Origin of the sequence: Bacteroides mediterraneensis (assembly GCF_900128455.1) — a bacterium.
In the GTDB taxonomy this organism is placed as follows: Bacteria; Bacteroidota; Bacteroidia; order Bacteroidales; family Bacteroidaceae; genus Phocaeicola; species Phocaeicola mediterraneensis.
The window spans coordinates 2,866,614-2,981,956 of record NZ_LT635783.1; the positions used below are offsets into that span (position 1 = coordinate 2,866,614).

Genomic DNA, 115,343 nt, shown 5'->3' on the forward strand with positions numbered 1-115,343 from the left:
CATCGAGAATCTTTCCCTGGGATTCATATTTCTTCAGCTGTTCGGGCCATGCCTTCCTCACGCGCCGAACCTTGGCCTTCACTTTCCGGTCCGCATCCGTTCCCTCCAAGGCTTCATGTATCTGCTCCAGCGCCCTTTCCACCTTCTCGGGGGTGATGTCCTGGTAAGTGACGGGAGCGGAGTCGCGCAACTCCTGCTTGGTGACGGACTCGGCGTACCGCCATATTTCCTCAAGCTGTTCCGCGATTCTGGAGATGCGGGTGTGGATGGACTTGCCCCAGACGAACGTATAACGGTTGGCGTTTGCTTCCATCTTCGTCCCGTCGGTGCAGGCCACGTCCAGACTTACAAAGCCCTCCGCCACGAGGAACTTCACGATGGTGGCGAAGACGGTCTTGAGCACATCCTTCAGCCGACTGCTGCGGAAACGGTTGATGGTGTTGTGGTCAGGAGTCACATTGCCGGTCAGCCACATGAAGCGGATGTCATTGCGGCAAAACTCTTCGATGCGGCGGCTGGAATAGATGTTGCGCAGATAGGCATATACCAGAATCTGCAGCATCATGCGGGGATGGTAGGCCGGACAGCCTTTGACGGAGTACTTGCGGTAAAGTTCTTCCAGGCTGATCTGTTCAATGATACGGTGAACAACCCGGACCGGGTCGTTCTGGGGAATAAAATCGCCTAAACACGGAGGTAAAAGCAGATTATCGTTGGAGGTATANATGGAGGATATGGCCAATCATTACGGTACGGTCATCATACCGGCACGTCCCGTACACCCTAAAGATAAAAGCAACGTGGAAGGGACCGTGAGGCTTGTCTATATGCGTGTGTTTGCCGAACTCCGCAATGAAACCTTCCATTCACTGGAAGAGCTTAACCGGGCAGCCTCACTCAAAATGAAAGCGCACAACCAGAAACGCATGCAAAAGCATCCTTACACGCGTGAGGAACGGTTCCTTGCCGTAGACAAGCCAAATCTTATGCCACTGCCTGACAGAGATTTTGAGATTGTGTCATATACCGATTTGAAGGTGTCAACCAACTGCTGTATCTATCTTGGACGTGACCAGCACTATTATACAGTACCGTATCAGTATATATCCAAAACCGCACATGTCGCATATACACGCACACTGGTAAAAGTATATGTGGACGGTGAGCTTGTAGCCACTCACCTACGTGATTACAACAGGGGAAAGTATACTATCGTAAAGGAGCATCTTGCAAGCAATTCCCGGGAATACAGAGGGATGAGTGCAAAATCATACATAGAGCGTGCCGAGCGTGCATCCGGCATACTGGGAGATGTAATCCGCCGCATATTTTATTCTTCCACAATGCCTCCGGAGACTCATTACAAGACCTGCGACGGGCTTCTAAACCTGCAAAGGAGCAGTGATCCGGTCGTTTTCCAAAAAGCCTGCGAGGCAGCCCTGAATGTAGACAGATGCAACTATCGCTTTATCCGTTTACTGGTAGAGAGCAAGTGTGCCGGTGTGGGGCAACCTTCATCTTCCTTTGCTCCTCCGCAGCACTGTAATATCCGTGGAAAAGCACAGTTCAAATGACAGACTTCTAACACTCAAAACAAATAACGATGGATGAAATTATCAATGCTCTAAGAAACCTTAAGATGCCTGGAATGGCCCATTACTGGGCTACCATGCAGGAGACGCGACAGGCAGAGTCGCTCTCCTTGAAAGACGGTCTGCAACTGCTTATACAGGCTGAACTGGATAACCGGAATCAAAGCCGGAATGCCCGTCTGATAAAAAAAGCACACTTCCGTTATCAGGCTTCCATAAGTGAAGTTATCTATGACTGCAAGCGTGGCGTGGACAAGCAGAAAGTACTTAATCTTGCCACTTGTGACTATGTGAAAAACGGGGTATCCATACTTATTACGGGTGCTGCCGGTACCGGTAAAAGCTGGTTGGGTACAGCGTTTGGTCATCAGGCCTGCATGAACGGATATAAGGTTGCTTATTATAACCTGTACAGGCTCTTCGAGGAAATAAGCCTTGCCCGTATATCCAGTACCCTGCATCGTTTCTTCGCCAAGCTGGCACAGACTGACCTGCTTATACTGGACGACTTCGGCATGAAAGTTCTTGACGGACAACAGTTACTTGACTTTATGGAGATTATAGAAGACCGCCATGGACAAAAAGCTACGATCATCATATCACAACTGCCGGTTGCCAACTGGTACGATGTGATGAAAGGCAACACGACTGCAGCTGATGCAATATTAGACAGGTTGGTACACACAAGTGTGCGCTTCGAGCTACAAGGCAGCAGTTTACGTCAAAAAAGACATCAAAACTGCAACGTTACAGACGAAAATCAATAAATTTGCATCGCCATAGGTAAAGAGTATGAAAAGTGAACGGATATCACCGTTTTGGGTGAACGGATATCAACCGTTTTCAGCAGGTATAGTTTTTAAACATTATCTTTGGGATATATTGCTTGATTCCCTAAGATACAAAAAATTAGGGAGACGGGCAAGTCCTGACTGAGCGAAGTTGGGGCTTGCCCGATTTTTTTTGCAGACACAAAAAAGGCCATCTCAAATTATATTTCAATTTGAGACAGCCTCTTTTTCTATTTATCCGGTGGACAACCGAAAGACATTCAAATGCCCACTTCTGACAAAGTTCCGTTACTAAATCGTTACTAAAAAATAGCCTATAAAAATAGTAACGATTTTCGATATAAACCATTAATTTATAACTAAAAAGTGAGTTATGAAACCAACATTCAAGGTCACCTTTATGTGCAAAAAAACACCTTAATTTCTATTGCATCTGATGTATAATTACCTGACGAATCCGGTTTAAACGTTTTTCAACTTCTTCATCATATTGAATTCCTCCATCCTTAAATAAATCTTTATACTTACATTTACGCAATTTATATTTAAATTGTCCTTTCTTGCCATTTAAATCTATTCCAAAATCAATGGGTATCGGTGAATCTAACAAATCCATGTGATAATTGTATGTAAGATCTATACTATGCTCCCCTCCAACAATCGCTTTATATCGATCCCATTGTAAAACAAAGGGTAATACTTCAATTTTTTTCTTATGCAATATCAAATTTGCCGATAACTTATCTATCTCATGTTTCTCCTTATTCTTAAATCGAAAACGACGTGCTATTTCTTTAAACGTTCCATTATCTATCAAAATCAGATTACGTCCATCCACAGAACAAATTGCATCAGTATTTCCCAATAAAGGAAGCATCCTATTATCCACCGGACCAACTGCTGTCAATCGACAATTAACTAATCCATCCATAGTTTCTATTAAAGGGAATATGGTTTTTACAGTAGGAATCACCTCATGTACTTGTGCGACTAAAAAATCCTTTAACTTTAAATCAAAACAAGTAGTAACTTTATCCTTATTCAAACTATTATACAAAAAATCTAATTCGGCTTTTCCTAAGTTTGAACGTGTAGTTAAATGAGCCTTTAAAGCTTGGTTTCTCACAAAAGCACTTCCCTGCACATGTTGTAAATCCACATTCCTATAATTCATGTGATCAAGGTCAAATTGAAGTTCCAATGCAATATTTTCAGGAATATAAACAGGATGTTGTTTTAGTTGAATAGGCTTTTGTACATGCAACTGACTCTCTAAGTTGTTCAAGTCTCCGAATGCCATCATCTTACTATTCTTTAACTTTTCGGAAGAGACCCCATAAGACAAAGTCCTCTCTAACTCATCATAATCGATATTAGCCGAAAGGATACGAAGAGAGCCTTCCACCTGTGGTGTACCAACCTTCTTATTTTTTGCATCTCCCACAGACAAAGAACCAGATAGGAAGCAATCAGATTTACCGGCTTGCACATGAAGCCGATTCAATGTCAGCTGATGATTCTGAAAACCTAAATAGGCATGATTTATACAAGTCAACATCGGAAACTGAGGGATATACATTTGAGATCGTTCAAACTCCAAAACTCCCTTCAGATTATGCTTCTCGCCTGTCCTTCGTTTTTCTTCAACAGGACGAATTTCAGAAATTAGTTGTATCTTATCAAAAATAAAAGCCTGTTGCCTATATGGATTTAAGAACCTCAACTTATCAGCTTTAAACATAAGTCCACCTTCACCATTTAATAGATTATTTCCAATTGGTTTAATTCCCACATGTAATTCTAAATTCTGAATAGAGGTCCAGGCTGATGAATTATTCCATCTGGCATCCAACAATTTACAGTTCCAATGAGTAGTGATTGGAGAGACCTCATCCTTTCGCGATGAAATTGCCGTATTGGAACGTAAGTGCAAATCAGATAAATTAACGAATAACTTTTTTTTATAAGATAGACACAATGTATCAATCTGGGCAACCCCGGAAAAAACTTCTGTCTGCTTTATAAAATCACTAGCATTTTTAGCGTAACCAAAATCTAAAGAAACATCAGGAATGAAAAAATGTATCTCTTTCTCTAAATGATCAAATACGACATCCTGTATTTTTAATTTTCCTGCTCCCTTTATTAAATGATAATTTCTTTTCCTTAATTCATTAACGGCACATCCTAATCTTGCATCTACCATCATCATCCCTGCCAATGTAATCTTCTTATCCATCAGTACCTTCTTTCCAATGTAATCAAAATTCAGATTCCCTTTTATACAAGCCTCAATATACGGATCATGAACAAAATTCGTTACAGTTCCTTCCAGATTTAGTTCACTCTGCATACCTTTTACAAAAAAACGATTTAATCTCAGGAAACATGAATCAGCACTGGCAGATGAATACTTCATCTCCCAATTTAATTGAATATTCTCTAAATCCTCCCTTAGCTCTGTCCAATGAATCTTACCTTGTTCCAAACTACCCAGAATGTGTAAATCCGGCAAGGAATCCCTCTTCATAGCACCGTGTATTGTACCTTTCAAAATGGTTGTTCCATCTATTTGATAATCTTCTTTTATAGGGAAATAATCAGATGGTATAAAAGCTATCAGATCCTTTAAACGAGATGCCCCTAAATCAAATTGTAAATCAATAAAAGGCACTTGTTTTCTTTTCAAGTTCATAATTTTTCCTTCCAAATTGAACGGAAAGTCATTTATCTTAAAATGAGCATCTGACAAATCAACACCTGCATGTTCTTTATCTAATTCAACATGACAAAACAAATCAAATGAAATAGAATCTAATGGTAAACCTGTACCTTGCACCAACGGAGAAGAGGCCGACAATGAAATATCAGAAAAATCTTGCCCCAACTTTCCTTCAATCAATATATCAGCACTTTTACAACTATAAATTTGTTTTCGGTGAGGTATTTTTAGTTTAATATTACCCTGCAAAATCTGCAATCTATCTATTTCCGACAAAAGTTTAGAAGCAAATTTATGACCTTCCTTTTTTGTTAACTTAGGTATCTGCTCTTCAGCATTACAAACCAATTCGAGATTTTCTACTAAAATATTATCAATACTAATAACATGTTCCTTCCACAATTTAAGTAACTGAATAGACCCCGATATTTTTTTAAACTTTCCGGCAAATGGTGCTTCCGCATTTATAGACTTATCTTGTATTTGAAAACTTCCATTCTTTACTACAATCTCTATAAATGGCCAATTATCCCAATAACTCAAATCCACTTTTTCACAATAAAATTCCACATTAGCACGCCTATTAATTTCGCGGGCAACTAATTCAGACAACCGTTCCGGTGTTAAAAGCCTATATTTCAGATAACAAAATATCCCTCCCGAAAGTATAACAAGTAAAACCAAGAGAGATAAAAAAACTTTTATTATTATACGGACAAATTTCATACCAATGATTCTTATTTTAACATAAAACGGCAGAGATGTATGTATCACCTCTACCGTTCCTATCCTTGATTTATTAATCTCTAAACATCAAAAGCAAAAGCCTACGCCAAACACATGACGAGATCTGCTTATCTTATCTTCATATTCTTTAGAGACTGAAAAACGTAACTGGCAAGTATAACGCAATACCAATGGACCTATTTTACCTAAAAGACCGACTTCTGCTGATATAGCACTATAAAGTTTAAAAGAAGGATCCTTTTTTTCTGAGTTTCGATTGCCACCATTATCACTCAAAGAAGAATCTTCATCCGATTCAATATAAGGATTTCCATTTTCACCTACAAATTCACCGACTCCGGTATATCCTGGACCAAAAAAGATCCATACAGGATATTTAGGCAAAGGATTTACAGTCCATCCAAAAGATAAATTCATTTCGGCCTCCAACTGTTTGCTATAATCTTTCTGCAACGCCTTGAAAAGATCTGGATGAAAACTCAAACTAAAATATCCTCCAACCTTACGCTGCCGATACTTTCCTATGGTTATACCAATAGGTGCACTTTTACTATATTCATAAGCATATACCTGCACGCGTTGATTTCTACTTTGCTGCATTACGCGAATATTTTTAACTTTCTCACTTGCCTGTACAGCATTTCCACAATTCTGGTCTACAATTTTCTGATACAATTCCAGAGCTTTATCATATTCACCGTCCTCATAATACACTTCAGCCGCATCATAATATTTATTACAATCTGTATCAAAATAATGAATACATTCATAACGCTTGTTGGAAGCATTCGTATCAGATGGATTCAATTCCAATATCCTGCCATAATACATGCTAGCCTTTTCATAATCTAATAATTGATAAGCTTCTTCTGCCCTGTCCTGACAAACAATAATTGTATCAATCGATGCAATCAGTTCATCCAAATTAGAATCAGCAGGACAATCAGAACATTCTTTGGCTATACTATACTGCTCTTTAGCTTCCCCATACATACATTTTTGAAAAAAATCTGTTCCCCGTTTTCTGTACTCGTAATAACATCCATAAACGAACGCCACGTCCGGGTCTATCAGCTTATATTGTTTCAGTTCTTTGGGGTTTAATTCTGCCATAATCAGCACAGGAGCATATCCTGAAGTACGAATTATTAATTTACGTCCACGATATCTTTTTCCTGTTTGAAAACGTAAATAATAATACATTTCTTCACCTTTCTGTTCCGTATTATATACATCAACTACTTTATCATGACTAGACTCAAAAGTCAAAGAAATATTTGCCGGACAAGAAATAACCATACCAGCTTCAGTATCCTTTCCAGAAAAAACATTCAATCCGGAACTAACATCTTTCACCTCCAGATTACGCTGTGCAAACGATGTAAAAACTGTACCAATCACACAAATCAATAAAAAAATCAATCGCTTTTTCATAGTATTTCAAATTTAATCATTAACTAACGAACGGACAATATCAAAATCCCCTAAATTAAATACTTCATCCCTAGCCAAAACTTTTCCATCAAGTTTTTCTGGCTGCCAAGTACGTACTTGGATTAACGGATGTAATTCATCTTGGAAATCAATCATCAAAAAGACAAAACCAACGTCACGATATCGATCTGAGTTCCATTCCTGTTTCAGTGTAACCCCATAAATATCAGTCAGTTTCGGATGTTGTATAACCTCTACTTCATCAAATATGACATTTAAATACTTATTGGATGCAAATACCTTTTTCAAATTAGAAATATATTCCTTTTTAGTACGCTTCTGATAGACAATCTTCTCAGAGCTAAGCGATTGTAATGCATAATCGGACTTTGGCTTTTCTTTAATTACTTTGCCTGTAATAATCAAAGCATTGTCACTAAATACTGATTCAATGTATTTTAAGTCTTTCCGATTATAAGAAGTTCTATAATTTTCCACAAAATCAACGATAACCTGACGACGATATAAATCTGATACAGATTCATGTTCTGACATAATTTCTTGATATTTATGCTCGTTTATGGCTATCGATACTCCATCAATTATCCCACGATCTGTTAAGCTGATTACCACTTCCTGATCCTTTACAGAATCATTGGCAGCCATCATAGTTACAGGTATATTACGCACTTGATATCCTGAACTCGTTTGAATACAAATCTCTTCAATCTGTGAAATCGGACAGGCCATCGGACTAGTCTCCCACATTTCTCTAATTGCCTTACGAGCATCCTTCGTGATATTATCCCCCTCAATATCAGGTTTATCACCTGTCATTACGGCTTTATTACATTCTTGCAAAAGCCATGACACATTATTTTCAATGACCTGTTTTACCAAACCATCATCTATTCCATCGGTTAAAACCAATTTCGTTTGCTCCAGTTGCGCAAAGCCAATTACTGGAAACATCGTTAAAAACAATATCAATCTTATCACCTTCATTGTAACAAACTTTTTATAAAATGTTGTGGTATATTTGAATAAAAATCAGCCTTCAGAACAGGATTTTTCACAAACAATTGGTTCTCATTTGTTTCCACCCTTAATAAATGAATATAATTTAATCTTTTATGATTAAAAACTACTATTGCTTCTAGATTCCCTTGTTTATTCATTCCTGAATGACAGGCCGTTATAAAATTTTTCTCAAAATATGCTAGGAAATTAAGTAGTGGTATAGAAATTACCGGAGTAAAATGCCCATACTTCCGATGAGTTATCTGCAAAATTTTTCCTTCTCCATTCGCATAAGTCAAAAACAGATTATTTAATGAATACTCTGGATATTGCTTCTGAAACACCGGAATATATTCTTCTCCTTTTTTCATATAATATGTATCAGCTGTCAATGAAGGTATTAAAAAAGCATCTCCTTTTTCTACATAAAGACCATTCTCCTTTGCTACCAAATTTTTTTCATTTACAGGATTGTCCTTTATATGAACCTCATTTAATACTGCAACTTGTAATTGATGAAACAGCTCATTATCAGATTCTATTTTATCCATACCATCAATCAACTCACGATACAATGGAAAAGTTATCGATAATGCATGAGGAGAAAACAACCAAACAGCCTCTGCCTCCTTCCCTTTTTGACGCATAGAAAAATTAACTGGCATACGCATCTTTTCTAAAACCCTCTGAAAAGATTTTGCGTTTTTTACCACCACTTTCTGTCCGTCTACATACATGACCACATGATATTCTTGCAATTTACGATCAATAGATACAGCATCTTTCTGAAGTAAAAGCTCTAAAAAAAATCTTTCCAGAAAATTACAAAGCCCCACATCTAAAATCTGCTTTGTAGCCTCACTAAACAACGAAACCCCCAAATGACAGACCTGGCCTTTATCATTGTACTGCATGACAATCGACTTTCCTTCAATTATCATAGGTATCTCCATTATAGTATCTACAGAAGACAAACTACCTTCAGGCAATTGATCTGCAATTTGCTTCAACTTACGGCTAACAAACTGTATATCATCTTTTTCATTTCCACTCATAGGAGTACAGAACACAAAACTTATCCATATAATCCATAAAAATTTACACATAAGTAACCATTCAAAAAAATTAATTCTACATATAATTAATCTACAAATAAACTCATACCAACGAGAGTATAATGAAAGATAATAAAGAAATAATCCTCTGTCTCCCCTATCGTTCTCAGTTCCTTTATCTTCCGATTACTATGGACAAAAGTATTGTCAAGCACAATCACCGTTTTCTTCTTTACCTCAAAAGGTAAAGGTATCCTCTGCATTTTCTTATTCCCCCATCCCTTGCACCAATGATTCAAGAAAACGTTTGAAAGTAATATCACCAGCTTTTTTGCCAGAAACCTTTCTCTTGTTTGAGGTGATCAACCTCGATTAATTCAGCACTTTCATACGTTTCATGATTTACATTTAACAATGACATGATACAATATTTTGTGCCGAATATAAAATATCCTAGATCATTTACTTAACTATTCAACTTTAGAATAAATAATAGAATGAATCTGAGATTTCATTGTTGTATATCCAAAAACAATTTCTTCTGATTCAAAGTATTTACGCAACCAGTCCTTCGCCAAAATAAAATCAGGTTTTACACCTTCCCCCTTTAGATACATCTGATACAATTCATACATAGCTCGGATGTTTCCTTTTGCTGCTGCTTTATTTAGATAATCCAAAGCTTTCGTATAATCTCTCTCCACAAGAATGCCGTCCCTATAAAATATACCGACATCAGTCATTGCATCAGCATATTGCATAGCAACTGCCTGTTGATAATATTCCCATGCTTTTTGAGGATTATGTTCTACCCCTAACCCTTCATTATATAACCATCCTAATCGATAGGCTGCATAGGGGCAACGACGAAGAAAAGCTTTCTGATAGCATGCCAAAGCCTGACTATAATCTGGTTGACTCCCCGCAAATGTTTCCCAATACGAATCCCCACACAAAACCATTGCATCAGTATAACCTGCAGCGTAGGCCTTATTATATAAATCTCTTGCCTTTTCCAGATTTTTATCAATGCCCAATCCCTGCTGATAAATCTTAGCCATATTCAACATTGCAAAAAGATTATTCTTCATAGAAGCTTCCATAAAATACGCAACTCCCATCCGCAAATTACGAGGCATACCTAGACCCGAAAAAGACAAACATCCCAAATCATTTAAAGCAGACACACTTTCAGAAGATTCACGTGTTTTTCTATTAACTAACTCACGTAAAGCAGGATTTGACATCTTTTCTGCTTCTGTTATTTCATGATATTTAAAACCTGAATAATCCTTAGGAGCCTTAAAAAACATACAAGGTTCACTTGTCGTAAACAATTCCTTTTCAACCACAGATTTCTCTATAAGTTTCGAATCCATACTACCAGCTAATTTAAATCCATCAAATTTCATTCGAAACTCATAGGAATAAAAACGTACAGGTTGTACGGTCAATGTATCAGCCAAAGTTGCAGAATCAGCAACTAAAACCTCCTCTGCTTTTTCATCAGCAGATAACAGATTACTCCAATCTACATTAAATATATCATCTACAATCTGTGTAAAATCAGAAAAGTTCTTCCGTTCTTCATTTTGTTTCTGAACCTGAAAATCAAAGCAAATCTCATCTCCTTCAGCAAAACCTTGAACTTTCATACCAATCAAAGAAGCATAGTCCTTATTTTCACTCGCATAAGAGTCTGCATTTAACGTAATCCATAATTGATTCTTTTCAGATTCTATATCAAAAATCCACATCTCTCTTCCATTATTTCCCAACTTATCAGAAACCCAGCGTCCCGTAATTTCACGTTGTACAGAAATTGGAATGTCCTCTTTTATCGTAGAAGATAAAACCATTGAATCAGCTTTCTCCATGCTACCTGATAAAACGACAGGAATCATATCAGGCTTTGTTTTATCTACTTTAGGAACTTCCACATTTCCACTCAAAACAGGCACAGTCACAACTGGAGTAGTTAATGCCATATCAGGCTGTTTCCCTGTCATACCCTTAATTTGATAAGTAAGATTAGAAATGGTTGCTTTCAGCTCCTCAGCATTAGTTGCTTCCGGACGTAAACGTAAATAATTCGCATAGCACATACATGCCTTTTCCAAAGCTTCTTTATCCGTTGTCATGGAAGCATAAATATCTCCTAATTGCAGATAAGGGTCAGGTAACCCAGGAGAAACTTTTAAAATCTGTTTATAGATTTGAATAGCTTCTGTTCGATTACTCTCATTCAAGGCCTTATGGGCCTGAAAGAACAATTTTAGTAATTGTTCTTTAGTTGGGGCCTGTCCATAAATACATCCCCCACATAAACATATTGCTAACAAAAGAATAAAAACGATTCATTATTTGTATTAAATTTTAGGTTATTTCCGTCATACTCACAAATATATCAATAAAAATTAAATCAACAAAAAAAAGAAGAACAAATTGTCCTTCCTTTTTTACAAACTTGTCTAGTCCTAAAAACTCTCCAAACAAGTCAGCCTTTCTCCATTCATTTCATTATTCTATAAACAACAGATTTGTTATAAGCCCCTCAATCTGTGTTTTAATAGATTTGCATCATCTCTGTAGTGAGTAATACGGAACTCCCTCGAGTTCCGTATTTCCCACCTCTCAGAATAATACAACCATTGAACTACTTATTATCCAACGCTTCATGTATATCTTCCTTGTAATTATACCCATAAAGCTTATATATGTCTATCTGATGCTTCAAACGTCTCAAGAAATCCTGAATATCTTTATTCTCAGGCATACTCCATTGAATTTCCGCCAAAGCCGCAATACGCGGCATCATTTGCCATTCCATTTTCATCCGTTCCTTGGTCCATTCCGTCCAGATACATCCCTGCGCCCCTATCAGATTCTTTTTCTGTTCAGAAGTAGCTTCTTGCGGAACCGGTTCAAACAAATATACCCTTTCAATACTGCTCAACCCTTTTAACTGATTGTATTTAGGATTACTGAAATACAGATTTGAAATCGGACAAGCTATCGTCCTATATCCACCTTCAATGGATTTCAGGCGAGCTTCCGGACTGGTCCATGCCATTACGATGGTAGATTTGGCAGGATTGCCGGCCAGAATCTCATCCCAAGCCATCATTTCTCGGCCACGTTTATGGATTTCTTTTTCCACTTCTCCCATAAACCAAGCCTGAAGCTGATTTTCTTTCGTATGTTTTTCCGAATCCTTCAATCCGAGTTCTTTGATTTTTTGCTGACATTTCTCACACGTCTTCCAATGATATTTAGGACATTCATCTCCACCTATATGAATATAAGGAGAAGGAAAAATATCCATTATCTCATTTATCACATCTTTGGCAAACTGCAACGTTTTCTCATTTCCTCCACACAGCACATCCCTAAATACCCCGAAAGTAGTAGCCACCTCATAAGGTCCTCCTGTACATCCCAGTTCAGGATAAGAAGCCAGCGCGGCCAGCATGTGACCCGGCATATCGATTTCCGGAATCACTGTAATATATCGTTCAGCTGCATATCGCACAATCTCTCTCGCCTCATCCTGCGTATAATACCCACTGACAGGGATACTATCCATTTCTTTCGTTTCCCAATCCTTGATGGTACATTTTCGTTTAGAGCCTATTTCTGTAAGTTTCGGATATTTTTTTATCTCAATACGCCAACCCTGGTCTTCAGTAAGATGCCAGTGAAAATAATTGATATTATGCAAGGCCAGCATATCAATAATCTTTTTCAAATAATCCACTCCGAAGAAATGCCGGCCTACATCTACCATAAAGCCTCTATAACCAAAACGTGGGTAATCTTTTATGACTCCGCAGGGAATGGCCGCAAGCGCTTTCCCCTCTGTGACAGGCAATACCTTATGCAATGTCTGTATGCCATAGAATACTCCGGCCTCAGTTTTACCCTTCAGCGTTATCTGCTCCTTCGAAACATTCAGCTCATACTCTTCATCATGGGATAAGGTATTATCCAAGCTTAACACAATTGCATGTTCCTTTGCCTCAACAGATAATTCCACATCGACGCCCGTAAGTTTCTTTATATAAGCAGACAGAAACTCCGCATTCCTTTTCATCTTCTCATTATTCTCCGGATAACATATATTTGTCGAACCATCGATAACAAAAGAAGAACCGTCTTCCGACTTAACGACTTCATTGGGTACTGGAATTATATCCAGACTTCCGGGCATCACCTTATTCTGAGCACATACCATAAGAAATGAGGGCATCAGCAAAGCAAACAGCATCCATTTTTTTAATTGACTTACATTCATAAATTCATTCTCATATAAAATTAGAAATAAAATAAACAAGGATATATCATCATGACAAACTGTTTTTTTAATAAACAGAATATACACCCAGAACCTCCAAACATCCTGGTCATACTCCAACAGACTTGCCGATTCAAAGATAATCGTTTTTAGATAATTATGCCAACAATCAGTCAAATACGCACATTTTATTCTCTTTTTTTCCTCATTTTGCCAATAAAAGCCACAATGTCTCATACACTATTTGCACGATTCAGAAACAAGTCGTATCTTTGAATCAAAGTTTTAAGCAAGCAAACACCTTGTATTTATCCTAAAACATCCATTCTTATGAAAATGAATCATTATGCAAAATGCGTGACTGCCGGAATCTTATGTACTTTCATGTACGGCACTTTATCGGCACAAGAAACAGACTTCGACCTCTCCTCCCAACGCTCTGAAAAGCAGGACGTACTGGCTATCCCTGGTAAAAAAATTGACCACAAAGGTTTGATCATCAACCCCACCCCTCACCAGATGAAACTGGATGCGAATAACACCTGCCCCATTACACAAGGTATCCACCTGAAAGACAAGCAGCAGAAATTTGCAGCCAGTCTTGACTTTCTCACACAGAACAAAAAAGGAATCAAGCTCACCATTGACTTCGGAGCGAAAGCTGCTGGGAAAGCAAACGTAAAGGAAATCTCAGGAGCCTATTCTCTGGTAATTGGCAAAAAGGAAATCACCATCATCGGCTACGACGCACGTGGTGCATTCTATGGCATCCAGACATTGAAGCAACTGGCAGAAAGCCCGGTTTCAGCCAACGGGACACTGCCTTGCATGGAAATCAACGATTATCCGGACTTGCCTAACCGGGGTGTGGTAGAAGGTTTCTACGGCACACCTTGGTCACACGAAGTCCGCCTGTCGCTGATTGACTTCTATGGAAAGTTCAAGATGAACACTTATTTATACGGTCCTAAAGACGACCCCTATCACAGCTGCCCGAACTGGCGTCTGCCCTATCCGGAAAAAGAAGCACAACACATCAAGGAACTGGTGGATGCCAGCAACCGGAATTACGTGGACTTCGTGTGGGCCATTCATCCGGGACAGGACATCAAATGGAATGAAGAAGACTATCATAATCTGCTTCAGAAATTCAACTGGATGTACGACTTGGGGGTACGGCATTTCGCCATTTTCTTCGACGACATCTCGGGCGAGGGTACCAACCCGCTGAAACAAACGGAACTGTTGAACCGCCTGACCGAGGAATTTGTGAAAATAAAAGGAGATGTGTCTCCACTGACGGTCTGCCCGACCGACTATTCCAAACTTTGGGCCAACCCGACCGAAAAAGGAAGCTTGGCCATCTACGGGAAAACACTGAATCCTGAAATAAAGGTATTCTGGACAGGCGATGTAGTGTGTAGTGACCTGACCCCTGAAACCCTCGACTTCATCAATTCCCGCATCAAACGTCCGGCTTACTATTGGTGGAACTACCCGGTAACTGACTACATCCGTAATTTCCTGCTCCAGGGACCGGTCTACGGACTGGATACCAGCTTGACGGCCCAGGAGACTTGCGGCGTAATCAGCAATCCGATGGAACACGGTGAAGCCTCCAAACTGGCCCTGTATGGAGTGGCCGACTATGCTTGGAACATCGCCGACTACAATGCCATTGACAACTGGGAACGGGGACTGGCTGAACTGGTACCCGATGCTACAGAAGCTTACCGCACTTTTGCCATTCATTCCAGTGATACTGAAAACGGATACCGGCGGGATGAATCCTGGGAAACCCGGACTTTCCGTATTGCCGACTGGAACGATGCGGCAGCCAACGCCCTGGAAGAAGAATTCAAGAAAGTAGAAAGCGTTCCTGCACGCATGGAAAACGGTTGCAAAAACAAGGCATTGCTCAACGAGCTCCGTCCTTGGCTGACAGAGTTCGGTAAACTGGGCACACGTGGTAAACAGGCCATCGAACTGGCCCGTATTTACCGCTCCGGTCAGGACGATGCGCTTTTCTGGACGAGATATGTACAAAACATCATGACACCGGAAGACCGGAAAAACTACGAAGCACACAAGTCGGGCACCCTGAAACTTCAGCCGTTCTATGAGCATGCGATGGACGACATGGCGCATGGATATCTGAAGAAACTGTCGGGAAAAGTACCGACCGATTATAGAGGCATCGGCTCTTTCAGCAGTGCGCATACCGTACAGACTAAACTGATGTTCGACAATGATTCTACAACTTTCTATACTTCTGGAATTGCCCAGAAAGCGAACGACTGGATTGGGGTAGACCTGCGCGACGTACGCGATGTGACGGAAATCTCCATCCTTCAGGGAAGAAATTCCAAAGACGATGTGGACTATTTCGACCATGCCGTAGTGGAATGTTCTGCCGATGGACAAAACTGGAAAGCCCTTACCGGCGAACTAAACCAACAATACATCATCCACTGGCAGGGTGCTCCGGAAAAGGCACGCTATGTCCGCCTGAAACGACTGGATTCCAAACGCACCAACTATGCCTCTGTCCGCTCGTTCGACGTAAACCCGCTCCGCCCGGACAACCTCGGCTTTACGCTTGAGGCAGATACACTGAGCAAAGCAATCTATGCTTTCGACAACAATCTGTCCACTTCTTACCAAAGCACAAAAGCGATTACTTTCGGAGTAGACAAAGATGTCAAGGCCTATACCTTACTGATGAACCAGTTGTCCACCCCGATAAAATGCGTGCAAGTGGACAAGAAAGGCAAGGCACTGTCTGAAACCATGATTGAAACTCCTTATGCAAGAATCGAACTGGCAGACAAGAATGTCAGTCAAATTCGTTTGGAAGGGGAAGTGGAAATCTTTGAAATTGTGCCGATAAGATAACACAATCTCAACAATTATATAATTTCCTATAACTACATTATGGCTTATGAAGTAAATTTATCTTATTTCATAAGCCATAATTTCTATCTCCCCCATGTAGCATGAAAACACAAAGTCTTGAATATTTATCCAAAACTTTCTCCTTTATAAAAACAGACATTCTTAAATCAATATTATAAAAAAACAGTATATTTGCCATACGATGTCAGTCCATTGAAACTGACCACAAAAGGGGATAAAACAAATTTAACTATCAAACAAAAGAATCTATGAAAAAAGTATTTTTATCTTTCATGCTCACAGCCTGTTCAGGGGTTTTCTTTTCACTCAACGCACAAGAGTATAAAATACCCGAAAAAGTAGTGATTGTTACCAAACAAAATGTAAATGTTCGTCAAGCCCCACAAACTTCATCAACAGTTGTAGAAAAAGCTTCCAATGGAGCAATGTATGAATTTGTGGCTCAACAAGGTTCTTGGTACGAAGTCAAAGATGTAAGAACCGGAAACACCGCCTTTATTTCGACTACAGTGGGACGTGTTTCTGCCGGAAATCAAATTGCCAGAACAGATAAAGGATTGGTAGAGCCCAACGACAATCTACATTTTGTTTATCAAAAACGAGAAAATATGACCGATGGTGAAAGAATTACCTCCTATGGCTTTTACCAAAAGCAGGAAAAAAATGTTGTGTATGCTACGGTTTCGCAAACCACCAATACTATGACGGGACGCTCATTTACCAGTGAGTTATATTATAAAGGAAAACAAATGGGGTGGTATTTGTTCTTTGATGAAGTGGTAGACATGGATGGTGTAGTACAAACCAAATTGGACACTCCGACAGTAGTATTCTCCAACGGAACACAAGGAGTTATCATAGATGGACAAACTTATAAGAAGACTAGCTATGAATTCTAGTCTATTTTCAAGCAAGAATATTCAGAAGATATCCTAAAAAAGCTGGTATGCGTGAATGAAATTTTCCAATCATTTATGCATACCAGCTTTAATTATTCATCTTTCCACAAACCACAAAATATTAGAAATCAACAATTTAACAATTCACAAAAACAACAGACAAAACGCTTCGACGTTTTAAGTAAAACGCAAGTGCGTTTAAAGGAAAACGCAAGGACATTTGGGTTGAAACGTCCTTGCGTTTTTTATGCCTTATTTTATCACCCGAAAATAGTCCGGTTTACGCGGTTTTGCCGGAGCTGCTTCTCCCTCCGGATAGCCCAAGGAAAGGGCTCCGATACCCATCAGTCCTTCGGGAAGTCCCCATTCTTCCATCAGCTGCTTGCCTTCTTCCGTGGCAAACATCTCGCGTTCCCGGTGAATCCAGCAACTGCCCAATCCCAGTGCATGCGCTGCCAGCATCATGTTTTCCAGCACGCAACTTCCGTCCTGTACCGGATTGTTGGCCAGTGAAGGTGCAAAGACCAACACGTAGGTAGGCGCATTGTAATAAGGATTTGAGGTAACTCCCATGATTTCGGCATTCATTTGGGCCAACTGGGCCAGCACTTCTTTCTTCTGCACGGCCACAATGTAGGGCGACTGCATGCCGCGCGAAGTCGGTGCATAAGTACCTGCTTCGAGCACAGCCTTCAGCTCTTCATCCGTAATCTGTTCCGGTTTATACTTACGGCAACTGCGCCGCGTTTCAATGACCTTCAAAAAATCTTTTTCCATATTGACACTGTATTTGATGGTTATTTATTTCTATTCTATCTCAACGTTTTTTCTTCGACAACAAGGTCTTCACGGCTGTCTGCATCAAGTGATTACGAACTTCGGCATTCTCCACACATTCCAGCGGAAATCCCAAGACAAACGTTCGGTAATTCTCTCCACGATATACGGTTCCTACGCCATAATTCCCTTGGGTGTATACGAAAGAAGAGTAGGCTCCGGAAGCAGGCATCACACATTCCATGGAGGGAACGGCATAAACTGTTTCATTAGCTCCTCCTTCAATCTGGAACTGTACCCCGGCTCCCTGCACGGAGGCTGAGGTCTGATTACTGAAACGGCCGCCATATACGCACTTCAGCACATTCTTCCCAAAATCTCCCTTTTGCAAGTTTGCTCCCCACGCAGAACCGCTCACCAGCAAACGTCCGCCCTGACGACAGTAACGGGTAAGAGCTTCCTGCATAGCCGAAGAGAAGGATTTGGCATCGGCTCCGCAAATCAAATCCACCAGGTCATATTGACTCAGGTCCGTACTTCCGCTCTCCAAGGTTTCATCACTGCAAGACACGAACGAATAGCGTCCGGCCCGCTGAATGGCCTTGCCATGCACAAACACATAATCGTATGTATTTCCAGCTATCAGCTTTCCTTCCAACGCATTGTCGCTGACCCCAAGCCCATCGCCTGTCTCCAGTCCGGCTTTATCCCGATTGAATCCTTGCTGGTAACCGCAATAAGCAGGAGTCTGCCCGTAAGGAATGCCCGGGTCCGACTTCAGGTCAAACCCCTGTAGCAAGGCCGAATTGACTTCCTCCGGACCTGAGGTGGCATCAAACCCGTTCACAATCAGCAACGTGCCTTTGCTACGTTTAGCCTTATAGGCTGACAGAATTTCCGAAGGGAAACTCTCTCCTCCCTTGTTGACGGCAGTCACCTTGAAACTGTACACCAGTCCCGGCTCCACTTTCACCGTGTATTCCGGTTTGCGTACATATACTCCATTATCAAATCCGCCGTAACCGATACGGGTATAGACGATGTATCCCTGCGGTTTGGCCGTAGGTTCCATCACATCCTCCACCGGATTCCAGTTAAGGGTAAAGGTATTTTTCTTTTTCCCTTCCCGAATGGCGAAATGGTTCACCGGAAGTGGTTGCACCACATAATCCGTACCGTGCATGGTAGAAAGGTATTTCAAGATGGATTTATAAACCGAGCGTCCTACGGTAAACTTGAAATCGGGATTATGCCCCCATTTCATATCGGCGAAATTCTGGTGGGAGAGCAATTCCAGAATCATAGAAGGTACTGCCGGCAGACGGGTCTCGCTGTAGTTCCGGTTCCACATGCTCCGCCGGGCCCACTGCACTCCAAAACGGGAAGAGATGTCACGCTGCAGTCCTGTCAGCACCATATCTGTCAGGTCGCGCGATGCATAGCGGGAAACGCCACAGTTCAGTTTCCCGTCGTTGAAGTCAGTCGTATAAATTCCCAAGGAACCCACCAGTTCATCATCCATTTTGAACCCCGCATCGCTGTGCAGTCCCAACGTCATCTCAAACGGCACCTTCAGCCCCTCTTCCGAAGGATTGTACACCGACCCGCCACTCAAGTAATTCACCATCAGCGAACGGACATTGATGTCATCGTTATAATCATTTTCTCCCTGGCTCTTGCTGTACACCGGATAAGGCATGCCGGCCCATTGTGCCCAATAACGCGCCCCTTCCAGGTAACGGGGCACTCCGCTCACCTGTCCGCCGCGGACAATATTTCCCATGCCACCGCCAAAACGGACCGCGTCGGCACAGACCACGCCCTTTTGGGAGCTCTCGTTGCTCAGCACCACCATACCGTAATCGTTCCGTCCCTTGTCGAATTCAAAAGTGCCCAGATACACCCAAGTACCTCCTCCCATCTGCTGGTTCACCTTGAACTCGGTCACTCCTCCGTTGTGGAAGACCAAGTATTTGGCATCCGACACACTTTCCGGCAGTGTCTGATAACTGACGTACACCGCATATTTTCCTTTTTCCGGAATATTGGGAATCCATTCGGCAAAAGCCTTCTCCGGCTGACCCTGGGTAGCAATATACCTCGCCGTACCATCTTTGAAAGGATTGTAGTTATCCGGATACTGCTGATACTTTTGGGCAAATCCCGGCCGACCAGTATCCTTCCACGTATATTTCTTGTATTCCACTTCCAGATAATGACTGCCCGGCGTACAAGTGTTATTGTCCACAATCACCTCGTGGCGCTGCCAGTCGCGTTCACGGGGAGTGAAGACCACGGCTCCGGCATTTTCCAACATCGGAATCAGATACGGCACCACGAACGACTGGGTAAACAAATCTTCCGTGGTACAGAACAAGCGGGGTCGCTGCCAGCACCATTCATTCCGGTCGTTCCGGTACACTTTTCCATGACTCTGCCACACGGCCACATGCCGCCCCTCCAGTCCCCGGCTGATATCAAACGGACGCGATACATTGGTCACCCACGGGTTTCCCTTCGCTTCCAGTTTGCCGTACAAACGGGTCTTGTCCTGTTTCTTCCGGAACGCATTGGGCACCAGTTCCTCAATCGGTTTTCCGTCCGCATACACCTGCAAGGTATAATAATTCACCGGCCCCGGAAGCGACTGTTTCAGCAGGCGATAAATGGCCGACACATTTTCTTCCGTAAACGGTTGGTAACCAAAAGTGGGATTGGCATACACGCGCAATACTTTTTTATCATGTTCCAGCTCAAAACGTTCCAGCTTACACTTGCCGATATGCGCATACGAAGTTTCATAATTGGCAAAAAAATCCTTCAGACGCTGCTCTGTGGTCTGCTCCAGACTTTGTCCAAACACAGTCCCTGCCACGCAAAGACAGCCCAGCAGAAAAATAGCAATTTTTTTCATATTCATTCTATAGCACCGGCACAAAGGTAACAAAATCTCACAGATTCTTTTCATCCTTACCCCACGAAAAAAGCCGTCCGGCGTCTTCCAACACCGAACGGCTTTCCCATTCTCTTTACAGACAATAATTAGTTGTTTTCCGGACGAAGTTTACGTACAGTCACAGCAGTCTGCCACATTTCGCTTTCACGCAATGCTTTCAATTCCGCATTCAGTTTTTCACGATAATCCGGCTGAGAGTTGCTGTCGATAGAAATCTGAGCTTCATGACCGCATTTTACACTCTGATACAATTTCTGCATTACCGGTTTGATGGCATCGTGGAACGGGCCCATCCAGTCGAGGGCACCACGCTGTGCGGTAGTAGAGCAGTTTGCATACATCCAGTCCATACCGTTCTTAGCGAACAACGGCATCAGTGACTGAGTCAGCTCTTCTACGGTTTCGTTGAATGCTTCCGACGGAGTATGTCCGTTTTCACGCAGCACTTCATACTGTGCCAGCAACAATCCCTGGATAGCTCCCATCAAAGAACCACGTTCACCGGTCAGGTCGGAAGTAGCTTCACGCTGGAATGTAGTTTCGAACAGGTAACCTGAACCGATACCGATACCCAATGCAATGGTACGGTCGTATGCCTTACCAGTAGCATCCTGGTAGATAGCATAAGAAGAGTTCAAGCCACGTCCTTCCAGGAACATGGTACGCAAAGAAGTACCAGAACCTTTCGGAGCCACCATGATGACATCAATGTCTTTAGGAGGAACTACGCCAGTACGGTCATTCCAAGTGATGGCAAAACCATGAGAGAAATACAATGCTTTCCCTGCTGTCAGACAAGGTTTGATAGTAGGCCATACAGAGATGACTGCTGCATCCGACAACAAACACATGATAATCGTCGCTCTCTTGCAGGCTTCTTCAATGCTGAACAAGGTTTCTCCCGGTACCCATCCGTCGGCTACAGCTTTTTCAAAAGTCTTACCCTGACGCTGTCCGACAATGACGTTAAAACCGTTATCGCGCAAGTTCAATGACTGTCCCGGTCCCTGTACACCGTAACCGATTACAGCAATGGTTTCATCTTTCAATACTTCACGTGCTTTTTCCAATGGAAATTCTTCGCGGGTGATTACATTTTCAATCACACCGCCAAAATTCATCTGTGCCATAATTTTTTACAATCTTTTTACGCAACCTTCCGGCTGCAAGTTGATATACTAATTTAATCTCTAAAAATCACTTTACTTCGAACGACTACTTCCGCACCGTTCTTCTTTACTTCCACATCATATTCATTTTCTCCGGTCTGCTCCTGGAAGAAGCTCAAGGTGTCACCGTAATAGCTTTCGGCTACATAGGCCATCTCAAACCGGCGGACCTGTTTCTTTCGGAACATTTCCATAGGGAACAAATCCAGAATATGTTCAATGTATTTGATGCTGTTCACATGTCCGTTCAAATCAATATCGCTGTACTTCACCCGATACTCTCCCATCAGTTGCGGATGCGTCACCTTGATGCGTCCCGGCTTATCAATCGGACAGTCCTTCTGACACACATAGTCCACAATCGAACCGCCATGCAACGTCAGCAAATCGGCCGGTTTGCGGGTTTCCATGCTAATCATCGCCCAAATGGAACGGGCATATCCGATAGGCTTCCCATCCTTGTCTAGAATGGCAAAGTTACGGTCTGTAAAAAGACGGTACACATTCTCCACCCATGTCTGGATTGTAAAGTCTTCGTACGCACGCGGCATGTCTTCCAGCTCAATCGCCAGACGGGACAGCACCCACGTGTAATGATTCTCATTCAACGTGGCAATGCCGAATCCTCTGTCGGCCGCATGAAACCCAGCGCAATTCAGCAGATGATTGCCCAACACGCCCATTGTCAGCCGTTCCATGAAATCCACATGAAACGGTTCGGCTACAAACCGGTAAGTACCAACTTTACTTTCTTCTGTCATAGATTCAATTCTTTTGGTTCCGATATCTTTCTTCGCGATGCGCCAAATATTCGTTCACCCGCTCAAAACAGCTGGTAGAAACAGCAATACGCCCAGAGCGTACAAACTGCAGCACGCAGTTCAACTGCTTCAGTTCCTGATAGAGCGAAGTGATGTCCGCACTCATTCCCACCATCTCCACGATAGAGAAAGTTGGATTGACTTCCACAATATGTGCACTGTAACGGCGAATCACCTTGGATGCTTCCGGATTCGACTGGAACTCAGGAGTGGACACTTTATACATCGCCACTTCACGCTGGAAGATTTCCTTGTCCGTAAAATAATGTGCCTGAATCACATCCATTTTCTTTTCTATCTGTGTCACCACTTTGCCAATCACATCCGGAGTAGTCCAGCAAGTGATGGTATATTTATGTACTCCCTTGATGGAAGAAGCCGACACATTCAGACTCTCGATGTTGATCTGGCGACGGGTAAACACCGCGGTAATCTGGTTCAATATACCGGCAATATTTTCTGAATGAACAATGATTGTATATAATGTTTTATTATCCATATTCTTCCTCCTTCTCCTCTCAACATTCCATTAACATATAGTTGACCGAACTTCCCGGAGGCGTCATCGGCAACACATTTCCTTCTTCTATCACGCATACCTCCAACAGGAAAGCACCGTCGGTCGACAGCATTTCCTGAATGCCGTCGTTCAGTTCCTCGCGTCCCATCACACGGCGTGAAGCAATTCCATAAGCCGATGCAATCTGCATGTAATCAGGATTCATCATCGGTGTGAAAGAATAGCGACGGTTGAAGAACATGGCCTGCCACTGGCGCACATTACCCAAATAATTATTATTCAGCAGGATAATCTTGACCGGCGATTTCTGTTCCATAATCGTACCCAGTTCCTGCATGGTCATCTGTAAGCCTCCGTCTCCCATAAAAGCACATACGGTACGGTCGGGGCGGCCAAATGTAGCTCCAATGGCTGCCGGCAGACAGAATCCCATGGTTCCCATACCACCGGAAGTGACAATACTACGGGGTTTGGAAAACTTGAAGTAACGGCAAGCCATCATCTGATTCTGACCAACATCGGTCACCAGAATGGCCTCGTTGTGAGTAGCCTCACTGACCGCATTGACCACTTCACCCATATTAATCGGACCATCCTTCGGGAACACTTCCTTTTCGATTACCTGTGTATATTCTTTCTCCTCATACGGTTTGAAACTGGCAATCCATTCTTCGTGTTTCTGTGGCTGAATCAGTTCGGTCAGCAATGAAAGCGTCCGTTTGCAGTTACCTAAAATCGGCACATCCACCGGCACGTTCTTTCCGATTTCCGACGGATCTATATCCAGATGGATTATCTTGGCCTGTTTGGCATACGTATCCAATTTACCGGTCACACGGTCATCAAATCGCATACCCACTGCAATCAATACATCACATTCATTGGTCTTCACATTCGGTCCCAGGTTTCCATGCATTCCCAGCATACCTTTGTTCAAACGGTGATTGCTTGGCAAGGCCGACAAGCCCAACAACGTACATCCACAAGGAATATCCGCCTTTTCCACGAATTCCTTCAATTCCTGCTGGGCATTTCCCAACTCTACGCCCTGTCCTACCAGTACCAACGGACGCTTGGCCCCATTAATCAAAGCCACCGCCTCAGCCACAGCTCTCGAATCTGTTTCCGGATCCGGATCATAACTGCGGATAAAATCCAAATCCACCGGCTCATAATCCGTCATTTCTACCTGTGCATTCTTGGCGAAGTCCAGTACCACCGGTCCCGGCCGACCACTCCGAGCGATATAAAATGCCCGGGCAACCGCCCAAGCCACATCCTCCGCACGGCGTATCTGATAACTCCATTTGGAGATAGGCTGCGTAATGCCTACCAAATCAACTTCCTGGAACGCATCCGTACCCAGCAGGGAAGCCCCTACCTGACCGGCAATCACCACAATCGGCGTACTGTCAATCATGGCATCAGCGATGCCAGTAATCGTATTGGTCGCTCCGGGCCCACTCGTGACCAAACAAACTCCCACTTCTCCCGATACACGGGCAAATCCCTGAGCCGCATGTGCAGCTCCTTGTTCATGACGAACCAAAATGTGGTTCAATCTGTCCCGATGGTCATACAACGCATCGAACACCGGCATGATGGCTCCTCCTGGATAGCCGAAAAGAGTCTTTACCCCTTCATGCTCCAATGAGCGCATCAATGCTTCTGAACCTGATATCTTTTCTTTACTCATAAGCTTCTCCTTATTCTACAATTCTCACTCCACCTTTATCTGCCGAACTCACCATGCTGGCGTATGCCTTCAATGCCTTTGAAACCTTACGGTTGCGGGTCACGGGCGTCATCGGGCGCTGGGCCAGTTCTTCGTCAGACAGTTTCACATTGATGGAACGGTTGGGGATATCTATTTCGATGATGTCTCCATCCACAATCTTACCGATGTTACCTCCAGCCGCAGCTTCCGGAGAAATATGTCCGATACTCAACCCGGAAGTTCCTCCACTGAAACGACCGTCGGTAATCAGCGCACACTCTTTACCCAGATGCTTGGATTTGATGTAAGAGGTAGGATACAGCATTTCCTGCATGCCCGGACCTCCCTTCGGTCCCTCATGGGTAATGACTACCACATCACCGCTGACCACTTTTCCACCCAAAATTCCTTCACAAGCAGCTTCCTGCGAATCAAACACTTTAGCCGGGCCCGAGAACTTCCAGATACTCTCATCCACTCCAGCGGTCTTTACCACGCAACCATCTTGAGCGATATTCCCTTTCAATACAGCCAAGCCGCCATCCTTACTGTACGCATGCTGCAAATCACGGATGCATCCATTTGTACGGTCGGTATCCAGTTCCTTATAGGTCGAATTCTGTGCTCCCAACTGTATGCAGAACTTACCGCCCGGCGCACTCGAATAAATGCGCTGTGCGTCTGCATCTACCTCCGGACGACAGATATTGTATTTGGCAATGGCTTCTGCCAGTGTAGAACCGTCCACCCGGTGTACCGTAGTATCCAACAATCCTCCTTTGGCCAGTTCACCCAAAATATTCAAAATACCTCCGGCACGATTCACATCCTGAATATGATATTTCTGTGTATTGGGAGCTACCTTACAAAGACAAGGCACACGACGTGACAGCATGTCAATATCGTCCATTTTGAAATCCACTTCCGCTTCATGAGCCACCGCCAACAAGTGAAGCACCGTATTGGTAGAACCACCCATGGCAATGTCGAGGGTCATGGCATTCAGGAACGCCTCACGAGTAGCAATGCTGCGCGGCAGTACACTGTCGTCTCCCTCTTCATAATATTTATAAGCGTTTTTCACTATCAGTGCCGCCGCATCCTTGAACAACTGCCTGCGGTTGGCGTGAGTGGCCAAAATCGTACCGTTACCCGGCAACGCCAATCCAATTGCTTCATTCAAGCAGTTCATCGAATTTGCGGTAAACATACCTGAGCAGCTTCCGCAACCCGGACACGCATGACGTTCTATTTCTGCCACATCTTCATCACTCACGGTAGTATCGGCCGACTTGATCATGGCATCAATCAAATCCAGATGCTGTCCGCCCCATTCTCCAGCTTCCATCGGTCCACCTGAGACGAACACTGTAGGGATATTCAATCGCATGGAAGCCATCAACATTCCCGGCGTAATCTTGTCACAGTTGGAAATACACACCATGGCATCTGCCTTATGTGCGTTCACCATATATTCTATGCTGTCGGCGATGATGTCGCGCGAAGGCAAAGAATACAGCATCCCGTCATGCCCCATCGCGATTCCGTCGTCGATGGCAATGGTGTTGAACTCAGCCGCAAAGCATCCCAGTTTTTCAATCTCTGCTTTCACCTGCTGACCAATCTCATGCAAGTGCGTATGACCGGGTACAAACTGCGTAAAAGAGTTCACTATCGCGATGATCGGTTTTCCCATCATCTCCTTTTTCATTCCATTGGCCACCCACAATGCTCTGGCACCTGCCATACGGCGGCCTTCGGTACTCATCGAACTACGTAACTGATGTTTCATTTTCGTCTTTCTTTTCAATTAAAAAGCCTCTCTCAACGCTTGGTGAGAAAGGCTTTCTACAATATCATTTTCATATAACTACATGCACGAACCTTTCTCACCTCTTGGTGCCACGACCAGGACGCGAATAATATGCAGGACTGCCAGGTTTACTGATGTGTGTAATGTAATCATATCTGCTATCTTTTCTTATTTACAGCTGCAAAGGTAAAGGCTTTTTTGTAACATGCAAATAAAATGACACTTTTTTTTCAAATAAATTATCATTCGTAAGAAACAACACGTTTTTCTTATCAGTTTATCATCCAATCCCATTCTTACCTCCCCAATAATTTTACCATTTAAGTCTCAGATAAACACGTAGTTCCTACAATCTATATATAATTGGTAATATATTAATAAGGTATGTTTTATCTTCTATTTTATTTACAAAGCACATCCGATATAACCCATTTTATTTCCTTTAACAGTATTGATTACTATTCTTTTTTAATATATAAACGTTTTATAGAAAAAACTTTTGTGTAATAATGTTTTTTTATATCTTTGCCCACAGTAAAACTCAATTTCAAAACAACTAAAGCTATGAAACATTTTGGAAAAATGATTTTAGGTGCTTGCACCGTATTAACTTTAACCTGTACACCGGCTCAAATGCTTGCACAGAGCCTTTCTCCTTCCACCCAATGGGAATGGAACAAAGGTACCATCGTCATTAAATCCCCTGAACGTCCGGCCGGACAAGAATGTGTGCTCGGACTGACTGTCCCGAAAATGAATGTAGTCCGCGTAGGTTTCGTAGGACTGGGTATGCGTGGTCCGGGAGCCGTAGAACGCTTCACCCACATAGCCGGCACCAAAATCGTAGCTTTGTGTGATTACGAAAAAGACCGGGCTGAAAGATGTCAGGGCTATTTGCAAAAGGCTTGCCTGCCCGAAGCTGCCATCTACTCTGGTGCAGAAGGCTACAAAGCACTCTGCGAACGCGATGACATCGATTTGGTATACATCGCAGCCGACTGGGACCACCACTTCCCTATTGCCAAATATGCCATGGAACATGGTAAGAATGTGGCTATTGAAGTACCGTCTGCCATGAACTTGGAACAGTGCTGGGAACTCATCAACTTGTCAGAAAAGAACCGCAAGCACTGCATGATTCTGGAAAACTGCTGCTACGACTGGTTCGAAATGAATACGCTAAACATGGCACAGCAGGGGGTGTTCGGTGAAGTCATCCGTGCACAAGGAGCTTACATCCACAACTTGGATGATTTCTGGCCTTATTACTGGAAAAATGGAAAAGAAGATAAACTGGGATGGCGTCTGCGTTACAACAAGGAAAACCGGGGCGATGTATATGCCACTCACGGACTTGGCCCTGTGGCTCAAGCACTCGATATTCACCGTGGCGACCGTATGACTACACTGGTAGCTATGGATACCAAATCCGTACACGGTAAGGCATTGGTAGAAAAAGCAACCGGTGAACCTTGCGAAGAATTCCGCAACGGTGACCACACCACTACCCTGATCCGTACTGCCAACGGAAAGGTCATCGAAATCCAGCACGACGTGATGAACCCGCAACCCTATAACCGCTTGTACCAGCTGACCGGAACAAAAGGCTTCGCCAACAAGTATCCGATTGAAGGCTATGCTGTAGATGCAGCCCAGATGAAAGCTTCCGGCGTACAGCCAAAGGTAGACAACCTGAGTTCTCATTCTTTCCTTCCGGAAAAAGAAATGCAGGCATTGGTTGAAAAATACCAGCACCCGATTCTGAAGAAATACGGTGAAATGGCTAAGGAAGTAGGTGGACACGGTGGTATGGACTTCATCATGGACAGCCGTTTGGTATACTGTCTGCAGAATGGACTGCCATTGGATATGGATGTGTACGACTTGGCTGAATGGTGCTCACTGGCAGAACTGGGAGCCATCTCTATGGATAACGGTTGCGCAGCTGTTGCATTCCCTGACTTTACTCGCGGACACTGGAACGATGTGAAAGGATTCCACCATGCATTTGCTACTCCGGAAGAAGAAGCAGCTACTGAATTGACTGCTGAAACTGCTACTCTTTCCCTCAAAGTCCAGGGCATGAAAGAATGGTTGGCTAAATCAAAGAAAGCCGATGTAAAGAAAGAAGAAGTAGAATCACACATCCAGCAGCTTTCCTCACAATTGGAAAAGACTCAGAAAAAAGCGAATGGTGCTGAAAGCAAGGAACTGAAAGAAGCCGTAAAACAAGCTGAAAAGATGTTGAAACAGGCTCAGAAACTGCTGAAATAACTAAGGTATTAGTCTTCCATACATCACAAAGAAAGAGGCTGTCTCAAAATGAATTGAGATGGCCTCTGTCGTTTCATATCAGACTGAAGTCGTTTGGATTTTTCTCAAAAAAAGGAATTTACAAGTTTCTTTCTACAGATTTCATCGCTTTAAACGGTTTTTTCTTGGTCAGAAGCCTCCTAAGAGGCTACTTTTGCAAGATTATGCGCTATGGCCAGCAGGCCAAATTCAATTTCCACCTTCTTCAGTCCACGGAGATGGAACCTCTTGAAGTGCTTGTTGTTCTTGAGGTTTCCAAATACGGCTTCCACATCCTGCGGCCGCTGGCTCCGGTATTTAAGACCTTCCGCAGAAAGGAGTTTCTCACGTTCCCTTTCCTTGATTTTCCTCAGCCTGTGGTTTACCTGCACAATCCTTTCCGACCGGCTTCTGTGACACCGGCATCTTAACGGGCAGCCCTTGCAGTTCCGGGCCCTGTACCTTGAGATGGTCTGTACAAAACCGTTGTCCGTCGTCCGCTTTACATCGGAGAGTCTTTTCATCCTCTGTCCCATCGGACAGTACATCCCGTCGGTTTCTTCATTATAGTAAAAGTTGGCAGACAGGAACGGGTCATTCCTGAAGCTCCTTTTCTGTTCCTTGTGGAAATAGCTGTACTTTATGAAGGTTTCAATGCCATGCCTGAAGGCGTACAGGTAGTTCTCCTCGCTTCCGTATCCGGCGTCACAGACGGACACGTCAGGATATCTGCCGTACAGGGAATGGAAGTCTTCCATGTGCAGGGGATAGGTGGAGGTGTCACCGGCACACTGGTGGAGGGTATAGTTCAGGATGAACTGTCTGTTGGTACTGACCTGCGGGTTGTATCCGGGCTTGAGCTGCCCGTTCCTCATGTGGTCCTCCTTCATCCGCATGAACGTGGCGTCGGGGTCTGTCTTGGAGTAGCTGTTGCGCCCATCGAGAATCTTTCCCTGGGATTCATATTTCTTCAGCTGTTCGGGCCATGCCTTCCTCACGCGCCGAACCTTGGCCTTCACTTTCCGGTCCGCATCCGTTCCCTCCAAGGCTTCATGTATCTGCTCCAGCGCCCTTTCCACCTTCTCGGGGGTGATGTCCTGGTAAGTGACGGGAGCGGAGTCGCGCAACTCCTGCTTGGTGACGGACTCGGCGTACCGCCATATTTCCTCAAGCTGTTCCGCGATTCTGGAGATGCGGGTGTGGATGGACTTGCCCCAGACGAACGTATAACGGTTGGCGTTTGCTTCCATCTTCGTCCCGTCGGTGCAGGCCACGTCCAGACTTACAAAGCCCTCCGCCACGAGGAACTTCACGATGGTGGCGAAGACGGTCTTGAGCACATCCTTCAGCCGACTGCTGCGGAAACGGTTGATGGTGTTGTGGTCAGGAGTCACATTGCCGGTCAGCCACATGAAGCGGATGTCATTGCGGCAAAACTCTTCGATGCGGCGGCTGGAATAGATGTTGCGCAGATAGGCATATACCAGAATCTGCAGCATCATGCGGGGATGGTAGGCCGGACAGCCTTTGACGGAGTACTTGCGGTAAAGTTCTTCCAGGCTGATCTGTTCAATGATACGGTGAACAACCCGGACCGGGTCGTTCTGGGGAATAAAATCGCCTAAACACGGAGGTAAAAGCAGATTATCGTTGGAGGTATAGTTTTTAAACATTATCTTTGGGATATATTGCTTGATTCCCTAAGATACAAAAAATTAGGGAGACGGGCAAGTCCTGACTGAGCGAAGTTGGGGCTTGCCCGATTTTTTTTGCAGACACAAAAAAGGCCATCTCAAATTATATTTCAATTTGAGACAGCCTCTTTTATCTTTTTATGACCATCGGTCATTTCCTTTTTCTCCGTATGGTTTTCCGAATCGTTCCCGACACACTCAATACCGGCAGATAGATAAAGATACCGATCACCGACATCACCAGTCCGCCGATGGTTCCGGCGGCCAGCGGGAACCAGAACGGGGTCTTTTCGCCTATCATGAACGGCACGAAACCGAGGATGGTCGACATCACCGTCAGGAAGATGGGAATGACCTTCACGTTCCAGGCCTTGGTATAGGCCCTCAGCGGTGACAGTCCCGGGAAGTTCCTGCGGATGGCATTATACTCGTTCAGGATGTAGATGCTTGCGTTCACCGTAATGCCGCACAACAGCACGAAGGAAGCGAAACCTCCCTGGTCGAAGTTCAGGCCGAACAGATAGAACGTGAGGAACACCCCGATATACGACACCGGAATCACGAAGATGATGGCCAGCGGCTGGCTCAGCGAGTTGAAGAGGATGGCCGATATGAAGAAGATGATGGAAATGACAATCAGCAGCAGGAAATACTGGCTGTGGTCTTCCTTCCCCCAGCTCCAATAGGCACTGTCACTCTCCACGGTATACCCCATCGGAAGGCGTTTCCGGAGGGTANGCGTGTTGCGCGCGTTCACCTTGTCCAGCTTCAGCGTCAGCAGGTCGGCCTGTGAGATGGCCGCAATCTTCTGGCGCTGCTCCCCGACGGCATACAGCGTATCGGTGGTGGCCACATTGTCCCGCGCCAGCTCATAATCGGCCTGCGCCATGGCAAGGGTAAAGAAATAGCTTACCGCTTCCTCCGACACGCTCTCTGCATTGTAGAGATACTGCTTCTTCACCTTCTCAAACTTCAAAGGCTCTATCTTCCGGTCCCAGCGGAAGGCATTGAAGCCCAGCAGTTCCTGCTGGTAGCCTATACGGAAAGGGATGNGCCAGGTCGGAGAGCTTGTACTGCTTGCCCTTCACCAGGAACGGCACCGACATGAAAGCCCATACATCATAGTCCCGGCTCTGGGCGGACGACAGCCGCAGATACTCCACGCCGTTGTCGTAAAGGATGCTGCCCGCCAGCTGGTCGCGCATGAATACCGGACGCAGCACCGCAAACAAGTCGTAGGCCGTCAGGTTCTCCTCCGCCATCCTGCGCTTGTCGAACTCCAGATAGAACTCCGTATAGTCGTCCTTCCACCACGAGAACTCCGAACTGACGGTCACCTCCTTGATGCGGCGGTGGGAAAGCAGCAGCTTCTTCATCTCCTCCGCCCAGCGCCCCAGCTCGTCGTAGTTGTAGCCGTACATCTTCACGCGGAAGCTGCCGGCACTCTCCCGCACGTCGTTGCTGAAGCCCTGGTCCTGCAGCCCGTACACGCTCCAGCTTCCCCCGCCCAGGGTCAGCGACTTGCTCACCACGTCCGACTTCAGCACATAGGGAAAGCCCGTATGGCTGTACTCCTTCTTGAAGAACACCTGGATGCTCGCCCGGCGCGCATTGTACACCGATGTCTGGAACTGGCGTATCTCCTTGAACCCGCTCAGGTAGGTCTCCATCTTCTTGATCAGCACGTTCATCTGCTCCAGCGTACTGCCGTTGGGAAGGGTGGCGTTGATATACAGCACCACCTCACTCTCGTCACGGTTGAAGTAGCTGCCGTCGTACACCTTCTCGGCAAAAAGACGGAGAGAACCGCCCAGCACCTTGTCCACTACAGGCTTGATGTCTTCCCGGTAGGTTGTATTGTCGAAAATCTTATTATACCACTCCGCCCAGGCTCCCTTCTGCTCCGCATCCTCTATCTTCTCCGGGAGCATGAATACCGGAAGTCCGAAACCAAGTACCAGCAGAAGGAAGGCGACCGCCCGATAGCGGCTCAGCAGCACGACCATCCCCCGGTAAAAGCGGGTGAAATGCACGGCCCCCCGCTTCACCCACAGCCGCGGATGCGCCGGCTTTCCCCTTTGCAGACCGGTTTTCTCTATCATCGGAGGCACGAAGAACAGGGCTACCAGCAGCGAGATGCCCAGGTTGACAATCACCACCGCCGCAAAGTCCTGCAGGTTCAGGCGTATCTTCTCGTCGAGGAAGAAGATGATGACCAGCGCCCCGATGGTGGTCAGCGTGGCCGCCAGCACCGACATGAACGCCTTCAGGTTGCGCCTTCTCAGAATATGGTCGGTCATGACGATGATGTTGTCTATCACCAAGTTCAGCGAGATGGTGATGCCCGCCAGCGAATAAAGCTGGATTTCCAGCCCCAGCGCATAATACAGGATGACGGCCACGGCAATGTTCACCGCCAGCCCGGCCACTATCAGGAAGAGATACCGCAGGTTGCGCGTAATCACCGCCACGAACAGCAGCAGGATCAGCACGGTGATTCCCGTGCGGAAATAAATCGTGTCCAGCTCCTTCGAGATGTATTCCGTGGCATCATAGCCCGTATGGATTTCGTATCCGGCCGGCATCACGGCCTCCGCTTCGGCTATCACTTTCCTGACCTTCTCTGCCAGGGCAAGCTGGTTGGCCGTTTCCGAGGCGGTAACGGACAGATACACCGAGTTCAGCCCGTTGATGCGGTAGTACGATGTGGGTTCCTCCTCCGTGCGCGTCACCCTGACCAGCCGGTCCAGCGGCACCATGCTCCCGTCGGCCGCCTTCACCGCAATCTCCGAGGGGACAAACCCCTCCGGACTGCCTTCGGTGGTACGCACCAGCCGTATCCATTCCGTCCCATGGTCCGTCTCCAGCTCACAAATCCCCAGAAACTCCCGGCCGTACCTCTCCTCAATGGCGGTCAGGATATCCTGTACCCCCACCCCGATGCGCTCCAGCTGCACATTGTCGTACACGATGCGCCACTCCATGGGCGTGGCACCGCTCAGCTCCACCTTATACACCCCGTCCAATGCCGCAACCAGCGGCTTGATGTGTTCCTCGCCGTACTTCTGTATCACAATGGGCGTGGCGGGAGCGTTCAGCGTGTAGGTCATGAAAGGACGCGAGGCATTTTCATCGCTCCGCTGCGTGGAGATGAGCGGATAGCTCACCCCTTCGGGAAGCTGCGTCCACAACTGCCGGATAAGGGTGGACACCTCAAAGCGGGTCACCCCGATATCCGCATGGCGGTCCAGCTCCATGTCGATGCGCCCGCCCCCGTTGTCGGAAGTGGAACTGATGCTACGGATGCCGTTCACCCGGGCCAGCATGCCCTCCAGACGGCTGGTGACCTCCGTCTCCACCACCCGGGCCGAATTGCCCGGCATGGAGAATGACACCGACAGCCCCGGCATGTCGCGCGAAGGCGAGAGCTTCACCGGCAGCAGAGGCGCCAGCGCCAGTCCCACCAGTGACAGGCACACGAACGTCACTATCAGGGTGAACGACGACCAGACCAGCGGCCGGCCTTCTGTTTTCTCTTTCCTGCTCATGGCCCCTTCATCTCAAACGGTTCTCAAAATCAAAACGGTCGGAAAGCGACATGCCCGTCTCAAAGTCGTGCAGCGTGAGCTTGCGGATCTTGTAGTAGTTCAGCCAGTAGTTCTGGAGCGCCTGTATATAGTTCTTCCGCGCCTCCTGCTGGCGGTTCAGGGCCAGCGTCAGGCTGCTGATGTCCGACTTGCCGATAATGAAACGCCTGCGCGTCTGGTCGTAGGCCAGCTCCGCCAGGTCGAGCGCCTCCGAGGCGCTGGCTATCAGGTCCTGCTGCACGTTGAAGTCACTCACCGTCATCATCACGTCCTCCTCCAGGCTGATCTCTTCCTGACGGGCGGCAATCTTGACCACGTTCAGGTTGTTCCTGGCCATGTTGTACTTGCCCTTTCTCACGCCCCAGTCTACCAGCGGAATGGAAACCGTGAACGACACCAGGTCCTGCTGAAGCAGGTTCCGGTACGCCGCACTGAAGTTGTCGGCCACCTGGTTGAAGCCCACGCTGGCATTGAAGCTGGCATTGAAGCGCGACTCCTTCCTCGTGCGGTCCACCTCACGCTCCGCCTCCAGCACGTTCTGGCGCTGTTCCAGGTACGTCGGATTGTTCTCCCGCGCCAGCACCATGGCCCGGTCGGCCGGCACGTCAACATACCGCGGACGCGACGGAAGCTCCAGCTCGATGTACGCGTTGCGGTCCAGGTTCAGGAAGGTGGCCAGGGCCGACATCGCACGCTTGCGCGCGATCTCCGCATTCTTCAGCGTGTTGCGCGCGTTCACCTTGTCCAGCTTCAGCGTCAGCAGGTCGGCCTGTGAGATGGCCGCAATCTTCTGGCGCTGCTCCCCGACGGCATACAGCGTATCGGTGGTGGCCACATTGTCCCGCGCCAGCTCATAATCGGCCTGCGCCATGGCAAGGGTAAAGAAATAGCTTACCGCCTCTTCCGACACGCTCTCTGCATTGTAGAGATACTGCTTCTTCACCTTCTCGAACTTCAAAGGCTCTATCTTCCGGTCCCAGCGGAAGGCATTGAAGCCCAGCAGTTCCTGCTGGTAGCCTATACGGAAAGGGATACTGGAAAACTGCGTCGACTTCGTGTCGCCGAAGTTCCGCATGTAGTCCAGCTGCGTGTCCACATAGAACGTACCGCCCAGCAGGTCGAAGTTCTGCGCCACGCTCAGCCCCGCGCTGGCGCTCAGCATCTGCTGCTCGCGGTACACGTCGACATTCTCCTGCGAGTCGTAACGCTGCGTGATGTAGCGGTAATACTGCGCCGGGGTCATGTTCAGCGTGAGGCTCGGCAGGCGCGCCGCCTTGTAGCTGCGGTACTCCCAGTAGCCCGACAGGTACATGTTCTGATAACGGAAAGCCGACAGCGAGCTGTCGTTGGCCATCGTGATGGTCTCCTTCAAATCCAGCCGCAGCACACGCTGGGCCTTCATTCCCGCCGCGCAGAGCAGCAGCAGGAACAGTATGCTAAATCTTCTTGACTTCATGTTTTCTATAGATAAACCAGTAAATAAGAGGGATTACAAAAAGGCTGATGACGAGGCCCACCATCATGGTGCCGATCATCGCCACCGAAAGCGGACGCTGCATCTCCGAACCCAGGTCGGACGTGAAGAGCAGGGGCACCATGGCGAACACCGTGGTCAGCGTCGTCATGATGATGGCCCTCAGCCTCCGGTGACCTGCCGTATGGATGGCCTCCAGCAGCGGCATGCCTTCCCTGCGCAGCTCGTTGATGGAGTCCAGCTTCAGGATGGAGTCGTTCACCACGATACCGCAGGAAACGATGATGCCGATGGCCGACATCAGGTTCATGGTATGCCCCGTGGCCCACAGCAGCACCAGTCCGAAGGCGATGTCCATCGGAATCTCCGCCAGCACGATCAGCGGCTGCAGGAAGCTCTCAAACTGGGCGCAGAGGATGAAATACATCAGCAGCACCGAGATGAACAGAATCACCGTCAGCTCTCCCATCATCTTTTTGTTCGAGAAGAAGCTTCCGCCGAACGACACCTCCCAGCGGCTGTCACCGTCGACCGCCCTGCGTATGCCGTCCATCACCTGCGGCACATCCTTCACCTCATAGAAATTCACCGGGATGTACTCCCCGTTGCGTCCGGCAGTGATCTCCTTCAGGTCCTCCCCGGGAACAATGCGCACCAGCTCGCGCAACGGGATGTAGTTCCTTTCTCCCGATGCCGCGTCCGTCCGGGTCTCCACCAGCGTCTCCGCCAGGATGCGGTTCACGCTCATCTCCCTTCCGGCGATGCCGATGGGCAGATACTGCTGGTACGAACGCAGGGTAGAGACCTGGTTGTCCTTCAGGGCCGTACGGAGCACCCTCACCACCTCGTCATAGTCCACATTGTACAGGAGCAGGCGGCTGCGGTCCACCTCCAGGTCCAGCTGGCTGCGGAAAGGCGTGCCCTCGGGCGCACAGCCGGTCTCCCGGGCCATGGCATCCTCTATGGCCCGCACTTCCCCCGCCTCCGGAACCGATGCGCGGTCGGTCCTGCGGAGCTGCGCCACCAGGTCGGGTTCCCCCGTGACGAAAAGCNAGTTCTGCTGCAGGTTCGATATGGTATAGTCCAGCAGCTCCGTCTGGTTCCGGCTGATGCTGAACTCAATGTCGGGATATATCCTTGTGAAATAGTCCGTGGTCTCCTTCAGCTCACGGCGCAGGTTGTCCATGTTCTCCTCGCCCTGCTTGATGATGGCCAGCGTCACCGCCCGCTTTCCTCCTGCCAGCGAGCGCCCCGTCTCGTTGCAGGTAACCGTCTGCACGTCGCAGATGTCCCCCAGCTGCCTCACCTGTCCGTTGCGGTTGAACCAGATCTGCCGCACGTCCTCCGGCGTACGGAGGATGGAGGCGATGCGGATGTTGTATTCATAATACCCGTCGCGCACCAGCATGCTCCCCGGCTCCACGTTGTTCGACGAGAGGATGTCCTCCAGGTCGGCAATGCCCATGCCCAGGCTCTCCATCCTGCCCATATCCGGCACGATGCGCAGCATCTTCTGCGGCACCCCCGTCATGTCGGCCATGGCCACCTGCGGCAGCTGTTCGATGCGCCGCTTCACCACGTTCTCCGCCAGCGTGCACATCTCCAGAAAGGCATCCCCGTCCGTTTCCCGGTAAGGCACATCCTTCCTCAGCGTCATGTTCAGGTAGAACACCGGGATGTCCGTCGCGCTCGCCTTGACGGCCTTCGGCCTTGCCGCATCCCTGGGCAGGCTGTTCATGGCCGCGTCAATCTTCTCGTTCACCTCGATGAAGGCCAGGTCGGTATCCGTGCCGAAATCGAACGACAGGCGGATGATGCCCGACCCGTCGCGCGTCTCGCTCCGCATCTCGCTGAGCCCCGACACCTGCATGAGCTGCCTTCTCAGTGGAGCCACCATGGTATTCTCCAGCTCGCGGGCCGACGAGTTCTCCCCGCTCACCTGCACGGTGATCTGCGGAATGTCTATGTCCGGAAGCAGCGATACGGGCAGCGAGAAGTAAGTCACCAGCCCAACGATGAAGCAGGCGGTGAAAGCCATGAGTACCGCTATCGGTCTTTTTATCAGAAATCTTACCATAGTACGGACATGTTTTAAGGTATCACTTTTACGGGAGCCTCATGCGCAAGGTTCACGTTTCCGGTCACGATGACCTGTGCCCCTTCCTCCATGCCCTCGCCTGTCACGGTATATTCGGTCATGTTCTCCAGTCCGGTGGTCACATAGTTCCACACCGCCCTGCCGTCCTTCAGGGTAAACACCACCTGCTTGCCCGTGCGCAGCACCACCGCCGTCTTCGGCACCACAAGCTGGCCGGGAACGGAGCGTTTCACGCTTACACGCACGTTCATGCCGTCGAACAGTCTTGCACCGCCGTTCACCCTGGCCCTTACGCTCACCAGCCCGTTTTCGTCCACCAGCGGGTTGATTTCCGACACCGTACCGCTGCATGCCCCGGCTGTCCCGGCAAACAGGGCCACCTCCACCCGGTCTCCCCGCCTGACAAGCGGCAGCTCGCTCTCCAGCACCTTGAAGGCCACCTCCATGCCCCCGCTTCCTATCACGCGGCAGAAGGGCTTCGTACCGTCCGGACGGTTGAAACCCCGCGTCTCCAGATTGGCCACCACCCCGTCGAACGGTGCGGTGATCACCGCCTGCTCCAGCTCGAACTTTGCCAGCTCGTATGCCGCACGGCTCTGGCCGTAGCCGCTCTTCACCTCGGCAAGCCGTACTATGTCTTTGGGGATTGACTGCATGCGGTCGGGCGCATACCCCTGCCCTATCAGCACGTCCTTCATCTCCAGTTCCGACTGGCGCAGGGCTATCTCCGCCTTCTCCAGGCTGTTCTTCAGGGTGAACAGGTCGAGTTCGGCTATCTTCTGACCCTTCTTCACCGCATCGCCGTTCTTCACATAGATGTGCGCCACAGGCTCCGAAGTGAGGCGGAACGAAAGGTCCGCATACTGTGAGGCCGTCACCTTGCCGTTGCTCACCAGCTCATGGTTGAACGTGGTCCTCTTCAGTGTCATTACCGTGACCTCATTCACCTGTGAGGGCAGAACCGTTTCCACTCCTTCCTTTTCCTTTCCGAAAGTGTCGTCTTTTTTCTCGCTGCAGCCGGCCCACATTCCGGCGGCAAGCAGCAGCACATATACGTAGTGTGTTCTCATAAATACTTCATTCAAATATGACTTATATTTTATTATTACAAATTATCTACTTTCTGACTCCTTCTAAAGAATAAATGTACCTAAATTATATCTATACCCAATTCTCCTTACCGCTAATGCCCCAAATGAGAAATGATGAAATTCTATGTAATCAGATATCCCGTTATTCAGTGTTATAGGCCTGATGGTAAAACCGCAGAATGATTAATATTATCTACTTTTCTATTCCTCTTGAAACTTAAGATTTTTTGAAACAGACACATTCTTCAAATCATATCTGATTATAGAATCAGAATCTGTTACTGCATACAGGAATCTTTGATCTTCATCTACCGTAAACATCCTTATGTTATCACCAAATGGATAATTATATAATAAATTCCCGTTCCAGTCATAAACCCTCAAAGAACAGTTTTCATTAAACCTTGAATCATTCTCCTTTAATACACTTAACCCACCTGCATAAAGACCAAATATATAATCATCCGTACATTTACCCATTTTATAGTATAGACAACGTGAATCAATGTCTTTTACTATACTTGAGTTTATAGATTTACCCTCCGGGATAATCTGTACAACATTTCCTGATTTTAAATCAGCTATGGAAACCATATCGAAAAATCTATAAAATAATGCAACCTTTGAGCGATCTGGTTTTAATGCCCTGTAAGATTCCTTCAAAAAAGAATTTATATAAGGAAAATCTTCATATTTCAACCGTTGGGTTATAATGTCCTTATCCGTATTATAAAACTCCCAAAAGAAATTGTTGTCTTTCTTAACTCCAGAGCGTAAAGGGTCTTTTGTCATCATCAGATTTAAAGAATCCAAAACATAGACACTATGTGAGGCTAAAAACAGTTCTTTCCCCAAACGGGTCTCAAATTTATATTGTTTATCATATACCGTCTGTCCTGATTCAAGAGAACGTTTTATGTCAAGAACACCCAGATAATTAGGGTAGGACTGTATTATAACTTTGGGATTTCCCGACTCTGTATACGATTGTGCTATCAATCCGAAAGTCATAACCTCATTTGGCCCGCTTCCCTTTTTAAGGAAACTTCCCAGATGTTTTAATGACAAAGTGCTATATGTCTGTATAATATTTTCATTATGATGTTGTAAAATCAGCAGGAATGTATCCACAACCTGAATATCTGTAGGATAAAGCAAATCTATAGGTAATTCCTTCTTTTCAAGTGAAATGACTGTACATGAATCTGTAATATATTTCTGAGCGATATTAGAAGATTTTTCTGTAACTCTATCACATGAAACAGTAAAAAAGGATATAAGCAGAACTAATAATATAATAGGCTTCATCTTTCTTTAAATGATAATGTTAAATAAAAATTTCAAAATAACTTGCGCACTTTGGATCTTACCGAATACGCAAGTTATAAATGATCTTCTTTAAATCATTAAAACTGTTTTTAAAGTTATTAAATATTCTAATGAGAATAATTTAATATTCACGTATACATTCTAGACATTCACTAATTATTGACATACCAGCAGGTTTATGAGATTCTATAGCTCCACATTCTCCGATTCCACCCATTGTAGTTTCAGGACATGTAGCATAATAATCAATTCCATAATCGGTAGTAAAAACTAAATAACATTGTTTTTTTATCCACTCAGCACAATTAGATTCACTTTGTGCCAATGCTTCTACATTAGCCAAAGCCAAGTCTGACATTTCAGCATCCTGCTGTGAAGAATAAACACTATAACCAGCTACCAATGTAAATGCTGTTGCAAATAAAAATTTAAAAACTGACTTTTTCATAAAAAATTTTTATTATAGTTGTTTTTATTAATACACTAGAGGAAATAAACCTCAATTCTCTCAATTATGATTTTATAATTAACTTTGCATCGGTAACACCTCCTTTGACTTCGTCGATTTTCAATTCTTCGATTGGATGGGTTTAACATGGAGTGGGATATGAAAACAAACGTTTGGTAGACATAGGTTTCATATCTCCACTTTTTTTATTTCTCACTTTCTGACGGTTCCCCAGAAATCCAGAGTACGAATCAGATGTTCGTTCAAGGATGTTTCTTCCACACCCCGATAAGGACGAAATACACCAGTGGCTTATCTGCCTACGGCTCGAATCAATTACCCATACGAAATCGGGAGAAATGATACGGACACGCTAGGCAGAAAGAATCTCATCAGTGTCTTCGCTACGCCAGTCAAATGAAATAACATACTTCCATTCCGGATAGATAAATGCGTGAAGAAAGCAGATTTCCGGATGCCGGTCAATAATGACTGCAAGACTGTTCTTAATTTCCACTCGGTAAGGATAGCGCAGATAGACACTGTCGCAAGAAATAACATTTACCGACGACAGATCTTTCGTCTGCAGAAAATCCATATAACACGGATATATTTCTTTGGATACAGAATGACATCCATACAAGAACAGGATTACGATAGCAACAAACGGAAACACAGAAATTCCTATCATATATTTTATACAAGCATCTGATTTTTTACAAACTCAAGATTAAGTAAAATATGAAACAACTCAAAACAATCGGACATGAAAAAGATTATTAAAGTCACATGAAATACGTATTTAAATCACTGCAAATACGTACCAACTTATAACCGTTTTCTTCATCCAACGCCAGTGCATAAATGACATTATGCGTCTCGTCCACACAAAAACGTGCCAAACGTTGACCAGTCCGTATTTCCTTAACAACGTTCCCATGCCAGTCAAACAAAATGACCGATTCAGGCTCCATCGCATCTCCTTCCTTATGTAGCAACGCATAAACAAACTCGTCTCCCGCATAAGCATCTTCAAATCCCAACTGGGTTTTCTCGTTACCTACGACAAATGCCGGGACAGCTCCTTCTGCCAATCCGTAGACTGGTTCATAAATACATAAAGTCGTATCCATGGTCAATTTCCAGCCTGGTCCTACACTAAACAATTCCAATATTCCGCCAATATAAGTGGCATTGAACATCCTTGCATAATCAGGTTTAAAGAATGTGCGCGTGTCACTGCTAAATACAGACCAGATTTCCTCCGCATTACCGGTTACATATTCAGACGGGAAATCCTTATACACGGATGTTATTTGTTTTGTGGCTAAATCGATACAGCCATAACGTAACTTAGGCTGGTTAGCCTTGAGTAAAAACAGGTTTCCTCCCAGCGGAAGCAAATCGTATATGATAAAAGGTATTTCAGACGGAGGAAGAATGCTGTAATCCATCTTATACTCGGTAAAAGACCAGTCTCTTTCCAGATTGGTGTCCAGATTATATGCTACCAATTTGCGCGAAACGCCATCGTAAACATAAAGCGTGTCTTTCCCTGGCGACAAATGAAATTGATTGGCTGACAAAAGTTCGCCAGGTCCTTGCCCTTTACGGGCAAACTTCCCTTTCGGATTCCCGGACAATGTGTACACATGAAAATAACAATCCTCCATATAGTCCAGTATCACGAGTAAAGAGTCTGTACATTCCATCTGCAAAGGGAAACGCCATATGGAAGAGTCGTTCAATGTATGAGCTTCCACGGTGTGCTGAAAACGGTTGATATCCGTTCACCCAAAACGGTGATATCCGTTCACTTTTCATACTCTTTACCTATGGCGATGCAAATTTATTGATTTTCGTCTGTAACGTTGCAGTTTTGATGTCTTTTTTGACGTAAACTGCTGCCTTGTAGCTCGAAGCGCACACTTGTGTGTACCAACCTGTCTAATATTGCATCAGCTGCAGTCGTGTTGCCTTTCATCACATCGTACCAGTTGGCAACCGGCAGTTGTGATATGATGATCGTAGCTTTTTGTCCATGGCGGTCTTCTATAATCTCCATAAAGTCAAGTAACTGTTGTCCGTCAAGAACTTTCATGCCGAAGTCGTCCAGTATAAGCAGGTCAGTCTGTGCCAGCTTGGCGAAGAAACGATGCAGGGTACTGGATATACGGGCAAGGCTTATTTCCTCGAAGAGCCTGTACAGGTTATAATAAGCAACCTTATATCCGTTCATGCAGGCCTGATGACCAAACGCTGTACCCAACCAGCTTTTACCGGTACCGGCAGCACCCGTAATAAGTATGGATACCCCGTTTTTCACATAGTCACAAGTGGCGAGATTAAGCACTTTCTGCTTGTCCACGCCACGCTTGCTGTCATAGATAACTTCGCTTATGGATGCCTGATAACGGAAGTGTGCTTTTTTTATCAGACGGGCATTCCGGCTTTGATTCCGGTTATCCAGTTCAGCCTGTATAAGCAGTTGCAGACCGTCTTTCAAGGAGAGCGACTCTGCCTGTCGCGTCTCCTGCATGGTAGCCCAGTAATGGGCCATTCCAGGCATCTTAAGGTTTCTTAGAGCATTGATAATTTCATCCATCGTTATTTGTTTTGAGTGTTAGAAGTCTGTCATTTGAACTGTGATTTTCCACGGATATTACAGTGCTGCGGAGGAGCAAAGGAAGATGAAGGCTGCCCTACACCGGCACACTTGCTCTCTACCAGCGAACGGATAAAGCGGTAGCTGCATCTGTCTACATCCAAGGCTGTCTCGCAGGCTTTCTGGAAGACGGCCGGATCACTGCTCCTTTGCAGGTTTAGAAGCCCGTCGCAGGTCTTGTAATGAGTCTCCGGAGGCATTGTGGAAGAATAAAATATGCGGCGGATTACATCTCCAAGTATGCCGGATGCACGCTCGGCACGCTCTATGTATGATTTTGCGCTCATCCCTCTGTATTCCAGGGAGTTGCTTGCAAGATGCTCCTTTACGATAGTATACTTTCCCCTGTTGTAATCACGTAGGTGAGTGGCTACAAGCTCACCGTCCACATATACTTTTACCAGTGTGCGTGTATATGCGACATGTGCGGTTTTGGATATATACTGATACGGTACTGTATAATAGTGCTGGTCACGTCCAAGATAGATACAGCAGTTGGTTGACACCTTCAAATCGGTATATGACACAATCTCAAAATCTCTGTCAGGCAGTGGCATAAGATTTGGCTTGTCTACGGCAAGGAACCGTTCCTCACGCGTGTAAGGATGCTTTTGCATGCGTTTCTGGTTGTGCGCTTTCATTTTGAGTGAGGCTGCCCGGTTAAGCTCTTCCAGTGAATGGAAGGTTTCATTGCGGAGTTCGGCAAACACACGCATATAGACAAGCCTCACGGTCCCTTCCACGTTGCTTTTATCTTTTGGGTGTGCGGGACGTGCCGGTATGATGACCGTGCCATAATGATTGGCCATATCCTCCATTACACGGTTAAGCGAAGGCTCATATCTGTCTGTCTTGACAACGGCAGCTTTAAGGTTGTCAGGGACAAGCATCTTTGGTACGCCGCCAAGATGTTTCAGGCACTGCGTTATGGCATATACAAAGTCTTCTGTACGCTGTGAACGTACGAAGAGGATATAACCGTAGTCGCTTGCAGGCAGAGTGGCTACAAAAGCCTGACACTGGACGACCTCACCGGTTTCCATGTCAACGTATCCCATAGTATCACCGGCAAAATCGAGGAAAAGCTTTTCGCCGCCCGTACGCATGTCGGCAAGTATGGTGGATGGCGACTCCTTCCTGGCCTCTGTGTTCTGATTGTAATGAAAACGGAACTGTGTCAGGCTGTAGTGGTCATCCGGATGCTCATTACGGTATTCCTCCCAAAGCAGCTTCAGCGTGACATGCTTGCGCTTCATCTCCTCCTGAAGATATGGAAGAAGGGCTTTGAATGTTTCAAAACGCTTGTCGCTATATGCAGGATTGCCGCCCTTGAGACGGTGCTCAAGAATGGGATCATCCAACCTGATAAGTTCATCAAGGCTCAGGCTGTCAGCGTTGACCTTGTTCATGTAGTTGTTCACTGTCTCCTTGTTCATGCCGATTATATCGGCAGCCTTGCGGTTGGAGATTCCGCTCTTCTTTAGTAGAAGAAGTTGTTTGATCTGGCTCATATTCTTACTTTTTCCTGCCATAGTCGTATTGTATGAAGATTGTTTTCTGCATACAAGATACGGGAAAAGAGTAGCAAGTGAACGGACATGCTCCGTTTTTTATGCAGGCATTGTCGTTTCTGTGAGAAGGTGAACGGATATGCTCCGTTTTTCGAATGTAAACAACTGATTATTGTATCATTACATTCTTATCTCTGAACGGATATACTCCGATTTCTGTATACTAAAACGGACATTTTATCGTAATCCAAAACCACTGAACGGATATGCTCCGTTTTTTATGGCGTTTTGTGGCGTTTTTAGCTGAAATGAACGGATATACTCCGTTTTTCAGGCACTTTTCAAGGCCAATTTAGCGGTAAAACTGGATGGATTAAGCCGTTCAGAGTGGGTGGGGATGCTCCGTTTTCGGCACACGGTGCAAATACTATCCGATTTGATACCATTGGAATAATAGACCGACGCATTCTTTTTAGCACATCCAGCAGTGCTCAGAAACACCAATAAAAGCAAGTAAAAAAACAGCTTCTTCATTTTCATAAATACACTATAATACTAGTATGACATCACTCTATTTTCACAAAGAACAAGAATGACTTCCCGTTAAAGTTCCTTTAGAGGGGCCTATTTCAGTCCCACATAACCCACACTTGGCATGACATTTATTAACACTTCCTCTACATGACCATGTTGTATTTGTACCGCTCTCTCCACCAGCCAATGCTTCTACGTTAGCCAGTGCCAAATCTGACATTTCAGGCTTTTGTTGTGATGTATATACACTATAACCGGCCATTAAAGCGAATACTGCAACGAATGCAGTTCTTATAAAATTCTTTTTCATTTGTAGTTGTAATTTTATGTTAAATCTCAAGTTCTTAACTCTCCGAAAAGCAACAAATCCCCGATTTGTAGTGCTTCAAAATAATAATTACCTTTGCATCGGTAACACCTCCTTTCTTCAATTGGATGGGTTTAACACTGAGTGGGATATGGATACAAAGGTTTGCTAGACATTAGGTTTCATATCTCCACTCTTTTTTATCTCTTATTTTTGACTGTTCCTCAAAAGCCCAAAGTAAAGGACTTCTCGGGGATATTGTTATATATTGTTATAGTACGCCAGAAATCACCAGGCTCCTCGGCTTTATATTTCACTGTTAAGTTTCTGTAGAAGATGAACTGCAACCAGCCAATAAAACAGAAGAAAACAGTTCATTTCAGTCGCTACATTTATGTTAGGGATACTATAGGCTAAGAGCATATTTATACAGATATTTATGATTCTCTCCTATGCACCATAACATATTATTCCCAATATGTATAGAAATAACGCTGTGATTTAAAACATATCGTTTGACTGGCGTTCCTTCCCAATTATAGACCAGTACGATATTACTGGTATAGGCCGAACTTTCTTTATCCAACAATGACGAACCTGAATATAATAAATAGACGTATGATGAATCATACGACAATGATAAAAAGCCTACCGCTTCCTCTTTCTTGTGGGCTATAACAGGTCCTTCCTCAGGAATGGCAAATTGAGGGAAATGATAATATCTATGCGCCGAAGGTGATAGATTGTAGGATTCATCAATATTGTAAAAATCTATTAGTCCTTTATATGCGGCAACGAATTTATTTTTATCCGGATGCACCCCTATTAAAGTACCAGCGTACAATGCCGCTTTCTGGTAAGGCTGCAGTGGCTGAATGTCTTTATTGCTTGGATATTCTTCTTCACAAACATAAGTGCTATCAGCAATGTTGTATATCAGAAAGCGTCCTTGTTCAAACATTCCTGTGCCTATGATTGAAGTAGAGTCAAGCATTGCTAATGAATAAAAACGATTTATAGATTCATTAATCTGTATAATCTCTTTGTACTCATAACTATTCAGGTCCAACTTGAAGATTTTTCCTTTAATTCTATCTGCAAATAGAAATTCACTCATGTTATTGGATACAGGCAAATACTGTATGATTTCGTTAGGTCCGTTACCTATATGAGCAGTATTGATCACCTCGTTGGTTTTTTGATTCCATATAGAAAGACGATCTTTTATGCGAATGTTAGAAAAAATAAAACATGAATCAATATAGGAAACGGAAAAAGGCAGTAACAGTCCCTTTTCTTCCAGATTTATGGAATCTACCGACATGATTACTGAACTCATTGGGAAATCCGTATCAATATCAGACAAACCTTTATCTGTACAGTTTGTGAGACAAAGTAAGTACAATAAAATAATAAGTTTGTTATTCAGTTTAAGCATCGTATTAAAACTTCTTTATAATTGATTATTACAGCTTTGCCATTAAAGTATTCATCCTACCGTATTAAAATTTGATATTCTGGAGAGTCACTGATTACATGATTCTCATCTACAGTTATTTATTTTGTCAAAGAATAATACCCTACCTCATATTCTCCCGTTTCCGGGTTCTTGGCTATGGCATAAATACGCCGTTGTTTACCCGCAACAGCTATTGAGATGTTAAGCCTGTCTGTTTCAAGGCTCTTGATTTTTTCTCCGTGGGTATTTAAGACCAAGATATGAGAGGCAAGAAAAGTCTCTTCGGGAAATTGCTTTCCTGTACGGCCGGAAAACAATAAATATACAAACTCGTCATCCAAATCAGCCGAACAAATTCCCATCGGAGTATTTTCAGTTACGGCATCCTCCGTGTGTTCAGTAGGTATATATTCCTTGAAGCAGGATTCCCAGGTACCCCCTTCTCTGGCAAACAATTCATAATAATATCCTATCGGGGAATGGTACAGCATCCTATCCCGACGGTCATTTATATGCAATACGCCCTGATACAGATAAAACGGAGACATCTTCATGCCTTCTTCTTCGGGATAATTCCCGAAATAAGTGACGGTGTCTTGTGCCAGGCAGAAATATTTCCCATACTTGCTGTCGCCCAATCCTATTTTCTGGCTATCATCCACATAATATGCATATTGCATCCCCTCCACTTTTTGAGACTCAGCTTCACTATAGAAGAAAGAACGGACGGGACGGAATGTACGGGTCTGCAAAATCGAGTCCAGGTTATAGACCAGCGTCTTTCTGCCCGCAATGTCAACCACCTGAAATTCCTTCTCATTTATCTTGTCAATAAATTGTCCATATAAGATATCATCGGGTCCTGAACCCTTTTGTCCTCCAGATAACAACGGGGAAGATGCACCGAGGCGGAACAATGTATACGTATTATTCTCTACAGGGTCATGAACCAAAACCAGTGAATCAAAGACCTCAATAGCGGTTGGCTTAAAGAGGAAATCACTCTTGACCGGATGAAAACAAACCTGCTCGGCCACGTTGAAACCATACAGGGCCATAGGTGATTCTTTTTGTTTGCATCCACACAAAAAGCATAAAAGAACTAAAAATTGAAATTTTTTCATATTAATCACATTATTATGGAAGTGGTATTTTTTTAAATACCACTTTGTTTATTTATAGTGTATTGGATTTTACGTATCCACTACCAGGACGCGCTCCATCGCAATAGCAAAACATCATCATATTATTTTTACAATAATAAAGAGTCATGCCTAGACTCGTACAACGAATTGCCTCTGGAGTAGCCAATGCTTCCACATTAGCCATCGCCAAATCTGACATTTCAACTTCCTGCTGTGAAGCATATACACTATAATCAGCAACCAAAGCAAATGAGGATGTAAAAACTAATTTCAAAATATTCTTTTTCATTTTACTTTAAATTTTGTTTGCAGACACGTAATTCATGTTTCCACTCTTTGTTGTCTCTCATTTTTTGACTGTTCCCCAAAAGTCCAAAGTAAAGGACTTCTCGGGGATATTGCCATATATCGTTATAGTACGCCGGAAATCACCAGACTCCTCGGCTTTATACTTCACATTCAGAATTACACTTTCACCGAGCAGTATCTTATCCTATTCGTAATCGCTTGGAAATAACAACTTAAACATTAATAAACTTAGATTTCCAACAACGAGTCACCACATACATCTTCAGAACAGTATTATCGCAAGTACAAGTATTCCAACCGAATCACACTATCCAAAGTGTCATCAACCCGTACCCACGTATGATCATTCTTGTAAAACAAAACATAACCTTTCATTTCATCTCCTTCACCTAAATCATTTCTAAGAAATTTCGAAACGGAAACCTTTCCCGTTCTTTTATCGAACAGCACCCATGTGATGTCCTTACTCATCATATCAGACCGATGGAATGTATGGTAGGAAAACAGGATAAAACGATCCGAACAGGCAAACTGGTGAACAATCGAACGACCGTCCAGTTCTTGAGGCGTCAAATCACGCATTCCTTTCACTGAAAGAGGAATTGCCTGTTTTACATCAAAGGTGTACATCGAACGGAGTGTGTCGGCTGTTACAAGGGACAGTTCATCCCAGTTCCTGTCATAATAGTAAGCAGATGAGCCGTTCCAATTATACATCACGGGAAAATAGTGGAACCTGCAAGCTTCTGTCACATGCGAAGAAAGACTCTTTTTAAAATGTCCCATATTATCCAGCCAGACACCTTCAGGCTGTTCATGACCTGCATAAACAGGGTAAAAACAAACCAGACTTTCTTTTTCCAACTTCACCATGTCCAGAAAGAAAGATTCCATAGGAAAGGAGGATATGTAATTGCCTGAATAATCATACTCCTTTAACTTCATGTCTCCTTTATCAAAGATGCATATATGTTTTCGATAAGGATCCAAACACCACGCACCGATACGCTTTATCTCTTCCGGTCCCTCACCGAACGCATTTAACCGCGCAAATAACTGTCCGCTTTTTTCATCAAAGACAAAAATGCCTTCCTGCCCGCTATCCTTGACAAAGAGTTTACCGTCATCAAAAAACAGTCCTGAAACACCGTTGATTGGCAAGCTGTCACTTAGCTCAAGTGTAACAAATGCTGTAGAATCTACGAAACTTGAATAATTTATTACATGTTCTGTCTTTGATAGGTCAACCTGTATCGGTCCTGATAAGCTCTTTTCCTGACATGCAGCCAGAATGAAAATGCAACAAAGCAGATAAAAACAATTCTTCATATTCTCACAATTAAATATTCATTTACCAAATGAATTCTGACATTCAACTTATAGTATTTTACTTTAAACAATTACTTCTTATCTTCTGTATTTAAATAAAAGAAAAAGACATCGGTTCCACCTTCGGGATTTAATGCCGTGTATAAGATTCTATCATGATATTGGTCATATACAAAACCCAATGAGTAATGAGGAAGAATATAAGTCTTCAGATAATTCAAATCCCAATCGAAAACCACAATTCTGGAAGAAGCATTATCAATCTTCTCAAAATCTTTTTCTCTTATATTCTGTTCCAATACATATACAGCTTTATCTGAGGAGGTTATATCTCTACAGCAGATCATATTATCTCCACTCAGATGATCGCCATCAACTACTGTCGGACTAATTTCTTCATCCCCTAATTGGACTGTCTTCATTAAAGTGTTATTCGAGTCATAAAGAAATAGCAGATTATAATATCCCATTGCCGAAACAACTCTATTGGATGCAAAGTTTAGAGTTACACGATTCATATTCATAACTGTGAAATCACCCTGAGGCAACTGTAGGATTTTGGGAAATTCAACCCAATTTATCTTATCCTCATTCGAATCATAAATGAAATACAATCCGCTACCAGAATCAATATTCCCTATAAAACAAGAATCACTCTTTAAATGTAAATCAGGTGAACCTATAAGCATAGTCGGCATCTTCATAGCCATTATTGCATCGGGCTTTTTTTGAAGAATCTTTTTTACATTTATGTCCTTAAAGGCTGCTGCATTAACATCGTAAAGGCTTATAAGACCGCTATTATCGTTCGTTTTCTTTAAAAAAAATGGGAACTGGAAATCTTCAGGTCCATGTCCTATGACTCCACAAGCTCCTCTATAGGCAAAATCCGAAGAGTCATACATATAAAGGATACTATCAGTACCTCTATTTATAAAAACAGATAATGTATCATAAACTCCTATTTTATCAACATTCAATAGCTGCTTTGCTTCAATTCGATGAACCTCAGGATTTATAATATTATCCTCTATAACTATCTCTTTTTCTCGGTCAGTTCCATTGCATGAACATAAAACTAAAACTATTAAAAGAAAGAAAATATTTTTCATACGCAATTCTGATTACTGTTTTAATTCTTCTGTTATCATTCATTCACTACCTATAAACTTATTCTCTTACAGCTAATTATTTTCAGCGGATTTCAAAAAACCTTATTCGTTTCCACCAGATAAAGCAAACTCCACCAATAGATTCTCTTCTCTGTTGGCTATCGCATAAACCATATCATCAGAATTGGATACACATATTTGCGACAATGGCAAATCCGTTTCATATTTGCTCACAGGGTTACCATCCCAATCTATCTGATATATCACATTTCCCATAAAGGCTTTTTCCTTATAGTCTTTCAACGTCCTATCCGAATACAACAGATAAACATATCTGTCCGTAGCATAAGCACTGATAAATCCCATCTTATTTTCTGCACTCATAGGAGCGGTACGATATTTTTCATTCCCTTCAGTCCTGTATATAGGATATCCTCCTACCCACTGGTATGTTCTGACTATCGCTTCCGGCTGTACAGAACACAGCATAAAAATAGGAGCAAAATTTATGGCATAGACAAACTTATCCAAAGAAGGCTTTGAGCGTAACATTCCTTGATAGGCCATTCCTCTTAAACGGTTGTCTATATTCTTTTCTTTATCATCTCTGTAAGGATACTCATAAAAATACTTTTCATCGCTTCCCCCTTCGATCAACGCGAACATGCTTTTCTCATAAAATCCCAGCCCCACAAATGTGTTATTAAACTTTGATAATAACATATCAATGCTGTTAATCGTATCACTGGTTATTTTAGTATAATACGGCAACCCCTTCTTCACATTTTCCAGATTTATCCGTATCAGACTATGTTTATAATAGTCATATACGCAGACACACGAATCGGCCTTATCCTTTTGCAAGGAAGCTACCTGCAGGAAATCCCTACTTCCCTGTCCTCTTTCCCCAAACCGGTAGATACGTTTATTGTCTGACAGATCGACCATTGTAAACAGACTGTCTCCCAGATCATCATAAAAAATGACAGAAGAGTCAGCATATATCATATAGAAAGGCCTGCCCATAATAAGCTCTTCCGACAAACAGTCCTTAACAAGCACACTTTTTTTATGAGTGAACAGGGCATCAAAATCTTCCATGCTTTCAGATTTTTGACAGCCGACAAAAACAAGCATAAAAAACAAATACAGAAAAACTCGATTTTTCATAAGTACCTTAACAGAATAATTGTAAAAATTGAATCAAGAGATTTATCCCTTCATAAATTCAAAGGAAACCGAACCAGAACCGGGTCCGGATGATAAGCTATCGCATACAAACTACCGTCATCTTTGGATACCTCGATTACCTTCAATGGCACATCCGACTGATAACGTTTCTGTAGCGTACCGTCCCATCCGTAAACTTCTATCGTATAACCGCTGAATGCCGCATCCTTATCATCCCGGTAGTTTTTTCCGGAATAAAGCGCATATACATACTTCTCAGTGGCACACACATCCAGATAGCCTACAGGAGTGTCCGTTTCTATTGCCGGACTATTATATTTATATTTTGGAAACGATTCCTGAATCTCTTTGACAAGATTCCAGTGCTCACCGGACTGCTCATAAAAAGTCAGAATCTTGGCTTTGTATATGGCCTGCACAAAACGGTTACGGTGAGGACTTGCTGCCAGTTTGCCCTGATACACATCACCAAGGACAAATCCGTCTAACTTCCTTTCTTCTTCATCCCGATAAGGATATTCACCAAAATCACCTACTTTCTTTCCATTGCCGTCCAAAACGGTAAAACGGTTGTGCTTATGCAAGCCGGTTACAATATAGCGGTCGTGCTGCACCGGCAGCATCTCAAAGCAAATCAAAGAGTCCGCTAAAGAGAACAAAGATCGGAATGAGATTCCCTCATCCCCATGCTGCATCATGAAACATTCCTTCTTGCTCACGTCAAACAGAATCAGACGATTGTTCATATCCGGATAAACAGCACCGACAAGCAGAAACTCATCCGGCCCCTGCCCGATTTTGCCATATTCGGACACCTTCCTGTCTGAAAGATGTACGAAATGAAGGAAACCATCCTGATTCGAGTCTACGATGACCAGCACCGAATCATTCTCCCAGGACATGTCCTTTACTTTACCCAACAACAGTTGGTCTTCATCAAGCACTACTGAATGATGCAAGTCTATTTCAGACACGTCTTTTCCCTTGTCGGGCTTGCAAGATACCAGACAGGCTAAAAATATTATATGCAAAACATATTTATACATTAATCAAATCAATTTAAAAATAACGGAATACTCAATCAGGGTAAAGAAAATTTTACAAGAACTGGGTCTGGATTATTTGAAAATGCATATATCGCCCTGTCATCCTTATCCACACAGAACCGGAATACAGGCAGATTCAAAATATAAAAACTAAAAAAATCTTTTTCATACGCACTTTCATGATTAAATATATCAAAACTATTTTCTGTTTTCTCAAATGTGTCCTGTCATTAAAAAGGATACCTTACAAATAAAATATAGCATCAATCCATAAAACAAAAACACATCTCAAAAATAGATATTTATATGATTACAAACCGACCCAAAGTATAGATATAAGATAGACAGGCCTCTAAACCAAAAGGCAAAGAACTACTTGTATATTAAGTATTTACAAAATAATCAGACTCTCATAAATAGACAAATGCATTCATCAATATTCCCAAAGCCAGACATCAAGACTTTTTTCCTTCAGATTTTCACCAAGCACTGAACAAATCTTATTCTTTATACGTAATTTACTCCTGGATACTGAGGCTGGAGCTATATTCAAGAAAATAGAAATTTCAGTAATGGAAAAACGGAGTTTGATCAAACTACATAATATTATTTCATGTTCGCTAAGGACAGACACCTCTTTCGACAAACGTTGTGTAAATTTCTGAAAAATATTGTCAGCTATTTTACACACATCCTTCAGTTCTGTTTCATTCAAATAGACAGGTTGCAGATGAAGTTTACGTAAGAATGGTGCTTGCGTCAACAGCAAAGAGCATAGTTCTTTTTCCCTCTTTTCCAATAACAGAATCCTGTCAGATAAAGTCTTTACATCAGACAGTTCATGACCTGAGATGGAATAGGAAGCAATCTTTTCATGTAGCATATTTTTCTCCAACGACAAACGCTCATTTTCCTTTTTCAGCTTCTTAAGTGCCTCTACCTGCTCAACATAAAGCTCTTCTTTCTTATTGTTCTGCTCGAACTGTGACTGAAGTTCTGCAATATATGATTCGTTCTTTTCAACTTCTAATTCTTTATCATGTAGTTGCAAGGCTAAACGGGTTAACTTTTCTTCTTTCTGATGTATGGCAATTCGTTTGTGCAGATAAATATAAATAAGTAAAATACCCAATAACAGAACTATTACTATAGTAAACATCCACCAATAAGTGATATTGGATTTTTCCAGTTCTAACCTTTGCTTTTCTGTTGTCAGTCTTTCATTGTCATATTTTTCCTTGTATGCTATAATCTCCTTGCCTTTGTCAAGGGTTGTTATAGAGTCATTATAGAATAGCAATGAATCACAATAGCTTGTCAAATATTTATGGTACTTGGGCTGATTCCCTAATTTGTACAAGAACTCATATACGGAAGCTTTTGTATAGATATTATCGGTGAGCAATGCTTTATTAAGATAGAAGTAAGCTGAGTCATATTGCTTGAGATAGAAATAATTTTTTCCAATCAGTGATGATGACTGGAATTTCACAGGAAAGGATTTCAGAATTTCCAATGATTGTAAGAACCGTGAACTGTTTTTATATACAAGTGCTATTTCAGTCTGGATGTCATAATAATATGCATTATTATCAAGTCCTAACTCAACGGCTATATCGCTACATTTCTGATAGGTTTCAATAGCTTTGGGGAGTTCATTTAAGATGCAATAGCATCTGGCCAGATATTGTAATGCCCCCATCTGATACCGCTTATTGGAATCCTTCACTGCATAATCGTATGCTTTAGTACATGCTTCAAGCGCGTATGTGTTGAGTCTACGATATAAATATAGTTTTCCCAAAGAAGACATAATAAGATATCCGGTTTTATAATCTTCTGTTTTCTCTACTTCTGTTTTGCCTTCCAGATAATACTGCATGGCTTCCTCTATATTGCCAAGCTCATAGTTTATATCACCCATGTAAAGGGCGGACATTGCTTTTCTACGGGCATTATCCGTAGACTTGTAATAATCGTACGCTATCTTCACAAGCGAATCGGAAGGAATTTTCATTATCAGCTTCACCTTTGCTTGTGAGGTCAGCAGGCACCACAGCGCATGATTCTCTTTGTCTTTACGTGCAGACGGAATCGGCATGGACTCCAATATGTGCAGCGCACTGTCGGGATGGTCAAACATCACCTCCTCCGCCTTTGCGAGTTCTGGCGTTTGCTTTGTTACTTTATGATTCTGGCTGCATCCTACAGTCATTAAAGTAGTACAGATTATGATAATTATATGGGTTCTTATTTTCATGATTGGGTCCTTTTGTTGCTAAATTACAAAAAGTATCAATTCTACATTTTACATATTTCTGAATATTCATAAAGATTTCCTTCACAATACTTTATTTCCATAGGTTTAGAGCGACCTATTCGTTACCCCCCCCAAAAAATCGTATTCTGTCTTCTTAGGAAAAACCGATATCCTTTTCATCTTAATTACATTTAAAATTTTGTCATGACGAAATTAAGTATAAAAATTGTCTTTATAAAAATTGTTCAGGACCTCAATCCATACAAGAAACACAATCCACTATAATACAGACACATGCAATCAATAAATGTCAGTTCATGTCAGTTGGCTCCAAAGGAAGAATCAGACGATAAGCTCCGTTTCCGTCACTATGCAACGTAACGGATGAGAATTGTTTAAGCTTCTTCCTAAAGCGTTCAATCATTTTATAAAAGCTGTCCAATGAATATTCTTCAAGGTCTTTACCCATAATCTGATAAATCTCATATTTGGTCAATGTGTGGTCGGATGCTTTGAGAAAGTGCTCCAACAGCACAGACATGGCAGGGGAAAGTTTCTCAATGACACCGTTACCATCACAAAACAAACGCTGTTCGGCATCAAAAAACACATCGTGCTCCAGTCTGTAGACACGGGCCTTTATATGTCTGGTCTTATTGCGTGATTTGACAGGAAGTGGCGCTTTTTCGACTATCTTTTCCACCACCACAGTTCGTTTCGAAACCAACTGATTCAGTCTGTCGTAAAACAACCAGAAAAAAATATACATACACCAAAGAAGGACAACCGTTATAACCATTCCGCCCGGTAGAAGACTCCACCAGGAATAAGAAATATAACCGGATAATTCAATCTCCAGACGATAACCCAAATAGGTGGAGACCAGACTATCCGACGGAGCAAACTCTTCCAGTGTTCCCGAAGCAAAGCTCGAAACTTTTCCCGACAAATCGGTTATTCTGGAACAGACCCCTGTTTTACCTTTTATATCGGATAATGCCAACTGCTTATCCCAGGCATAGTGCAAGGAATCAGAAGGAAATGGATATTTCTCAAGAATTAAGCTGAGATAAATATTCTTATCTCCATCTTTAAAATAAGCATTATTCCGCCTGTGTAAAGGAAGATGATAAACATGAGTTCCATCTTGTAATGCAAATACCACAGAATCTGGAATATCGGTTTCTAAAGTCTTTTGCTGAAATAAAGAAGTGATAGTATGGAAACCATATTTCTCCATTTTATCCAATTTCTTCAGTTCGTTTCCCACTGCCTCAAGAAAGACAGCTTTAGCCTGCCTATTCCATGCTTGCTCACGTTGCTTACACGCATTGAATATCAATATACCATATACTATAGTAAAAAGCATACAAGCAACTAGTACTCCTATCCTGATAATATTCTTTCTTTTAACTATATATGTCGTATTCATTACATTACTTTATACACATATACAAAAAGATGCCTTTTCTCTTGAAAACAACTGTCTCTCTGCGCATTTTTTAATTAAGGATATGCAATACGGTTAAGCAGGATGTATGATACACTACATTATTAATGACAATCCAGTTTTAGTAATGGTAAAATGTAATTTTAAACATCTATGGATGCCAACAATCGAATCCGAAAACTGACATTAGCGATCTCTCAAAATCGAGTTCTTTTATTTCTTCCATCCTATGATGCTACTCTGTTCGCCAGTCTGCTATCGTACCTGTTTCAGATGAGAACACTGCTCCTATTTTATAGAGCTTACGCTGGTCTGCTTCGTACTCCCGCACATAGCCTTTTTCCTTGATCTGACGCAGGGCTTCTTCGGCTGTTCCATCCAGTTTAAACTCGAATATATAAACAAAGTCTGGAGTTTCCACGATACAGTCTACCCTGCCGTGACTCTGCACCTTTTCCGTATATACCGTATACACGCTGATAAGGCGCATCAACAGATAGAACGTATAGTGGAAATAACGCTCCCGTTCACGCTCATTTTCCTTACGGCGCATGGTGTACGGAATACTGGCTAAAAAGGAAGTAAGACTTGTGCGGAAATCGTCCAACTCTCCTTTTTTAAGGCATGTCACTGCGTTTCTTATCCATGAAGGAGTATCTCCATTCGAAAAATAGCTGGAAGCCACCATCGTAAGAAAGCCACGCTTCACCTCCTTATTCGGATAATCCAAAAGGAAGGTGTTTTCTTCCAAATCGAAATCCTTTATCGTCAAGTAGCCGCTTTGGTAAATCATCGGCAACGGCTGTTCCACGTTGGCCTTGTAGTCGATGAACTCTTCCGCAGAATAGTACTTGCCCGTGATTTCGTTCATATTCTCGTCGGTGTGAGACAGTAGCCGGACAAGATAAGTCGGCGTACCGCTCTTGAACCAGTAATCAGATATATCCATCGAAGCAAACGCATTAAGAAGACTGAACGGATTATATACATCAGACAATTTCTTACTGAAATGATAACCATCATATTGTGCTTTAAGCATCGCCCGCATTTCATCATACGAACAACGGTACACTTCCGACATGGCCTCCATCGGCTCCCGGAAAGTAGCATCCAGTTCTTCCTGAGATATGCCGCATAGCGTCTCATACTTGCCGTGCATACTAATGTCGAAAGGCTGGTTGAAACCGCTGAACACACTCACCTGCGAAAACTTCGTCACACCGGTCAGGAATACAAACTGAAGATGCTCGTCGGCACTCTTGAAAGCGGAATAAAAGGCTTTCAATGTATTCCGGTTCCGCTCTTCCAAGGAAGCGTCTGTATCCAACACGTCCAAGATGGGTTTGTCATATTCATCAATCAGGACAACGGCCCTCCTCCCGGTATGCTCATGGGCCGCACGAATGACCTCGGCAAAGAAATCGCCCAGCCCCAAATTACGGCTCTTTTCGGGCAAAGCATACTGGTCGGCCCACGAAGAAATGTAATAACCGAGCTTTCTTTCCAGTTCGCCGGGAAGCGTGAAATCTGTTCCGTTGAAATCCAGATGAAATACGGGATAGACTTTCCAGTCCTTCTCCAGCGCGTCTATCTTCAACCCTTTGAACAGTTCTTTCCTTCCTAAGAAATAGTTCTTCAAGGTAGAAACAAGAAGACTCTTCCCGAAACGGCGCGGACGGCTGAGGAAGTAAATCTTACCTTCCTTTACCAGACTGTAAACCAAATCTGTTTTATCCACATAGACATAGCCGTCTTCTATCAACTGGTCGAAACTTTGGATTCCTATTGGGTACTTCATCTTGATACAATCTTACAATTTGACTTTTTAGATGCACACATACAAAAATAACTTTTTCTTTTGAAAGCAACTGTCATTTTGCTCATTTTTTCTTCTTCAGAAAAGGAAATTCAGCCCTCAGGTCAATCCTCATGCACAAACTGTGCAGGAAAAGAAGCTCCACAAATTCAAGAAGAAAAGAAAGCTCCCTAAAATAGGAGATGAAGGAAACAAGAAAGCTGTTTCAGCAACAAAAAGAACACCAAGAAGCGAAATAAACCTTCATTCAGTCACGCCGGAAAATTTCATATTCACGCTTGAAATAGAAAATAAAGTCCTCAAAAATCTTCATTTTAAGACCTGCAAAAAAGATACAAGTGCGTTTGCCCGGAAGCTCCTAAGCGTTTGCCGGAAAACGCAAGGACGTTTGGAGTAAAACGCCTTTACGTTTGCCTCCGAACGTCAAAGCGATTTTTCCAGATTTTCATTTTTATTCTCCCGGGACGACCGTTTCACTCCCCTTCTCCCTCTCTACAGACTGCTGTGGGGCAGATGAGGTTTTCGGGTTCCAAAAGGCGGCTGCACAGAAGAGGCTTTTTGCTGCCAGACACAGTTAGAAAAGCCCGTCAATTTCACCCTTTTTGACAGGGATTTCTCAAAACAACAAACATTCTGACAAAAAAAAGAATGTCATCCCCGAAGCAAGAAAGACTCCTGAAAGCCTTTGCGGGAATGACATTCCTTATTTTAAATCATCTCTGGCGGCGCACTCACACGCCCCGCATCTTAAATGCCCAAAGATTTCTTTACTGCATCTACTTTTTCTTTGGCGTCGGCCAATGCACCTGCATAGCACTTCGGACAATGCATTTCGCCCTTGATTTCCATGTAGAACTTAATCTTAGGTTCTGTGCCGGAAGGACGTACAGAAACTTTTGTACCGTCGGCTGTAAAGAACTGAAGCACATTGGAAGGTTCCGGCATATCCAGGTCTGTAGCTTTTCCGGTGTTGTCGGTAGCCTTCAAGGTCTTGTAGTCTTTTACCAGAACCACTTCCGAGTCACCCAGTTCTTTCGGCGGACATGCACGGAAGTTGTCCATCATGGCCTTGATTTCGTCAGCACCCGTCTTACCCGGTTTCACTACGTTGACAGTCACTTCCAGTGAGAAGCCGTATTCTACGTAGATTTCCATCAGTATGTCATACAGAGTCTTGCCCTGGTCTTTGGCCCATGCGCAGATTTCAGCCAGCAGTGAGCAGGCAGAAACGGCATCTTTATCACGTACGAAGTCTTCAGCCAGGAATCCGTAGCTTTCTTCACCGCCACCGATGTATTGTTCCTTGCCTTCACGCAGACGGATTTCACGGGCAATCCATTTGAAACCAGTGTAGCAGTCAAGCATCTTGATGTGGTTCTTGTCGGCCACTTTCTTAATCAGCTCTGTGGTTACGATGGTCTTCACGATGAACTCGTTGCCTTTCATCTTACCCATAGCGATACGGTTCTTGATGATGTAGTACAGGAAAATCAAGCAGGTCTGGTTACCGTTGATCAATACCCATTCGCCCTTGCTGTCCTTGCAAGCCATACCCACACGGTCGGCATCGGGGTCGGAAGCCATCACGATGTCGGCATCGATTTCCTTGGCCAGCTTGATGGCCAATGTCAGTGCTTCTGCATTTTCCGGGTTCGGAGATACCACTGTAGGGAAGTCACCGCTCTTCACCATCTGTTCGGCCACGCAATGTACGTTTTCAAAGCCCCACAATTTGAGTGACTGCGGAATCAACATCATACCAGTTCCATGAATCGGCGTGTAGACAATCTTCAGGTCTTTCTGACGCTTGATCACTTCCGGGTCGATAGACAAGGTGTGTACCTGACGCAGGTATTCGTCGTCGATTTCCTTACCGATAATCTGAATCAATTCCTTGTTGCCCTGGAACTTGATTTCGCTCACGCTGGAAATCTTGTTCACTTCGTCGATGATGCCCTTGTCGTGCGGAGCCAATACCTGTGCACCGTCGTCCCAGTAAGCCTTGTAACCGTTGTATTCTTTCGGATTGTGCGAAGCCGTGATGTTGATACCGCTCTGGCAGCCCAGATGACGGATGGCAAATGACATTTCCGGAGTAGGACGCATGTCATCGAACAGATATACCTTGATGCCGTTGGCCGTGAAGATGTCGGCAGAAATTTCCGCAAACTTGCGGCTGTTGTTGCGGCAGTCGTGCCCTACCACTACCGAGATGTCTTTCTTTCCGGCAAAGCATTTGTTCAGGTAGTTGGCCAAGCCCTGTGTAGCGGCACCTACCGTGTAGATATTCATTCTGTTGGAACCGGCTCCCATGATGCCGCGCAAACCACCTGTACCGAATTCAAGGTCTTTGTAGAAGGCATCTATCAATTCCGACTTGTCGGGATTTTCAAGCATGCGTTTCACTTCAGCCTGTGTTTCGGCGTCGTAGGCAGCCGTCAGCCATGTCTGAGCTTTCTCAGTACACTGTTGAATCAATTCATTGTTTTCCATGATTATACTGTTTAATAAATAATAAATTACATATCAATAACACTGACAAAAATAGACCATTCAGATAAATTATCCTAATAAAAAACGACGTATTTTTTAGAGTCATTCCAAAAAGATTGCAGCTTCGGGATTTCTTAATATCTTTGTAACCGCTTAACAAATACGAAAAAATGAGACAGAAAATGATACTGGCACTGACCTTGGCGGGGGTACTCTCCGGACAGGCCCAGAATGTCACCGACAACTACTTCCGTTCTCCGTTCGACTTCCCGATTCTGCTCAGCGCCAACTTTGGCGAGCTGCGCCCCAATCATTTCCACAACGGACTGGACATCAAGACACAAGGGGTAACCGGCAAACCCATTTACTGCATTGCCGACGGCTATGTATCGCGTGTGGCGGTATTGCACGGAGGATACGGACAGGCTCTCTATATCACCCATCCCAACGGACTGACTTCGGTGTACGGACACGTGGTTTCATTTGCCAAGAACATACAGGCTTACGTGCGCCAATACCAGTATGCGCACGAAACGTTTACCTGCGACCTGAAATTCCAACCCGGACAGTTCCCGGTGAAGAAGGGGGATATCATTGCCCTGAGCGGCAACGAGGGGGCTTCGGCTGGACCTCACCTGCACCTGGAGCTGCGGCAGACGGAAACGGGAGAATACATTGACCCCATGCCTTATTTCAAGCGTTTCCTGAAAGACAGCAAGGCGCCCGTGGCCAGCCTCATCGGCATTTATCCGATTCAGGGAGAGGGCGTGGTGAACGGCAGCACGCAAAAGAAACTGCTCAACGTGAATGCCCTGAGACAGCCCATCCACGCGTGGGGGAAAATCTACACGGGCATCAGCGCCAAGGATTACATGGACGGCACCTCGAACTTCTACGGCGTACACTCGGTCACGCTTTATGTGGACTCGGTACAAGTGTTCAACAGCACGACCGACCGGGTGCTGCCCGACGAGAACCGCATGATCAACGGGTTTACGGACTACGACGAGCTGACCCGCACGCGGCGGCTGATTATGCGTTCCTATAAGTTGCCCGGCAACCGTCTCCGACTGCTCCGCACGGATGAGAACCGGGGTGCTGTAAACATCAACGAGGAACGGGACTATCATTTCCGCTACGTGCTGGAAGACAATTTCGGCAACCGCAGAACGTATGCATTTACCATAAAGGGCAAACGGCAGGACATTCCCGCCTACAAGCCAGAGGCTGACGAGATGCTTTACTGGAACCGGACCAACATCATCCAGCAACCGGGCATGGAACTGGTGGTGCCCCGCTACTACGTATATGACAACGTGCCGCTCCACACCCGCGTCAAGGGGGACAGCTCGCACATCGCCTTCGACTATGTGCTGGATGCCGGACGGACGCCTATCCACAGCTACTGCGACTTGTCCATCGGCCTGCGCCACAAGCCGGTGGCCGACACCACGAAATACTACATCGTGCAGAAGGCCGGCAAATGGCGGAGTTCCATGGGCGGAAAATACGAGAACGGATGGGTCAAGACCCGGATACGTTCCCTCGGCACCTTCTCTGTCGACGTGGATACCGTGGCGCCGAGAATCACTCCCGTCGGACAGGGCGGATGGCGCAGCAACCGGCAAATCCGGTTTCGCATCAGCGACACCGAATCGGGTATCGGCACCTACAAGGTGTACATTGACGGGAAGTTTGTCCTCTTCGGCCTGAAGAAAGGCATCCTGGTGATACAAGACCCGGAAAAGGTGAAAAAGGGAGTTCCCCACAAGGCCGAGGTGACCGTGACCGACCAATGCGGAAACACGGCCCGCAAGGAATACAAGTTCTGAAAGAATCAATAACTCAAATCATAAACAACCTACCTACATGAAAATGAAAAAAATAATGCTGGCTGTCTTTCTGCTGACAGCATGTATTGCCAACGGATGGGCATGTACCAACTTCATTGTCGGAAAGAAAGCTTCGGCCGACGGTTCCGTCATCGTTTCTTACTCGGCCGACTCTTACGGCATGTTCGGCTACCTGTGCCACTACCCGGCTGCCCAGCATGCACCGGGCGAGATGCGCGACATCTACGACTGGGATTCGGGCAAATACCTGGGCAAAATCAAGGAAGCCAAACAGACCTACAACGTCATCGGCAACACGAACGAGTTTCAGGTGACCATCGGGGAAACCACTTTCGGCGGACGTCCGGAACTGGTGGACAGCACCGGCATCATGGACTACGGAAGCCTGATTTACGTGGCCCTGCAACGTTCGCGCACGGCCAAGGAAGCCATCAAAATCATGACCGACCTGGTGAAAGAATACGGTTACTACAGCAGCGGTGAATCGTTCTCGATTGCCGACCCGAACGAAGCCTGGATCATGGAAATGATTGGAAAAGGACCGGGCGTGAAAGGGGCTGTATGGGTGGCTGTCCGTATTCCGGACGACTGCATTGCCGCTCATGCCAACCAGAGCCGTATCCACAAGTTCGACATGAACGACAAGGAGAACTGCCTGTATGCACCCGACGTGGTTTCCTTTGCCCGCGAAAAAGGCTATTTCAGCGGCAACAACAAGGACTTCAGCTTTGCCGATGCTTACTGCCCGCTCGATTTCAGCGGCCTGCGTTTCTGCGAGGCACGTGTGTGGAGCTTCTACAACATGTTCAGCAAGGCGACCGGACAGTCTTACCTTTCTTATATCCAGGGCGAGAGCAAGGAGCCAATGCCGCTTTACGTGAAACCAGACCAGAAGATTTCGGTACGCGACATCCAGCATGCCATGCGTGACCACTACGAAGGTACTCCGCTCGACATCACCAAGGACATGGGTGCCGGCTGTTTCGAGATGCCTTACCGCCTGTCGCCGCTGACCTTCAAGGTGGACGGACAGGAATATTTCAACGAACGCCCCATCTCTACCCAGCAGAGCGGTTTCGTGTTCGTTTCACAGATGCGTTCCAACCTGCCCGACGCCATTGGCGGTGTGCTCTGGTTCGGTCTGGACGACGCCAACATGACGGTCTTCACTCCGGTGTACTGCAACACGGACAAGGTGCCTTATCCTTACCAGCAGGGACACGGTGACTGCGTAACCTTCTCATGGGATTCCGCTTTCTGGATTTACAACTGGGTGGCCGACATGATCCGTCCGCGCTACAACCTGATGGTGGAAGACATGCGCACCGTGCAGAACAGCCTGGAAGATACTTATGCACAGGCACAGGAAGGCATTGAAAGCACGGCCCTGAAACTGTATCAGCAAGACCCGGCCAAAGCCAAGGAATTTCTGACCAATTACACGCAGATGACGGCACAGACTGCCGTAGACAGCTGGAAGAAACTGGGCGAATTCCTCATCGTACGCTACAACGACGGTGCCGTGAAACGCATGCAGAACGGACAGCTGCAACGCCCGACTACCGGCAATACAGCTCCGCTGGACCGCCCGGGATACAGCAAGGAATTCTTGCAGGAACTGGTGAAATCGACCGGCGAACGCTACAAAATGAAAGAACTGAAGTAAGCAGATTTTCTTCTGCTTTCTCGTTCTACAATCAAAAGTTATGATTATTTTTGCAAAAAATAAAATACAAGCGAATCTGAAGAAACTCAATGATAGAGAAACATATCGTACTCGAAGATATTGACCCGGTGATTTTCTATGGCGTGAACAATGCCAACATGCAGATGATCAAGGCCCTGTTTCCCAAGCTGCGGATTGTGGCGCGCGGAAACGTCATCAAAATCATGGGAGACGAGGAGGAAATGTGCGCTTTCGAAGAGGCCGTCCTGGCTCTGGAGAAGCACTGCGTGCAGTACAACTCGCTCAACGAAGAAGTGATTCTGGACATCGTGAAGGGCAATGCCCCGAAAATTGAAAAGACGGGTGATGCCATCGTGTTCAGTGTGACGGGCAAGCCGATTACTCCGAGAAGTGAAAACCAGCTGAAGCTGGTGCGCGAATTCGAAAAGAATGACATGATTTTTGCCATCGGTCCGGCGGGTTCAGGAAAGACCTACACGGCCATCGCCCTGGCGGTACGGGCCCTGAAGAACAAGGAAATCAAGAAAATCATCCTCAGCCGTCCGGCCGTGGAAGCGGGCGAGAAACTGGGATTTCTGCCCGGCGACATGAAGGACAAGATTGACCCTTACCTGCAACCGCTGTATGATGCGCTTCAGGACATGATTCCGGCGGCCAAGCTGAAGGAATACATGGAACTGAACGTCATCCAGATTGCACCGCTGGCCTTCATGCGCGGACGTACGCTGAACGACGCGGTGGTCATCCTGGACGAAGCGCAGAACACCACCACCCAGCAAATCAAAATGTTTCTCACCCGAATGGGCATGAACACCAAGATGATTGTGACGGGCGACATGACGCAGATTGACCTTCCCGCCTCGCAGACTTCGGGACTCGTGCAGGCCATGAAAATCCTGAAAGACGTGAAAGGCATCAGCTTCATCGAACTGAACAAGAAAGACATTGTCCGCCACAAGCTGGTGACCCGCATCGTGGAAGCCTACGAGAAGTTCGAGGAAAAAGAGAAAGCGGAAAGAAAACAACTGCGCGCTGCCAAAGAAGCCGAAAAGACTCCACAGGCATGAACATAACGAATCCTATTCATTACTAAACATAACAAGACAATGAGCAAAGCATTAACAAAAACAGACTTCCACTTTCCTGGACAGAAAAGTGTGTATCACGGAAAAGTACGTGATGTGTACAACATCAACGATGAAAAGTTAGTAATGGTTGCTACCGACCGTATCTCGGCATTCGATGTCGTGCTGCCGGAAGGTATCCCTTATAAAGGACAGATGCTGAACCAGATTGCGGCTAAATTCCTGGACGCTACCACAGACATCTGCCCGAACTGGAAACTGGCTACTCCCGACCCGATGGTTACCGTGGGTGTGATGTGCCAGGGATTCCCTGTAGAAATGATTGTACGTGGCTACCTTTGCGGAAGCGCATGGCGTGCCTACAAGAGCGGCGTGCGTGAAATCTGCGGTGTGCGTCTGCCGGAAGGCATGAGAGAAAACGAGAAATTCCCTCATCCGATTATCACTCCGACCACCAAGGCCGAAATGGGTATGCACGACGAAGATATCTCCAAAGAAGAAATCCTGGCCAGAGGATTGGCTACTCCGGAAGAATATGCCATCCTGGAGAAATATACACTGGCTTTGTTCGAACGCGGAACTCAGATGGCGGCTGAACGTGGCCTGATTCTGGTAGACACGAAATATGAATTCGGAAAGCACAACGGCCAGATTTACCTGATGGACGAAATCCATACACCGGACTCCAGCCGTTACTTCTACTCAGAAGGTTATCAGGAACGCTTCGAAAAGGAAGAACCGCAGAAGCAGCTTTCAAAGGAATTCGTTCGCGAATGGCTGATGGCCAATGGCTTCCAGGGCAAGGAAGGACAGCAGGTGCCTGAAATGACTCCGGCCATCGTGGAATCTATCAGCGACCGCTACATCGAGTTGTTTGAGCACATCACGGGCGAAAGCTTCGTAAAAGGTGACACAGACAACCTGGCCAAACGTATCGAAAAGAACGTAACCGACTATTTGTTGCTTTAATTTAAAAGCATCTGACCCTAATCTCCCTTTGCGGAATGAAACGGCTTTCATTCGCAGAGGGAGATTCACCATCACATTGTCCCATCTTAACTTTCCACGCATGTCTCATTACCCACAAGAAAATATCAAGCCATACAACGAAAAAGAGGGCAAGGCTGCCCAGGTAGAAAAAATGTTCGACCACATCGCACCGGCATACGACAACCTGAACCACCTGATGTCATGGGGCATCGACAAAAGCTGGCGACGGAAGGCTATCCGCCTGCTGGAACCTTATCATCCCCAGCACATCATGGACGTGGCTACCGGCACGGGCGACTTCGCCATCCAGGCCTGCCAAATGCTGCAACCGACCGAGCTGATTGGTACGGATATCTCGGAGGGTATGATGAACGTGGGACGCGAGAAGGTGAAACAGCTGGGACTCGACCAACAGATTTCTTTTGCGAAAGAAGACTGTACGGCACTGTCCTTCCCCGAAAGCCGGTTTGATGCCATCACGGTGGCATTCGGAATCCGCAACTTCGAGCATCTGGACAAGGGCCTGAAAGAGATGTACAGAGTACTGGTGCCCGGCGGACATCTCGTCATTCTGGAACTGTCGGAACCGGCACATTTCCCCATGAAACAGGGTTACGCACTTTATTCCAAATTCGTAATTCCGGCCATGGGCTGGCTGCTTTCGAAAGACCGCAGCGCCTATACTTACCTGCCCGAATCAATCAAGGCTTTCCCCCAAGGAGAAGTCATGCAGGAAATTATCCGGAAGGCCGGCTTCAGCGAGGTAAAGTTCAAACGACTGACCATGGGTACGTGTACACTCTATTTTGCGACAAAATAACTAATATCTTTGAACCTTATGAAAAAATTTGGCTTAATCGGTTATCCGCTTGGACATTCTTTTTCCAAGAACTTTTTCAATGAAAAATTCCATTCAGAAAATATTGACGCGGAATACGTGAACTTTGAGATTCCGACCATTGAAGAATTTCCGCAAATCATCAAGACCAACCCCAATCTGGTGGGCCTGAATGTGACCATCCCTTACAAGGAAAAAGTGATTTCGTATCTGGATGAACTGGACAAAGACGCGCAGGCAATCGGGGCTGTCAATGTCATCAAAATAGAGCATACCAAAGGGGGCCCCAAACTGATTGGCTATAATTCCGACATCATCGGGTTTGTCCGTTCCATCGAGGCCTTGCTGGAACCCTACCACAAAAAAGCGCTGATTCTGGGTACTGGCGGAGCTTCAAAAGCCATTCATCAGGGGTTGAAACAGCTGGGGCTGGAAACGCTGTTCGTATCGCGCAGCAAACACAATGATGAAGTTATTACGTACGAAGAAATTACACCCGAAATCATGCAGGACTACAAGGTGATTGTGAACTGTACGCCGGTGGGCATGTATCCGAAGGCCGACGAGTGTCCGAATATCCCGTACGAACTGCTGACTCCGCAGCATCTGTTGTACGACCTGCTCTACAATCCGAACACCACGCTTTTCATGAAGAAGGGAAGCGACCAGGGAGCCATCGTCAAAAACGGGCTGGAAATGCTCTTGTTGCAGGCTTTCGGGGCATGGGATATCTGGAACAGCTAACCACAGACTCAATATCCATTTTCAATGACCACAAAAAAGAAAATCCTCTGGTCGGCAGGCATCGTGATACTGCTGGTCGTGGGAATCGTCGTCGGGGGAGGTCTCTACCTGATTGATTTTGCGCTCCGCCCAGAAAACCGGGGGAAAAACATGGTGGAATCTGAAACTTTCATGCGAAAGGAATATCCTCAGATTGTCCAATGGCTGGACAGTCTGGAGGAGCATCATGCGCTCCGGGATACGTTTATCCTCGCACCCGACGGCATCCGGATGCATGCGTTTTATGCACACGCTTCCCGCCCTACTGCCCGCACGGCGATTATCGTGCACGGCTATACGGACAATGCCATCCGCATGTTTCACATCGGGTATCTCTACAACCATTCGCTGGACTGTAATATCTTGCTGCCGGACTTGCGCTATGCGGGACTGACGGAAGGGGATGCCATCCAGATGGGGTGGCTGGACCGGAAGGACGTGAAGCAATGGATAGACGTGGCACCGGCTTTGTTCGGTGATTCCTTGCAGGCGGTGGTGCATGGCATCTCCATGGGGGCGGCCACTACCATGATGCTGTCGGGGGATGCAACACCCGACTACGTGACTTGCTTCGTGGAAGACTGTGGCTACACCAGTGTGTGGGACCAGTTCAGCAAGGAACTGAAAGGATTGTTCGGCTTGCCTCCTTTCCCGTTGCTCTACACGGCCAGCTGGATCTGCCAGCTACAGAACGGATGGAACTTTCAGGAGGCATCGGCTTTGTCGCAGGTGGCGAAATGCCGCAAGCCGATGCTGTTCATCCACGGTGACAACGACGACTTTGTACCGACGTGGATGGTGTATAAGCTTTATGAGGCCAAACCGGCTCCCAAAGAGCTGTGGATTACGGAGGGTGTGGACCATGCCCATTCCTACAAGCTGTACCCGGACGAATACACGGAACGGGTAAAGGATTTTACAGAAAAATACTTACACTGACTCTCAGAAGAAGGCGGTCTTGAAACAGAAGCTCTGAACAGGCCGACTTACAATTTCTAAATAATACCCTAAAAAAATCTCCTGCTTCAGTCCTCATTTATCTTCGATGAAAGGACGAAAGCAGGAGATTTTTTACGTTGGAATTCCAATGGATCAAATATTGACTTTCACGATTTTATTTCTTTGAGAGGGACGCTTTCTGTATCGGTCTGCCTCTCTCCGAATCAAGCCTGAAGTTCCTCACATTCTTTCAGCCACAGCGCTGCACTGGCATCGCTCGGCATGCGCCAGTCTCCCCGCGGACTCAAGGAAACGGAACCGACTTTCGGACCGTCGGGCAAGCAAGAGCGCTTGAACTGCTGGGCAAAGAAACGACGGTAAAAATTCGTCAGCCATTTCTTGATGGTCGTGCTGTCGTACGTTCCGCGGAAAGCAATCTCGGCCAGATAGAAGATTTTGGCCGGACGGAAGCCGAAACGCAGGAAATGGAACAGGAAGAAGTCGTGCAGCTCGTAAGGACCTACCAAGTCTTCGGTCTTCTGCTTGATGTTGCCGTTCTCGTCGGCTGGAATCAGTTCCGGACTGATTGGGGTATCGATGATGTCGAGCAGGGTATTGCGGGACAAGGTATCCACTCCCGTCTGTGCCACCCAGTTGACCAGATAACGTACCAAGGTCTTGGGGATGCTGGCATTCACACCGTACATTGACATGTGGTCACCATTGTAGGTAGCCCATCCCAAGGCAAGCTCCGACAGGTCGCCAGTACCGATGACCAGTCCGCCCAGCTTGTTGGCGTAATCCATCAGAATCTGCGTCCGCTCGCGGGCCTGTCCATTCTCGTAAGTCACATCGTGTACCGACATGTCCTGACCAATATCCTGAAAATGCTGAATACAGGCATCCTTGATGCTGATTTCCTTCGTGGTCACTTGCAGAGAAGCCATCAGGGAGAGGGCATTGTGATACGTGCGGTCGGTGGTTCCGAAACCTGGCATGGTCACTCCCACGATTCCTTTTCGCGGCAAGCCCAGCTTGTCGAAGGTCTTGACACAGACCAACAGGGCCAGCGTGGAGTCCAGTCCCCCGGAAATACCCAATACGACGGTCTTGCAATGGGTATGCACCAGACGTTTGGCCAATCCGGCCACCTGGATAGAAAAGATTTCCTCGCAGCGCTCGTCCAGCTGACGGCTGCCTGAAGGCACGAAAGGATGCGGTTCTACCAGACGGGTCAGACTCAATTCACGCGAAGAAACCAGTTCCGTACTGATATGCTGTACCGGTATCTCCTGATGAGTCCGTACGCTAGCCGCAAATGTGGTGTTCACCAAGCGTTCCCCTCTCAGACGCTCCACATCAATCTCACTGATGACCAGCTGCTCTTCGAAAGAGAAACGTTCGGAAGCGGCAAGCAGACTGCCGTCTTCGTAAATCAGGGCATTCCCCGCGAAAACCACGTCGGTAGTCGATTCGCCAAAACCGCAGGAAGAGAATACGTATCCCGCCAGGCACCGCGCCGATTGCTGCGCCAGCAAAGAACGGAGGTACTGGTGCTTACAGATATTTTCCGTATCGGCCGACAGGTTGAAGATAATCTCGGCTCCTTTCAGTACCAGTGTGGAACTGGGGGGTACGGGCGCCCATACATCCTCGCAGATTTCTACGCCAAAGCAGACCTCTGGCGTATCGAAGAGCAAACGGGCACTCATGGGAACCACCTGTCCGCAGAGACGGACGGTGGTGGAATCGGGATGAGCCACCGACGGAGTGAACCAACGCTGCTCATAAAATTCTTTATAGTTAGGAAGGTAAGTCTTAGGCACGAGTCCCAGAATCTTTCCCTTCTGAAAAATCACCGCACAATTCATCAGAGTGGAATTCACCATGACCGGCATGCCGACAATGGAAATAATATCCAGCTGACGTGTGTTGTTGACTATCTGCATCAGGGCGAACTCCGCCTGCTCCAGCAACAAACTCTGGGCAAACAAATCTCCACAGGAATATCCGGTCAGGTTCAATTCCGGAAAAGCGATAATCTGTACGCCCTTCCCATCGGCAATGACAATCTGTTTCTCCGTCTGCTGCGCATTAAACTTGCAGTCGGCTACCTTCACGGCAGGAATAGCAGCCGCCACTTTTACAAAACCAAATCTCATATAAATTTGTTATATATAATATAGTGATGCAAAAATAAACAATATTTACACACGCCCCTATCCTGAAGCAGGAGATTTTAACGCAGAAGTACAAAGTAAAAAAAACAAAAAACTGAGCGTTCTATTTGCTAGAAGAAAAAATCTTTGTATATTTGCCTTCGAATTAGAATTGTAACAATTACAGAATTGAAAAAATATGACAGCATACGAATATTTGCTCGACCATCAGATTAAGCCTTCGGTACAACGCATTGCCATCATGGATTATTTGCTGAAGCACAAAACCCATCCATGCATTGACGAAATTTATACGGCGTTGTGCAAAGAGATTCCTACGCTCTCCAAGACCACAGTGTACAACACCCTCAAACTGTTCGTGGAGCATGGCGCAGCAAAGATGCTGACCATAGATGAAAAGAACGCTTGTTTTGACGGCGACATGCAGCCGCATGCGCATTTTCAGTGCAAGGTATGCAACAAGATATATGATGTACCTGTAAAGATGGACCCGAGTGAGGCCGAAATGTTCCAGAAAGACGGATTCATCGTGGAAGAGGTACACCAGTATTACAAAGGTATCTGTCCGGAATGTACAGGCAAAGACATAATGAAGAACTAAAAAACATAACTTATTAATAATAACTAACTACTTAAATTTTTTGACGTATGAAGAAATTTATCTGTACTGTTTGTGGTTACATCTATGAAGGTGAAGCAGCTCCTGAAAAATGCCCAATGTGTAAAGCTCCTGCTTCTAAGTTCAAAGAACTGGAAGAAGCTGAAGGTGGCTTGCAGTTCGTAGACGAACACGTTATCGGCGTAGCTAAAGGTTGCGACGACGAAATGATTAAGGACTTGAACAACCACTTCATGGGTGAATGTACTGAAGTTGGTATGTACTTGGCCATGAGCCGTCAGGCTGACCGTGAAGGTTATCCGGAAGTTGCAGAAGCTTTCAAGCGCTATGCTTGGGAAGAAGCTGAACACGCTGCTAAATTCGCAGAATTGCTGGGTGACTGTGTATGGGATACTAAGACAAACCTTGAAAAGCGTATGAACGCTGAATGTGGCGCTTGCGAAGACAAGAAGCGTATCGCAACTCGCGCTAAACAGCTGAACTTGGATGCTATCCATGACACTGTTCATGAAATGGCTAAAGACGAAGCTCGTCACGGAAAAGGTTTCGAAGGTCTGTACAACAGATATTTCAAGAAATAATTCAAACCGACCATTAAATCACAACGAAAAAAGACCGCACGGTATGTCCGATGCGGTCTTTTTTTATGGCTTCATGCCAAGCATAAATTATCGGTTACGGGTTCCCATCCAGGTAAGTCTGTGCCAAAGGGTTTCCAACGGTCCGCGCTTGAAATGGCGGAACCACCAATGGGCAAAAGCCAACTGCAACAGGAAGAAAACGATACCCACACACAGACTGACTGTCGTACCGCAATATTGGTGCAAAGCCAGTCCGTAACCGAAATACAGGAAACTCCCAATGACCGACTGCATGATGTAATCGGTAAGGCTCATTCTTCCATAGGGCACCAGAATCTTCTGTATCCTGCCCTTCCCCATCCAGTAAAGCAACAGGAATACAGAGACCATGGTCAGCATAAAACAGAAATTATACCAGGAATTCAGGATGGTCTTCAGGCTGTCCAGCATCAGAGGCTGAGACACTACCGAAAAGACAAGGGTCTTGACAAAGTAAAACACGACTGCCAGCGGAAGTGAAAAACACAACACGTAGGTCCAGAAATTGCGTGAACGCCCTAAGGCGGCTTCTGAAGATGAATCAAAATACCCCATCCGGCCTATCCACAGGCCGAGTACAAACAAGGCACAAGTCTGGAAAACCCTTCCGTAACACCAGGCCCAGTTCAAACTGGCCAGCTGACCGATGGTAAAGTTCATCTTCACCATTTCCCACCAGGAATCGCCTCCCAGCTGCGGATATACGTCTCCCAACGAAAAAATCATCTGGCGGGGTGCATAGTCCGGACTGAGCCATCCACACACCACTTTTATCCATTCCACCGGCTGAAGCATCAGTATGACGGAAAGTATCAGCAAAGACTGGTTCTTCCAATGCCGGACGGGCACCAGAATGAAGCCCAAAATGGCATAAAGCACCAATATTTCACCGGGGAAAAACAGGGAATTTACAAAGCCGAATCCCAACAGCAGCACCAATCTCCACATGTAGCGCCCCTTGAAATCCTCCCCACGCTTGGCAGCACTACGACTCTGCAAATAGAAAGTGAAACCAAACAGCAAGGCGAAAATGGCGTAAGCCTTCCCTGAGAACAAGAAAAACAACATATCCCACAGCGTTTTATCCAAATGAGCCAATACGGGAGAAGAAGGTTCGGGAAAAGAATAAAAATTGAAATGTTCGATATTATGGAGCAGAATAATCCCCATTACGGCAAATCCCCTCAGCGCATCAATGGCCAGGATTCGCTCTTTTCTCTGTACGTTTTCCATAAAAGATTCATATTAACAAAAAAGAAAACGGAAAACCGTTTCATCATCATCCGGATTTCCGTTTTCGCACCCAAAATGAAGACCTCTCAGCCCTTCATTTTGTCTACTATTTCTTTATTCTCAATTCTTGGTAGAATCAGTTGCTGCAGCCGGAGCAGTTGTAGCAGCTGCATCTTTCTGAGGAGCAGCAAAACCAGCAGGAGCATTCAACGGATTGGTCTTCTGTTCTTTCACCGCCTGTTCCATGATGACTGAAGACCCTTCAGCCTGAGAAGGAACCACGTATGCAGTAGCCACACTGACAATCACCATAAATGCAGCCAGACCCCAAGTCAGTTTTTCAATAAAATCGGTTGTCTTACGAACTCCCATAATCTGATTGGAAGATGCAAAACTGGAAGAAAGGCCTCCTCCTTTTGAATTCTGTATCAATACCACAAAGCACATCAATACAGCTGCAAGTACCATTAATACGACAAATAATAAATACATTTTCTTTTATTTTGATTTAGCGTTAATAATCAACTTCTCTAAAAACCTGATTTGGTCTGCAAAGTAAGTATTTTTTTTCGGATATTTCAAATTTAATTTTTTAATAATTTCCAGTGCTTTATCATATCGTTGCTGTTTAACATAAATTTTAGCCAAGGTTTCCGTGAAATAATTCTCCTCATCCTCCGGCTCGGACTGTTCCGTTTCAGACTGTTCCGGCTCCTCCTCCTTTTCCTGAGGCTTTTCCTCTTCTTCCTTCAAAGGAAGCGCTTCGCCGAAGGAAGTATCCTCCATTAAGGGAACTTCCCCTTTCCCCTCTTCTTTCGAAGCCTTTTCAATAAAGTTGTCAATCAGTTCCTGTCCTTTCAATGGCACAGTTTCCGCATCTTCGGCCGGAAACTCCTCTGCCAGTACGGAGGTATAGTCCACAGCCTCAGCCGGCAACGGAAGCAGGCTGTTCGTAGTTGCTCCACTGGTATCCGACAAGAAACGGTCAATCAAATCCAAGGTTCTGTCTTCGGCTCCTGCTGCAGGTATATCCGTTTTCTCCGCATGTTGCCTGATGATAAAATGTTCGCCTTCGATGGCATAAAACAACACACTCAAATCGGCCACGAACAAAGCTCCCTTGCATAATTCTTCCTGAAAAGAAGGATCGTGCAACAAGAACAAATTTTTCAGATACAAAATCCGGGCAGTCTGAAAATAGGGATAACGCTCCAAGAGCCTTTTCAATTCGTAAAGGCTTTCCGTTCCCAACAATTCCGGGTGCTCAATCCACTGCTGTAACCGCTGCTGTATCATTCCGCTCTTACCAATTGGCTACTGTGGCATTAAAAATCTGCTCTACAATTTCATCAATCATCTGCTGTACCAGCTCCTCTTGTACGGATGACAGCTGCTGGCTCGCATTATACTCACGGCTGGCCGTAAACTGCTGGTCAGAGAAATCTTCCGCATGGTTTGAATTGTTCACAAACCGTACATTTACAGTCATCCTCAACTCTGCCATTGTAGAATAACCGTCGGAACCAACTCCCTTGTTGTAGGCATCGTAATTGGTAATCTCACCCGAAAGTTCCAAGTCGCCCCCCTGACGCACCTGTTTCAAACGGGTCTGCTGCATGTATTTATCCTGCAAAGCCGTATTAAACATAGACTCCATGGGACCCCATACAAAGGCAGCCGAACGGTTCGGGAAGTTCTGGAAACTGATGGTCTTCACCTTATCGTAATTGATGGAAGACCCATTAAACTTATAGGACACGGTGCATGCAGTCAGAATACACAATACCACCGGAAGCACATACTTTGTCAGTCGGATATATTTCTTACTCAAGTCCATATTCTTTTATTTTTCTATAAAGTGTACGTTCTGATATCTTCAAATCATTCGCTGCATTTTTCCGTTTCCCGTGATGACGTTCCAACGCTTTGCGAATCATTTCTTTCTCTACTTCGTCCAGTGAAAGATTCTCTTCTACATATTCCTCCGTATCCTGCACATCCGACACATCCGCCGGAGTGACTTTCACACCAGAGGTCACGGGAGATACATTGCCAACGGAGGTTACATTAGAAACCTTCCCAACTTCCGTCACCGGATTCAATACGACTGAAGGAGTCTGCATCAAGCTGACCGGGGTTTCCGGAATATAATGAACCGGAGTCGTAGAAGCAGGTGTCATGGGAGCCCCCCCTGCCCGTTCCGCCATAATATCATGCACCAGCTTCTTCAGTTCCGTCACATCCCGGCGCATATCAAACAGCACCTGATAAAGAATCTCCCTTTCACTCTGAAAACCTTTCTCCCCTTCCGGTTTCAATCCACCTAAAAGAGTGGGATACTTCGATACAGGCTGTGCCGGCAGATATCCCTGCAGAATATCAGCAGTTATATCACGATTCGTCTCAATAATGGAAATCTGTTCGGTAATATTTTTCAACTGCCGGATGTTTCCCGGCCATGTATAAGAGACCAGCAAACGCCGCGCGTCATCCGTAAGTTGAATAGCCGGCATCCGGTATTTTTCTGCAAAATCAGCTGCAAACTTCCGGAACAGAAGAGGGATATCATCCGGACGTTCACGTAAAGCCGGCACCTTGATGGGCACTGTGTTCAAACGATAATACAAATCTTCACGAAACCGTCCGTCGGCTATCGCTTCTGAGAAATCCACGTTTGTGGCAGCTACAATGCGTACATCAGTTTTCTGTACTTTAGAAGAACCTACCTTTATATACTCTCCGGTTTCCAGCACACGAAGCAGACGGGCCTGTGTGGAAAGCGGCAGCTCTCCCACCTCATCCAAGAAAATAGTACCTCCGTTTGCCTCTGCAAAATATCCGTTACGGTCACTGATAGCCCCCGTAAAAGCCCCCTTTTCATGTCCGAACAATTCCGAGTCAATCGTACCTTCGGGAATGGCCCCACAGTTGACCGCAATATACGGACCGTGCTTCCGCCGGCTAAACTGATGAATAATCTGCGGAAAACTTTCCTTTCCGACACCACTTTCACCCGTAACCAATACAGACAGGTCCGTAGGAGCCACCTGCATAGCCACGTCAATCGCCCGATTCAACCCTTCACAGTTTCCGATAATGCCGAACCGCAGTTTCACATTTTGTATTTCTGATTTCACCATACATTCCTCGATTATATGACAAAATTACAAAAAGTTTGAGACCCGCCCATGCATTTAGTAAAAATTAGAAGACCGTACGAATCATGAAACGGATTCCCCATTTGCTGGCAGTAGGCAATTCATTGTAATTCAACCGACGCACATACTCCACATGCAATAATTTGAAGATATTGTGAATCCCTGCGCTCACCTCCACATACGGTTTCTTGGGGTCCATCACATAACTGGAAGTATGGAAATTTCCAGCCGCATCGTAATGTCCCGGGAAAAGCATCAGCTCTGTATCGTTGGCATTTTGAGGAAGCAACGGATTATTCTTGTCAGTCAGTGTACCCCACAAGCACTTGATACCGATAAACTCACGCCATTTCAGTTTTTTCAGCAAAGGAATACGATTGAATATCTTTCCCTGCAAATTCCATGACACATCCAAAGAAGCATAACGGTCGTTTAGGAACTCCATATTATTAATCAGGTTGAACGTTTCATCCTGAATAATATAAGACAAATTGGCAGCCGGCATAATCAGCAACGGGAAAGGAACCTTGTTCCACTGGATGCCTCCTTTCACACAGGTATCAATGTTTCCCCAAGAACTGAGCCACCAGCGCTTGTAAAGACTTATTTCCGTCATGTTATACGTATAATCACTTCCCAATATGCCTTTCAGTCCCAACGTGTGCTGCAAAGTGAACACCGGTGCATCGAGATTAATCGGCAAACGGCGTTGCTTGGTATTGACAAACGTTTCACCCGGCGCATAACGGAATGCCAGAGTAGCCTCCGCCAGCGAGAAATCCTTTGTGTTGTAAGGAGAATGTACCCATTCGGTACCGCTCAGTTCACCCGATGCCAAAGCCTGCTGCAACTGGTTTTCCTGAGCCATCGTACGGTAAAACAGTTTTCCACAAGCTTCCAGATTGGTATGCTTCAACATCAACGTGGTTTTTAGTCCACTCTCTTTCTCCAGCTCATACTTCACACTGGCCGTACGCTCGTAATTATACTGGTCGACCGAGGTCACCTTGAACGAAGTGAACACATTATCTTTGTCCGTACCCATGAACTTGTCTGAGGGCAACATGTTATCGTATGAATACGAAACCGTCAACGAATTAATCGGATATTCGCGCGGCAGGTATTCCTTCTTATTGAAAGAATATTCCACTTCAGCCTTATATTTCGACTTTTCATCCTTAAAGCCATACGCATAATATCCCCTCAAAAAGAGATGCGGGTTCAAGTTTGCCGTAGTTTGTGCAGAAGCTCTCAGGCGAAGCCCGTCAATATAGTTGCTGGATATCATCGTATTAATCGGACCGATATCCACCTTGCTGGGCCTTCCCTTCACCCCGGTTTCCACAAAGTTCTCAATGAAAGCCTTCGCCACAAACATGATGTACTTGAATCCTTTTATTTTTGCAAGATTGTCCACAAACGAATCCATATTGTCTTCCGACTTGGTCAGTTCCGTCGGACGATACTCCTTCCAGAAAGAATCATCACGCATCATCGCATTCACATCCTTGATTTCATCCCCCTTCTTCTTAAAAATCTTCGCAGGGATTTCATCAAACCCGAAATCGGAGTATCGTGTGGTACGCCTTACTTGAAATGAACCCAACAGCTTCTTCAGATAAGACAGCTCACACACCATATCATCCTCCATCAGTACCCACTCTCCTGAATCCAGCTGTCCGAACCTCTGTTCGATAATCATGTTGTCCACAAAGTTGATATCAGTCTTCTTAGGAAGATTCAAGATACACTTATTCACCCGGAAAGTAGAATCCGCCAGAATATACAAATGTCCCGTAAAACCAAAATCCTGCGAGTTGTTAGGAACGAAAGTCAGGTGAAAACATTTCTCACGGTCCACCATTACCGTATCCATGATGTAATACTTATAGAAATTGATACCCGCATTCGAAATCGGACTGTCGAAAGGATACTGCAAAAAGCGGAAACGGTCCTGATAGATATTAATATCCTGGAACACATCCTTCAACACCGTCGACAGTATGTCACCCGTGTTGAACAATTCGTTCACACCGGTAGAATTGATACCTTTCACCACCGTTTTTTCATCATGCGGATTTTTACGGTACAACTTCTCCGTCACTGTTTCATCGACAGATATGGGCAGAATATTCTTCCCCGTCACCTCACAGACCTCTACCTGATCGCGAAAGAACGGATATTTCTTAAACAGATTAGACTCCCGAAGCGAATCGGTCGTAATGTTGTTCAAAGAGAAAGTAATCTTCTGGTATTTATTATAATGATAGAAATCATTGACTCCCAAATCATTCAGTTTCTTGGCCGCGATGACTTTCTTCATCATCTCCACCGCCGGATTATTTTTCCGGGAATATTTTTCTTTCTTGGGCTTTACAATCACCTCATCCAACACCAAGTCCGGCTTCATTTTCACATCCAGCTTCTTGGTATTGACCGACACATTACGTACTTCCGTACCATATCCCACCATAGAGAAAGTGAGTTTAGTCCAACCGGGATGAGTAGCAATGGAATATTGCCCGTCTATATCAGTAATGGTTCCCACTCCTTTTCCGTCGTAATACACATTCAAATAAGGAATAGGGTCACCTGTTTCAGAGTCCGTCACAACCCCTGTAATCTGCGCTGAAAGTTTCACAACTCCCACACACAAGACGAGTAAAAAAAACAATCTTTTTATCATACCTGAATTTAATACTTAAGTAATATGCACTTAACCATTTTGTAAAAGTACATAGTGTAAAGGTCTCCAACAAATTTCACTCCCGAAAAATGACATTCTTACCTTTTTTTATGAATAATAGAATATAATTTTTTTCATTCAACAAGAAAAACCGGTAATGAAATCACCTTTCACTACCGGTTTCAAAACTATCTGTCAAAAATACAACTTCTCATCAGTCAATCTCTTCATCGGCCTCGTATCCACCCATCTCACGCAAGGCATTTTTCAACATCACATATTGCTGGAACAAATGATTGACAGGAATTTCCCCTTCCGTATAATCGTGCATCGGACTCTTCAAGAAGAAACTCAAGAACCGTTGGATGCCATAACGTCCTGCACGAGCAGCCAAATCACTCAAAAGCACCAAATCCAAACACAGCGGAGCTGCCAGAATGGAGTCACGGCACAAGAAATTGATCTTAATCTGCATCGGATAGCCCATCCAGCCGAAAATATCAATATTGTCCCATCCCTCCTTATTATCATTACGGGGAGGATAATAATTAATACGTACCTTATGATAATAATCGGAATACAAATCCGGCTGATTTTCAGGAACCAGAATGGATTCCAGCGTAGACAGCTTGCTCACCTCCTTAGTGTGGAAATTAGCCGGTTCATCCAATACCAGTCCGTCGCGGTTCCCCAGAATATTGGTAGAGAACCATCCGGACAAACCCAGGCAACGCGTACCGATAATCGGTGCAAAGCCCGATTTTACCAATGTCTGTCCGGTTTTGAAATCCTTTCCCGCAATTGGCATCTTGGTCTTTTCAGCCAATTCCCACATGGCCGGAATGTCAACCGTAGTATTCGGTGCCCCCATAATGAACGGAGCTCCTTCCGCCAAAGCCGCATACGCATAACACATGGAAGGAGCCACATGCTCCCGGTCGTCCTGCTTCATGGCGTTTTCCAAAGCAGACAAAGTGCCATGCACTTCTTCACAAACCGGCACATAAATTTCAGTGGAAGCCGCCCACAACACCACTACGCGTGCGCAATCATTTTCCGCCTTAAACTTACGGATATCCTCCCGCAGCTGCTCTACCATCTCCCAGCGGGTGGCACAATCCTTCACATTGTTTCCGTCCAAACGTTTGGCATAATTGCGGTCGAAAGCGGCTTTCATCGGTACAATCTTTTCCAATTCCTCTTTCACCGGGCGAATGTCCTTTTCACGCAACACCTCACAATTCATAGCCGACTCATAGGCATTGGCCGGATACACATCCCAGGCACCGAACACCATATCATCCAGTTTGGCCATCGGAACAATCTCGCCATAATGCAGGTACTTCTTCTTTTCTCCGCGTCCGACACGAATCTTATCATACTGTGTCATAGCGCCTACCGGCTTGGAAAGCCCTTTACGCACCATTAAAACTCCGGTCATAAATGTGGTAGCCACAGCTCCCAGACCCACGCATAATACGCCCAGCTTACCTTCAGCGGGCTTTACATTCATTTTTTCCATTTCTAAATTTCTTTTTTTCTTTCACTTTCCATCCTTTCCGAGAATCCAACACTCTGAACTTTCTAAAAGGACTAACTGCTCAAAGTTAAACTTTTATTTGATTAAACCAGCACTTTACTTCCTCTTTTATTGGAATATACGTAAAAATAAGACACAAATTCAGAAGAAAAAGCCATCAACAGTTTCCCCAGACAGTAAAATTATCCGTATCTTTGCAAGCGCATAAAAAGACATACCAATCCATGAATGATATTTGTTGCATCGGACACATTACATTAGATAAAATTGTGACTCCAAAACAAACTACTTACATGCCGGGAGGCACTTCTTATTATTTCTCTCACGGAATCCGCCGGTTGAATGACTTCAAGAACTACAAACTGGTCACAGCGGTTGCACCCAGCGAATACGGCATCGTGGAAGAAATGAGGAAGGAAGGTATCCAAGTGGAAGTTCTTCCAAGCCGTCATACGGTGTACTTCGAAAATACATACGAAGAAAACCAGGACAACCGTTCCCAGCGTGTACTGGCAAAGGCAGACCCTTTCACGGCAGATGCCCTCAAAGACGAAAATGCACGCATCTTCCATCTGGGAAGTTTATTGGCGGATGATTTTCCATTGGAAGTAGTCAAAGAACTGGCACAAAAAGGTACCTTGGCCGTAGATGCACAAGGATATTTGCGGGAAGTGAAAGGCGAACAGGTATATCCTGTAGACTGGCATGAAAAGAAAAAAGCATTGAAATACATTGACATTCTAAAAGTCAACGAACACGAAGCGGAAGTGCTGACTGGATTCAAGGACCCGCAACAGGCCGCCCGCCAACTGGCTCAATGGGGAGTAAAAGAAGTTCTGCTGACATTGGGCAGTTTGGGAAGCATTATCTACGCCGAAGGTAAATTCTACAAAATACCGGCCTACGCCCCGAAAGAAGTGGTGGATGCCACAGGATGTGGAGATACCTATGTGCTCGGTTATCTGTACATGCGCAACAAAGGTGCATCTTATGCAGAAGCCGGATGTTTTGCTGCTGCCATGTCGACCATCAAACTGGAAAAATCAGGGCCTTTTTCCGGAACGGAAGAAGAAGTGTGGCACATCCTGCAGACCGACAAGGCCAAGCCGGAAGTGTTGACAGCCCACTAAGCAAAAAAAAGACTATCTATAAAGAAAGGGTTTGCATACTGAATCACTCAGCTGCAAACCCTTGTTTTTTACCTGTCATCGGTTCCCGGATTATCCCATCTTACCCGTCAGATAAGCACGGGTACGTTCGTCAACCGGATTCTTAAACATCTTTTCCGTATCATCGTATTCAATCAGTTCCCCCATATACATGAACATGGAGCGGTCGGAGATACGCATCGCCTGCGACATGTTGTGTGTCACAATCAAGATGGTCACCTCTTTCTTCAGCTGGTCCATCAGGCCTTCAATGTGCTTGGTGGCAATCGGGTCCAAGGCAGAAGTCGGTTCGTCCATCAAGAGCACATCCGGCTGGAGTGCCAGTGAACGGGCAATGCACAAACGCTGCTGCTGTCCTCCGGACAGGAAGGTACCCCGCTTGGTCAAGGCATCCTTCACCTCGTCCCACAGACACACGTTCCGCAAGTTGCGTTCCACGATTTCATCTTTCTGCGACTTGGACAGATGGATACCGTTCAGGATATATCCGGCCAGTACATTGTCATAAATATTCATGGTCGGGAAAGGATTCGGGCGCTGGAACACCATACCGATACGTCGCCGCTCCTCCATCGGATGCATCTGCAGCACGTTCTCGCCATTCAGCAAAATCTCACCCGTCACACGGATATTCTTATATAGCTCATGCATACGGTTCACCGCACGCAGCAAGGTACTCTTTCCGCATCCGGAAGGCCCCATAATGGCCGTAATCGTATTTTTTTCAATATCGGCCGATACATGTTTCACGGCCATCACACTGCTGGTGTACGAGATGCACACATCTTTTATCTGGAGAATCGGATTCTTTATATTTTCCATTTCTTTGCAATTCGTTTAGCTAATAAATTCAGACATAACACAAAAGTCAACAGGAAGAGGGAAGCCCCCCATATCAGACTCTGCAGGTTCGGGTCGTTGAAGAATTCCCAAATCAGCAACGGTACGGCCGACATCGGCTTAGTCATGTTCCAGCTGATAGCCGCACCTCCCAAAGCCGTAAACATCAACGGGGCTGTTTCACCTACCACACGCGAGATGGCCAGCAAGATACCAGTAAAGATACTGCCCAAAGCAGAAGGCAACATCACCTTCAACATCACCCGCCAATAACTTCCTCCCAAAGCCAGTCCGGCTTCTTTCAACGTTTCCGGAAGCACCTTCATGGTTTCCTCCGTAGAACGGATAATCAACGGGAGCATCATGATGAACAGAGCCACACTTCCGGCAATGGCCGAATATCCTTTCATCGGCACCACCACCCAGATGTAGGTGATAATACCAATAATGATAGACGGAGTTCCCTGAAGCAAGTCGGTCAGGTAACTGACAATCACCGCGAACCAACTTTTTCTGTATTCTGAAAGACAAATACCACAGAGTATCCCTACCGGAATGGCTACTACAGCTGCCAGCATCAACATCAGAAATGTTCCGATAATTCCATTGGCAATTCCTCCCGGAATAGCTTCTCCGGCAGAGGCAGCCATCATCGCCTTATAGGCATTCGGCGTGGCCTCCGTGATGAACGACCAACCCAACTGCTTCCAGCCTTTCACCAGCACTTCCCCCAGTATGGCCAGCAACGGAATCGCCGTCACACCCGACAGCACACATACCAGGATGTAAAGCAACCGGCTTTTCAGGATACGCAATTTTATATTATTTTCGTACAACATAAATTCTTCTTATTTTTAAGCGTTAGACATGACGGGCACGGCGTATCAGAATCTTACCAATGATATTGATAATGGCAGTAATCAAGAACAACAGCAATCCGATAGCTATCAGTGAAGACAGTTTCAAGCCATCTGCTTCTCCAAACTGGTTGGCAATGATACTCGCCATGGTGTTTCCCGTGGTACGCAACGTGTCGGGCATCTGGTTCGTGTTACCAATCAACATAGTTACCGTCATGGTTTCTCCCAATGCACGACCAATGGCCAAAATATAAGAAGAGAAAATACCGGAACCCGCCATCGGGAAAATCACTCGCCGGATAACTTCTGCCCGTGTCGCTCCCATGGCATAAGCCCCTTCCTTCAAATCGGAAGGAACCATCTTGATGAATTCCGAACTCAATGAAGCCGCATAGGGTACAATCATGATGGCCAGCACAAACGAAGCGGTCAGGATGCCCGAGCCTTGCGGCGACAGATTCAAGTGCATGAACACCGTACGAAGTACGTAGAATCCCCACAGACCATAGATAATAGAAGGAATGCCTGCCAGCAAATCAATCACTGTCCCCAGTATGGCCGCAATTTTCTTTCCGCGGAAATACTCACCGGTAAACAGTGCGACAGGAAGAGAGAAAGGAATACACATCAGTAAGGCCAGCAGCGTGGTCAACAGTGTACCTGTAATAAAAGGAAGAGCGCCATAACTTTCTTTGCCGGCGGTGGTCACCCAGTCGTCCGAGAAAATGAAGTTCCAGAAGCCAAATGTTTCAAAAGCTCCAGAAGCGTCAACGGTGAGGGAGTAAATAATTCCCCCACCAATGACTGGTATCACAATCGCCGATAAGATAAGTAAGACTTTAAAAATTTTGTCTTGCATAATCTTTCGTCTTAATTATTTAAGAATCGGCTGTCCATCGTAAGTTACAGCTTTCAGATTCTGAAGGCTGAGTTCTACAGCCTTCTTAGGCAGCGGGGCATAGTGTACGGTAGCCGTAGTCTGCTGTACGCTGTCGCTCAGCATATACTGCATCAGTTCCAGAGTAGCCTTTGCCTGATCCAAAGAACGTTCTGCGTAATGCTGTTCCTTGTAAATCAACAGCCAGGTGAAGCAACTGATAGGATAAGCACCGGCTGCATCGGCATCTGTAATGGAGCAGCGTGTATCCTGTGGAATGTCACCGGCCGCAGCCGAAATACTTTCAGTAGAAGGAGTCACCAGTTCACCACGCTTGTTGTATACGCTGGCATACGCAATCTTCTGTGCGAAAGCATATTCAGAACCGATATATCCCAGTGAATAAGGAGTCTGTGCAATAATACCTGCCACCCCCGGATTACCCTTGGCAGCCTGCCCTACCGGGAAGTCGACCGTCTTTCCTGCTCCATAAGTGTTCTTCCAGTTTTCGCTGACCTTTGACAGATAATCAGTAAAGATGAAAGTCGTACCACTACCGTCCGAACGGTAAGCCAGAATAATTTTCTTGGCCGGCAATGTCACGTCCGGATTCAGTTTCTGCAAACGGGCATCGTTCCAGTCGGTAATCTTGCCAGCATAGATATCGGCAATCACATCACCCGAAAGGTTCAGTTTCACTACATCCGGCAAGTTATAAGCCATCACAACGGCTCCCATACAAGTCGGAATGTGTACCACCGGCTGCATTTCCTTCATTTCATCATCACTCAGGAACGCATCACTACCGGCAAAGTCAACGATGCCATCCTTCAAGTTACGGACACCACCGCCACTACCGATACCTCCGTAAGAAACCTTGTCGCCGGAAGTGGCATTGTAGTTCTCGAATGACATATTATAAAATGGCAAGGGGAAAGTGGCTCCTGCACCAGTCAGTTCCACGGATTCACGTCCATTAGCAGATTTCTGTCCACCACAAGCTGCGAGTGACAAAGCCATCGCTCCAGCAATTAAAGGCAAATAAAACTTTTTCATTGTGTTATACATTTATATAAGTTATGAATCTATTTGTTTTTCTCGTCTCACGTCTTAAATGGCAAAGGAAGCGTTCAGATACACATAGCTCGATAATTCCCCCCCCTTTGCTTTCGGCGACCAAAGGCGGAAGTTCGGAGCCAGCTTCACATACTTACCTAGTTTGAACTCCGCTCCCAGCATTCCGGCCATTCCGTCTGCATCCTTGTTCCAGTCATTCCTGGAAGAAAGCATGTCCCAACGCCCGAAAAGACCGATTTTCTTGCTCAACTGAGCCGAAGCATACACCGACACGCCATCCTGATCACAACCGTCTACATATTTGGCATTGGTCTGGTAGTTATATTCAGCCGCCACCGAGAAGGCATCGTTTTTATAACCTACAAAGGCCGCCAGATTGGTAATCCCTTTTTCAGCGTCTTCCACCGCCTCATTATAAGAACCATACGCGCGAACCACAAGTCCTTTTACCGGAGTCAGCGTCACGCCAGCCCCATATTGCAAACCGTCTTTCACTTGCACTTTCTTATAACCTTCTCCATTGGCCACAATCACATCGGCCGAAACCACCTTGTTGAACTTATAGGCTGCGGAAAATGCCAGGTCGGCACTGCTTCCGAATTTATATTCGTCCTGAAAAGACTTCATCACATAACGCTTGCCCCAGAAATCTTCCTGCAGCTTGAACTGTGTGGTACTGATCAATCCAGCGTTCAGCGTCCATCCTTTCTGCTTCCACGTAATCTGCGCGTTCTTGATATAACCGATACGATGATAATCACCCACATCCTGCGACTGACCGAAGTCCACCACTGCCTTCATCTGCAAACCATGAGGCAAATTATACTGATATCCCAGATACGCACGGTCCAATCCAAATCCCCTGTCGTCATTCGCATGTCCGAAACCGGAATGCACATCAGAATAAATGGTAATAATAGCCGCACCTTTTTTCTCGGCAGGTTCCGACTTGTCGGGATTACTCTCAGCAAAAGTTGGCACCGCAACACAGGCACATGCCATCAAAAACCATAAAATTCTTTTCTTCATCTTTATCTTATTTGGAGATTTATTTTTTTTGACACCACAAAGGTCTTGAATTGGTATTACAAACAGATGTCATCCACTTAAAGAAAATGTAACACCCCATTACAAACGTGTTACAAAAGCAGAATATCGCCTTCCGAAACTCAACCGCACAAAGAAAACAGTTGATTCAGAAGACGATATCCAGCTTATTTCCAACGTTTTACTCTCCTTCAGCTTCACCAAGCCAAAGGATATAATCAGGTTACTTAATTTCCAGCGTTACGATAGATTTAGCCGGCAATTCGATTTCCAACCCGTTCTTGGTCAGTTTGGCACCTTTAAAGTCGGCCAGTTTCACCTTATCTGGCTGTTCAAACGTATTATAATCGTCTATATTATCGGAAGTCAGAATACGACCGGTCACCGATTTGGCTTTCACATCGCCCAAGGTCAGCGTGATGTCCTGTGATTCTTTCAAGTCGATGTTCGACAAAGATACATGGATAACTCCGGCTTTGTCACGGGAAGCCGTGGCACTGACCATCGGCACAATGCGGTCGTCGCGTACGATTTTCCGTTCACACTGCAAATCCAAAGGCAAATAGGTGGCATCCTGGTGTACATTATACATCTGGAACACGTAATAGGTCGGTGTGAGCACCATCTTGTCGTCCTTTGTCAGAATCATGGACTGAAGCACATTGACCACCTGTGCGATGTTGGTCATCTTCACACGGTCAGTGTACTTATGGAAAATGTCCAGACTCAAGGAAGCCACAAACGCATCGCGCAACGTGTTCTGCTGGTAAAGGTGACCGCTGATGGTGCCCGGCTCCTCGTCCCACCAGGTTCCCCATTCATCGACCATCAATCCAATCTGTTTCTTTGGGTCATATTTGTCCATGATGGCAATGTGGCGTTTCAGCACATCTTCAATTTCGCGGCACTTACCCACTGTCCAGTAATAATCCTCATCATTGAACTTGGTAGCCGAACCCTTGCTGCCATTCCATCCTAACACAGTATAATAATGTAAGGAGATACCATCCATGCGATGCCCGATGTTCTGCATCAGCACCTCGGTCCAGTTGTAGTCGTAATCGCTGGCTCCACTGGCAATCTTGAACAGGCGGTTGCCGTCGTAGTTGCGGCAATAAGTGGAATAACGACGATACAAATCGGAATAGTATTCCGGACGCATGCTGCCACCGCATCCCCAGCTTTCATTTCCGACGCCGAAATATTTCACCTTCCACGGTTTTTCGCGTCCGTTTTCCTTTCTCAGTTTTGCCATCGGGCTTCCCTGCTCAGAGGTCATGTATTCCACCCACTTGGCCATTTCTTCCACACTTCCGCTACCCACGTTTCCGCTGATGTAAGGTTCACATCCCAGCATTTCGCAGAGGTTCAGAAACTCGTGCGTACCGAAACTGTTGTCTTCCACGGTACCTCCCCAGTTGTTGTTGACCATACGCGGACGTTTTTCGCGTGGACCTATACCGTCCATCCAGTGATATTCATCGGCAAAGCATCCTCCCGGCCAGCGGAGCACCGGCACTTTCAAGGCCTTCAATGCCTCGAACACGTCTTTACGATACCCGTTGATGTTCGGTATCGGCGAATCTTCTCCCACCCAAAGACCTCCATAAATACAGGTACCCAGATGTTCGGCAAACTGACCATAAATTTCTTTGTTAATGATTTGTTTTCCCTGTTCCGGATGAACAGTCACTGTAGCCTTTTGTTGGGCAAACAAAGGCATCGCGGCAAAAAGAGCCAACCCTAGAATTGCATTTTTCATATTTATTGATTTTTTGTCGTTTTATCGTTCACAAAAATAAAGAATTTTCCTGCTGGGAGGGTGTACAAGAGCGCACTTTCAGGAGGAAATTTGAACATTCTTTTCCTTCAGAATGCAAGATACGAAGTTTTCTTACTACTTTTGCACCAAAATTATTCCACATGCATTCTAAGAAACGAATTATTCTCTGGTCTGTCATAGCGGCCGTCCTTCTGGCGGGAGTCATCAGCGTCTGCTGCCTGCTGTTCAACCGTCCGCTTCAACTCACACAGCCTACCTTTATTTATATTGACGGCGACGATACCGCCGATTCGGTCTATGTCAAGATACAGCACGACCTGCATGGAACACGCCTGGCGGGTTTCCGCATGCTTTCCCGCTTCAAATCTTATGACAAGCATATTCACACCGGAGCTTACCGTTTTGACGCACAAACCAACACCCTGACCCTGTTCCGCCGTCTGAGCAGCGGATACCAGACACCGGTAAAGGTAACCATTCCCAGCGTCCGCACACTGGCCCGCCTGGCACATTCACTGGACCGCCAGCTCATGGCCGACTCCACGGAGATTTTCACGCTGATGTGCGACAGCAGTTTCTGTGATTCTTTGGGATTCACCTACGAAACGCTTCCGGCACTCTTCATTCCGGATACCTACGAGGTGTACTGGAACATTCAGGCGAAAGATTTCTTCCAACGCATGAAAAAGGAATACAACCGTTTTTGGAATGAAGAACGGAAAACGAAGGCAAAGGCTGCCGGACTGACTCCGGTGGAGGTGAGCACACTCGCCTCCATCGTGGAAGAAGAGACCGCCAACCGGGGAGAGATGCCCATGGTGGCCGAACTCTATCTGAACCGTCTGCAAGCCGACATGCCGCTACAGGCCGACCCTACCGTGAAATTCAGCCTGCAGGAATTCGGTCTGCGCCGCATCCTCCACAAGCATTTGGAGGCAGACAGCCCCTACAACACCTACAAGCATACCGGACTTCCTCCCGGCCCCATCCGCATTGCTTCCATTCAAGGAATTGAAAGCGTGTTGAATCATGCACAGCATGACTATCTATACATGTGCGCCAAGGAAGACTTCTCGGGTACGCACAATTTTGCCGTCACCTTTGCCGAACACCAAGCCAATGCACGCCGTTACCAGCAGGCGCTGAACAAGAGAAACATCCGTTAGGCTTACCTAACGGACGGATTTCCAGAACTGCATGAAACGGGAATAAGAACCGTAGCACACCAAGCCGTCGCCTTGCTGCAATGCATAGTCCTCGGGAAATGCATTGGAAACTTCGCGCTCAAAAACGGAGATACCCAGAAAATTCTGAACCTGTTTTCCCTTTATCAGTGAAATCAGCTTGATGCCGAACTCCTGCTCCAGATTCAGTTCGTTCAAGTGGTAACCTACCAGTTTGGAAGGTACCACAAACTTGAACACATACGTATTTTCGTCAATCTGGAACAGCTCAGCCCCTCCATCCAGCTCCAGCTGCTGCGCCAACAAACGGGCGGCATCCTGCTCGGGAGTCAGGATACGGTCGATGGAGAAAGCCTCCAGCACCGCCTTATGCACCTCATCGACAGCCCGGGCATAGATACGTTTCACCTTCAGTTTCTTCAACAGCGACACAATGCGGACCGAGGCCCCGAAATTGTCACCTATCGCCACAATAGCCGCATCCACGCTTTTTAAAGGCAGCACGGAAAGAGCAGTCTCATCCGTAGCATCGAGCACAAACGAGGCTGCCATACGGTCTTTCACACTGTCCACATGCAGGCTGTCACCGTCCACTCCTGCCACTTCATGCCCCATGGCAGTCAGTTCCATCGCCAGCATACTGCCATAATGGCCCAAACCAATAATCAGATATTTCATACGTCAGTTGATGATAATGTTGTCACTCGGATATTTGTAATTTCGTTTTCTCTCTTGCCGTACCAGTCCGGTGAGTAAGGTAAACGCTCCCACACGTCCTACATACATCAACAGGATAACCAGCAGCTTGCTGGCATCCCCCAGACTAGGCGTCAAGTTCAAGCTGGACCCCACAGTGCTCAATGCCGACACACATTCAAAGGTCACCGCCAGCAGTCCGGCCTTCGGCTCCAGTAGGCTCAACGCGAAAATCGCCCCGAAAGCCAGAAACAGATAGAGCATCATAGCCGCATTGGAACGCCGGATGGAATCGTGGGACAGTTCTCTCCGCAAAATGGACACCCGCTCGGCACCGCGTATCACTGCCCACAAGTTAATCAGCACCACGGCACACACATTCACCTTCACACCGCCAGCCGTAGACTGTGTGCCCCCTCCTATCACCATCAGTACAATCATGAGTAGCAGGGTTTGCAAAGACAACGACGTGAGACTCACACTGGCAAAGCCCGCCGTACGCGGACAGGAAGAATTGAAGAAAGCATGTACCCACTTATCCAGCACCGGCATCCCGGCAAACGAATGGTTCCATTCCAAGGCTGCTATGACCAACGTACCTCCCACCAGCAGGATCCCCGTGGCCACCAGCACAATCTTAGTGTTCAGGTTATACAGATGCACTTTCTGACGGAACCTACCGGCACGATGCAACACCCGCCATTTCAGGTAGCCCAGGTAGTAGGCCACGGTCTCATAGAGATTGACCAATATCGGAAAACCGATTCCTCCCAAAGCTATCAGAAGTCCCAGGGTGACATACAGCAGATTGTGTTCCTGCATAACCGCAGGATTACTCATCCCGCCAGGCAAGGTGGAAAAACCGGCATTACAGAAAGCCGAAACCGAATGAAAAGCTGAGAAAAAGAGTTCTTCCCGCAAGTTCATCCCCAGCGTGTCATGAATGCTGAACCAGATAACAGCCATCCCGGCCCCTTCGATAGCCAGTGTAAATCCTAATATATATAATAAGGTAGATAAAAGGGAATTCAATGAATTGGAACTAATCATGTCGCCCACCATCAGCTGGTTGTAGAGCGAAGTGTTTCCCATGAAGAACATGGCGAAAAAGCTGGTCAGCGTCATCACGCCCAGACCGCCGATTTGAATCAGCAAAATAATCAGTACCTGCCCCTCCAGCGTAAAGGTGGAAGGCACATCCACGGTGACCAGTCCCGTCACACAGGTGGCACTGGTAGCTGTGAACAAGGCATCGATGAAGGATATTCCCTGATAAGTGGCACGGGGCAGCATCAGCAGACCTGTTCCCACCAGAATGAAGACCAAGAAACTGCCGGCCAGAATCAACGACGGATTGGTGCGCTTGCCCAGCAACCTGACCAGAATGCCCGAGAGCTGCGAGAACGAAAGCAATAGCAACACCGCTCCTTTATAATAAGTATGGTGAAAGAAAATCCACACCCAATATACGCCCGTAGTCTCTTCCGGCTTCTTGAAAATGACGGGCAACAACGTGAAATAGAGCAGTATGGTTAGAATCCAAGTCCAAGGTGTGAACTTGAACGGAGAATCTTCCTGCCGGAACAGAATCTGTAAAGTGGTGGTCAGCAGGTAAACAATCCAAACGGCATGATACACCCCATGCACCACCGTCTGTTCTCCCGCCGAAATCCGGAAGCCATATTCGTACACGATAGTGAGCAAGAAAACCATTCCACACAGGAAATTCACCCCCATAACCCAGTTGAGCAACCGGTTGATGCGAGGCACCAGCAGTTTTTTATTATATAAAAAAAGTCGTTCCCAATAATCCATACCTATAGTGAATGAATATATTTACAAATGTATGGAAAATCTACATAACATAATCCCAATCTAAGAATTAATATCCTTATCCGATTATACAATACTTCGAAACCTGTGAGGTATCTTGGATATTAATTTCATCGGGTATCGTTAAGTTCTCTATGAAAGCTCTGTTGGAATCAAAGCAAAGGATTTTTTTATCCCGCCGACTCAATCATGATTCTATCCGCCTTTTCATCCACCCAGAATACAGGCATATCATTTATCAGATTATACTACTGTAGATATAAACTTACCAGTTTGGGTAAACAACTTCTTCCACCCTATATATAAATACAGACATACAGATACCAGACAGTGATTATTCCCAAACCGATGTATGTATTGCCATAGCCAACGCTTTGGCACGCAACACCAATCACAGCTGTATGTCATAGACTATAACCGCAAGAATTTCCTTTATGTATCGTCCAATCCATTTTTTCTTTGCGGTCATTCACCGGAAGAAGTGCAACAGAAAGGTTATGCCTTCTATTTTGAGGTTGTTCCGTCTGACGAGATAAGCCGTCATATGGAAATCAACGAAGCCGGATTCCGGTTCTACTATGACCAGTCGGTAGAAAAAGACTTGCCTTGTCCATCGAGTATAACTTTCATATCCAAAAAACCGTGAAAAAGAGATTCTCCAGCTCTCCGTCAAGGGATTATCGAACACGGAGATTGGAGAAACTCTCTTTATTGCCCCCAATACCGTCAAGTTTCACAAGAAGAAACTATTCGAGAAGCTACACGCAGAAAATATCACTGAGGCCGTGGACATTAAAGCCAATCTGAGGCTGATTTAGAATAATTATATCTTTTCCAGAATTTTACAGTTCTTTGGCCTCGATACATAACTGACACTTAACCACTTATATTCTAAACCTCCTCCTACTTATCTCCCATATTAAAACTTCTCTTGATAAGCCGTATCTGCCTCAAGATTTTCATTACCCAATAGCTTCAAATCATCGCTGCTTATATTCATATTTTTCATAAAACGATCCAGCAGCTTTTCTGCAAAATCAATACTAACCTCATACGATTTTGAATACATTTTATATTCTACCATAAGATTCAAATTTTCTTTATTTGAGAATAAGACCTTAACAGCTTCAGTATGGTTGTCCATACCCCAAATAAAATCATTCTGAATTACATTCCCATATATTTGCCTTTTTATTCTGTTCATTTCGGATGACATCCAATTAATTATACGTTTACCAGCAAATATATCACCAATAGCGCTTATGTCTGAAATATTTTCCATTGAGTTCCATACTTCAATATTACTATTAATCATGTTATCCGCGGATTCGTCAGCAGCATAAAGATCGTAACTCATCAGATTATTATAGCATTCGCTTACAAGATTTTTGGGTATATATTCAATACTGTCCGGATAATAATCCAACACTTCGGTAAATATCGAATCTATATACAGACATTTTTTACTCTGTGTTTTAGAGGATGCTATAAATTGTTTAATATTTGACAAGCTCAGCAACTGTATCCTATGTTCCATTTCTTTATTACTTTTCTTCTCAAGATAACCGGATACCCAAAATGTTATTCCTATACCCAATAATGTACCTATAAAACAACTGGTGAAACTGTCCCACCAAGCTCTGTTCACCAAATAAATCTTTTCAATTATTTTCCTCATAAGTTTTTTTTTGCAAAATTAGTATTTATCATCTAAAAAACAGAGATATAAGGAAAGGAATTCCTTCACAAAAGTGACGAGTTGAATAGCCACCAATATATTTGGCTGAAAGCCTTATATGGGACAAAAAGAATGCTGCTACCATACCTACAAAAGCCCACTTTTTCCAAAAAAGAACGAAAAAAGGAAATATCACCAATAGTGCATAAATAATCACATTCTCTATTGAACCCATACCTTCACTATATGAAGCATAACTAGTCAACAAGGAAAATGAATTATCGAATATCACCATCCATAACAAAATTTGCTCCACACAAACAACACATATAAGAAAAAAGCAAAATGAGTTGTTTATTATCATTTATTTCCATATTTTTGGCAAAACCTTAAAAAAAGTAAGCAATTATGAGTAACAGACAGAAAAGATTCATCTTGCCTGAAGATGAAATACCAAAATATTGGTATAACATTCAAGCCGACATGGTCAACAAACCCATGCCGCCGCTGAACCCGGCCACCAAAGAACCGTTGAAACCGGAAGACCTTTATCCCATTTTCGCCAAAGAACTCTGCCATCAGGAACTGAACCAGACAGACACTTGGATTGAGATTCCGGAAGAGGTGAGAGAGATGTATAAATACTACCGCAGTACCCCGCTGGTACGTGCCTACGGACTGGAAAAGGCACTGGGAACACCTGCCCACATCTATTTCAAGAACGAAAGCGTCAGCCCCATCGGTTCGCACAAGCTGAACTCGGCACTGGCACAAGCCTACTACTGCAAAAAGGAAGGGGTGACAAACATCACGACTGAAACGGGAGCCGGACAATGGGGAGCCGCCCTGGCATACGCCGCCAAAGTGTTTGGACTGGAAGCCGCCGTTTATCAGGTAAAAATCAGCTACGAACAGAAACCGTACCGCCGCAGCATCATGCAGACCTTCGGGGCACAGGTCACTCCCTCCCCATCCATGTCTACCCGCGCCGGAAAAAATATCCTGACCAAATATCCGAACCACCAGGGCTCACTGGGTACCGCCATCTCGGAAGCCATCGAACTGGCACGTACCACTCCGAACTGTAAATATACCCTCGGATCGGTTTTGAGCCATGTAACCCTGCACCAGACGGTTATCGGATTGGAGGCAGAGAAACAAATGGCGATGGCCGGAGAATACCCCGACATCATTATCGGATGCTTCGGAGGAGGTTCCAACTTTGGAGGCATCAGCTTCCCGTTCATGCGCCACACCATCCTGGAAGGAAAGAAAACACGTTATATTGCCGCCGAACCGGCTTCCTGCCCGAAGCTGACACGCGGAAAATTTGAATATGACTTCGGCGACGAGGCCGGCTATACACCGCTGTTGCCGATGTTCACCCTGGGACATAACTTCACTCCGGCCAACATTCACGCCGGAGGTCTCCGCTACCACGGGGCAGGTGTCATCGTTTCCCAACTAATGAAAGACCATCTGATGGAAGCGGTCGACATTGAACAGCTCGACACCTTCAAGGCCGGATGTCTGTTTGCACGTGCCGAAGGTATCATTCCGGCTCCGGAATCTTGCCATGCCATTGCGGCCGCCATTCAGGAAGCTGAAAAATGCAAGAAAACAGGCGAGGAAAAGGTTATCCTCTTCAACCTGTCCGGTCACGGACTGATTGACATGAGTGCTTACGACCAGTATCTGTCGGGCAACCTGACCAATTATTCTCTGACGGAAGAAGACATTGAAAAGAGTCTGGAGGATGTGCCACAAGTGGATTTGAAGTAAATTGTCAGCCTCTGAAAAAACGCACTTACGTTTGGAAAAAAACGCAAGGACGTTTTACTTAAAACGTAAGTACATTTTAATCAAAACGCAAGTGCGTTTCATAACAAACGCACCTGCGTTTTTTTCACACAGATAAACGCTTGAAAATGAAGAAAAAATGGCGGTTCCGGAAAAGAATCTTTACTTTTCCGGAACCGCCCTTTTATTTTGTTCTCAATATAAATCCTACAGAAGACGATTGGTGGCCGTATCCGGGAACACCACGGTCGGCTTGAAAGTTTTAGCCTCCTCAAAGTCCATCAGGGCATACGACATGATAATCACCACATCCCCCACCTGCACCTTGCGGGCTGCCGCTCCATTCAAGCAGATGCATCCGGACCCACGTTCACCTTTAATGATATAGGTTTCAAAACGTTCTCCGTTGTTGTTGTCCACAATCTGCACTTTCTCGCCGGCAATCAGGTTGGCCGCATCCATCAAATCTTCATCAATCGTAATGCTGCCCATATAGTTCAGGTTCGCTTCTGTCACCGTTACGCAATGAAGCTTCGATTTCAACACTTCAATCATCATCATCCGTTATCCTTTATATTTAATGTTATCAATCAGACGTACATCACCGCAATATACTGTGATGCAACCTACAATGTAATTGCTTTCGTCCCACGCCTTTACCGGCTGCAAGGTATTTCCGTCAACAATTTCGAAATACTCCAGTTCCAGTCCCGGTGCCCGGCGGATACATTGTTCCACGTACTCTTTCGTTTCGCACAATACCCGTGATTTGCTGAAATCCACGCTGGCAAACAACGCTCTGGAAATCTGTACCGCTTCCTTACGCTGTTCCGGAGTGAGCCGTGCATTGCGGCTGCTCAAGGCCAGGCCGTCTTCTTCACGTACAATCGGACAGCCTACAATCTGAATGTCGAAAGGATACTTACGCACCATCTCACGGATAATGGCCAGCTGCTGGAAGTCTTTCTCACCGAAGTAAGCCCGGTCAGGCTCTACAATCAAGAACAGCTTGCTCACAATCTGACATACTCCTTTGAAATGGCCCGGACGGTATTTTCCTTCCATCACCGTATCAAGCGGTGCATAGCTGAACTGGCGTGTATCCGGTTCCGGATAGATTTCTTCTACCGAAGGAGCAAACACCAACGTAGCTCCACATTTCTCCAGCAACGCGCAATCCGCTTCCAAGGTACGCGGATATTTCAAAAGGTCATTCTGGTCGTTAAACTGGGTAGGGTTCACAAAATCGCTGACTACCACTACCTCATTCTCAGCTACGGCACGTTTCACCAATGAAGCGTGTCCCGCATGCAAAGCTCCCATCGTCGGAACCAGCCCGATTGTCTTTCCCGCCTTGCGGAAAGCATCCAGTTCGGCGCGAAGCTCACTGATTGTTCGAATTAACTTCATCTTATTCCTGTTTTTAATCATAAATTCAGAAAACGGCTGCAAAGTAACTATTTATTTGCCATAAAAAGAAACAGAAAAGAAAAATTCTTTCTGCATTTACAGAATTTATCCCGTCTATAACGTAGAACAAACACTATTATAGCACGCTGTTTATCAATACATTAACATACTATAAGGATTTATAAACGACTGCCGGCTCGCTTCATTGCCTTATTTTTTGTATCTTTGCAACCTGTTAAGAGCAACAATAATACAATGAGCGCGAAAAAAGTTTTATTCATTACACAAGAAATTACTCCTTACGTACCCGAAAGTAACCTGGCATTAATTGGCCAGAATTTACCGCAAGCCATACAAGACAAAGGCCGCGAAATCAGAACATTCATGCCTAAATGGGGCATTGTGAACGAACGCAGGAATCAGTTGCATGAAGTAATCCGTCTGTCTGGAATGAATTTAATTATCGACGATACGGATCATCCGCTGATTATTAAGGTGGCATCTATCCAGGCTGCGCGCAGACAAGTGTACTTTATTGATAATGACGATTATTTCCAGCACCGCCAGATGACGTGTGACGAAAATGGAAATGATTACGAAGACAATGGTGAACGCGCCATTTTCTATGCACGTGGGGTATTGGAAACTGTAAAGAAATTACGCTGGTGTCCGGATGTGATTCATTGTCACGGCTGGATGAGCGCGATGGTTCCTCTTTATATCAAGAAGGCTTACTATGACGAACCTTCTTTCCGCGACTCAAAGGTAATTTATTCTCTTTATCAGGAGGGATTTAAATCGAACCTCGCTCCTAACTTCGCTGACCAGGTGCTCTTCAAGGAAGTGACTCCTGAAGATGTCAGCATGATGAAATCTCCGGCAAGCTATGAAGACCTTTGCAAACTGGCCGTAGCCTACTCCGACGGAGTGATTCAAAACGATGAGACTGTCAACCAGAATGTAATCGACTATGCACGAAGCCTGAACATTCCGGTGCTTGAATACGCTTCAGGCGACGCCTACGCAGATGCATGTGATGCATTCTACGACAAAGTGTTCGATGGAGCTGAATAAAAATATGAATAGATAAAAAAGTACAAAAATGAGACTTAAGCTCTTGGCCGCAATCGGACTTGCAGCCACACTCTACAGCTGTGATGATACCACTACCGGTATCGGTGATTTCGTGGCAGATACCGATGAAATTACGGCATCGGCTCAAACTTTCGAAGCGACCACAAAGACACTGAAATATACGGATTTGAATCCGAATGGTGTATTCTCCCGTACCAGCAATGCGTATCTGGGGAAATTTACAGACCCGGACTTTGGAACCTATACCACGGATTTCATCACACAAATCAACTGTACAGAAGACTTTGAATTCCCGGAAACCATGCAGGATATCGTATCCACTACGCTGGAACTGTCTTATTCCAGTTTCTTCGGCGATTCATTGGCTCCTATGCGTGTAAGGGTGGATATGTTAAACCGAGAAATTGACGATGATGGAGAGGACTTAGGTTTATATTATACTTCCTATAATCCGGAAGACTTCTACAATAAAAATGAAGAAGCCTTGGCTGAACAGGATTACGCCGTGCGTGACAATTCATGGACCAAGGAGGAAATTGATTCCATCAAAAAAGCCAATGGGTACTATCCTCCTTTGGTCATCGATTTGGATAAAGCCAGAAAAGCGAAAGGGGAAGAAACTTTCAGCGCATTCCTGAAAAGGAAATACAATGAAGACAAAAAGAACTTTAAAGACTCATACTCCTTCATCCACAACGTATTGCCGGGATTTTATGTACACAACACAAGTGGAGAAGGTTCGATTTTGTACATCGGAGCCATCTGGCTGCGCATGAAAGTGAGTTACCTGATAGAAAGTTCATCTGGTAAGGTGGATTCCTTAGTTTACACTTCCATCCCGTTTGCCGCAACCAATGAGGTATATATGTCTACGCGTCTGAGCAACTCTGGGGACAACTTGGAGAAACTGGCTGCGGAAACGCACAACACGTACCTGAAAACGCCTGCCGGACTCTGCACGGAAGTGAAACTTCCGCTAAAAGAAATGTACGAAGCACTTGGTAATGATACACTGAACTCTGTATCCATGGCATTTACCAAATATAAAAATATCAGCGAAAACTCTGCAAACAATCCCTACAAAATGGGAACTCCAAAGAATTTGCTGCTCATTCGGAAAAGTGAAGTAAATGATTTCTTTGAACAGAAGCAAAACTATGACAGTAAGACATCCTTCCTCGGCACTTACAGCAGCACAACAAATTCTTATTCATTCTCACAAGTGAACCGTCTGATCAGTCAGATATTCAGCGACATGAGAACAAAGGAAGAACCTGCTGAAGGATGGGATGAATACAATACGCTGGTACTGATTCCGGTAAAGACAGAAACTGACTCACAGGGGAACACAATCGGTCTGTCTCACGACTTGGAAGTGAACTCAGCCAAATTGGTAGGTGGTGAAGACGGCGAAAAGATAAAAATGGAAGTCATCTACACCAAGCCTAAATTCAATAAATAATAAGCTTTTGAATTCTATATCATAAAAAAATCCTGGAATCAATCGATTCCAGGATTTTTTTATTCCGATAACTTATCGGATTTATACTTTCTTTGAAGTGGTTTTCTTGGCCGTGGAAGAAGCAGCCTTCTTGGCTGGAGCTTTCTTTGCCGGAGCTTTTTCTGCCTTCTGCTCTTTCTCCTTCAGCTGTTCCTGCAAATGTTTCACCTCATCGTTCAACTGCACCAGTTCTTCCTCCTGGTTGCGTATAGTAGTCAACAAAGAATTCAATTCCTCATCTTCCATATCCACCGGATACAAGGCATTGACACGTCCGATAAAGTCACCTAGGATATTCATGTAATTGGTGAATGCATCATACGGAGAATCATAGATACCACGATCCAAAGCCACTCCCATCTGTTTGGTGGTCATGAAACGGAAATTGTTGCTGGCCTGCAGGTAATCCCAGTCTTGCTTGATTCGGCGGTCTGAACACAAATATACACGTTCTGCTACGCTGTAAAGCTTATCAAAAGCTTCACGCTGCATCACGTTACCTAACCACGGGCTGATATCTCTTTCTTCATCGGTCCAAGACATCGGATAAGGTACATCAATCATATCTACCGATTTCAGCTTGGTCACAATTTCTGAAGGAGTAGAGAATGTGATGCCTTTCTGACGGGCACATTCAGGCAGCGCTTTCAGGAATTCCAAAATATTGGAAGACAACGGCTGGAAAATACCCAATGCAGAGAGTTCCATAAAGATATTGATGACTTGTTCGTTTTCCGGCAAAGAAGCAATCCAACCAATGTATTTATCGGCAAACAGCGGATATTCACTCCATTCACTGTTAGAGAAACGCAAGCTGATATCGTCCGACAACTTAAAGTCACGAAGCAACAGTTTCAGGTTCGGATTTTCGGCACAATGGTACAAGTAGTGAGGACTCTTCCAGCCCAATACATGTTTCGCACCTTCAGCCAACATTCCTTTGAAACCCATATCGGCCACAATGCCTCCGATTTCATTATCGTAAATCAAACTGGAATTGCGGAATACCTTAGGTTCCTGACCGAAATAATCTTTAATCTTCACACGCATACGTTCTACTTCTTCCCGGAAACAGGTTTCATTCTTCAAAGAAGACAAACCGTGTGAGTAAGGCTCACAAAGGAACTCGCAGCAACCTGTCGCATTCAGCTCATGCAACAGTTCAATGACTGCAGGCGCATGAATTTCCAGCTGCTCCAAAGCAACTCCTGAAATAGACAATGCAACCTTAAACGCTCCGTTTGACGCTTTTGCCATCTCAATCAAGGTCTTCAAAGCGGGAATATAAGAGCGTTCAGCCACTTCATTCATACCTTGCTCATTGGCATAATCATCGTAATAATAATGTTCCGAACCGATTTCAAAGAAACGATAACGTTTCAGATGGATAATCTGGTGTATTTCAAAGTAAAGACAAATTGTTTTCATATCGTATTGCTGTTTTTATTTTCCATAATTTTTTAAGACTTGCTCGTAAAGTCCACGAATCTTCACGCCGACCTTTTCCCATACAATACCATCCACTTCTTTCTTTCCTTCATCACGGAGATATTCATACAATGAGTTGTTGGTACAAATAGAATGGATAGCGTCTGCCATGGCATGTATATCCCAATAATCGGTCTTTATACACTTGGAAAGGATTTCCGCACAACCAGACTGTTTGGAAATAATCGTCGGCACGCAACACTGCATGGCTTCCAACGGAGAAATACCAAACGGCTCGGATACCGAAGGCATGATATATACATCGCTCAACTTCAAAACCTCATACACTTGTTTCCCTTTCATGAATCCCGGGAAATGGAACCGGTCGGCAATACCTCTTTCTGCTGCCAGACGAATCATGGCGTTCATCATGTCACCGCTTCCAGCCATCACGAAACGAACGTTGCGGGCACGCTTCAACACCATGGCTGCAGCCTCCACGAAATACTCTGGCCCTTTCTGCATAGTGATACGTCCGAGGAAGGTTACAATCTTTTCTTTCGGATTCTTCTTCACCTGAATATCCTGAATCTCCTTGGAAAGCGGAGATACGGCATTGTGCACGGTAAAGACCTTGCGAGGATCCTGATAATACTTATTGATTACAGTCTGACGGGTAAGTTCACTCACACACATAATGCAGTCTGCATGGTCCATACCGTTTTTCTCGATGGAATAAACCGTCGGATTGACATTACCTCTACTGCGGTCAAAGTCTGTGGCATGCACGTGGATAACCAGCGGCTTACCGGATACCTGTTTTGCATGGATACCTGCCGGATAAGTCAGCCAGTCGTGTGAATGGATAATATCAAACTGCTGCTGACGGGCCACTACCCCTGCCACGATGGAATAATTGTTGATTTCTTCATGCAGATTATCCGGATAACGTCCAGAAAACTCCAAGCAACCCAAATCATTGGTATGCATATAATTGAAGTCCGCATAAATATGATCGCGCAAATCATAATACAGCTGCGGATCCATATAGCTTCCCACTCTGTCTTTTACATGATCCCACTGTACGTCACGCCACACAATGGGCACACTGTTCATGCCTATGATACGCAAAAAACTCTGGTCTTCATCGCCCCAAGGCTTCGGAATACAGAAAGTTATTTCCATATCCTGCTGCTGGGCAAGTCCATGAGTCAGTCCATAACTGGCTGTACCTAATCCTCCCAAAATATGAGGAGGAAATTCCCAACCAAACATCAAAACTTTCATACAAACTCCTCCTCTTATTGATTGTTATATTTCTCCAACAAATTCAATGTACGTAAAATCTCGGCTACATTCATTGCAAACGAGATGGCTCCTCTTCCCTGGAAAGGCGGATTGCCATCAAACAGTTCTGGAATAGAACCGATGCAATGACAAGTCATCTGGTCTTCATAACTAATCATCTGACGTTCTACAAAAGAGATTGCACTCCGCTTGTAGATACGCAGATAAGCCTCCAAGTAGAAACCTTCCAGCCACGGCCATGCCGTACCCTGATGATAGGCATAATCACGCTGAAGCTGAGGACCCACATAATTAGGATTGTATCCCCCGCTCTTCGGACTCAAAGAACGGAGTCCTTTTGGAGTCAGCAATTCTTTGGTCACAATGTCAATCACACCTTTCTTCTGTTTGGAGTCAAGTGGCGAATAATCAAATGCGGCAGCAAAAATCATGTTCGGACGTACGCTCCAGTCCATCATGTCTCCATCTACATAATCCAGCAAATAGCCATATTCATTCAGGAAGGTATGGATGAAAGAGGGAGCAGCCTTTTCCGAGAACTGGTGTAAATAAGCAGCAAAGCCCTCGTCTCCGGCCAGTAAATCAGCCACGAAACAAAGGGCATTGTACCACAATGAATTAAATTCCACAATATATCCCGTTCGTGCAACCACCGGACGTCCGTTGACCGTAGAATTCATCCACGTCACAGCTTTATCTCTTCCGTTTGCATAAACCAAACCATTGTCATGCACTGTCAGATTGGGATGTTTGTTGCCAGCCAGATATTCCATCACATCCTTCAGCAGTTTTCCGTATTTCACTCGGGCTTCATCCCAAGACACCATCTTGGCATACTGCTGTATGGCCCAAACCATCCACAAAAGTACATCCGGATGTTCAATCTCCGTTACCTTCAGATGACTGTCCTTTCCTTCCATAAACGCATAGACGGCTTTTATGGCAGTTTCCATAATCATCTCAAACTTGCCAATCTCTCCAACAGAGAGAGTCAGTCCCGGCAAGGAAATAAACATGTCACGCGCACGGCATTTGAACCAAGGATATCCAGCCAAAATATAAGATTCCCCATCCTGCTTGTTCAAAAACTGATGAGCTGAATTAATCAAACAGTTTTTAAAATTGTCGCGCGGAGTACGCTGCTCCACTTCGGCTGCGAACAACGCATTTAAAGAAAGTGTTTCAATAGGAGATACTCCCCCAGAGAAAGTCACAGATTCTCCTTTCTTAATACTTACCTCAAAATAGCCTGGAACATACAAATCCTCATTAAAGTCATATCCACGTTCACGTTCCTTAGGATATTCAATACCTCTGTACCAGTCAGGACGGAAACAAAACTCATTCTCTTTGCTCAGCTGCATGTAGAGTTCGGGATATCCCGGATACATGCATGTCTTGATTCCATTCTCCACAATGTCATAATGCCGGCTGGCCTGCGCATTTTCATGGGTGTACTGACGTACGCTACGGAATGCCAAATATGGACGAAGGCGAAGAGTAGTTTCGGAATGTGCATCCACCAACGTATAGCGAATCAAAATACGGTTTTCATGGTGCACGAACACTTTTTCCTTCTTCAGTACGACTCCTCCGACCCGATAAACGGTAGTCGGCACTTTTTCACACTCAAACTCCCGAATGTACTTGTGCCCCCTAGGACTGAAATTGTCACCCCCATATTTATGGAGACCCAAATTGAATTCTGCCCCATGCTGAATGACGGTTTCATCCAAAGAAGAAAGCAACACATGATTTTCATCGTCCAACTCAGGTACGGGTATTACCAGCAAGCCATGATACTTACGGGTATTACAATCCACGATAGTCGAACAATGATAAGCCCCCGAGCGATTTGTACGAAGAATTTCTCTAGTCAGAGTTTCTTCCAGATTTGTCATTATAGTCTTATCAAATCGTAAATAACTCATAGTTGTATATTAAGGTTATAAATTAATATTCGTTCTAAAAAGATGTTATTTATTTCCCCTCAAAATTAATGATTAAAAACTAATAGCAAAACCAAAATCCCTTTTTTTTGTCTCTAGATATTATTTTTTCTACAAAAAGTGAGATTTACCCCAAAATCATCCCCCCTAAAAGTCAAAAATATATCAAAATGTCCGACAACAGAGGGTGGCGCATAAAAAAATCGCCCGACAGACCTTCTTCCATAACTCACAAAGAAAATCTGTCAGGCGACTCTATATAAAATCAGTTGTAATATCAATCAATAATATCAAAACCGCAATAAGGTACCAAAGCTTTCGGAATGCGGATTCCCTCCGGTGTCTGATTATTCTCAAGCAGAGCGGCCACAATACGAGGCAGAGCCAATGCGGAACCATTCAACGTATGACACAATTCCGTCTTCTTTTCAGCAGTACGGTAACGGCATTTTAAACGGTTGGCCTGATAAGTATCAAAATTAGAAACAGAGCTAACTTCCAACCAGCGTTTTTGAGCTTCAGAATAGACTTCGAAGTCAAAGCAAAGAGCAGCCGTGAAACTCATATCTCCGCCACAAAGACGAAGAATACGGTAAGGAAGCTCCAATTTCTTCAACAAACCTTCCACATGATCCAACATTTCTTGATGAGACTGCTTGGAATGTTCCGGCTTATCGATGCGTACCAGCTCAATTTTAGAGAATTCATGCAAACGGTTCAAGCCACGGACATCTTTTCCATAAGAACCGGCTTCACGACGGAAACACTGCGTATAGGCACAGTTCTTAATCGGCAACTGTTTCTCATCCAGAATCACATCACGATAGATATTAGTCACCGGAACCTCAGCAGTAGGAATCAAGTACAAATCATCCATTTCACAGTGATACATCTGTGCTTCCTTGTCGGGCAACTGCCCTGTACCATAACCAGAGGCAGCATTTACCACTGTAGGTGGCATAATTTCTTCATAGCCAGCAGCACGAGCCTCATCCAGGAAGAAATTAATCAATGCACGCTGCAAACGCGCACCTTTTCCTTTATATACAGGGAAACCGGCTCCCGTAATCTTTACACCCAAGTCAAAATCAATCAAGTCATATTTCTTGGCCAGCTCCCAGTGAGGCAGTGCGTTCTTCGGAAGTTCAGTTTCCATTCCTCCCATTTTTTCTACCACATTATCTTCTGCGCCAAAACCTTCCGGCACACATTCGTATGGCACATTCGGAATTGTGTAAAGCAAATTCTGCATATCCTCGGCTGCCTTATCCATTTCTGCCTGCAAGCTCTTGCTGGCTTCCTTGATTTCTGCCACACGCGCCTTGGCTGCTTCTGCTTCTTCTTTCTTGCCCTCTTTCATCAAAGCCCCAATCGTCTTTGAGGTAGAATTCACTTCTGAAAGATTTTTATCTAATTGATTCTGTGCACTCCGTCTTTTATCGTTCAGTTCAAGCACTTTGGCAATTGTTTCCTTTGCATTAGCAAAATGCTTCTTTTCCAATCCACGAATCACCTTGTCGGTATCTTCTGTAATTTGTTTAATGGTAAGCATATCTTTTTACTTTTTAGTATAATCCTCACTGTTTCGTGCTGCAAAGATATAGTTTTTTATTGGAATACGTAAACAGATGTCATGTATAAAATCAGTTCCCTTTAGAAAACAGGAAGCGTATAAACCAAACCCAACGAAATTCGCTGCTGGTTGTAACTCTCGGCTCCCCAACGAGTGGCTCTTTCCGCCAGGTGTACATTCTTATACAGAAGATGCAAATAACACAACAGTTCGCTGTTCCTCAGAGGATAATACTCGGCACAAAGCTGGGCATTCCAAACCCTACGGTAAGTCCCGGCTGAGATATCACCGGATGATTTAAATACATTTCCCTGCTCATAGACTCCCTTGACATAGAGGTTCCAGTGAGAAGCCACCCGATAATCCAGATTAAAAATGGTCGTGAAATAATCCACATCCGACAAAGTCTGTCCCACTCCATCCTGCACGGTCACCCCACTAATCAATCCTTTTGAATCGATTCCTTCACGGGAATACATAAAATCAACGTACCCCAAGAAAGGCTTCCTATCCCACACATTACCGCAGGTAAAATAAAAGACATTTTTATTTTTGGCCAGCTGCCCATACGACAACGAATAACGGAGTTGCATAGCATGATCCACGAAATATCCGTCCCAATTGACCGTAGCCAGCAAAGGAATCTTGGTCGCCTCCACTCCTTCCGGCAATCCGTACATAAACTGGTCATTGCTGTCTCCATTCCGGTTGTTTGTCAATTGAAAATTGAATTCATGACTGTCGTTCATCCTATAGGCCACATTCAAGCCCGCCTGATAACAAGGAATCGTATTATTGAAATCTGAATAATGCCGCACTTTAATGGCATTCACCCAGCACTCATAGCCGCTGAACTGAACAGCCTGTTTTCCTGCAGTCAATTTCCATTTGTCGTTCAACTGCCAACCCACCATGGCCAGTTCTACCGACCCGGAAAGGTTGTCCAAGGGGATATTAGGCGTCGTGTACTGATTCAAAGACTGTCGGAAATGATAGGTGAATTTATTATGGAATCCCCCCAGCACTTCCAAACGGATACGATGCACTTTGAAAGCCGCCTCATCCAGTTTCCCATTCTGAAAAGACGCATCCACTGCCGAGCAGAACTGTATATTCATATCTGCCCAATCCACCTTTCTCTGACCGTCGGTCAACCGTTCCAACAACGACTCTTCTCCAGAGGAAACCATCGGCTCACTCTGCGCGGCTACCATTGTCACTCCTCCCACCCACAGAGATAAGATGATTCCACTCCGTTTCATGCATTCTCCCATTCTGTTTCCGAACCACCACATAAAAAATCACAGACTTTGGCGAATTCGAACCAGTTTCACAAGCAAGTCTTCCAGCAAATCCAACTTCAGCATGTTGGCTCCATCACTTTTTGCCTTCGAAGGGTCCTCATGTGTCTCCATAAACAAGCCATCCACACCGACAGCCACTCCCGCTTTTGCCATCGTTTCAATGAGCTGAGGCATCCCTCCGGTAACTCCTGAAGTCTGGTTAGGCTGTTGCAAAGAATGGGTCACATCCAGAATAACCGGATGTCCAAATGACTGCATTTCGGGAATACCTCTATAATCCACAATCAAATCCTGATAACCAAACGTAGTCCCACGTTCTGTCAACATCACTTGAGCGTTTCCCGCCTCTACCACCTTATCTGCCGCAAATCGCATGGCAGCCGGTGAAAGGAACTGCCCCTTCTTGATATTGACTATCTTTCCCGTACGGGCAGCCGCTACCAACAAATCGGTCTGACGGCAAAGAAAAGCGGGAATCTGCAGAATATCCACATATTCAGCAGCCATTTCTGCTTCCGGTGCCGTATGGATATCTGTCACCACAGGTACATCAAACGTACTCCGCACCTTCGCCAGAATCTTCAATGCCTTTTCATCTCCAATGCCTGTAAAAGAATCCAGACGTGAACGGTTCGCTTTCCGGTAAGAACCCTTGAACACATAAGGGATATGCAACTTATCCGTAATCTTCACAACCCGTTCCGCAATACGAAGAGCCATATCCTCTCCTTCTATCACACACGGTCCAGCCAACAGGAAAAACATATCCTCTCGCTTCAATTCAGAAATATTCTTTATCATATCAATTAGGTATTATCAAAGTTATCGCTTCGGGGGCAATGGTTATCTCAATAGGGAAATGACGGTCCAGCCAAAGACGTCCGTCCAAGCTGACTTCCGCATTCTGGGCCCGTAACACTTTTACACAACGTGTGCGATAAGGCTTTACAATCTTATGATTCAGCAACCTGCCTTGCTGCAACATCCACAAACCAGAAATCAACTGGCGAAGTTCCGGCCGATACACGATTGAAACATCAAGCCAACCGTTATAAGGAACTGCACTAGGGGTAAGTCCATAGCCGTAGGCACTTCCTACCGCTACCGCCATTATACGCCCCCGGATATGCTCATCATTCACCTTCAGATGCATCCGGTATAATTTCCGTTCAAAGGCCACTAAGAACAAAGAAGCCAGATAAGAAATCAATGGAATTCCCCAAAACCTTCGGGTTTCATTGGTAATCCGCACAATCCGAGCCCCGAGTCCCATATAAACCGCATTCAAAAAATAACGGGTCTGATGTTGTTCTCCATCAAAGTAACAGAATACTCCAATGTCGATTTTCCGCAAGCGACGGTTAATCAACACATCTACCGCCATTTTATAATCGTCCGAACTTAATCCCCAGTATTTGGCAAAGTCATTTCCGATTCCATTCGGAATAATTCCCAATGCAATTTTCTGTTTGTCTTCCACCTCGGAATTCATAATGCCATTCAACGCATCATTCATGGCCCCGTCTCCTCCCACCACCACAATGGTAAGATATCCGTTATTTGCCATCGTTTTTGCCAGACGCTCCACAGACCCAAATCCTTCCGACTGCACATAGTCATACTTCACCTTACACTCATCCATGTAAGCACGAATATTCTGCCAGCGCTTCTGGGCTTTACGACTTCCGGCCTTCGGGTTATATATCACCCCCCATCTGTCTGGTTCTACTGCCATATCCGTTTAATTTATCAAGTCCATAATTCGTTTTACATTCTCCTCGGTCGAAGACTCCGCATTGATCCAATGAATGTGGAATCCTCTTCTTTCCATGCCTCTGAACCATGTCATCTGCCGCTTCGCAAACTGATGTATGGCTATTTCAAGTTGAGTGAACATCTCCTCATACGAAAGCTTTCCAATCACATACAAGGTCAGATATTTATACTCCAGTCCATAATAAATCAAATCATCCGGATGGATACCCTCAGCCAACAAGGATTTTACCTCATCCACCATCCCTTCCTCCAGACGTTTCTTTAATCGGCGCGTAATCTTTTCCCTTCGTAATTCCCGGTCAATATCTACTCCGACAACCAGACTTTTTATTTCCGGGAAAGAACGGGCATTTACATCCTGCCTTAAATAATATTCTTCTATTTCAATGGCGCGGATAGCCCGCTTCACGGTATCCACATCGGTAGAATTATGCAATTTCTTATAACGTCCTAAGATTTCGGTCAATTCCGGCAAAGACTTGGAAGACAAACGCTCACGCAACTCCTTATTTTCCGGTACGGGAAGAAGACGATATCCTTTCAAGACAGATTCCAGATACATTCCTGTTCCCCCGCATAAAATCGGTACAAGCCCTCTGGACTTCATATCTTCATACGCCACTAAAAAATCCCGCTGGTATTCAAAAACATTATATTTATATCCCGGCTCCACAATATCAATCAAATGATATGGAACCCGATACCCATCTACCACATAATCCGACAAATCCTTGCCTGTTCCCAAATCCATCTTACGATACACCTGACGGCTGTCACCACTAATAATCTCCGTTTTCAAATGAGCTGCCAATGCAGCAGCTAAGGACGTTTTTCCGGAAGCCGTAGGACCAAGTATCGTAATCAAATCATAATTCATAAAACCCAAATTGAGAAGTTCGGCAACAAAGATAACCTTTTTCTGCACATCAAGCATGATAATGAGCAAAAAAAAGCCGCCAGGAAAATCCTGACGGCTTTCGCTATATGGTTTTAAACTAATTAGCAGTTTACAGAAGCCATGTGAGCGATCAAATCCAATACTTTGTTAGAGTAACCGATTTCGTTGTCATACCAAGAAACGACCTTAACGAAAGTATCAGTCAAAGCGATACCAGCTTTAGCATCGAAGATAGAAGTGTGAGTGTCACCCAAGAAGTCAGAAGAAACAACTGCATCTTCAGTGTAACCCAGAATACCCTTCAATTCGCCTTCAGAAGCTTCCTTCATTGCAGCGCAGATTTCAGCGTAAGTAGCCGGTTTAGCCAAGTTAACAGTCAAGTCAACTACAGATACATCCAAAGTCGGAACACGCATTGACATACCAGTCAGTTTACCGTTCAAAGCCGGGATAACTTTACCTACAGCCTTAGCAGCACCTGTTGAAGACGGGATGATGTTACCAGAAGCAGCACGACCACCTCTCCAGTCTTTCATAGAAGGACCGTCAACTGTTTTCTGAGTAGCAGTAGTAGAGTGAACTGTAGTCATCAAACCATCAGTGATACCCCATTTGTCGTTCAAAACCTTAGCAATCGGAGCCAAGCAGTTAGTAGTACAAGAAGCGTTAGAAACGAACTGAGTACCCTTAACATAAGTTTTTTCGTTAACACCGCAAACGAACATCGGAGTGTCATCCTTAGAAGGAGCTGACATTACAACATATTTAGCACCTGCCTGAATGTGAGCCTGAGCTTTTTCTTTAGTCAAGAACAAACCAGTTGATTCAACTACGTATTCAGCGCCAACTGCATCCCATTTCAAATCAGCAGGATTCTTTTCAGCAGTTACACGGATTTCTTTACCGTTAACGATCAATTTGCTGTTTTCAACGTCTGCTTCGATAGTACCGTTGAATTTACCGTGCATAGTATCATATTTCAACATGTATGCCAAGTAATCAACCGGGCACAAGTCGTTAATACCTACGATCTGAATATCGTTTCTGTTCTGAGCTGCACGGAATACGAAACGGCCGATACGACCGAAACCGTTAATACCTACTTTAATCATTTTGTTTAAAATTTAAAGGTTTTATAATTGCTTTATAAACACTCACTCTGTCTGTAACCAAAGAGAAGTATTAAAATGTCATCCCTTTCTCCCTGATTGCGATGCAAAAATAAGTATTTCTTTTGAAAGTCAATCAAGAAATAGGAGAAAATTTAATCAAAAACAATCAGCTTTTACACCTTATTTATATATAAGGGCATTTTTTATTTCATTTTTACTTCTCAAAAACGTAATTTGCAATCTCAATATACCAAATTGACATTGTCAATCCATAGCTTATTGCCAGGTGAGCCTACAAATGCCCCTCCCATACTGGAGGTGAACTGAAGAATCAAATGAGTGGGATGCTCGTTTTCTTCGGCCCAGCCTACTTCCTTAATCAGTTTGCTCTCCCCCTTACTGTTGCGGGCATAATATCCGCCTGCCCCCAATTGCATCAAATCGGCCACATAACGTTTGTCATGCGTAATATCTCCATACATGATTTCATACGTAGCTCCATTGTGCCATCCCTGCGTCTTGTTATATTTCACAGCCACCGTACCCACTCGCTTGGCAATGATGTTTCCTTCCGCATCTTCCGTACGTTTCTGCAACAAACACACCATAATGGCACAGTCCTGCCCCGGGACAGTAGATTTCTTGCTGAATCCGGTCTGGCGAATGCGATTCGGTTCTCCCGACATTTGAACCTTATAATCATAGCGAATGGCCTTAGGACGCGAAGTAAAAGGCAACCCGGAATTCAACGCCTTTTCCCCATCTTTAGTTCCGGTAATCGGTTCCTTCATATCCCCAAGAAACATCGAACCAGAAGCCAATACCGTAATATTGACCAATCCAAGCACCTTTACACTTTCCACATGCGTTTCCAGACGGGCACAATATCCATCCCCCCGCTTTTCGGGATATACACTGGTATTCGTCTTTACAATCCCCATCACCTTCGCCATCACGTTGGAATTGCCCCATGGCGAACCACCCTGATTCACATAAGCCACATTCCCATCTATTTCTTTTGTCGGTCCAAGCTCATACAACAGTTTGGTGTTTCCCCCAATGATTCCCGATTCATGAATCTTACGCGTTACCCATTGGTCCATATCACCATATTTAATGGGAACAACCTTTTCCTGCGCTTGTATAGCCAAAGGCATACCAAGCAATACCATACCTATAATCCTATTCAGTTTCATACATAGTCTAAGTTTTCCGGCGGCAAATATAATAAAAAAAGCGACTGTATTCATGCAGCCGCTTCCAATCCTGATATATGGGATAATAAATCTTATCTATATCACATTTTAATACACCCGATACAACAGCCAAGAACCCTGAAAATCTTCACGGTTAGGATATTTGGCCTTAAATGCGTCTCTTGCCCGGGCAGCCTCGTCTCTCGTGTCAAATGACTCCACTACCACACGATACATGTTACGTTCTGCGTTATACACCACTTTGGCATTATAACCGTCTCTGTCAAGCATGGACTTCAGACCATCTGCATTCGCCTTCACACCAAAACTACCGCAAACCACACTGTAAGCTTTCAGTCCGTCACCAGAAACAAGTTCCACTTTTTCCTCACGCACAGGAGCCGTAGAAACGACAGGTGCAGGCGCCGGAGCAGCCTCTACTGCAGGAGCCTCTGCCGGTGCTTCTGTAGCAGCCGATGCTTCAGCCAGTTCTTGCTGTTTAGCTTTTTCATAAGCTTTCTTGTAAGCACTTTCACTTGATTTACAAGAAGAGAAGGCCAATGCAGTGCACAATGCCATTCCCATTACAACTACTTTCTTCATGTTATCTATACAAATTAGATGAATATTCAGTTTAACATGTTGCAAAGGTAACAATATAAAATCTGCCTGACTATTAAAATCAGTTAATTATATACCTTATACCACATAGATATGCATTTTTCGATAAAAAAAGAACAACATATCAGGATTATTATTAGATTTGTAAAGTAATAACTTTTAAAAAGTAGATTTATGAAAGCATTAAGTATCGTAGCAGCATTCTTAGGTGGTGTAACATTAGGAGCTGCAGCAGGCATTTTGTTTGCTCCGGAAAAAGGCGAAGAAACCCGTAGAAAAATTGCAGAAGTTCTTCGCAAGAAAGGCATTCGGCTGAACCGTGCAGAAATGGAAGATTTGGTCGACCAGATAGCAGCAGAAGTAAAAGACGCTGAATAAATTTGTCGTAAGTATATAAAGCAGGCTTTTTCCAAGGAAAAGTCTGCTTTATATTTTTTCATCTTAGAATAACTGCCTATGTTTGCAAACGATAGAAGCATCGACAACCTGGAAGCCCTTTTCAAGGAAGTCAAAAAATACATAGAACTCCAAGGACAGTATATTAAGCTCGATTTAGTGGAAAAACTAACCGTACTCCTGTCCACTCTCATACTCATACTCATACTCATTATCCTCAGCATGATGGCGCTATTCTATTTCTCATTCATGCTGGTTTATGCCTTGGCCCCATTTGTAGGAAGTCTCATCGGAGGATATGCCATCATCGGAGGTGTCGTCCTCCTTTTGGCGGTTCTCATCTACCGCATGCGAAAACAATGGATATTCCAACCGATGGTACATTTTCTGGCCCGACTGTTCCTAGACGAATCTACCCCTAAAAAATAAGACATAATGGACGAGACAAAAAACCCAATCAACTATAGCGTGGAAATCATTTCCCAACTGAGAGCCCAAAAGAAGCAAGAGCTCAGAGACTCAAAGGAACGCATACAGCGCCTGACTGAAGACTTATTCGCTCCGCAACAAAGTAAAAATAAAATGGAAAATATCATGCAGCATGTCAATGCCGGAATCGCCGCTTACGACGGACTCCGGACAGGTATCATGATATTCCAACGTATTCACCGTTTTTTTAACCGAAAGAAAAGATAAAATCACTGATGAGAATTCCATTACTTATTGCTGCGCTTGCCACATGCAGTGTGGCCGGAGCTGCAGAAAATCCGTTATGGATGCGTTATTGCTCCATCTCTCCCGATGGCAGCACCATTGCATTCTGTTATAAAGGAGACAT

94 protein-coding genes and 1 pseudogene (2 of these 95 cut by a window edge) are annotated in these 115,343 nt (G+C 45.0%); 26 read left to right on the forward strand and 69 right to left on the reverse strand.

Going from position 1 to position 115,343, the window contains the following annotated elements:
• Positions 1-736 carry the 5' portion of an IS1182 family transposase gene (locus BQ7480_RS12285; RefSeq protein ID WP_083581892.1) on the reverse strand. The gene continues 776 nt to the left of window position 1, outside the view, so only the first 736 of its 1,512 coding nucleotides appear in the window; its start codon is at positions 734-736; its stop codon lies off the left edge, out of view.
• Between BQ7480_RS12285 and BQ7480_RS12290 the strand changes: the two genes are divergently transcribed.
• Both BQ7480_RS12290 and istB (BQ7480_RS12295) read left to right on the forward strand, forming a co-directional pair.
• Complete coding sequence (locus BQ7480_RS12290) at positions 735-1,574, forward strand: Mu transposase domain-containing protein (protein WP_210436332.1); 840 nt, start codon at positions 735-737, stop codon at positions 1,572-1,574. The genes BQ7480_RS12285 and BQ7480_RS12290 overlap by 2 nt on opposite strands.
• 29 nt (positions 1,575-1,603) lie before the next feature.
• Positions 1,604-2,359, forward strand: coding sequence for an IS21-like element helper ATPase IstB (gene istB / locus BQ7480_RS12295; protein ID WP_071150252.1), 756 nt, complete (start codon positions 1,604-1,606; stop codon positions 2,357-2,359).
• Between the two features lie 448 nt (positions 2,360-2,807).
• On the opposite strand, the gene BQ7480_RS12300 is transcribed toward istB (BQ7480_RS12295), so the two are convergent.
• From BQ7480_RS12300 to BQ7480_RS12330, 6 genes are all read right to left on the reverse strand, one after another.
• Positions 2,808-5,831 (reverse strand): hypothetical protein, encoded by a 3,024-nt coding sequence (locus tag BQ7480_RS12300; protein WP_072543092.1) that lies wholly within the window; start codon positions 5,829-5,831, stop codon positions 2,808-2,810.
• 87 nt (positions 5,832-5,918) lie between these two features.
• Positions 5,919-7,286, reverse strand: a complete 1,368-nt coding sequence (locus tag BQ7480_RS12305) for a tetratricopeptide repeat protein (protein WP_072543093.1) — start codon at positions 7,284-7,286, stop codon at positions 5,919-5,921.
• Between the two features lie 12 nt (positions 7,287-7,298).
• A complete protein-coding gene (locus tag BQ7480_RS12310; protein ID WP_072543094.1) occupies positions 7,299-8,291 on the reverse strand; it encodes a hypothetical protein in 993 nt (330 codons plus the stop codon).
• The gene (locus tag BQ7480_RS12315) at positions 8,288-9,361 is read right to left on the reverse strand and encodes a hypothetical protein (RefSeq protein ID WP_072543095.1); all 1,074 of its coding nucleotides are present in this window, start codon (positions 9,359-9,361) and stop codon (positions 8,288-8,290) included. Before BQ7480_RS12315 ends, BQ7480_RS12310 begins: the two co-directional genes overlap by 4 nt.
• A gap of 470 nt (positions 9,362-9,831) precedes the next feature.
• Positions 9,832-11,703, reverse strand: coding sequence for a tetratricopeptide repeat protein (locus BQ7480_RS12325; protein WP_210436333.1), 1,872 nt, complete (start codon positions 11,701-11,703; stop codon positions 9,832-9,834).
• A 314-nt stretch (positions 11,704-12,017) separates the two neighbouring features.
• Positions 12,018-13,655: a beta-N-acetylhexosaminidase gene (locus BQ7480_RS12330; RefSeq protein ID WP_072543098.1), complete on the reverse strand. Its 1,638-nt coding sequence runs from the start codon at positions 13,653-13,655 to the stop codon at positions 12,018-12,020.
• Between the two features lie 330 nt (positions 13,656-13,985).
• Between BQ7480_RS12330 and BQ7480_RS12335 the strand changes: the two genes are divergently transcribed.
• Positions 13,986-16,550, forward strand: coding sequence for a glycoside hydrolase family 84 protein (locus BQ7480_RS12335; protein ID WP_072543099.1), 2,565 nt, complete (start codon positions 13,986-13,988; stop codon positions 16,548-16,550).
• Positions 16,551-16,819: 269 nt separating this feature from the next.
• Positions 16,820-17,470 carry an SH3 domain-containing protein gene (locus tag BQ7480_RS12340; protein WP_072543100.1) on the forward strand — a complete coding sequence of 217 codons (651 nt, stop codon included), beginning with the start codon at positions 16,820-16,822 and terminating at the stop codon, positions 17,468-17,470.
• Positions 17,471-17,722: 252 nt separating this feature from the next.
• Here the strand turns inward: BQ7480_RS12340 and BQ7480_RS12345 are convergent, their stop codons facing one another.
• From BQ7480_RS12345 to ilvD, 7 genes are all read right to left on the reverse strand, one after another.
• The gene (locus BQ7480_RS12345; protein WP_072543101.1) at positions 17,723-18,247 is read right to left on the reverse strand and encodes a nitroreductase family protein; all 525 of its coding nucleotides are present in this window, start codon (positions 18,245-18,247) and stop codon (positions 17,723-17,725) included.
• A 40-nt stretch (positions 18,248-18,287) separates the two neighbouring features.
• The gene (locus BQ7480_RS12350; protein ID WP_072544017.1) at positions 18,288-21,161 is read right to left on the reverse strand and encodes a golvesin C-terminal-like domain-containing protein; all 2,874 of its coding nucleotides are present in this window, start codon (positions 21,159-21,161) and stop codon (positions 18,288-18,290) included.
• Positions 21,162-21,289: 128 nt separating this feature from the next.
• The gene (gene ilvC, locus BQ7480_RS12355; protein ID WP_072543102.1) at positions 21,290-22,333 is read right to left on the reverse strand and encodes a ketol-acid reductoisomerase; all 1,044 of its coding nucleotides are present in this window, start codon (positions 22,331-22,333) and stop codon (positions 21,290-21,292) included.
• 53 nt (positions 22,334-22,386) lie between these two features.
• Positions 22,387-23,133: an acyl-[acyl-carrier-protein] thioesterase gene (locus BQ7480_RS12360; RefSeq protein ID WP_072543103.1), complete on the reverse strand. Its 747-nt coding sequence runs from the start codon at positions 23,131-23,133 to the stop codon at positions 22,387-22,389.
• A gap of 4 nt (positions 23,134-23,137) precedes the next feature.
• Positions 23,138-23,692, reverse strand: a complete 555-nt coding sequence (gene ilvN, locus BQ7480_RS12365; RefSeq protein ID WP_072543104.1) for an acetolactate synthase small subunit — start codon at positions 23,690-23,692, stop codon at positions 23,138-23,140.
• A gap of 19 nt (positions 23,693-23,711) precedes the next feature.
• On the reverse strand, positions 23,712-25,409 hold the full coding sequence (gene ilvB / locus BQ7480_RS12370) for a biosynthetic-type acetolactate synthase large subunit (RefSeq protein ID WP_072543105.1): 1,698 nt from the start codon (positions 25,407-25,409) through the stop codon (positions 23,712-23,714).
• Between the two features lie 10 nt (positions 25,410-25,419).
• Positions 25,420-27,222: a dihydroxy-acid dehydratase gene (gene ilvD / locus BQ7480_RS12375; protein ID WP_072543106.1), complete on the reverse strand. Its 1,803-nt coding sequence runs from the start codon at positions 27,220-27,222 to the stop codon at positions 25,420-25,422.
• Positions 27,223-27,807: 585 nt separating this feature from the next.
• On the opposite strand from ilvD, the gene BQ7480_RS12380 reads away from it, so the two are divergent.
• Positions 27,808-29,517 (forward strand): Gfo/Idh/MocA family oxidoreductase, encoded by a 1,710-nt coding sequence (locus tag BQ7480_RS12380; protein ID WP_072543107.1) that lies wholly within the window; start codon positions 27,808-27,810, stop codon positions 29,515-29,517.
• 179 nt (positions 29,518-29,696) lie between these two features.
• Here BQ7480_RS12380 and BQ7480_RS12385 read toward each other — a convergent pair whose 3' ends face one another.
• The 24 genes and pseudogenes from BQ7480_RS12385 to BQ7480_RS12500 all read right to left on the reverse strand — a co-directional run bounded on the left by BQ7480_RS12385 (position 29,697) and on the right by BQ7480_RS12500 (position 59,372).
• Entirely contained in the window at positions 29,697-31,208 is a 1,512-nt protein-coding gene (locus tag BQ7480_RS12385; protein ID WP_083581734.1) for an IS1182 family transposase, read from the reverse strand.
• A gap of 172 nt (positions 31,209-31,380) precedes the next feature.
• On the reverse strand, positions 31,381-32,280 hold the full coding sequence (locus BQ7480_RS17815; RefSeq protein WP_083581816.1) for an efflux RND transporter permease subunit: 900 nt from the start codon (positions 32,278-32,280) through the stop codon (positions 31,381-31,383).
• 7 nt (positions 32,281-32,287) lie between these two features.
• Positions 32,288-34,777: pseudogene (locus tag BQ7480_RS12395) on the reverse strand (efflux RND transporter permease subunit); the annotation flags it as partial.
• A gap of 7 nt (positions 34,778-34,784) precedes the next feature.
• Entirely contained in the window at positions 34,785-36,272 is a 1,488-nt protein-coding gene (locus tag BQ7480_RS12400; RefSeq protein ID WP_072543109.1) for a TolC family protein, read from the reverse strand.
• Positions 36,253-38,367, reverse strand: coding sequence for an efflux RND transporter permease subunit (locus BQ7480_RS12405; protein ID WP_072543110.1), 2,115 nt, complete (start codon positions 38,365-38,367; stop codon positions 36,253-36,255). Before BQ7480_RS12405 ends, BQ7480_RS12400 begins: the two co-directional genes overlap by 20 nt.
• A gap of 14 nt (positions 38,368-38,381) precedes the next feature.
• Positions 38,382-39,458: an efflux RND transporter periplasmic adaptor subunit gene (locus tag BQ7480_RS12410; protein WP_072544018.1), complete on the reverse strand. Its 1,077-nt coding sequence runs from the start codon at positions 39,456-39,458 to the stop codon at positions 38,382-38,384.
• Positions 39,459-39,680: 222 nt separating this feature from the next.
• Entirely contained in the window at positions 39,681-40,787 is a 1,107-nt protein-coding gene (locus BQ7480_RS12415; protein WP_072543111.1) for a BF3164 family lipoprotein, read from the reverse strand.
• A 142-nt stretch (positions 40,788-40,929) separates the two neighbouring features.
• Entirely contained in the window at positions 40,930-41,256 is a 327-nt protein-coding gene (locus BQ7480_RS17620; protein WP_083581817.1) for an NVEALA domain-containing protein, read from the reverse strand.
• A 373-nt stretch (positions 41,257-41,629) separates the two neighbouring features.
• Positions 41,630-41,947, reverse strand: a complete 318-nt coding sequence (locus BQ7480_RS12425; RefSeq protein WP_072543112.1) for a BF3164 family lipoprotein — start codon at positions 41,945-41,947, stop codon at positions 41,630-41,632.
• A gap of 94 nt (positions 41,948-42,041) precedes the next feature.
• A complete protein-coding gene (locus tag BQ7480_RS12430) occupies positions 42,042-43,019 on the reverse strand; it encodes a BF3164 family lipoprotein (RefSeq protein ID WP_139255776.1) in 978 nt (325 codons plus the stop codon).
• Between the two features lie 86 nt (positions 43,020-43,105).
• Positions 43,106-43,861 carry an IS21-like element helper ATPase IstB gene (gene istB / locus BQ7480_RS12435; protein WP_072541451.1) on the reverse strand — a complete coding sequence of 252 codons (756 nt, stop codon included), beginning with the start codon at positions 43,859-43,861 and terminating at the stop codon, positions 43,106-43,108.
• 29 nt (positions 43,862-43,890) lie between these two features.
• Entirely contained in the window at positions 43,891-45,453 is a 1,563-nt protein-coding gene (istA, locus tag BQ7480_RS12440) for an IS21 family transposase (protein WP_072541450.1), read from the reverse strand.
• Positions 45,454-46,009: 556 nt separating this feature from the next.
• The gene (locus tag BQ7480_RS12445) at positions 46,010-46,276 is read right to left on the reverse strand and encodes an NVEALA domain-containing protein (RefSeq protein ID WP_072544019.1); all 267 of its coding nucleotides are present in this window, start codon (positions 46,274-46,276) and stop codon (positions 46,010-46,012) included.
• A gap of 403 nt (positions 46,277-46,679) precedes the next feature.
• The gene (locus BQ7480_RS12450) at positions 46,680-47,711 is read right to left on the reverse strand and encodes a BF3164 family lipoprotein (RefSeq protein WP_083581818.1); all 1,032 of its coding nucleotides are present in this window, start codon (positions 47,709-47,711) and stop codon (positions 46,680-46,682) included.
• Positions 47,712-47,830: 119 nt separating this feature from the next.
• Positions 47,831-48,790, reverse strand: a complete 960-nt coding sequence (locus tag BQ7480_RS12455; RefSeq protein WP_072543115.1) for a hypothetical protein — start codon at positions 48,788-48,790, stop codon at positions 47,831-47,833.
• Between the two features lie 118 nt (positions 48,791-48,908).
• Positions 48,909-49,166 (reverse strand): NVEALA domain-containing protein, encoded by a 258-nt coding sequence (locus BQ7480_RS12460; protein WP_072543116.1) that lies wholly within the window; start codon positions 49,164-49,166, stop codon positions 48,909-48,911.
• Between the two features lie 57 nt (positions 49,167-49,223).
• Positions 49,224-49,364, reverse strand: a complete 141-nt coding sequence (locus tag BQ7480_RS18235; RefSeq protein WP_317043168.1) for a DUF1573 domain-containing protein — start codon at positions 49,362-49,364, stop codon at positions 49,224-49,226.
• Between the two features lie 95 nt (positions 49,365-49,459).
• The gene (locus tag BQ7480_RS12470; protein ID WP_072543117.1) at positions 49,460-50,515 is read right to left on the reverse strand and encodes a 6-bladed beta-propeller; all 1,056 of its coding nucleotides are present in this window, start codon (positions 50,513-50,515) and stop codon (positions 49,460-49,462) included.
• A 71-nt stretch (positions 50,516-50,586) separates the two neighbouring features.
• Positions 50,587-51,627 carry a BF3164 family lipoprotein gene (locus BQ7480_RS12475; RefSeq protein WP_072543118.1) on the reverse strand — a complete coding sequence of 347 codons (1,041 nt, stop codon included), beginning with the start codon at positions 51,625-51,627 and terminating at the stop codon, positions 50,587-50,589.
• A gap of 102 nt (positions 51,628-51,729) precedes the next feature.
• The gene (locus BQ7480_RS12480) at positions 51,730-52,728 is read right to left on the reverse strand and encodes a BF3164 family lipoprotein (RefSeq protein ID WP_161946436.1); all 999 of its coding nucleotides are present in this window, start codon (positions 52,726-52,728) and stop codon (positions 51,730-51,732) included.
• Positions 52,729-52,847: 119 nt separating this feature from the next.
• Positions 52,848-53,864 (reverse strand): BF3164 family lipoprotein, encoded by a 1,017-nt coding sequence (locus BQ7480_RS12485; RefSeq protein ID WP_072543119.1) that lies wholly within the window; start codon positions 53,862-53,864, stop codon positions 52,848-52,850.
• Between the two features lie 433 nt (positions 53,865-54,297).
• A complete protein-coding gene (locus tag BQ7480_RS12490) occupies positions 54,298-56,124 on the reverse strand; it encodes a tetratricopeptide repeat protein (protein WP_022354747.1) in 1,827 nt (608 codons plus the stop codon).
• 310 nt (positions 56,125-56,434) lie between these two features.
• The gene (locus BQ7480_RS12495) at positions 56,435-57,556 is read right to left on the reverse strand and encodes a hypothetical protein (protein WP_072543120.1); all 1,122 of its coding nucleotides are present in this window, start codon (positions 57,554-57,556) and stop codon (positions 56,435-56,437) included.
• Positions 57,557-57,809: 253 nt separating this feature from the next.
• Positions 57,810-59,372 (reverse strand): ATP-binding protein, encoded by a 1,563-nt coding sequence (locus BQ7480_RS12500; protein WP_072543121.1) that lies wholly within the window; start codon positions 59,370-59,372, stop codon positions 57,810-57,812.
• A gap of 142 nt (positions 59,373-59,514) precedes the next feature.
• Here BQ7480_RS12500 and BQ7480_RS12505 point away from each other — a divergent pair, with 142 nt between their 5' ends.
• Positions 59,515-59,787: a hypothetical protein gene (locus BQ7480_RS12505; RefSeq protein WP_072543122.1), complete on the forward strand. Its 273-nt coding sequence runs from the start codon at positions 59,515-59,517 to the stop codon at positions 59,785-59,787.
• 350 nt (positions 59,788-60,137) lie between these two features.
• On the opposite strand, the gene BQ7480_RS12510 is transcribed toward BQ7480_RS12505, so the two are convergent.
• On the reverse strand, positions 60,138-61,883 hold the full coding sequence (locus tag BQ7480_RS12510; RefSeq protein WP_072543123.1) for a phospho-sugar mutase: 1,746 nt from the start codon (positions 61,881-61,883) through the stop codon (positions 60,138-60,140).
• Between the two features lie 170 nt (positions 61,884-62,053).
• Here BQ7480_RS12510 and BQ7480_RS12515 point away from each other — a divergent pair, with 170 nt between their 5' ends.
• From BQ7480_RS12515 to BQ7480_RS12545, 7 genes are all read left to right on the forward strand, one after another.
• Positions 62,054-63,715: a M23 family metallopeptidase gene (locus tag BQ7480_RS12515; protein ID WP_072543124.1), complete on the forward strand. Its 1,662-nt coding sequence runs from the start codon at positions 62,054-62,056 to the stop codon at positions 63,713-63,715.
• 37 nt (positions 63,716-63,752) lie between these two features.
• A complete protein-coding gene (locus tag BQ7480_RS12520; RefSeq protein WP_072543125.1) occupies positions 63,753-65,402 on the forward strand; it encodes a C69 family dipeptidase in 1,650 nt (549 codons plus the stop codon).
• A gap of 89 nt (positions 65,403-65,491) precedes the next feature.
• Complete coding sequence (locus BQ7480_RS12525) at positions 65,492-66,490, forward strand: PhoH family protein (RefSeq protein ID WP_072543126.1); 999 nt, start codon at positions 65,492-65,494, stop codon at positions 66,488-66,490.
• A 39-nt stretch (positions 66,491-66,529) separates the two neighbouring features.
• Positions 66,530-67,477, forward strand: coding sequence for a phosphoribosylaminoimidazolesuccinocarboxamide synthase (locus BQ7480_RS12530; protein WP_022354740.1), 948 nt, complete (start codon positions 66,530-66,532; stop codon positions 67,475-67,477).
• Between the two features lie 100 nt (positions 67,478-67,577).
• Positions 67,578-68,318 (forward strand): bifunctional demethylmenaquinone methyltransferase/2-methoxy-6-polyprenyl-1,4-benzoquinol methylase UbiE, encoded by a 741-nt coding sequence (gene ubiE / locus BQ7480_RS12535; protein ID WP_072543127.1) that lies wholly within the window; start codon positions 67,578-67,580, stop codon positions 68,316-68,318.
• A gap of 18 nt (positions 68,319-68,336) precedes the next feature.
• Entirely contained in the window at positions 68,337-69,080 is a 744-nt protein-coding gene (locus BQ7480_RS12540; RefSeq protein ID WP_022354738.1) for a shikimate dehydrogenase family protein, read from the forward strand.
• Positions 69,081-69,104: 24 nt separating this feature from the next.
• Positions 69,105-70,058, forward strand: a complete 954-nt coding sequence (locus tag BQ7480_RS12545; protein ID WP_072543128.1) for an alpha/beta hydrolase — start codon at positions 69,105-69,107, stop codon at positions 70,056-70,058.
• Between the two features lie 224 nt (positions 70,059-70,282).
• On the opposite strand, the gene BQ7480_RS12550 is transcribed toward BQ7480_RS12545, so the two are convergent.
• On the reverse strand, positions 70,283-72,220 hold the full coding sequence (locus BQ7480_RS12550; protein ID WP_072543129.1) for an NAD(+) synthase: 1,938 nt from the start codon (positions 72,218-72,220) through the stop codon (positions 70,283-70,285).
• 196 nt (positions 72,221-72,416) lie between these two features.
• On the opposite strand from BQ7480_RS12550, the gene BQ7480_RS12555 reads away from it, so the two are divergent.
• A complete protein-coding gene (locus BQ7480_RS12555; protein WP_072543130.1) occupies positions 72,417-72,839 on the forward strand; it encodes a Fur family transcriptional regulator in 423 nt (140 codons plus the stop codon).
• Between the two features lie 47 nt (positions 72,840-72,886).
• Positions 72,887-73,438 carry an NADH peroxidase gene (locus tag BQ7480_RS12560; RefSeq protein WP_022354734.1) on the forward strand — a complete coding sequence of 184 codons (552 nt, stop codon included), beginning with the start codon at positions 72,887-72,889 and terminating at the stop codon, positions 73,436-73,438.
• Between the two features lie 87 nt (positions 73,439-73,525).
• Here BQ7480_RS12560 and BQ7480_RS12565 read toward each other — a convergent pair whose 3' ends face one another.
• From BQ7480_RS12565 to BQ7480_RS12595, 7 genes are all read right to left on the reverse strand, one after another.
• Positions 73,526-74,710, reverse strand: a complete 1,185-nt coding sequence (locus tag BQ7480_RS12565) for a DUF418 domain-containing protein (RefSeq protein WP_072543131.1) — start codon at positions 74,708-74,710, stop codon at positions 73,526-73,528.
• Positions 74,711-74,830: 120 nt separating this feature from the next.
• Complete coding sequence (gene secG / locus BQ7480_RS12570) at positions 74,831-75,202, reverse strand: preprotein translocase subunit SecG (RefSeq protein WP_072543132.1); 372 nt, start codon at positions 75,200-75,202, stop codon at positions 74,831-74,833.
• A 6-nt stretch (positions 75,203-75,208) separates the two neighbouring features.
• Positions 75,209-76,006: a hypothetical protein gene (locus BQ7480_RS12575; RefSeq protein WP_072543133.1), complete on the reverse strand. Its 798-nt coding sequence runs from the start codon at positions 76,004-76,006 to the stop codon at positions 75,209-75,211.
• 7 nt (positions 76,007-76,013) lie between these two features.
• Entirely contained in the window at positions 76,014-76,547 is a 534-nt protein-coding gene (locus BQ7480_RS12580) for an LptE family protein (RefSeq protein WP_072543134.1), read from the reverse strand.
• Positions 76,534-77,850, reverse strand: a complete 1,317-nt coding sequence (locus BQ7480_RS12585) for a sigma-54 interaction domain-containing protein (protein WP_072543135.1) — start codon at positions 77,848-77,850, stop codon at positions 76,534-76,536. The genes BQ7480_RS12580 and BQ7480_RS12585 overlap by 14 nt, the downstream gene beginning before the upstream one ends.
• Before the next feature lie 64 nt (positions 77,851-77,914).
• The gene (locus BQ7480_RS12590; protein WP_072543136.1) at positions 77,915-80,554 is read right to left on the reverse strand and encodes a DUF5686 and carboxypeptidase-like regulatory domain-containing protein; all 2,640 of its coding nucleotides are present in this window, start codon (positions 80,552-80,554) and stop codon (positions 77,915-77,917) included.
• 214 nt (positions 80,555-80,768) lie between these two features.
• On the reverse strand, positions 80,769-82,076 hold the full coding sequence (locus BQ7480_RS12595) for an inositol-3-phosphate synthase (protein WP_072543137.1): 1,308 nt from the start codon (positions 82,074-82,076) through the stop codon (positions 80,769-80,771).
• 242 nt (positions 82,077-82,318) lie between these two features.
• On the opposite strand from BQ7480_RS12595, the gene BQ7480_RS12600 reads away from it, so the two are divergent.
• Positions 82,319-83,224: a PfkB family carbohydrate kinase gene (locus BQ7480_RS12600; RefSeq protein WP_072543138.1), complete on the forward strand. Its 906-nt coding sequence runs from the start codon at positions 82,319-82,321 to the stop codon at positions 83,222-83,224.
• A 90-nt stretch (positions 83,225-83,314) separates the two neighbouring features.
• On the opposite strand, the gene pstB is transcribed toward BQ7480_RS12600, so the two are convergent.
• The 6 genes from pstB to BQ7480_RS12630 all read right to left on the reverse strand — a co-directional run bounded on the left by pstB (position 83,315) and on the right by BQ7480_RS12630 (position 89,726).
• The gene (gene pstB, locus BQ7480_RS12605; RefSeq protein ID WP_022354725.1) at positions 83,315-84,085 is read right to left on the reverse strand and encodes a phosphate ABC transporter ATP-binding protein PstB; all 771 of its coding nucleotides are present in this window, start codon (positions 84,083-84,085) and stop codon (positions 83,315-83,317) included.
• Positions 84,073-84,942 (reverse strand): phosphate ABC transporter permease PstA, encoded by an 870-nt coding sequence (pstA, locus tag BQ7480_RS12610; RefSeq protein ID WP_072543139.1) that lies wholly within the window; start codon positions 84,940-84,942, stop codon positions 84,073-84,075. Before pstA ends, pstB begins: the two co-directional genes overlap by 13 nt.
• Positions 84,943-84,964: 22 nt before the next feature.
• The gene (gene pstC, locus BQ7480_RS12615; protein WP_072543140.1) at positions 84,965-85,822 is read right to left on the reverse strand and encodes a phosphate ABC transporter permease subunit PstC; all 858 of its coding nucleotides are present in this window, start codon (positions 85,820-85,822) and stop codon (positions 84,965-84,967) included.
• 15 nt (positions 85,823-85,837) lie between these two features.
• Positions 85,838-86,896 (reverse strand): phosphate ABC transporter substrate-binding protein PstS, encoded by a 1,059-nt coding sequence (gene pstS / locus BQ7480_RS12620; RefSeq protein ID WP_072543141.1) that lies wholly within the window; start codon positions 86,894-86,896, stop codon positions 85,838-85,840.
• A 54-nt stretch (positions 86,897-86,950) separates the two neighbouring features.
• A complete protein-coding gene (locus BQ7480_RS12625) occupies positions 86,951-87,946 on the reverse strand; it encodes a hypothetical protein (protein ID WP_072543142.1) in 996 nt (331 codons plus the stop codon).
• A 241-nt stretch (positions 87,947-88,187) separates the two neighbouring features.
• Complete coding sequence (locus tag BQ7480_RS12630; protein ID WP_072543143.1) at positions 88,188-89,726, reverse strand: alpha-N-arabinofuranosidase; 1,539 nt, start codon at positions 89,724-89,726, stop codon at positions 88,188-88,190.
• Positions 89,727-89,887: 161 nt separating this feature from the next.
• Between BQ7480_RS12630 and mltG the strand changes: the two genes are divergently transcribed.
• Positions 89,888-90,913: an endolytic transglycosylase MltG gene (mltG, locus tag BQ7480_RS12635; protein ID WP_072543144.1), complete on the forward strand. Its 1,026-nt coding sequence runs from the start codon at positions 89,888-89,890 to the stop codon at positions 90,911-90,913.
• 6 nt (positions 90,914-90,919) lie between these two features.
• Here mltG and BQ7480_RS12640 read toward each other — a convergent pair whose 3' ends face one another.
• On the reverse strand, positions 90,920-91,609 hold the full coding sequence (locus BQ7480_RS12640) for a potassium channel family protein (RefSeq protein ID WP_072543145.1): 690 nt from the start codon (positions 91,607-91,609) through the stop codon (positions 90,920-90,922).
• Positions 91,610-91,612: 3 nt separating this feature from the next.
• Positions 91,613-93,442, reverse strand: coding sequence for a TrkH family potassium uptake protein (locus tag BQ7480_RS12645; protein WP_072543146.1), 1,830 nt, complete (start codon positions 93,440-93,442; stop codon positions 91,613-91,615).
• Between the two features lie 370 nt (positions 93,443-93,812).
• On the opposite strand from BQ7480_RS12645, the gene BQ7480_RS18240 reads away from it, so the two are divergent.
• Together BQ7480_RS18240 and BQ7480_RS18245 are read left to right on the forward strand one after the other, a co-directional pair.
• Positions 93,813-94,106: a hypothetical protein gene (locus BQ7480_RS18240; protein WP_235816685.1), complete on the forward strand. Its 294-nt coding sequence runs from the start codon at positions 93,813-93,815 to the stop codon at positions 94,104-94,106.
• A 46-nt stretch (positions 94,107-94,152) separates the two neighbouring features.
• A complete protein-coding gene (locus BQ7480_RS18245; RefSeq protein WP_235816738.1) occupies positions 94,153-94,278 on the forward strand; it encodes a helix-turn-helix transcriptional regulator in 126 nt (41 codons plus the stop codon).
• A 101-nt stretch (positions 94,279-94,379) separates the two neighbouring features.
• Here BQ7480_RS18245 and BQ7480_RS12655 read toward each other — a convergent pair whose 3' ends face one another.
• On the reverse strand, positions 94,380-95,138 hold the full coding sequence (locus BQ7480_RS12655; protein WP_072543147.1) for a hypothetical protein: 759 nt from the start codon (positions 95,136-95,138) through the stop codon (positions 94,380-94,382).
• A 408-nt stretch (positions 95,139-95,546) separates the two neighbouring features.
• Between BQ7480_RS12655 and BQ7480_RS12665 the strand changes: the two genes are divergently transcribed.
• Entirely contained in the window at positions 95,547-96,920 is a 1,374-nt protein-coding gene (locus BQ7480_RS12665; RefSeq protein ID WP_072543149.1) for a TrpB-like pyridoxal phosphate-dependent enzyme, read from the forward strand.
• Between the two features lie 225 nt (positions 96,921-97,145).
• Here BQ7480_RS12665 and panD read toward each other — a convergent pair whose 3' ends face one another.
• Positions 97,146-97,496 carry an aspartate 1-decarboxylase gene (gene panD, locus BQ7480_RS12670; protein WP_072544022.1) on the reverse strand — a complete coding sequence of 117 codons (351 nt, stop codon included), beginning with the start codon at positions 97,494-97,496 and terminating at the stop codon, positions 97,146-97,148.
• A 6-nt stretch (positions 97,497-97,502) separates the two neighbouring features.
• Positions 97,503-98,348: a pantoate--beta-alanine ligase gene (gene panC / locus BQ7480_RS12675; protein WP_072544023.1), complete on the reverse strand. Its 846-nt coding sequence runs from the start codon at positions 98,346-98,348 to the stop codon at positions 97,503-97,505.
• A 255-nt stretch (positions 98,349-98,603) separates the two neighbouring features.
• Between panC and BQ7480_RS12680 the strand changes: the two genes are divergently transcribed.
• The gene (locus tag BQ7480_RS12680; protein ID WP_072543150.1) at positions 98,604-99,422 is read left to right on the forward strand and encodes a glycogen/starch synthase; all 819 of its coding nucleotides are present in this window, start codon (positions 98,604-98,606) and stop codon (positions 99,420-99,422) included.
• 28 nt (positions 99,423-99,450) lie between these two features.
• Positions 99,451-100,905, forward strand: a complete 1,455-nt coding sequence (locus BQ7480_RS12685) for a DUF4270 domain-containing protein (RefSeq protein WP_072543151.1) — start codon at positions 99,451-99,453, stop codon at positions 100,903-100,905.
• 81 nt (positions 100,906-100,986) lie between these two features.
• Here BQ7480_RS12685 and BQ7480_RS12690 read toward each other — a convergent pair whose 3' ends face one another.
• The 11 genes from BQ7480_RS12690 to BQ7480_RS12740 form a co-directional block, all read right to left on the reverse strand.
• A complete protein-coding gene (locus tag BQ7480_RS12690; protein ID WP_072543152.1) occupies positions 100,987-102,372 on the reverse strand; it encodes a glycoside hydrolase family 57 protein in 1,386 nt (461 codons plus the stop codon).
• A gap of 15 nt (positions 102,373-102,387) precedes the next feature.
• Entirely contained in the window at positions 102,388-103,659 is a 1,272-nt protein-coding gene (locus BQ7480_RS12695) for a glycosyltransferase family 4 protein (protein WP_072543153.1), read from the reverse strand.
• 14 nt (positions 103,660-103,673) lie between these two features.
• Positions 103,674-105,611: a glycogen debranching enzyme N-terminal domain-containing protein gene (locus tag BQ7480_RS12700; protein ID WP_072543154.1), complete on the reverse strand. Its 1,938-nt coding sequence runs from the start codon at positions 105,609-105,611 to the stop codon at positions 103,674-103,676.
• A 295-nt stretch (positions 105,612-105,906) separates the two neighbouring features.
• A complete protein-coding gene (serS, locus tag BQ7480_RS12705) occupies positions 105,907-107,181 on the reverse strand; it encodes a serine--tRNA ligase (RefSeq protein ID WP_072543155.1) in 1,275 nt (424 codons plus the stop codon).
• A 101-nt stretch (positions 107,182-107,282) separates the two neighbouring features.
• Positions 107,283-108,464, reverse strand: a complete 1,182-nt coding sequence (locus BQ7480_RS12710) for an OprO/OprP family phosphate-selective porin (RefSeq protein WP_072544024.1) — start codon at positions 108,462-108,464, stop codon at positions 107,283-107,285.
• A gap of 39 nt (positions 108,465-108,503) precedes the next feature.
• On the reverse strand, positions 108,504-109,307 hold the full coding sequence (gene kdsA / locus BQ7480_RS12715; protein ID WP_072543156.1) for a 3-deoxy-8-phosphooctulonate synthase: 804 nt from the start codon (positions 109,305-109,307) through the stop codon (positions 108,504-108,506).
• 1 nt (position 109,308) lies between these two features.
• Positions 109,309-110,241 (reverse strand): diacylglycerol/lipid kinase family protein, encoded by a 933-nt coding sequence (locus BQ7480_RS12720; protein WP_072543157.1) that lies wholly within the window; start codon positions 110,239-110,241, stop codon positions 109,309-109,311.
• A 6-nt stretch (positions 110,242-110,247) separates the two neighbouring features.
• The gene (miaA, locus tag BQ7480_RS12725; RefSeq protein WP_072544025.1) at positions 110,248-111,159 is read right to left on the reverse strand and encodes a tRNA (adenosine(37)-N6)-dimethylallyltransferase MiaA; all 912 of its coding nucleotides are present in this window, start codon (positions 111,157-111,159) and stop codon (positions 110,248-110,250) included.
• 122 nt (positions 111,160-111,281) lie between these two features.
• The gene (gene gap, locus BQ7480_RS12730) at positions 111,282-112,292 is read right to left on the reverse strand and encodes a type I glyceraldehyde-3-phosphate dehydrogenase (RefSeq protein WP_072543158.1); all 1,011 of its coding nucleotides are present in this window, start codon (positions 112,290-112,292) and stop codon (positions 111,282-111,284) included.
• Between the two features lie 242 nt (positions 112,293-112,534).
• Complete coding sequence (locus BQ7480_RS12735) at positions 112,535-113,488, reverse strand: PCMD domain-containing protein (RefSeq protein ID WP_072543159.1); 954 nt, start codon at positions 113,486-113,488, stop codon at positions 112,535-112,537.
• 108 nt (positions 113,489-113,596) lie between these two features.
• Positions 113,597-114,091 carry an SPOR domain-containing protein gene (locus BQ7480_RS12740; RefSeq protein ID WP_072543160.1) on the reverse strand — a complete coding sequence of 165 codons (495 nt, stop codon included), beginning with the start codon at positions 114,089-114,091 and terminating at the stop codon, positions 113,597-113,599.
• Positions 114,092-114,283: 192 nt separating this feature from the next.
• On the opposite strand from BQ7480_RS12740, the gene BQ7480_RS12745 reads away from it, so the two are divergent.
• The 4 genes from BQ7480_RS12745 to BQ7480_RS12760 form a co-directional block, all read left to right on the forward strand.
• Entirely contained in the window at positions 114,284-114,487 is a 204-nt protein-coding gene (locus BQ7480_RS12745) for a YtxH domain-containing protein (protein WP_072543161.1), read from the forward strand.
• Positions 114,488-114,565: 78 nt separating this feature from the next.
• Positions 114,566-114,934 carry a phage holin family protein gene (locus BQ7480_RS12750; RefSeq protein ID WP_072543162.1) on the forward strand — a complete coding sequence of 123 codons (369 nt, stop codon included), beginning with the start codon at positions 114,566-114,568 and terminating at the stop codon, positions 114,932-114,934.
• Positions 114,935-114,940: 6 nt separating this feature from the next.
• Positions 114,941-115,201 (forward strand): hypothetical protein, encoded by a 261-nt coding sequence (locus tag BQ7480_RS12755; protein WP_072543163.1) that lies wholly within the window; start codon positions 114,941-114,943, stop codon positions 115,199-115,201.
• 8 nt (positions 115,202-115,209) lie between these two features.
• Positions 115,210-115,343, forward strand: partial view of a S41 family peptidase gene (locus tag BQ7480_RS12760; RefSeq protein ID WP_072543164.1) — the start only. The gene runs 3,130 nt beyond the window's last position; only the first 134 of its 3,264 coding nucleotides appear in the window; the start codon lies at positions 115,210-115,212; the stop codon falls past the right edge of the window.

Bases quoted from the DNA above. Each gene is read 5' to 3' on its own strand.
- BQ7480_RS12290 (WP_210436332.1), top strand. From the start codon at position 735: ATGGCCAATCATTACGGTACGGTCATCATACCGGCACGTCCCGTACAC.
- istB (WP_071150252.1), top strand. From the start codon at position 1,604: ATGGATGAAATTATCAATGCTCTAAGAAACCTTAAGATGCCTGGAATG.
- BQ7480_RS12300 (WP_072543092.1), bottom strand. From the start codon at position 5,831: ATGAAATTTGTCCGTATAATAATAAAAGTTTTTTTATCTCTCTTGGTT.
- BQ7480_RS12305 (WP_072543093.1), bottom strand. From the start codon at position 7,286: ATGAAAAAGCGATTGATTTTTTTATTGATTTGTGTGATTGGTACAGTT.
- BQ7480_RS12310 (WP_072543094.1), bottom strand. From the start codon at position 8,291: ATGAAGGTGATAAGATTGATATTGTTTTTAACGATGTTTCCAGTAATT.
- BQ7480_RS12315 (WP_072543095.1), bottom strand. From the start codon at position 9,361: ATGAGTGGAAATGAAAAAGATGATATACAGTTTGTTAGCCGTAAGTTG.
- BQ7480_RS12330 (WP_072543098.1), bottom strand. From the start codon at position 13,655: ATGAATGTAAGTCAATTAAAAAAATGGATGCTGTTTGCTTTGCTGATG.
- BQ7480_RS12335 (WP_072543099.1), top strand. From the start codon at position 13,986: ATGAAAATGAATCATTATGCAAAATGCGTGACTGCCGGAATCTTATGT.
- BQ7480_RS12340 (WP_072543100.1), top strand. From the start codon at position 16,820: ATGAAAAAAGTATTTTTATCTTTCATGCTCACAGCCTGTTCAGGGGTT.
- BQ7480_RS12345 (WP_072543101.1), bottom strand. From the start codon at position 18,247: ATGGAAAAAGATTTTTTGAAGGTCATTGAAACGCGGCGCAGTTGCCGT.
- BQ7480_RS12350 (WP_072544017.1), bottom strand. From the start codon at position 21,161: ATGAAAAAAATTGCTATTTTTCTGCTGGGCTGTCTTTGCGTGGCAGGG.
- ilvC (WP_072543102.1), bottom strand. From the start codon at position 22,333: ATGGCACAGATGAATTTTGGCGGTGTGATTGAAAATGTAATCACCCGC.
- BQ7480_RS12360 (WP_072543103.1), bottom strand. From the start codon at position 23,133: ATGACAGAAGAAAGTAAAGTTGGTACTTACCGGTTTGTAGCCGAACCG.
- ilvN (WP_072543104.1), bottom strand. From the start codon at position 23,692: ATGGATAATAAAACATTATATACAATCATTGTTCATTCAGAAAATATT.
- ilvB (WP_072543105.1), bottom strand. From the start codon at position 25,409: ATGAGTAAAGAAAAGATATCAGGTTCAGAAGCATTGATGCGCTCATTG.
- ilvD (WP_072543106.1), bottom strand. From the start codon at position 27,222: ATGAAACATCAGTTACGTAGTTCGATGAGTACCGAAGGCCGCCGTATG.
- BQ7480_RS12380 (WP_072543107.1), top strand. From the start codon at position 27,808: ATGAAACATTTTGGAAAAATGATTTTAGGTGCTTGCACCGTATTAACT.
- BQ7480_RS12385 (WP_083581734.1), bottom strand. From the start codon at position 31,208: ATGTTTAAAAACTATACCTCCAACGATAATCTGCTTTTACCTCCGTGT.
- BQ7480_RS12400 (WP_072543109.1), bottom strand. From the start codon at position 36,272: ATGAAGTCAAGAAGATTTAGCATACTGTTCCTGCTGCTGCTCTGCGCG.
- BQ7480_RS12410 (WP_072544018.1), bottom strand. From the start codon at position 39,458: ATGAGAACACACTACGTATATGTGCTGCTGCTTGCCGCCGGAATGTGG.
- BQ7480_RS12415 (WP_072543111.1), bottom strand. From the start codon at position 40,787: ATGAAGCCTATTATATTATTAGTTCTGCTTATATCCTTTTTTACTGTT.
- BQ7480_RS17620 (WP_083581817.1), bottom strand. From the start codon at position 41,256: ATGAAAAAGTCAGTTTTTAAATTTTTATTTGCAACAGCATTTACATTG.
- BQ7480_RS12425 (WP_072543112.1), bottom strand. From the start codon at position 41,947: ATGATAGGAATTTCTGTGTTTCCGTTTGTTGCTATCGTAATCCTGTTC.
- istB (WP_072541451.1), bottom strand. From the start codon at position 43,861: ATGGATGAAATTATCAATGCTCTAAGAAACCTTAAGATGCCTGGAATG.
- istA (WP_072541450.1), bottom strand. From the start codon at position 45,453: ATGGCAGGAAAAAGTAAGAATATGAGCCAGATCAAACAACTTCTTCTA.
- BQ7480_RS12445 (WP_072544019.1), bottom strand. From the start codon at position 46,276: ATGAAAAAGAATTTTATAAGAACTGCATTCGTTGCAGTATTCGCTTTA.
- BQ7480_RS12450 (WP_083581818.1), bottom strand. From the start codon at position 47,711: ATGCTTAAACTGAATAACAAACTTATTATTTTATTGTACTTACTTTGT.
- BQ7480_RS12455 (WP_072543115.1), bottom strand. From the start codon at position 48,790: ATGGCCCTGTATGGTTTCAACGTGGCCGAGCAGGTTTGTTTTCATCCG.
- BQ7480_RS12460 (WP_072543116.1), bottom strand. From the start codon at position 49,166: ATGAAAAAGAATATTTTGAAATTAGTTTTTACATCCTCATTTGCTTTG.
- BQ7480_RS12470 (WP_072543117.1), bottom strand. From the start codon at position 50,515: ATGAAGAATTGTTTTTATCTGCTTTGTTGCATTTTCATTCTGGCTGCA.
- BQ7480_RS12475 (WP_072543118.1), bottom strand. From the start codon at position 51,627: ATGAAAAATATTTTCTTTCTTTTAATAGTTTTAGTTTTATGTTCATGC.
- BQ7480_RS12480 (WP_161946436.1), bottom strand. From the start codon at position 52,728: ATGGAAGATTTTGATGCCCTGTTCACTCATAAAAAAAGTGTGCTTGTT.
- BQ7480_RS12485 (WP_072543119.1), bottom strand. From the start codon at position 53,864: ATGTATAAATATGTTTTGCATATAATATTTTTAGCCTGTCTGGTATCT.
- BQ7480_RS12490 (WP_022354747.1), bottom strand. From the start codon at position 56,124: ATGAAAATAAGAACCCATATAATTATCATAATCTGTACTACTTTAATG.
- BQ7480_RS12495 (WP_072543120.1), bottom strand. From the start codon at position 57,556: ATGAATACGACATATATAGTTAAAAGAAAGAATATTATCAGGATAGGA.
- BQ7480_RS12500 (WP_072543121.1), bottom strand. From the start codon at position 59,372: ATGAAGTACCCAATAGGAATCCAAAGTTTCGACCAGTTGATAGAAGAC.
- BQ7480_RS12510 (WP_072543123.1), bottom strand. From the start codon at position 61,883: ATGGAAAACAATGAATTGATTCAACAGTGTACTGAGAAAGCTCAGACA.
- BQ7480_RS12515 (WP_072543124.1), top strand. From the start codon at position 62,054: ATGAGACAGAAAATGATACTGGCACTGACCTTGGCGGGGGTACTCTCC.
- BQ7480_RS12520 (WP_072543125.1), top strand. From the start codon at position 63,753: ATGAAAATGAAAAAAATAATGCTGGCTGTCTTTCTGCTGACAGCATGT.
- BQ7480_RS12525 (WP_072543126.1), top strand. From the start codon at position 65,492: ATGATAGAGAAACATATCGTACTCGAAGATATTGACCCGGTGATTTTC.
- BQ7480_RS12530 (WP_022354740.1), top strand. From the start codon at position 66,530: ATGAGCAAAGCATTAACAAAAACAGACTTCCACTTTCCTGGACAGAAA.
- ubiE (WP_072543127.1), top strand. From the start codon at position 67,578: ATGTCTCATTACCCACAAGAAAATATCAAGCCATACAACGAAAAAGAG.
- BQ7480_RS12540 (WP_022354738.1), top strand. From the start codon at position 68,337: ATGAAAAAATTTGGCTTAATCGGTTATCCGCTTGGACATTCTTTTTCC.
- BQ7480_RS12545 (WP_072543128.1), top strand. From the start codon at position 69,105: ATGACCACAAAAAAGAAAATCCTCTGGTCGGCAGGCATCGTGATACTG.
- BQ7480_RS12550 (WP_072543129.1), bottom strand. From the start codon at position 72,220: ATGAGATTTGGTTTTGTAAAAGTGGCGGCTGCTATTCCTGCCGTGAAG.
- BQ7480_RS12555 (WP_072543130.1), top strand. From the start codon at position 72,417: ATGACAGCATACGAATATTTGCTCGACCATCAGATTAAGCCTTCGGTA.
- BQ7480_RS12560 (WP_022354734.1), top strand. From the start codon at position 72,887: ATGAAGAAATTTATCTGTACTGTTTGTGGTTACATCTATGAAGGTGAA.
- BQ7480_RS12565 (WP_072543131.1), bottom strand. From the start codon at position 74,710: ATGGAAAACGTACAGAGAAAAGAGCGAATCCTGGCCATTGATGCGCTG.
- secG (WP_072543132.1), bottom strand. From the start codon at position 75,202: ATGTATTTATTATTTGTCGTATTAATGGTACTTGCAGCTGTATTGATG.
- BQ7480_RS12575 (WP_072543133.1), bottom strand. From the start codon at position 76,006: ATGATACAGCAGCGGTTACAGCAGTGGATTGAGCACCCGGAATTGTTG.
- BQ7480_RS12580 (WP_072543134.1), bottom strand. From the start codon at position 76,547: ATGGACTTGAGTAAGAAATATATCCGACTGACAAAGTATGTGCTTCCG.
- BQ7480_RS12585 (WP_072543135.1), bottom strand. From the start codon at position 77,850: ATGGTGAAATCAGAAATACAAAATGTGAAACTGCGGTTCGGCATTATC.
- BQ7480_RS12590 (WP_072543136.1), bottom strand. From the start codon at position 80,554: ATGATAAAAAGATTGTTTTTTTTACTCGTCTTGTGTGTGGGAGTTGTG.
- BQ7480_RS12595 (WP_072543137.1), bottom strand. From the start codon at position 82,076: ATGGAAAAAATGAATGTAAAGCCCGCTGAAGGTAAGCTGGGCGTATTA.
- BQ7480_RS12600 (WP_072543138.1), top strand. From the start codon at position 82,319: ATGAATGATATTTGTTGCATCGGACACATTACATTAGATAAAATTGTG.
- pstB (WP_022354725.1), bottom strand. From the start codon at position 84,085: ATGGAAAATATAAAGAATCCGATTCTCCAGATAAAAGATGTGTGCATC.
- pstA (WP_072543139.1), bottom strand. From the start codon at position 84,942: ATGTTGTACGAAAATAATATAAAATTGCGTATCCTGAAAAGCCGGTTG.
- pstC (WP_072543140.1), bottom strand. From the start codon at position 85,822: ATGCAAGACAAAATTTTTAAAGTCTTACTTATCTTATCGGCGATTGTG.
- pstS (WP_072543141.1), bottom strand. From the start codon at position 86,896: ATGAAAAAGTTTTATTTGCCTTTAATTGCTGGAGCGATGGCTTTGTCA.
- BQ7480_RS12625 (WP_072543142.1), bottom strand. From the start codon at position 87,946: ATGAAGAAAAGAATTTTATGGTTTTTGATGGCATGTGCCTGTGTTGCG.
- BQ7480_RS12630 (WP_072543143.1), bottom strand. From the start codon at position 89,726: ATGAAAAATGCAATTCTAGGGTTGGCTCTTTTTGCCGCGATGCCTTTG.
- mltG (WP_072543144.1), top strand. From the start codon at position 89,888: ATGCATTCTAAGAAACGAATTATTCTCTGGTCTGTCATAGCGGCCGTC.
- BQ7480_RS12640 (WP_072543145.1), bottom strand. From the start codon at position 91,609: ATGAAATATCTGATTATTGGTTTGGGCCATTATGGCAGTATGCTGGCG.
- BQ7480_RS12645 (WP_072543146.1), bottom strand. From the start codon at position 93,442: ATGGATTATTGGGAACGACTTTTTTTATATAATAAAAAACTGCTGGTG.
- BQ7480_RS18240 (WP_235816685.1), top strand. From the start codon at position 93,813: ATGTATTGCCATAGCCAACGCTTTGGCACGCAACACCAATCACAGCTG.
- BQ7480_RS12655 (WP_072543147.1), bottom strand. From the start codon at position 95,138: ATGAGGAAAATAATTGAAAAGATTTATTTGGTGAACAGAGCTTGGTGG.
- BQ7480_RS12665 (WP_072543149.1), top strand. From the start codon at position 95,547: ATGAGTAACAGACAGAAAAGATTCATCTTGCCTGAAGATGAAATACCA.
- panD (WP_072544022.1), bottom strand. From the start codon at position 97,496: ATGATGATTGAAGTGTTGAAATCGAAGCTTCATTGCGTAACGGTGACA.
- panC (WP_072544023.1), bottom strand. From the start codon at position 98,348: ATGAAGTTAATTCGAACAATCAGTGAGCTTCGCGCCGAACTGGATGCT.
- BQ7480_RS12680 (WP_072543150.1), top strand. From the start codon at position 98,604: ATGAGCGCGAAAAAAGTTTTATTCATTACACAAGAAATTACTCCTTAC.
- BQ7480_RS12685 (WP_072543151.1), top strand. From the start codon at position 99,451: ATGAGACTTAAGCTCTTGGCCGCAATCGGACTTGCAGCCACACTCTAC.
- BQ7480_RS12690 (WP_072543152.1), bottom strand. From the start codon at position 102,372: ATGAAAACAATTTGTCTTTACTTTGAAATACACCAGATTATCCATCTG.
- BQ7480_RS12695 (WP_072543153.1), bottom strand. From the start codon at position 103,659: ATGAAAGTTTTGATGTTTGGTTGGGAATTTCCTCCTCATATTTTGGGA.
- BQ7480_RS12700 (WP_072543154.1), bottom strand. From the start codon at position 105,611: ATGAGTTATTTACGATTTGATAAGACTATAATGACAAATCTGGAAGAA.
- serS (WP_072543155.1), bottom strand. From the start codon at position 107,181: ATGCTTACCATTAAACAAATTACAGAAGATACCGACAAGGTGATTCGT.
- BQ7480_RS12710 (WP_072544024.1), bottom strand. From the start codon at position 108,464: ATGAAACGGAGTGGAATCATCTTATCTCTGTGGGTGGGAGGAGTGACA.
- kdsA (WP_072543156.1), bottom strand. From the start codon at position 109,307: ATGATAAAGAATATTTCTGAATTGAAGCGAGAGGATATGTTTTTCCTG.
- BQ7480_RS12720 (WP_072543157.1), bottom strand. From the start codon at position 110,241: ATGGCAGTAGAACCAGACAGATGGGGGGTGATATATAACCCGAAGGCC.
- miaA (WP_072544025.1), bottom strand. From the start codon at position 111,159: ATGAATTATGATTTGATTACGATACTTGGTCCTACGGCTTCCGGAAAA.
- gap (WP_072543158.1), bottom strand. From the start codon at position 112,292: ATGATTAAAGTAGGTATTAACGGTTTCGGTCGTATCGGCCGTTTCGTA.
- BQ7480_RS12735 (WP_072543159.1), bottom strand. From the start codon at position 113,488: ATGAAACTGAATAGGATTATAGGTATGGTATTGCTTGGTATGCCTTTG.
- BQ7480_RS12740 (WP_072543160.1), bottom strand. From the start codon at position 114,091: ATGAAGAAAGTAGTTGTAATGGGAATGGCATTGTGCACTGCATTGGCC.
- BQ7480_RS12745 (WP_072543161.1), top strand. From the start codon at position 114,284: ATGAAAGCATTAAGTATCGTAGCAGCATTCTTAGGTGGTGTAACATTA.
- BQ7480_RS12750 (WP_072543162.1), top strand. From the start codon at position 114,566: ATGTTTGCAAACGATAGAAGCATCGACAACCTGGAAGCCCTTTTCAAG.
- BQ7480_RS12755 (WP_072543163.1), top strand. From the start codon at position 114,941: ATGGACGAGACAAAAAACCCAATCAACTATAGCGTGGAAATCATTTCC.